The organism is Pseudomonas protegens CHA0 (assembly GCF_000397205.1).
Lineage (GTDB): Bacteria > Pseudomonadota > Gammaproteobacteria > Pseudomonadales > Pseudomonadaceae > Aquipseudomonas > Aquipseudomonas protegens.
This window is the reverse complement of record NC_021237.1, coordinates 2,106,360-2,221,702: the sequence shown is the minus strand read 5'-3', so window position 1 is coordinate 2,221,702 and position 115,343 is coordinate 2,106,360. Positions and strand designations below refer to the sequence as shown.

The following is a 115,343-nucleotide window of genomic DNA, read 5'->3' as shown; positions in this document are numbered from 1 at the left end:
CATACTCTACTGCTCCATTTCATCAGTGACCTTCAGCGGAAGATCGAAATTGTTGTCGTGCAGCTCCGCCAACTCATGCACCAAGGCCAGCACCGGAAACAGGTTAGGCAACGGCAGGCCCTGCTCGATATTGGCGTAGAAGCTCGGCAGATCGTCAAACGTGCCCGGATCCTTGTAGGCCATGACCTCGGCATCATCGAAGCTCAGACATAAATGGCCCTCGCTGGAGAATTCCAGATTCACCTTTTTCAGCCGCCGACGAAGTTCCAGCAAGAAAGCCAGGGTGGTGGGCGTTGCGAACTTCGCGCAAGCCAGCTCACTATCACCGGTGAAATTGAAGCTTCTGTTGAAGTCATCGGAAGTGGTCTCAAAGACTTTGCGCTTCTTGCTCTTGGTATTTGGCAGATCACTGCGCACCATCACTCCTCTGACCCAAGGAAAGTCCACCACCAGGCTGAAGCGATCGAAACTCTCATAGACCCGCTCGCTCTCGCCATCGGATTTGCGTTTGTAGTGGGAGTTCACATAACGCAGATGGTGAAAGACAAAGGACAACTGATGCCGCGGGCCCTGGTAGGTCCCCCTGGCTGAAGCCTCGATACGGCGGCTGTCATTGCCGCGATCATAGTCGTCGAACTCACTGCTCAGTTGCGCGAAACGCTCATCGGCGGTTCCGCCCGGGTCCCAAAGGCCGTTACTGAGTAATGAACACTTACGGGCTATTTTCTGCGGTAACTCGTCTAACACGGCTTTACGACCCATCCAGGTATACAAGGTGGCAAAACCCAGGCAGGCCGTCGCAAACCACATCAGCTCCACACCCGCCATGGCCGGGATCGCCGACACAATAGCCAGCATCAACAGCAGCCAGGACTGGGCATGATCGAACTCCAACCCTCCCCTGAAGGACTGGAGCCTGGCGATGACCCTCAATAGATCCTCGTTGCTCTTGGCTCGAGCCACCTCTGCATTGCTAGTGGCCAACAACTTCACCAACTCGGCATCGTGCTTGAGAAACTGCATTACATTTCCTTGATCAAGTTGCCAGCCTCAGGAACATCTGGAACAGCAGCAAGAGCATGGCTGTCATGCAACTGCGCCAACCGATGCACCAGCTCCAGCAGTGAATACAGCTTCGGCAACTCGATACCCGCCTTGATCCGCTCGCGAAAGACCGCCAGGTCACTCAGCGAGCCCGGATCGGCATGGGCAATGATGTCCGCATTATCAAAGCTCAGACAGAGCCGCCCTTGACTGGAAAACTCCAGATTGACCCGGTAAAGGTGGCGTGAAAGCTCCATCAGGAGGTCCAGGGTTGCTGGCCTGGCGAAGTGTTCGCAACAGGCCTGATCATTACCGCGCAGTACAAAGACCTGGTCGAAATCCTCGCGACCGGTCTTGAACGGCTGCCCCGCCAATGACACTTCCAGGGGACTGGAGCGAACCGTAATCTCTGTCACCCACGGGAAATCCAGCACCAGGCTGTAGCGGTTGTACGTGTCGTAGACAGTGCGATAGCTGCCGCCGGCACCAGGCTCTTGCCTGGAATTGACGTACTGCAGATGGTGATACTCGAACGCCAAGGACTGGCGAGGCCCCTGGTAGACACCCAGGAGCGAGTCCTGGATATGGCGTCGCTCATTACCCCGCTGGTAATCGCTGAACTCGTTGTTCAGCCTTTTCAGGCGCCAGTCGGCACTGCTGTCGGACTCGCTCAAGCCATGATGAAACATTACGCACTTGCGCACGATGCTTGCCGCCAGATCAGTCAAGGAGCCAGAGGTCCCTTTGCTGACGTAATAGCTAAAGAAACACAGAGCCAGAAACACCCAGAACATCCCGCCCATGCCGTCCATCAGCAGCGCGACAGCCAGGGAGGCAAACGCCAGGACCAGAAGCGTTATTGCCTGCACATGGTCGAATTCCAGACCGCCGGGGAATATCTCCAGCCTGTCGAGCACTTCCAGCAAGTCAGTATTGGACTGGGCACGAACCACTCGCACCCGGCAATCGTTCAGCAGGCGAAGCAGCGCCTGGTCACGCAAGAAGAACAGCATGAATCTTCCTTGATCAAATAGTCACGCCACCCATCAAGCAGCGCTCAGGATCAACACTCGTTAAGGCCATCCCTGAAACGAATGGCCAGGGCCTTGAGGTTCTGCCGCCAGCTTTCCAGCTCTTCCCGACTCAGTGCCTGCTCGGGCTCCTCTTCATCCAGATTGACCGCAACAATCAGTGGCTGGGTTACGTTGCCCTTGGGCTTGTGCGGCGCCTGTGGCGGCTGAAACAGCTCGCTGTAAGCAGACAGCAGTTGCGCCAGCCAGGTTTGCGGGCTGTGGGCCAATTCCACCAGCTCTGCCAGCTCGGGAATGGCAATGCTTTGCAGCACTTCACGATTGAGGATCTGCTCGACCCGGGCCGCATTGGCCTGCGGCAGCCGATAGAACCCGGCAATTTCATGGCACAGCCCCAGCAAGGCCCCGTACAGGTGGAACAGCACCGACTCGCGCCCCGCCTGGACCTGCGCCTGGGCATTCATGGCCCGCCCTTCCTCAGCGCGTGCCAGGGCTTCGAGCGACAGACCGGCAAAGTAGATTTTCTGATTGGTACGGGTATAGAGCTCGTGGGCCATATGGGCAGCCTCCACTGCGAAAAGAGAACCAGATGCAGACGGCACAGTTTCAGGGATCACTCCAGCTTGCCGCAAGCAAAAGAAAGGCCGCATGCCCCCTTGAAGGAGTCATGCGGCCCTGTTGGTCGCTACACCGAGAAGCTAGCCCTCGGCAGGCCAAGCACTTAGCGCTTGTCTTCGACCTTCCATTTACCGCCGTCGTAGAAGGCACGCCAGCCGGTCGGCTTGCCGTCGACTTCGGTCTGCACGTACTGCTCCTTGGTCTTGCGGCTGTAGCGCACCACCGCAGGGCGGCCGTCCGGGTCCTTCTGCGGAGCTTCGCAGAGGAAGTGGTACTTGGGATCGATCTCATCCTTGTGCGGGATCAGTTCCAGCACCAACGGCGCACGGGTCTCGCGGTTTTTCGGGAACTGACTGGCCGCCAGGAACAGGCCCGAAGCGCCATCGCGCAGGATGTAGGTGTCGTTGACCTTCTCGCACTTGAGCTCGGGCATCTTCACCGGGTCCATCTTCGGCGGCGCCGCGTCACCGCTTTTCAGCAGCTTGCGAGTGTTCTTGCAGGTCGGGTTGGTGCAACCGAAGAACTTGCCGAAACGGCCGGTCTTGAGCTGCATCTCGCTGCCGCACTTATCACACTCCAGGCTCGGGCCTTCATACCCCTTGATCCGGTAGCTGCCCTCTTCGATCTCGTAGCCGGCGCAATCCGGGTTGTTACCGCAGATGTGCAGCTTGCGCTTTTCGTCCAGCAGGTAGGCATCCATCGCCGTACTGCAGATCGGGCAACGATGCTTGCCGCGCAGCACCAGGGATTCGGACTCGCCCTCGTCATCCGCGGCGATCTCGTCGCCCGGCACCAGGTTGACGGTGGCCTTGCAACGCTCCTTGGGCGGCAGGCTGTAGCCCGAGCAGCCGAGGAACACGCCGGTGGAGGCGGTACGGATCTGCATCGGCCGGCCGCAGGTCTGGCATGGGATATCGGTCATTACCGGTTGGTTGGCGCGCATGCCGCTTTCGGCGCCCTCGGCCACTTCGAGCTTCTTCTTGAAGTCACCGTAGAATTCGTCGAGGACGTTCTTCCAGTCGCGCTCGCCCTGGGCCACGTCATCGAGATTCTCTTCCATGCCGGCGGTGAAGCCGTAGTCCATGAGATTGGAGAAGCTCTCGGAAAGGCGCTCAGTGACGATGTCGCCCATCTTTTCCGAATAAAAACGACGGTTGTGCAGGGTCACATAGCCGCGATCCTGGATGGTCGAAATGATTGCCGCATAGGTCGAAGGACGACCAATGCCGCGCTTTTCCATTTCCTTCACCAGGCTGGCTTCGGAGTAACGCGCCGGTGGCTTGGTGAAGTGCTGGCTCGGATCGAGCTTGATCAGCTTCAGCACTTCGCCCTGGGCCATTTCCGGCAGCACATCGTCATCGCCCGGCTTGGCCATCTGCGGCATGACCCGGGTGTAACCGTCAAACTTGAGGATGCGGCCCTTGGCACGCAGCTCGAAGTCGCCAGCGGCGACGCTGACGGTGGTGGACAGGTATTGCGCCGGCAGCATCTGGCAGGCGACGAACTGGCGCCAGATCAGCTCGTAGAGGCGCTCAGCGTCACGTTCCATGCCCGACAGCTTGCTTGGGTGGGTGTTCACATCGGACGGACGAATCGCTTCGTGCGCCTCCTGGGCCCCTTCCTTGCTGCTGTAGACATTGGGCGAAGCCGGCAGGTACTTGTTGCCGAACTCGTCTTCGATATAGGTACGCGCCATCGCCACGGCATCGGCCGAGAGGTTGGTGGAGTCGGTACGCATATAGGTGATGTAGCCGGCTTCATACAGACGCTGGGCCATCATCATGGTCTTCTTCACGCCGAAGCCCAGGCGATTGCTCGCAGCCTGCTGCAGGGTGGAGGTGATGAACGGCGCCGATGGCTTGCTGCTGGTGGGCTTGTCTTCACGCTTGGCGACGCTGTAGGCCGAGGCCTTGAGCTTCTCCAGGGCGGCCATGGCCTGTGCTTCGTTGAGCGGCTTGAAGGCTTCACCGTTTTCACGGGCTACTTCAAAACGCACATTCGAGCCCTTGGCAGTGCCCAGGTCAGCGTGTACTTCCCAGTATTCTTCCGGGATGAAGGCACGAATCTCACGCTCGCGCTCCACCACCAGCTTCACGGCTACCGACTGCACGCGACCGGCAGACAGGCCACGGGCGATCTTCGCCCACAGCAGCGGCGAAACCATGTAGCCCACCACGCGGTCGAGGAAGCGTCGCGCCTGCTGGGCATTGACTCGATCAATGTCCAGCTCGCCCGGCTGGGAGAAGGCTTCCTGGATCGCCTTCTTGGTGATTTCGTTGAACACCACGCGCTTGTAGCGGCTGTCATCACCGCCAATGGCTTCCCGCAGGTGCCAGGCAATGGCCTCCCCTTCGCGGTCCAAGTCCGTTGCGAGATAGATGGTGTCGGCATCCTTGGCAAGGCGGCGCAGCTCTTCGATGACCTTTTCCTTGCCAGGGAGGATTTCGTACTTGGCTTTCCAGCCGTGCTCGGGATCGACGCCCATGCGCGACACCAGCTGCTTGCGAGCCTTTTCCTTCGGCGACAGAGCCGGGGCTTCGCCCGCAGCGGCCTTGCCACGCTTGGCGGCTGGCTCCTTGGCGGCACTTGCCGAACCGCTGGTGGGCAGGTCTCGGATATGGCCGATACTCGACTTCACCACGTATTGGTTACCCAAGTACTTGTTGATGGTCTTGGCCTTAGCCGGGGATTCCACAATGACCAGCGATTTGCCCATGGATCAGAAAATTCCTGAATTCGAGAAGTGAAAGGCGGTTGGCGCCTGACGCGGCACCGCTATATATAGTGGCAACAGGGTGAGGTCAAGCGCAGGGTACTGCGCGACCTGTACTCATGCCGGTGAAAAAAGACTGGGTTCGGCCTGCACCAAAGCAAAGCGCGGGACCTGCTCGCCGTCAACTTCGACCGACTCCAGGAACATGCTCAAGGGCCGCACCCAAAAGCCGTAATCCCCATACAGGGCTTGGTAGAACACCACTTCTTCTTCCGTTTCCGAGTGCCGCGCCACGCTGAAAACGCGGTACTGCGGCCCCTTGTAATGCTGATAGAGCCCGGGTTGTAACTGCATGCTCTGGCCCTCGTGCAATTTTTTCAAAATAAAGACAAACAAATCTTCAGAAAAACAAAAACCGGGGCACTGGGCCCCGGCTTCCATCAACCCAACGCTTAAACGCGTTCGAAGACGGTCGAGATACCCTGGCCAAGGCCGATGCACATGGTGGACACCCCGAAGGTGCCGCCATTCTGCTTCATGACGTTGAGCAGGGTCCCGGAGATACGTGCGCCGGAGCAACCGAACGGGTGACCCAGGGCGATCGCGCCGCCGTGCAGGTTAACCTTCTCGTTCATCTTGTCGAGCACTTTCAGATCTTTCAGCACTGGCAGGGCCTGTGCAGCGAAAGCTTCGTTGAGCTCGAAGAAGTCGATATCGTTGATGCCCAGGCCCGCGCGCTTCAGGGCTTTCTGCGTGGCCGGTACTGGACCATAGCCCATGATGGCCGGATCCACACCTGCAACGGCCATCGAACGAATCACCGCCATCGGCTGGATACCCAGGTCCTGGGCACGCTGGGCCGACATCACGATCATGCACGAGGCACCGTCGGTGATCTGCGACGAAGTACCGGCAGTCACGGTACCACCTTTAGGGTTGAACGCCGGCTTCAGGGCCGCCAGGCTCTCCAGGGTGGTCTCGGGACGGATGGTTTCGTCGTAGTCGAACAGTTTCAGGAAACCGTTCTCGTCGTAACCCTGCATCGGGATGATTTCATCCTTGAACTTGCCTTCCACAGTCGCCTTGTGGGCGAGCTGGTGGGAGCGCACGCCAAAGGCGTCCTGCTGCTCACGGGTGATGCCGTGCATCTTGCCCAGCATCTCAGCGGTCAGGCCCATCATGCCGGAGGCTTTGGCTGCGTACAGGGACATGTGCGGGTTCGGATCGACACCGTGCATCATGCTCACGTGGCCCATGTGCTCGACGCCGCCGACCACGAACACGTCACCGTTGCCGGTCATGATCGCTTGCGCGGCAGTGTGCAAAGCACTCATGGACGAGCCACACAGGCGGCTGACGGTCTGGCCGGCCGAGGTGTGCGGGATCTGGGTCATCAGCGACGCCATGCGTGCGATGTTCCAGCCCTGCTCCAGGGTCTGGTTGACGCAGCCCCAGATCACGTCCTCGACTTCCGCCGGGTCGACCTTGGCGTTGCGTTCCAGCAGTTTGCTGATCAGGTGCGCCGACATGTCTTCGGCGCGGGTGTTGCGGTGCATGCCGCCCTTGGAGCGGCCCATCGGAGTACGACCGAAGTCGACAATCACGACGTCTCTAGGATTCAAGCTCATATGTTCACTCTCGCTCTAGTGTGGGCGCTTAACCGAAGAAGCTCTGGCCGTTCTTGGCCATTTCACGCAGCTTCGCGGTCGGGTGGTACAGCGCGCCCAGATCGGCGTACTGGTCGGCCAGGGCAACGAACTCGGCAACACCGATGGAATCGATGTAGCGCAGCGCACCGCCACGGAATGGAGGGAAACCAATGCCGTAGACCAGGCCCATGTCAGCTTCGGCAGCGGTTTCAACGATGCCGTCTTCCAGGCAACGAACGGTTTCCAGGCACAACGGGATCATCATCCAGTTGATGATGTCTTCGTCGGTGACTTCACGCTGCTCGTAGACAATCGGCTTGAGCACTTCCAGCACCGACGGATCGGCCACCTTCTTCTGCTTGCCCTTCTTGTCGGTTTCGTAGGCGTAGAAGCCCTTGCCGTTCTTCTGGCCCAGGCGCTTGGCTTCGTAGAGCACGTCCACGGCCGAGCGGCGATCGTCCTTCATGCGATCCGGGAAGCCTTCGGCCATGACGTCACGACCGTGGTGGCCGGTGTCGATGCCGACCACGTCCATCAGGTACGCCGGGCCCATTGGCCAGCCGAATTTCTCCATGATCTTGTCGATGCGCACGAAGTCCACACCGGCGCTGACCAGCTTGGCGAAACCGCCGAAGTACGGGAACAGCACGCGGTTGACCAAAAAGCCCGGGCAGTCGTTGACCACGATCGGGTTCTTGCCCATTTTCTTGGCGTAGGCAACGGTGGTCGCTACCGCCAGTTCGCTGGACTTCTCGCCACGGATCACTTCCACCAGCGGCATCATGTGCACCGGGTTGAAGAAGTGCATGCCGACGAAGTTTTCCGGACGCTTGAGGGCCTTGGCCAGCAGGCTGATGGAAATGGTCGAGGTGTTGGACGCCAGGATGGTGTCCTCCTTGACCTGGCCTTCCACTTCAGCCAGCACGATCTGCTTGACCTTGGGGTTCTCGACCACGGCTTCAACCACCAGGTCGACGTTGCCGAAGTCACCGTAGGACAGGGTCGGACGAATGCCGTTGAGCACTTCAGCCATCTTCGCGGCGGTCATGCGGCCTTTGTCAACGCGGCCCACCAGCAGTTTCGCGGCTTCCGCCAGACCCTGCTCGATGCCGTGTTCGTTGATGTCCTTCATCAGGATCGGCGTGCCTTTGGAGGCCGACTGGTAGGCGATGCCGCCACCCATGATACCGGCGCCGAGTACGGCGGCCTGCTTCACGTCCTTGGCGATTTCGTCGTAGGCCTTGGCCTTTTTCTTCAGTTCCTGATCGTTCAGGAACAGGCCGATCAGGCTTTGCGCAGCAGAGGTCTTGGCCAGTTTGACGAAGCCGGCGGCCTCTACTTCCAAGGCTTTGTCGCGGCCAAAGTTGGCGGCTTTCTGAATGGTCTTGATCGCTTCGACCGGTGCCGGGTAGTTCGGGCCAGCCTGGCCGGCCACGAAACCTTTGGCGGTTTCGAAAGCCATCATCTGCTCAATGGCGTTGAGCTTGAGCTTTTCCAGCTTAGGCTGGCGCTTGGCCTTGTAGTCGAACTCGCCGGAAATGGCGCGCTTGACCAGCGCCAGAGCGGCGTCCTTGAGTTTGTCGGGAGCAACCACGGCGTCGACGGCACCGACTTTCAGCGCGTCTTCAGCACGGTTTTCCTTGCCGGCGGCAATCCACTCGATGGCGTTGTCGGCACCGATCAGACGCGGCAGGCGCACGGTACCGCCGAAGCCCGGGTAGATGCCCAGCTTGACTTCCGGCAGGCCGATCTTGGCACTGGCAGCCATGACGCGGTAGTCCGCCGCCAGGCACATTTCCAGGCCGCCGCCCAGGGCGATGCCGTTGATCGCGGCAACGGTTGGCACGTTGAGGTCTTCGAAATCGCTGAAGATCTTGTTGGCTTCGAGGTTGCCTGCCACCAGCTCGGCATCCGGCAGCTTGAAGTTGTCGACAAACTCGGTGATGTCGGCGCCGACGATGAACACGTCCTTGCCGCTGCTGACGATCACGCCCTTGATCGAAGCATCTGCCTTGATGGTGTCAACAGCCTGACGCAATTCGTTCAGGGTTAGACGGTTGAACTTGTTGACGGACTCACCCTTGAGGTCGAAATTCAATTCGACGATGCCACTTTCAAGAGCCTTAACCGTGATGGCTTTACCTTCGTAAATCATCAACTGATCTCCACGATATGGAAGCTGAACAGTACACGTCGGACGCTGACTTCTGGCATGGCACTAACGTCACCGTCGATGCTAACGCCAATCCGCCAGGCACACCCGCCAACGCGATAGTCGGGATTCTGTATAGAGCCGCCTGCGATGCAAACGCTCATTTCATACGCCCGTTTGATTTGGGTACGCCACATTCAGGGAAAATCCAGCAATTGTCAATCGTCCAAAATGCTGTTTGAAACGCGACTTTGCGGTCACTCCATTGCTCCCTGAACGATCAACACGCCCCTGCATTCATAACCATTCATAGGATCTATATTTAGAAAATGCGCCCTAAATCTCCCACTGAATGGGAGAAAGAGCGACTACGCTGGGAAAATATCTGAAGAAGCCGCACAGTTTGTGCGACAGGGGCACCGCCCCATTCTGCAAGAGGCCACCCCGGGTGGCAGCCACGAGATTACCGGCCTGCCTGGCCATCCCCGCCCGATGCTGATATCGGGCTTTTTATTGCCGGCTGCCCGCGATTGCCGCGCGCACCCTCCCCTGGATGACTCAGGCCAACGCCTTGAGCACCGAGGCAATATCCTGCAAAACACTGACCTCGCCACGCTCGTTCCAGTACAGGGCAATCATCTGCTTGTCCGCCTCGACCTTGAACACCCCTGCCGGCAAGGCCTGGAAGTGCTTGAGCAGTGGCTCATCGACACAGGGCTCGCGCCACTGGTTGACCCAGTTGCCCGGCGCGATCTGCCAATAACTCCAACACACAGGCTGCCCGCTGCGCCGTGGCCGGTGATACTGCGGGCAAGGGTTGGGCGGCTCCTGGCCCAGCCAGTGCGGCCACTCCTGAGGGGCCAGTTGCATGGCCAGGCCCATGCGTCGCGCCTCCATGCGCAAGGCGATCAACCCGCTCTGGCGACGAGAAGGTCGCAACCACGCCAGCGGACTGAGAACTACCGCAAGGATTGACACCACTATCCAGACCGTCATATCTGTACTCTCGATTTTTGATGAGCGGGACCTGGGTCAAACCAACCCGCTTGAAACCAGCCATACTTGAAGCTATTGCAACCCTCAGGAGGAGCACCTCATGCCCTACCACCATATTCTGGTCGCCGTAGATCTAACCGAAGAGTGCGATCCTGTTATCCACCGTGCTCGCGAACTGTCGGTGAGCAATGGAGCCAAGCTGTCCCTGGTGCACATTGTCGAACCCATGGCCATGGCCTTCGGGGGCGACGTCCCCATGGATCTTTCGCAATTGCAGCAGCAACAGTTCGACCAGGCCCGGGAGCGTCTTGATCGGCTGATCAACAAGTACCCGGAGCTGACCAAGGAATACAGCCACCTGACCTACGGCCAGCCGCGCCAGGAAATCCATCACCTGGCCAAGGAACAGGAATGCGACCTGATCGTGGTCGGCAGCCACGGCCGACATGGCCTGGCCCTGCTACTGGGCTCCACCGCCAATGACGTCCTGCACGGCGCGCCTTGCGACGTGCTGGCCGTGCACCTGGTCAAACGCTGAACCCGCCCCGAGGGTTGCCGGCTCCCAAAAGCTGGCAAGCGCACTGAAAAAAAGCCCGACTCTGCAGTCGGGCTTTTTTATCAGCAACCGGTCACTCAGGCATCCAGTTCGGCCCAGCGCTCGACCATCTGCTCCAGTTCGGCATTCAACTGCTCAAGGCGGGCAATTACCGCTGCAGTTTCCGCCGCCGGGCGCTGATAGAAACCAGCGTCAGCCATTTCCGCCTCGACCCCGGCGATCTGCTGCTCCATGGCGTCGATCTGCCCCGGCAAAGCCTCAAGCTCGCGCTGCAATTTGTAGCTGAGCTTCTTTTTCGCCGCCGGCGCTTCCTGGACAGGAGCCGGAGCCGCCTGTACCGGTGCCACCACTGCAGAATTCAGCTCGGCCTTGCCGGACTTGTTCTCGGTCACCCCCAGCAACCGCGGCGAACCGCCCTGGCGCAACCAGTCCTGGTAGCCGCCGACGTACTCGCGCACCTTGCCTTCGCCTTCGAAGACCAGGGTACTGGTCACCACGTTGTCGAGGAATGCCCGGTCGTGGCTGACCATCAGCACAGTGCCCTGGAAGGTCAGCAGCACCTCTTCCAGCAGTTCGAGGGTTTCTACATCCAGGTCGTTGGTCGGTTCATCGAGCACCAGCAGGTTGGCCGGTTTACTGAACAGCTTGGCCAGCAGCAACCGCGCACGTTCGCCGCCAGACAACGCCTTGACCGGCGTGCGAGCACGCTGCGGGCTGAACAGGAAGTCGCCGAGGTAGCTCAGCACGTGGCGGCTCTGGCCATCGATCTCGATGAAGTCGCGACCTTCGGCGACGTTGTCGATCACGGTCTTTTCCAGATCCAGCTGATGGCGCAACTGGTCGAAGTAGGCCACGTCGATACGCGTACCCTCTTCCACCTTACCGCTGCTGGGCACCAGGCCACCGAGCATCAGCTTGAGCAGCGTGGTCTTGCCGGTACCGTTGGCGCCCAAGAGGCCGATGCGATCGCCGCGCTGCAGGACCATGGAGAAGTCCTTGACCAGGAACGGACCGTCCGGGTGAGCGAAGCTGACGTTCTCCAGCACCATCACCTGCTTGCCGGACTTGTCTGCGGTTTCCAGCTGGATATTGGCCTTGCCGGTACGCTCGCGACGTTCGCTGCGCTCGACACGCAGCGCCTTGAGGGCGCGCACGCGGCCTTCGTTGCGGGTGCGCCGGGCCTTGATGCCCTGGCGAATCCAGACTTCCTCCTGGGCCAGGCGCTTGTCGAACAGCGCGTTGGCGGTTTCTTCCGCCGCCAGCATGGCTTCCTTGTGCACCAGGAAGCTGGCGTAGTCGCCGTTCCAGTCGATCAGGCCGCCGCGGTCCAGTTCGAGGATGCGGGTGGCCAGGTTCTGCAGGAAGGAACGGTCGTGGGTAATAAAGAGGACCGCCCCCTGGAAATCCTTCAGCGCCTCTTCCAGCCAGGCGATGGCACCAATGTCCAGGTGGTTGGTGGGCTCGTCGAGCAGCAGCAGGTCCGGCTCGGACACCAGGGCCTGGGCCAGCAGCACGCGACGACGCCAGCCGCCGGACAACTCGGCGAGGGTCTTGTCGGCCGGCAGTTGCAGGCGGCTCAGGGTGCTGTCCACCAGTTGTTGCAGGCGCCAGCCGTCACGGGCTTCGAGGTCGTGCTGGACGTGCATCAGTTTTTCCAGATCGGCGTCGGTGACGATGTTCTGGCTCAGGTGGTGGTACTGGGCCAGCAACTCACCGACACCATCCAGGCCCTGGGCAACCACGTCGAACACGGTCCGCTCGTCGGCCACCGGCAATTCCTGGGGCAATTCGCCGATCTTCAGACCGGGTGCGCGCCATACGGAGCCGTCGTCGGGCTTCTGATCGCCCTTGACCAGCTTCATCATGCTGGATTTGCCAGTACCGTTACGGCCGATGATGCACACCCGCTCACCACGGGCGATCTGCCAGGACACCTTGTCCAACAACGGCATGGCGCCGAAAGCAAGGGACACATCGCTGAATTTGAGCAGGGTCATGTTCTTCTCCAAAAACCGGGCGCGCATTCTACCTGAGTTGAGCCCGCAGAAGGCCGGGTATTTCGCCCACGAGGGCGCTCGCGGCACATTTGTTGCCAACTGATGCCAGCAGGCCGGCAAAGCTTTCACCGGTTGCTGGCAAAAGGCTAAGCTAGTGAGCAATCAGTGTTGGCCCTGTCGGCACTTGTCATGATTTCTCTGCCCGGATGTCTCATGCGCAGTCGCCTTTTCAGTGTTTTATCTTGCCTGCTTCTTTCCACCACAGCCGTCCACTGCGCCCAGGCGGCAGACCTGACTCTACAGCGCCAGTATTACGATGAAGCCAAGCGCGCCCTGGCCAAAGGCGATTCCGGCCCCTATTTCCGTTATGCCGATGCGCTGCGCGACTATCCGCTGGAGCCCTACCTGGCCTACGACGAGCTCACGGCCCGGCTGAAATCCGCCAGCAATCCCGAGATCGAGAAGTTTCTCGCCGAACATGGCGACCTGCCCCAGGCCAACTGGATGAAACTGCGCTGGTTGCGCTGGCTGGCCGAACGCGGCGACTGGGCGACCTTCACCAAGTACTACGATCCGAAACTCAACTTCACCGAACTGGACTGCCTCAATGGCCAGTACCAGCTGGGGCACAACCTCAAGGCCGAAGGCTACGCCGCCACCGAGAAGCTCTGGCTGACCGGCAAATCCCAACCTGCTGCCTGCGACGCGTTGTTCGCCCAGTGGGCCGCCGAAGGCCAGTTGACCGAACAGAAGCGCTGGCAGCGAGCCAAACTGGCCGCCGAGGCCCGCAACTACCCCCTGGCCAACAGCCTGGTAAAGAGCATGACCACCCTGGCGCCCCAGGGCCGCCTGCTGGTGGACGTGGCGCAAAAACCCGAACTGCTGAGCCAGCCCTCGCGCTTCCAGCCTGCCGATGAAGCCATGTCCGACGTGGTTGGCCTCGGCCTGCGCCGCCTGGCGCGCCAGGATCCGGACAAGGCCATGGCCCTGCTGGATGGCTATGCCAGCAGCATGCACTTTTCCCGTGACGAAAAAGTGGCCATCGCCCGCGAGATCGGCCTGACCCTGGCACGGCGCTTCGACAGCCGCGCCCTGGACGTGATGACCAAGTACGATCCCGAGCTGCGGGACAACACCGTCTCCGAATGGCGCCTGCGCTTGCTGCTGCGCCTGGCGCGCTGGGAAGACGCCTACCAGCTGACCCGCAAGCTGCCCCAGGACCTGGCCACCACCAACCGCTGGCGCTACTGGCAGGCCCGTAGCCTGGAACTGGCCGAACCGAAGAACCCTCAGGCCCAGGTATTGTTCAAGGGCCTGGCCCGGGAGCGGGATTTCTACGGCTTCCTTGCCGCCGATCACGCCAAGGCGCCCTACCAGCTCAATAACCAGCCGCTGATGCTCAGCCAAGCCGTGATCAACAAGGTACGCAACACCCCGGGTGTACGCCGCGCGCTGGAGCTGCATGCCCGCGGGCAGATCGTCGACGGCCGCCGCGAGTGGTACCACGTCAGCCGGCATTTCAACCGCGACGAAATGGTTGCCCAGGCCAAGCTGGCCTACGACCTGAAATGGTACTTCCCGGCCATTCGCACCATCAGCCAGGCTCAGTACTGGGATGACCTGGACATCCGCTTCCCCATGGCCCACCGCGACACCCTAGTGCGCGAAGCCAAGGTTCGCGGCCTGCATTCCAGCTGGGTGTTCGCCATTACCCGCCAGGAAAGCGCCTTCATGGACGACGCCCGTTCCGGCGTCGGCGCCAGCGGCCTGATGCAACTGATGCCCGGCACCGCCAAGGAAACCGCGCGCAAGTTCAGCATTCCCCTGGCCTCGCCCCAGCAAGTGCTGGACCCGGACAAGAACATCCAGTTGGGCGCCGCCTACCTGAGCCAGGTCCACAGCCAGTTCAACGGCAACCGGGTACTGGCTTCCGCCGCCTACAACGCCGGCCCCGGGCGGGTGCGCCAGTGGCTCAAGGGGGCCGACCACCTGAGTTTCGATGTCTGGGTGGAAAGCATTCCTTTCGACGAAACCCGCCAGTACGTGCAGAACGTACTGTCCTACTCGGTGATCTACGGCCAGAAGCTCAATTCGCCGCAGCCCCTGGTGGACTGGCACGAACGCTACTTCGACGATCAGTAAGCACCGACCCACAACAAAAAATGCCCGCAGCAATGCGGGCATTTTTGTATCTCCCCCAACACCCCCCAATACCTGTAGCCGCTGCCGAGCCTGCGACCGGGCGCGAAGTGGCCGTAAAGCGCTCGCTACGTTGGCGAGGACTACGTGCTCGTGCGCAGCCTCGCAGGCTCGGCAACGACTACAGGGCTCAGGGGTCCGTGGGCTCAGCCATCGCTGAATTGCAGGGCCGCCAGGCGCGCATACAAGGGGTTGCTGGCAATCAGTTGCTGGTGGGTACCCACCGCGGCCAGCCTGCCCTGGTCCATGACCGCGATCCGGTCGGCATTCTTCACCGTGGCCAGGCGATGGGCGATCACCAGGGTGGTGCGGTTCTTCATCAGGCTGGGCAAGGCCTGCTGGATCAGGTGCTCGCTTTGCGCGTCCAGGGCGCTGGTGGCTTCGTCCAGTAGCAGGATCGGCGCGTCCACCAGCAAGGCCCTAGCTATCGCCAGGCGCTGGCGCTGGCCGCCCGAAAGGCCAAGCCCGGCATCCCCCAGGTGGGTCTGGTAACCCTCGGGCATCTGTTCGATGAACTCATGGGCATAGGCGATCTTCGCCGCTTCCTGGACCTGGGCCAGGGTCGCCTCGGGATTGCCGTAGCGAATGTTCTCCTCGATGCTGCCGTAGAACAGCGCCGGGCTTTGCGAAACCAGGGCGAAGCAGCGACGCAGGTCCAGCGGGTCGAGCTGGGTCAGGGCCACGCCATCCAGCAGGATCCTTCCCTGCTGCGGGTCGTAGAAGCGCAGCAACAGATCATAAAGGGTGGATTTACCGGCCCCGGAAGGCCCCACCAACGCCAGAGTCTCTCCGGACCGGATGCTCAGGCTCAAACCATCGATCGCGAAGCGGTCGGGCCGCGACGGATAGGAAAACCGCAGCCCGTCCAGCTCCAGATCACCCCGCACCCGCGCCGGCAGGCTTACCAGCCCGTCGGCGGGCGGCTGGATGATATTGTCCGCCCGCAACAATTCGGCAATCCGCTCCGCCGCGCCGGCCGCGCGCTGCAACTCGCCGATCACTTCGCTCAGGGTGCCGAAGGCACTGCCGACAATCAGGCTGTAGAAGACGAATGCCGCCAGCTCGCCGCCGGAGATGCGCCCGGCAATCACGTCCATGCCACCGACCCAGAGCATCACCCCCACCGCCCCCAGCACCAGGACGATCACCAGGGTGATCAGCCAGGCACGCTGGACAATCCGCTTGCGCGCCGTGTCGAACGCCTGCTCCACGGTCACGGCAAACCGCCGTTCATCCTGGGGTTGGTGGTTGTAGGCCTGGACCGTCTTGATCTGGCCGAGGGTTTCCGAGACATAGCTGCCGACATCGGCAATCCGGTCCTGGCTCAGGCGCGACAGGCTGCGCACCCGCCGACCGAAGATCAGGATTGGCGCCAGCACCAGCGGCAAGGCGATGACCACAATGCTGGTGAGCTTGGGGTTGGTGACAAACAGCAGCACGATCCCCCCCAGCACCATCAGCGCATTGCGCAAAAACAGCGACAGCGAAGACCCGATCACCGATTGCAGCAAGGTGGTGTCCGCGGTCAAGCGCGACTGGATTTCCGAGCTGCGGTTGTTTTCGTAGAACCCGGGATGCAGGTAGATCAGGTGATTGAACACCTGGCGCCGGATATCCGCCACGCAACGCTCGCCAATCCACGACACCAGGTAAAAGCGCACGAAGGTGCCCACCGCCAGCGCCAGCACCAGCAACAGGAACAGGCCGATGGACTGGTTCAACAGATGGGGCGATTGAGTCATGAAGCCCTGGTCCACCAACAGGCGAATGCCCTGCCCCATGGACAGGGTAATGCCGGCGGTAACTATCAGTGCCAACAAGGCGCCCAGCGCCTGCCAACGGTAGGGAGCGACAAAGCGGCTGGCCAGATGCAGCGCCCGGCGGTGACGAGAAGAAAGCATGCTGTTCATCCATTGACGCACCGGCGAGCCGTTCGTTGCAGCAACGGCAACGAGATGAATTCGCAGGAACTTTGGTAAATCACAATGAGTCAGGTTGATTATGACCGCTGACACTAGAGCCTAGAGATTATCGGTCTAATCCGTGGCTGGCACTCCCCGGGCATTTCTGTTGGAGTGAAGTCGCCGGGCCAGCCCTCGCGGCGGTCTGTAACAGCTTGGTCACCCGGCCATTCTAGAGTAAGCACACAACCTGATGAGGAGACAGGCCATGTCCTTGCAACACAGCAGCAATGACAAGATTCAAGTGATCCGTACCCAGCCGAACCAGTCTCTGGGGTGTGCCATCATCGACGCCCAGGGTCGCGAAGTACCTATTACTGAAGACATGATCCAGAACGCCTGCCGCGAACTGGAAAAGCGACTGGTCAAGCCTGCTCGGCAAGATTGACACACAGCCTCACGTCCTCTTGACCCGGCCTTGCGGCCGGGTTTTTTATGCGCGGTTTCAGGCTTCCCTGGCACCCAAGGCACGGACGATCCGGCTCAAGGCCGCGGACTCGCCCTGGATGCGCACTTCCAGGCCGTCGATCTCGCGGCGCTCCGGATAATGCTTGCGCAGACCATCGAAGGCACTGCGCTGCTGAGCTACATCATCCGACAGGCTACGGCGAAAATCCGCATCATCGCGACGCGGGTCATACACGGCACGGCAGATCATCGCCAGGGCCCAGGCCGGGTCCGCATTGGCATTCAGGCTGACCTGAGGCACCCAGGGCGCCGGCAGCAAGGCCGACAGGCTGACCTGCTCGGCCTGCCCGAGGAAACGGCAGTAGGCCTGGTAGATCTGCGCCGTGCCCCGTTGCTTGCCGTCCAGGCTGTAACCGGCGATATGCGGCGTCGCCAGCACGCAGAGGTCCGCCAGGGAAGCATCCACCGTCGGCTCCTCTTCCCAGACATCCAGCACCGCCTGCAAGTCCTCGCGCTGGCGCAGCACCTCAGCCAGGGCCCGGTTATCCACCACTGGGCCACGGGCCGCGTTGATCAGCCAGGTGCCGTGCCTGAGCCGGTTCAGCCGCTGGCGATCCAGCAGGTGCCAGGTGGAGTCTTGACCGCTCTTGGTCAGGGGTGTGTGCAGGCTGATGACATCGCAACGCTCGAGCAACTGCTCCAGGCTGACATAGTCGCCGCCTTCCGCCGCCTGCCGCTGCGGATCGCAGACCAGCACATTCCAGCCCAGGCCACGCAGCACCTCGATCAGGCGCCCGCCCACTTCACCGGCACCGACCACGCCATAGCAACGCTGCGCCAGGTCCACGCCTTCGATCTCGGCCAGGGTCAGCAGGCTACCCAGCACATAGTCCACCACACCCCGGGCGTTGCAGCCCGGGGCGCTGGACCAGGTGATCCCGGCCTGCTGGAAATGCTCCAGGTCCAGGTGATCGGTGCCGATGGTGCAGGTGCCGACAAACCGCACCGGGCTGCCTTCCAGCAACTGGCGGTCGACCTGGGTCACCGAGCGCACCAGCAACACATCTGCCTGCTCCACGGTCGCCCGGTCGATGGCGCGCCCGGGGAAACGCCGGATCTCGCCGAAACCGGCAAAGAACTCTTCGATCAGGGGGATATTTTCGTCGGCAACAATCAACATGGCAGGCTCCTCTGGCGGAGCCGCAGTGTAGGCGCAGATGCCAGGCCGGGCTAGCGCGGCATGCGCGCGAACCGGCATTTTCACCACTCCCGGCGCTTACAAATCCACAACACGGGATGTTTTCCTGACTGAGATGTCAACGCGTAGACTGTCGCGTCCTGCGCAACACCACCTATGGACGCTACGCCCCGTGAATTCCGTGACTGACTCCCCTGCCGCCACCGCCACCAGCCGCCCTGCCCGGGTCGGCCGTGAACTGCATGACCTGCTGGTACTGGCCCTGCCCATCATGATTGCCCAGGTGGCCACCACCGCCATGGGCTTTGTCGATGCCGTGATGGCCGGCCGGGTCGGCCCGCGGGATCTGGCAGCCGTCGCCCTGGGCAACTCGATCTGGATTCCGGTGTTCCTGCTGATGACCGGCACCCTGCTGGCCACCACGCCCAAGGTGGCGCAGCGCTTCGGCGCCGGCAACCTGCACGAGATCGGCCCGCTGGTGCGCCAGGCACTGTGGCTCGCCGTGGTGGCCGGGATCTCGGCCCTGCTGATACTGATCAGTGCCGAGCCGGTGCTGCACCTGATGAATGTCGATCCGGAACTGATCAAGCCCTGCATGGGCTACCTGCACGGCATCGCCAGTGGCTTGCCGGCGGTAGCGCTGTACTACGTGCTGCGCTGCCTCAGCGATGGCCTGGGCCGCACGGTGCCGAGCATGGTCATCGGCCTGGGAGGCCTGGCCCTGAACATCCCCATCAACTACATCTTCATCTATGGCCATTTCGGTGTACCGGCCATGGGTGGCGTCGGTTGCGGCTGGGCCACGGCCATCGTGATGTGGGCCATGATGCTGGGCATGGCCGGCTGGATTTTCTGGGCACCGGCCTACCGCAAGATCCAGTTGTTCAGCCGCTTCGACTGGCCGCAAGGGGCGATGATCGGGCGCTTGCTGAGCATCGGCCTGCCCATCGGCATTGCAGTGTTCGCCGAATCGAGCATTTTCGCGGTGATCGCCCTGCTGATCGGCAGCCTTGGGGCCACGGTGGTGGCCGGGCACCAGATCGCCCTCAACGTCAGCGCCCTGATGTTCATGATTCCCTACTCCCTGGCCATGGCGGTGACCGTGCGGGTCGGCCAGGCCCTGGGCCGCCAGCAACCCCGCAATGCGCGCTTCAGCGCCGGCGTCGGCATGGCCACGTCACTGGCCTACGCCTGCCTTTCGGCGAGCCTGATGTTCTTCCTGCGTGAGCCCATCGCCACCATCTACACCACCGACCCGATGGTGATTCAGGTCGCTTCGATGCTGATTGTGTATGCGGCGCTGTTCCAGTTTTCCGATGGCATCCAGGTCACGGCGGCCGGCGCATTGCGCGGCTACCAGGACACTCGGGTGACCATGATCCTGACCCTGTTCGCCTACTGGGGGATTGGCTTGCCGGTGGGCTACGCGCTGGGCCTGACCGACTGGTTCGGCCCGGCGCGGGGCCCGAGCGGCCTGTGGGAAGGCCTGATCGTGGGCTTGAGCTGCGCGGCGCTGATGCTGTCGATCCGCCTGACCCGCAGCGCGCGCAAGCAGATCCGCATCAGCCGCTCGGCGGGTTAATCGAGCTTCTTGCGGATCCAGTAGAGGTAGGTACCTGCCTCTTCCTGCTGCGCTACCAGTTCATGGTCGAGAAACACACAGAACTTGGGAATGTCGCGGCGGGTGGAGGGGTCGGTGGCAATCACCTTCAACAGCCCGCCCGGCGGCAGGTCGCGGATGTGCTGGTGCAGCATCATCACCGGCTCCGGGCAGTTGAGGCCGGTGGCGTCGAGGGTGCCGTCAACCGGCGTATCGATAATCTGGCTCATGAATCACTCCTGAAACTGGCCGGCATTGTCGCGCAATACCGCCATCGGTTCATCTGTTGCTGTCGTTCCACGGCCCCGGTCCTGCCGTAGGAGCTGGCTTGCCAGCGAAGGCATCCTCACACCTTGCACCAGTGTGGGGCCTTTTTCGCCGGTAAGCCGGCCTCTACCAGGAAGCGGGTGGTGTTGCAGGTACTACGCCGATTTGGGCTTTTTCAGATCCAGGCGCCGCAGGTGGCAGGTGACTTCCTCGCGGTCGTGGTACAGCTGCTTGCAGCCAATGGCCACGCGAATGCCCCGGGCCTTGAAGCCTTCTTCGATGCGCTCCAGCAAGCGCTTCACTTCGGCATAGCGCTGCTTCATCGGCAGCTTGAGGTTGACCACCGCCTCGCGGCAGTGCCCCTCGCCGATCCAGGTCTCCAGCAGCGCGGCGTTGCGCGCCGGTTTCTCGACGATGTCGCAGACCATCCAGTCCACCGGCTGCCTGGGCTTGTAGGTAAAGCCGTCCGCCATCAGGTGCTGCACCAGGCCGGTGTCCATCAGGCTTTCAGCCATGGGGCCGTTGTCCACGGCGGTCACCAGCATGCCGCGGTTGACCAGTTGCCAGGTCCAGCCGCCCGGGGCAGCCCCCAGGTCGACGCCGGTCATGTCGCCATGCAGACGCTCGTCCCACTGGTCCCGAGGAATGAAATGGTGCCAGGCCTCTTCCAGCTTCAGGGTCGAGCGGCTCGGCGCTTCCCGGGGGAATTTCAGCCGTGGAATGCCCATGGGCCACATGGCCGAGTTGCCGGCATCAGCCAGGCCGACGAAGACTTCCCGACCGCTCTTGAAGGTCAGCAACAAGCGTGGCTTGGTCGCGTCGTCCACCAGCTTGCCGGCCGCGGTCAGGGCCTTGCGCAGGGGGGCTTCGAACTTCTTGCAGAAGTTGGACAGCTCCTTGCCATCGTTGGTGTCCACCACTTCCAGCCACAGACTGCCGCACTGCGGGAAGTTGGCCAGGTAGGCAAGGATCACGCTGATGCGGTCGGTTTCCGGCAGGTCGATGAAGCCGCCCCGGGCCCACTGCCGGGGAAAGATCAGCTCCGGGAAGCGCAGGCCCTGCATCAGACGCTGGGCCCCGTCGTCCTCGGTGCAGATGAACTCGGCGCAGGCGGTGCTGGGCTTGGCCTTGGCATAACCGGCGACATTCAGCCGGGCCGCGTGGTCGGCGATCTCGGAGCAGACTTCGCCCTCGAAGCCGGGCCGGCAATGGATAAACAGGGTGTTCATTGAATCTCCTGGGCAAATGGCGATGAATCGATGCGCAAACCTGCCCTGTAGCAAAGCCTGTCACGAAAACCGGCGCATGATAACCGAGTTCGGAACCTTGGACTGAGCCCAGCAGTCCAGTGATTAGCCATAAGCCCCAAACAGAGCTAGGTTAACTCTCTGTCCGTATCACAGGCCCGTAGCCGTGCGGGCCACAAGGAGTCATTCAATGCCATCCCTCGATAGCCTGAAAACCCTTAAGACCCTAAAAGTCGACGACAAGACTTATCACTATTTCAGCCTGCCGGACGCCGCCAGGAGCCTGGGTGATATCGACACCCTGCCCATGTCGCTGAAAGTCCTGCTGGAAAACCTGTTGCGCTGGGAGGACGACAAGACCGTCACCGGCGCCGACCTCAAGGCCATCGCGGCCTGGCTCAAGGAGCGCCGCTCCGACCGCGAGATCCAGTACCGCCCCGCACGGGTGCTGATGCAGGACTTCACCGGGGTGCCGGCGGTGGTCGACCTGGCCGCGATGCGCGCCGCCATGGCCAAGGCCGGTGGCGATCCGCAGCGGATCAACCCGCTGTCACCGGTGGACCTGGTGATCGACCACTCGGTGATGGTGGACAAATTCGCCAGCAGCAGCGCCTTCGAGCAGAACGTCGATATCGAGATGCAACGCAACGGCGAGCGCTATGCCTTCCTGCGCTGGGGCCAGAGCGCCTTCGACAACTTCAGCGTGGTACCGCCGGGCACCGGCATCTGCCATCAGGTCAACCTGGAATACCTGGGGCGCACGGTCTGGACCAAGGACGAGGACGGCCGCACCTACGCCTTCCCCGATACCCTGGTGGGCACCGACTCCCACACCACCATGATCAATGGCCTTGGCGTACTGGGCTGGGGCGTGGGCGGGATCGAAGCCGAGGCGGCGATGCTCGGCCAGCCGGTGTCGATGCTGATTCCCGAAGTCATCGGCTTCAAGCTCACCGGCAAGCTCAAGGAAGGCATCACCGCCACCGACCTGGTGCTGACGGTGACCCAGATGCTGCGCAAGAAAGGCGTGGTCGGCAAATTCGTCGAGTTCTACGGTGACGGCCTGGCCGACCTGCCCCTGGCGGACCGTGCCACCATCGCCAACATGGCACCGGAATACGGCGCCACCTGCGGCTTCTTCCCGGTGGATGACATCACCCTGGACTACCTGCGACTGTCCGGGCGCCCCGACGAACTGGTGAAACTGGTGGAGGCCTACAGCAAGGCCCAGGGCCTGTGGCGCCTGCCGGGCAAGGAGCCGGTATTCACCGACAGCCTGGCGCTGGACATGGGCACCGTGGAGGCCAGCCTCGCCGGCCCCAAACGGCCGCAGGACCGGGTTGCACTGCCCAACGTTGCCCAGGCTTTCACTGACTTCCTCGACCTGCAGTTCAAACCCACCAGCAAGGAAGAAGGCCGCCTGGAAAGCGAAGGTGGCGGTGGTGTGGCGGTGGGCAACGCGGACCTGGTGGGCGAAGCCGACTACCAGTACGACGGCCAGACCTATCGCTTGAAAAACGGTGCCGTGGTGATCGCGGCCATCACCTCCTGCACCAACACCTCCAACCCCAGCGTCATGATGGCCGCCGGCCTGGTGGCGAAGAAGGCCGTGGAAAAAGGCCTGCAACGCAAACCCTGGGTCAAGAGCTCGCTGGCTCCAGGTTCCAAGGTGGTGACCGACTACTACAAGGCTGCCGGCCTGACGCCTTACCTGGACCAACTGGGCTTCGATCTGGTGGGCTACGGCTGCACCACCTGCATCGGCAACTCCGGCCCGCTGCAGGAGCCGATCGAGAAAGCCATCCAGCAGGCCGACCTCAGCGTGGCCTCGGTGCTGTCGGGCAACCGCAACTTCGAGGGCCGGGTGCATCCACTGGTGAAAACCAACTGGCTGGCCTCGCCGCCCCTGGTCGTGGCCTATGCCCTGGCGGGCACGGTGCGCATCGACATCAGCAGCGAGCCTCTGGGCCAGGGCAAGGACGGCCAGCCGGTGTACCTGCGGGACATCTGGCCCAGCAGCAAGGAGATCGCCGACGCCGTGGCCCAGGTCAACACTCGGATGTTCCACAAGGAGTACGCCGAAGTGTTCGCCGGGGATGCACAGTGGCAAGCCATCGAAGTGCCGCAGGCCGCCACCTATGTGTGGCAGGACGACTCCACCTATATCCAGCACCCGCCGTTCTTCGATGACATCGCCGGCCCGCTGCCGCAGATCACCGATGTCAGCGGCGCCCGGGTACTGGCCCTGCTGGGGGACTCGGTGACCACCGACCACATCTCCCCGGCCGGCAACATCAAGGCCGACAGCCCGGCTGGCCGCTACCTGCGGGACAAGGGCGTGGAACCGCGGGACTTCAACTCCTACGGCTCACGGCGCGGCAACCACGAAGTGATGATGCGCGGTACCTTCGCCAACATCCGCATTCGCAACGAAATGCTCGGCGGCGAGGAAGGTGGCAACACCTTGTACATTCCCACCGGCGAGAAGTTGGCGATCTATGACGCAGCCATGCGCTATCAGGCCGACGGCACGCCGCTGGTGGTGATCGCCGGCCAGGAATACGGCACCGGTTCGAGCCGCGACTGGGCGGCCAAAGGCACCAACCTGCTGGGAGTCAAGGCAGTGATCGCCGAAAGCTTCGAACGTATCCACCGCTCCAACCTGGTGGGCATGGGCGTCCTGCCCTTGCAGTTCAAGCTGGACCAGAACCGCAAGAGCCTGAAGCTGACCGGCAAGGAAACCCTGGACATTCTCGGCCTCAGCGGTACGGAACTGACGCCGCGGATGAACCTGACCCTGGTGATCACCCGTGAGGATGGCAGCCAGGAGAAGATCGAGGTGCTGTGCCGCATCGACACCTTGAATGAAGTGGAATACTTCAAGTCCGGCGGGATCCTGCACTACGTTCTGCGGCAACTGATTGCCTCCTGACGCTGCCTGAAAAAAACACCGCCTTCGGGCGGTGTTTTGCATTGGGCTGCCGTGCCAGGACGAGGCGGTTATACTGCGCCCCCGCCAAATCTGACTCACCGGTCGCAATGGCGACTACAGATCCGGCGCAGTACTACGTCTCTGCAATACCCATTCTTACGCAACAAGGATTCCCCATGACTGCTCTGCCATGGATGTACCTGGCACTTCTTTCCATTGGCTACGCACTGGCCCTGAGCTACGGGCAACTGGGCCTGCTGGCCGCCCTGTCGATCTTGCTGCTGTTGGCTGCCGGCTTTGCCGTGCGCCAGCAACGCAGCCGCGTCGGCCAGTACCTGGGCCACGGCCTGTTCGTGGTGCTCGCCCTGGCCCTGGCCATGCACTGGCTGCCTGGGTTCTACAATGGCCGGGCCATCGACCCGCAACGCTTCACCGACGATGCCGTGCCCTTCTCCCTGTACCTGAACCAGGACAAGCCGCTGATCGGCTTCTGGCTGCTGCTGGTATGCCCGTGGATTGTTGCACGCCGCCCCCTGCGCCTGTCGATCTGTGCCATGGCGCTGGCGTTGACCCTGACGGCAATTGCCGCATTGGGCGGCGCTGCGTTGTTGGGCGTCATCAGTTGGGCGCCGAAGTGGCCGGAACAGGCTTGGCTATGGGTTTTGAATAACCTGCTTCTGGTGACGCTGGTGGAGGAAGCGCTATTTCGCGGGTACATCCAGGGCGGGTTAAGCCGTCGGTTCAAGCAGTTGCCGTATGGGGAGAATCTGGCGCTGTTTTTGGCGGCGTTGCTGTTCGGGTTGGTGCACTTAGGTGCGGGATGGCAATGGACGTTGCTGGCGACTATTGCTGGCGTCGGGTATGGACTAGCGTATCGGTTCGGGGGGTTGGGGGCCGCGGTTGTTACGCATTTCGGGCTGAATTTGCTGCATTTTGGGTTGTTTACTTATCCGATGTTGGCTTGAACCTGCAGCGTCAAAAAACGTTCAAAGCGCATGCTGCAAGGCCCAGGCACGCACCAAGATTGATATAGTGTCAGAAGGATTAACAAGCGCCATTTTATTGAATGTGCAAAACGGACTCTAAGCCATCGAAGGAGAGGCGGTGTGACGGCGAAAAACGTACTGGTTATTGGGGGCGCCGGTTATATAGGTTCTCACATGGTGAGAATGCTGACTGAAGAGGGCTTGGGAGCCGTCGTGCTCGACGACCTGAGTTCCGGGTTTGCCGACACCGTGCCTCAGAGCGTGCCTCTTATTGTCGGGGACGCTGGTAATCGCGAACTCCTCGAGCAAATTTTTCAGGAACATGAGATCGACGCAGTAATGCATTTTGCTTCCTACATTCAAGTGGGGGAATCGGTCCTGCAGCCTGCGAAGTATTACGAGAACAATCTGAGCAAGACCCTCGCCTTGCTGGCGAGCATGGCGCACCATCAGATCAAGAACTTCATATTTTCATCTACTGCGGCCATTTTTGGGAGCCCTACCAACGGCGCTATTTGCGAGGCTCACCAAACCGTTCCGATAAATCCTTATGGCCGATCCAAGCTCGCAGTCGAGCAGGTTCTACCTGATTACGAACAGGCCTACGGTATACGTCACGTGTGCCTGCGGTACTTTAACGCTGCAGGCGCTCAACCAGACGGTTCGCTAGGCGAGCGCCATGAGCCGGAAACGCACTTGATACCTTTGGCAATCAATGCCGCCCTGGGCAACGGCCCTTCGCTGAAAATTTTTGGCGATGACTATTCAACTGCCGATGGCACATGCGTGCGCGACTACATTCACGTCTGCGACATAGCCGCCGCCCACCTGTCGGCATTGAATCATTTGCGAAATCAGGGCGACTCCCTGAAGCTGAACCTGGGGAACGGCGCCGGCTATAGCGTTAAAGATGTTCTGAATAGCGTGCAACGAATCACTCGCCAGGCAGTTCCTCATGAGTTTGTAGCCAGGCGCATGGGCGACCCATCAGTGCTCGTCGCGGACTCCGCACAGGCAAGGAAGGCTTTGAACTGGACCCCACGTTACCCTGCTCTAGACGATATCATTGCCCATGCCTATGCATGGCATTCGTCCATGTAACGCAAATGACGCAATCTTTTCAGAATTAAGGATGAATCAATGGCAGGGCCAACATTATCTGTAGTCATTCCTTGTTATAACGAGGAAGACGGGATTCTCGAGTTGCACCGACGAGTTACCGCCGTCTGTACAGAGCAACTTAACGATGACTACGAACTCGTCCTGATCAATGATGGATCCAGGGATTCAACGTGGAAAATCATGCAGGATCTGTCGCAAATTGATCGCCGCGTGGTTGCCATCAATCTCTCACGCAACCATGGTCATCAACTTGCATTGTCAGCCGGCTTGCAACTCTGTCGGGGCAATCGGGTTTTCATCCTCGACGCCGACCTTCAGGATCCTCCAGAACTGCTATCAAAAATGATGGAACGAATGGACCACGGATGCGACGTTGTCTACGGCCAGCGGATTAAACGCGACGGCGAGACGATGTTCAAAAAGGCTTCGGCTCACTTCTTCTATCGCATGCTTAACCGGATGGTAGACATCGACATCCCTGCAGATACCGGGGACTTCCGCCTGATGAGTCGTCGAGCCGTCGACTTGCTGAACGGAATGCCTGAGCATCATCGCTTTATTCGCGGAATGGTCAGTTGGATCGGTCTTAAGCAAGAAGCCCTTCCCTATGAGCGCGCAGCACGATTCGCCGGGGAAACAAAGTACCCGTTGTCGAAGATGATTAAGTTTGCAATAGATGCAATCACCGGATTCTCTGTACGCCCTTTGCGCATGGCATCGTATTTAGGCATTGGCTTCGGGGCGGCCACAGTACTGCTATTGGGTTATGTGTTGCTTCACTACTTCACAGGCAACAGTGTAGAAGGATGGACATCCCTGGCAGTGATCATGCTGGCGCTGGGCAGCATGCAGTTATTTGTTGCTGGTGTCATGGGAGAGTATTTGGGAAGACTCTATATAGAAACCAAAGGCCGACCTTTGTTTATTATTCAAGAGATAGTCTCATCTCTGGACAAGGAGATCAAAACGGAGCCCAACAAGGAGACATCGAATTGAGCGATAATATCAACCCGGATAAAGATCAACGCGTACGTGCCGAATTCGATCTACTTGCTGACGAGTACCATGATCAGCATAAAGAGAACGTCGCAATTACCGGCGAAAACCCGGAGTTTTTTTCTGAATACAAAATTGCAGACTTGGCAGCGCTAGTAGCAGATCAAAAACTGCCCTCGGCCTCTGTTTTTGACTTCGGCAGCGGTATCGGAAACTCATTACCCTTCTTCAGAAAATATTTCCCTGGCAGTGCGATTACTTGCGGGGATGTCTCATCTCGCAGTATTGAAATCGCAAAAATCAGATTCCCCGGTGACGAAAGATACGTACAGATTGAAAACACTATCCCTTTGCCTACACACAGCCAGGATATCGTATTCACAGCTTGCGTCTTTCACCATATACCGCACGAAGACCATGATCACTGGTTAAAGGAGTTGCTACGCATCACCAAACCAGGAGGAATTCTAACGATATATGAGCATAACCCGCTGAATCCACTGACCGTAAAAGCGGTGAACACCTGCCCCCTTGATGTAAACGCAAAACTGATTCTGGGGCGGACTATGGCGAAACGCGCAACTGCCGGTGGCTGGGCAAAACCCAGCGTTGACTACAAACTTTTCTTTCCGGCCTTCTTGAGCTATCTGCGCCCGCTGGAGCGGAAGTTGAATTGGCTCGCACTAGGTGCTCAGTACCGTATGTCTGCGCGAGCGCCAGAATGATTGCACTGGCCATTCAGACGATGAAATTCTTACTTGTCGGCGTGTTAAACACGCTGACAGGTTTGGCCGCTATCTATGCAATCATGTACTTTACATCCCTCGGCCCGCTGACGGCTAATGCTGTGGGTTATGCCGTAGGCTTGGCCATTAGCTTTATCCTGAATAGCATCTGGACATTTAAAAGCACGAACCCTGCGAGGCACTCGTTCCCTAAATATATACTGTGCGCCATTATCGCCTATTTATTGAACGCAGCTGCAGTGTTACTCGCGTTAAACGCCCTGAAAATCAATCCTTACATTGCGCAACTCTGTGGAATAGTAATTTACAGCACCGTGATGTTCATCGCCTGCAAATTATTCATCTTCAAAAATAACGCAAGTTAAAAAAACACAAGGTACATTCCAGGATGCAAGAAGCATTGCGCCAAAACAAAAAGCCATTACTAAAAAAACTGGGAATTTACATTGGCCTTCTGATAATTCTACCGATGGTGCTAGGCTACTATGTTCTAGGGCTTAACCATTGGGACATGTCGATCCCTATGATATATGGAAATGGGGATGACATATGGCAATTGACCCTGACGAAAGTATTAACCGATACGGGATGGGTGCTTAGCAATCCATTCCTAGGAGCACCAGAAGTTGCAAGCTGGCATCACAATGCCGCCGCACAAACCAGCGCACTGCACTCAGTCATCATGCTGGGTCTAAACTTTTTTATCAAAGACCCAATTTACCTTCAGCAATTCTACTACCTGCTAAACTTTTCATTGATCGCACTCACATCTTTCACTGCTTGCAGACTGCTTAATATCTCTAGGCTCTGCGGGGTTTGTGTCGCCTTCCTATTTGCCTTTACTACCTTCAGAATAAATTTTCTCATTTACTCTTTTATACCCAATTATTTCATAGTTCCTCTTGCCCTCGTTTCTGTAATATGGACTCTACAGGGAAAATTTGATCACATACTTTTGGCAGCCCCCAAAAAACTTATAACTGATCGTTTTTTTCTGCTCGGCGCACTTTTCATTTTACTCATAGCGATATCCGATGGGTACTACGCGTTTTTCATACTACTCACACTCGGATTTTCAGCTGGTGCCCGAGCTGTATTGGTGGACTGGAAAAAACCTATCCTGCTTACCCCCTCTACCATCTATATTTTGCTGCTTGTCGCAGCGTCATTACTGATACAGCTACCACTCTACACTTACAAAAAAAATCATCACAGTGAGTTTTACCCCACGGGAAATACAGCGGATCCCGTGTTGATAAAGCACCCTTTTGAGGCTGAAGTTTATAGCACAAGCCTGAAGCAACTTATCGCTCCCGCCACCAATCATAGAATACCGTCAATCGCAAAAGCAGGAGAGAAAATCCTAAGCTCTAATACCGCCGCAAGAAAATACTCATCCGTTGCCGCAGTCTCTCTCGGCCTTTTGGGATCACTATTACTTGCGGCAGCACTCACCGCTCTAGCACTTCCCATACTCAGAAAAGCTGACACCTCCGCCACAACCAATAATCAATTGAGCTTGATCGACACCCTACTCCCCTTAATCCTATTTTCATTGCTGTGCTGCATATTTGGAGGCATTGGCACTCTGATAGCTTTGATATTCCCTACCATCCGTGCCTATGATCGTTTCGCCGTACTCCTTATTTTCTTCCTACTATTATTCGGCGCCCGAATAGCTGATGGATGGCGAGATCGCAAAGAACAAAAAGGACGAATGATCGCTTCAGTACTGATTCTAACTATTACTATCGTAGGACTGTTCGATCAGATCCCTGCGACTTCGAACCGCAGAAATCAACCCTTTGCAGATCAGTATAAAGCAGAGCGCAATTTCGTTAGCCAGTTAGAACAGACCATTCCAAAAAACTCAATGGTCTATCAATACCCTTACGCTCAATATTTACGCGAAAGCCCTTACTACGGGTGGGGCGCTTTTTCCCAAGTCCGCCTTTACCTAAACTCACACACAATTCACTGGAGCAATGGTGGCGCGAAAAATAGCCCAGCAGATGACTGGAATTACAGGATATCTAAACTCACTTTCACGCAACAACTGACCGAAATCGAAGCATTGGGTTTCAAATCTATTGTAATCGACCGAACTGTCGTCAAAGGCGAGGAGTATTCGGCAATTCACCAAACCTTACAGGCGCGTAACTACAAGGTAGTCGAGGACGACGCGAGCAATCTTGCCTACGCACTCCTGGATGATCCTGGATACCGTATACACTACGAACCTGACTACAAAAATATCAGCACTATTGAAATCAATTCAAAAGAAGCGGCAAACAAAAATCTTTACCCTATATTGTTAAACCGGGACATGCTTGTCGCCTTTATCCATAGTTACCCTGGAAACATCCCAGTTACTGTCGACAACAAGACGCACCCAGAATTATTTCTGGACGGATCAGTATTAACAAAGGGCACGGGTGATTCTGCGATTACTCCACTTGAAGCCATGAAAGGCAGTCTCTCCTGCACCCGAGAAGAAGGTACATCTTCATATAAAAACCTGACATTGACTTTAACCAATGAAAGTAACTTCAACTGGAGCATAGGGGCAGGACAATTCCCGATAAAAATCGGATATCACATTGAAAGAACAGATGGAGCAGTCACTCAATGGGACAATGGATATCGTGCATCGAGTAATCGCGTTCTACCGCCGGGCGAAAGCGAGACGCTAACAGTCCCTCTCAGTGCCCTCCAGTTACCGAGCGCTAGCAAGACCGAATCATCACAGTTACGATTCGCTCTGGTACAGGATGGCAATGCCTGGTTCTCTAACATCAGTTGCACTATTCCGCTTTGATGGCGAGCGTTGCCCCCTAACGGCCAGAGATCCAGCTGAAGGCAGTGCTCGTCCCCCACAGATCTTTAGATCCGATTAAAGCCCGGCCCTGCCCCCCCACGGGATCAGAGCCGGGTAGAGTAAGCAGCAGTGCTCACGATTACTCATGTGATAAAGTTTCGCACTCTGGGGAGAACCACCTCCTAACGGTTGCTCCTATTGCTCACGGCCTCCCGAGAATAAAATTAAATCGCCCCGGACTCTCTAGACACCTTGCAAACTCATTGCGTAACGCTTTTCAAACTCTACCGGCGACAGTTGTTTGTTGAAGCCATGCCGACGTTTAACGTTGTAGAACATCTCGATGTAATCGAACACATCACTACGAGCATCTTCCCGCGTGGTGTAGGTTTTCCGCCTGATCCGTTCCCGTTTCAGAAGCTGGAAATAGCTCCCGGCCACAGCATTGTCATGACAGTTGCCTCGGCGACTCATGCTGGCAATCAAATTAAAGCTGCGCCAATCGGAGCTGCTGTACTGGCTACCTGGCCGAAATGAACCATCACCTCTTGCTTCGGTTTACGCCTCCAAACCGCCATCAACAACGCATCAATAGCTAGATCACTGGTCATCTGCGACTTCATTGACCAGCCAACGACCTGACGAGAAAACAGATCCAGCACCACCACCAAATACAACCAGCCTTCATACGTGCGAATGTAGGTGATGTCGATGCCCCAAACTTTGTTGGGTTCTACGGCATCGAACTGGCGCTTCAGCAAATTGGGCGAGGCGACCGCTGGCTTACCGCCGTACTTTACCGGGCGACGTCGATAACCTGTCTGAGAGCGCAGTCCCGCAAGACGCATTAGCCTCGCCACACGGTGCCGACCACAGTCTTCACCGACCTCGCGCAGATCGTCATGGATTTTGCGACAGCCATAAACGCCGCCGCTCTCCAGCCAGAAATGCTTGATCAAACCCACCAGTCGCTGGTCGTCTTTGGCACGTACAGATTGCGGCTCAGCCAGCCAGGCGTAATAACCGCTGGGATGGACTTTCAGCGCCAGGCAAAGCCGTCGAATCGAATAGTCGCCCGCGCGCAGCTTGATAAAGGCGTACTTCAGCCGCACTCCTTGGCAAAGTATGCGGCGGACTTTTTTAATATGCCTGCTCTTCAGTGACGCGCTTGAATTCCGCTCGCAGGCGACGCAATTCAGCGTGCTGATCATCATCCTGCTGCCGTTCTACTTGAGGTTTGCTGTAGCGCTTTATTCAGGCATAGAGGCTATGCGTCGACACGCCGAGACGGGCAGCTACCTCAGCAACGGGTAGCTTGTTTTCGGTCACTTGATTGACTGCTTGGATTTTGGATTCTTCGGGATAACGTGGGTTGCTCATGGCACCTCCTGATTGGCCTCATTCTAAGGCAAAGAGGTGCCTACGAAACCCGGAGCGATTCACATCATTTTTTGTGGCGAAAACTACTCCGTGCAGAATTTGGTTAATCCATCCTAATTCCGAATCCGGAACGAAAAACAGATCAAAAAAGTCATTTTCACGGTTAGAATCCCCCCCATAAACTGAGTAACCACAAGGATTTTTCCAAGACATGAAGTACCGTTCAGATATTGATGGACTCCGGGCGATAGCCGTCCTGAGTGTGGTGATTTTCCATTTGAATGTCGGATTACTTCCTGGCGGATTTGTCGGGGTCGACATATTTTTCGTGATTTCTGGCTACCTTATTTCGAAGATCATCTACGCAGAGACTAGCAACGACTCATTCTCCATCGCGAATTTCTACGTAAGACGAGCACGCCGGATCCTGCCTGCCTTTCTGTCGGTGATAGTCACAACATCGATTGCCGCCTATTGCCTACAGTATCCAAGTGAACTTGCAAACTACGCAAAATCCGCTATCGCCTCAGCGCTTTTCTCCGCAAACATCTACTTCTATGCCACCCTCAATTATTTTTCGCCCTCCGCGGATGAGATTCCGCTTCTGCACCTTTGGTCACTTGGTATCGAGGAGCAATTCTATATCTTCTTCCCGTTAATCATCCTGGGACTTTCGAAAGTTTCAAAACGGTTGATACCCGCAACCATCGTTATCATGCTGGCTGTATCGTTGTTTTTCTCGCAGCAATTACTCTCTACAAACCCAACCGCGTCGTTTTATCTTCTGCCGTTTCGTGCATTCGAGCTTCTTATCGGGAGTTTGATTGCACTTCCCGCGCTACACCTAAAAAAACCTCCGATAATCTCGCTATGCCTGTTTGCGCTGGGCATGGCCGGATTGGCTTACCCAATATTCTTCTACAATAGTCAAACCCCGTTCCCTGGAATCGCCGCAGCCCTACCGTGCTTAGGCGCAGCGCTCATTATCATGGCTGGCGAGCAAGGCGACAGGATGTCGATGCTCTTGGGCTCCCGACCGATGGTATTCGTGGGAAAAATATCGTACTCCCTGTATCTCGTTCACTGGCCTTTGATTGTATTCGCCAAACGCGCATTCCCTAATGCAGACAAAGAGATCGCCGCACTGGTGATTTTTGCAATGGCCATTCTTTTAGCTTGGTTAAATTACAAACTGATTGAGCAAACTTTCCGTTACGCAAAAAAGCAATGGACGCCTGCACACATCTTGTCAGTCGCATCTATGTCTCTTTGCCTAGTGGTAGCCATAGGATGGTTCGTCTCACACAAACACGGCTTCCCCTCATCTTCCCAAAGTCGAATCGATCAAGTGCTTACGACGATGTCCTACAATCCAACCAAGGATTATCAAGCAGGGGAATGTTTTCTAGACCCGGATCAAGATCCCGCTAAAACGGACCTCCTACGTTGTGTGCCCTCTGGAAAAAATAAAACGGCGCTTCTTTGGGGAGACAGTCATGCCGCACACCTCTATATGGGGCTACGTAAAACACTTGGCGAACATAACATCTCACTTGGGCAGTTAACGGCCTCAGCATGTGCTCCGATTCTAGGCATGGATATGCCGGCACGCCCTTACTGCAAGAATGCAAACGAAATATTCTTAAAAAAAATCGAGGCCGCTCGACCCGATATTCTAATCATTACTGCCGGCTGGCCGATATCGCCCGAATACATGGCGTCCTTAGATCGAACGCTGGATAAAGTAGACACCTTGAACTTGACTAAAGTGGTTGTAATAGGTGAAGCGCCACTTTTCAAACGCAGCGTTCCCTTGATCATGATTGAAAGGATAAAAGGCAAGATGTTCAACTTCAACTCGTCAAATGATGTTGATTGGGAGGTCATGCAACGGTCCGAGGCTGCCGTCAGTGAGGTGGTCTCTCATCACAACCGTATTGCTTATGTATCACTGACAAAAGCGGTATGCCCTAACGGGTCCTGCCCAATGGCATCTCCCGATGAAAAACCCCTGATCTATGACATCGTGCACCTGACACCAGAAGGATCAGGTCTATACGCCAAGGAAATAACACCGTTGATCGTAAATTAACGCCTCAATACGTTATCAATACGACTTTAGTCATCGCAAAAGTATCCAGTGGCGAACAGGATGTTCGTGTGAGATATCTGACCACGTTACCGCAGGCCCAGCCCGGACTATCGAGAGCCTCATCAGTTTCGGGCAGACCTGTGGGGGTACCTCCCAACGAACACCTGGCGCGCCCATGATCAAAGAAAATCCATCGCGCGACTACGACCTGATATTTGACGCTGACAATCTGAACTTGTCTGGCTCAGGCTGTGTCTTTACCTGAACAAACATGGCCTTTAGCAGAGCAATGTCAGAAGGTTAACGTTTACGATGCAGCGTCCACTGGACTCACCCCAACCCGATCAGCGGCCAGTGCCGCGTCAGTGGGCAAAATGTGCCAATGCCCTTGTCGGGGAGGAAAAAAAAATACGACGTGGTAACATCGCCGATGTAACGCAGCACCTCTGCAGAAGGGCTACAGGAAGAGGCGGTTGCCACAACCGACCTCACTGTTACCCTTCCCCCATACAGACCCTCTAGGCAGCGCGAGATGAGCTAATGTCTTGGTTTTGATTAAAGTAGGTCGCTGGTGAACGATACAAAGTGGGCAAATAGCCATCAACCCAAGTTTACCGAATGGCACTTTGACAGGATACAAACCCACAGTCCTCCGACCAGAGTGGACAACAGAAAACGGAGCGCGCAATTACCGTGCCGGGATTAATAAAGGCGACTTTCGACCTGAGCTCCCCTTCTGAGATGAGTGTGTTGTACGTGGGGCAAAAAGGCTTGCTTGACCGCACGCTGCGCAGGGTACCGATAACTTACCTTGATGGCGGCGCAGGACGAACGGATGCAGGGTGAAGGTGAATTTGCGAAGCTTTCCAAATAATTAGGATGATCAAATGTCTGCAACAAGCGTCAAGGCATCAGTACAGGGTTCCGTACCACACTTCGCCGGAAAAAAAGTTTGGATTACAGGGCACAAAGGAATGCTTGGCTCTGCTGTAGTCCGGAATTTTAAAGACGAGGATGCCCAACTACTGCTGACGTCTAGGGCCGATTTGGATCTTACCAACCAGGCTGCTGTATACGATTGGATGGCAGAGCACCGCCCGGACTATATCTTTCATGTCGGCGCCAAGGTCGGCGGCATTCATGCCAACGCAACGCTGCCTGCATCGTTCATTTACGACAACTTGATGATTCAAACGAACGTCATCTCTGGCGCTCACAAGTTCGGGACCAAAAAATTACTCTTTGTCGCCACCAACTGCACCTATCCCAAAAATGCAGCACAACCTATTACCGAAGAGACGCTACTCACGGGCCCTTTGGAAGATAGTATCCGCGCGTACGCTGTCAGCAAAATTGCTGGCATTGAAATGTGCCGGGCCTACCGCAAACAATATGGCTGTGACTTCGTCTCCGTTATCCCGCCAAATCTTTATGGCCCCGGCGACAACTACCACTCTCAACACAGCCATGTCGTTGCGGGAATTCTCCGTCGTACGCATGCGGCCAAAGTCCTGCAGCAGAAAGAGTTCGTCGTTTGGGGCGATGGCACTCCACGACGCGAGCTCCTGCATGTTGACGACCTTGCCGACGCAATGAAGTGCGTAATGCTCGCGCCAACCACTGACGACCTCTACAACATCGGCTGTAATCACGATATCGCCATCGCCGACCTTGCTGCGATGATTGCGGAGGTCGTCGGCTATGAGGGAAAAATCGTTTACGACACGAACAAACCAAATGGCACTATCCGCAAGCTACTGGATAGCAGCAAGATTAGAGCGCTTGGATGGAAACCTAAAATTGATGAAAAAACAGGGCTCAAAAGCGCCTACGAGGACTTCTTGAACTTGCTTGAGTCGCCGACCCCGGACGCACGTATCGACATCTGATGCAAGCACCGCAGGCGAACCGTCATCTTTTAATTTCCTACATTTGGATCCAATGTAATGAACAATGATTTCCCTCTGCCCGAGGGTTTATTTGGTCGCTTCGGAGTTGTAAAACTTTGGCCAGGTATTAAAACCGCAGAAGATGAGTGCATCGCACGTCTGAAGCTGGCAGCCAAAGCCATTGGGGTTGAATGCGTTGAAATCCTCGCCGATGGCGGCTTCGTCTCCGCTCCGGACATAAAAGCGTCCAAGGCGAATGTCGATTTTGTGATTCACCTCCACTACGACACCCCAAAGCGCTACGACGCATTTTCCTTTGTCGCACTCTGGAACCCGCTGAAGTTCTACCATGAGTGGGGCTATCAACGTTGCTCGCGCAACCTGACCACGCACGATGACTTCCTCAGTTGCAGCTCCATTGCCGCCGATGACCATGTGGCCCGAATGGTACGTGGCGCTACGACGCACTTACCCGCACACTTCAAGCTGTACCACTCCACCCCCCAGATCGTACATGAACCTTCGTTGGGTGACGGCAAACTGTTCTACGCCGGTATTAACTGGGAAGCGATCGTCAGCAGTCGTCAATCGCGCCAGCAGGAAGTGCTCAAGCGACTCGACCCTACCGGTCTGCTGAAAATCTACGGCCCAACTATTTTTCAGGGCGTACGTGTCTGGGAAGGTTATCAGAGCTACGTTCGAGAGATTCCGTTCGACGGAAACTCCATGATCAACGAGATCGCCAAAGCGGGGGCGGCACTGGTACTGTCCTCCCAGGCCCACCGCGACTCGGAAATGATGTCGAACCGTCTGTTCGAAACCATTGCTGCTGGCACCCTTGTCATCTGCGACGAGAATCCTTTCGCGCAAAAATTCTTTGGCGATTCACTTCTTTATATCGACAGCCGGTCTCCGATGGAGCAGATCTACGGCGATATCACAGCCCACCTCAGCTGGATAAAAAGCAATCCCGAAGAGGCCATGGCCAAGATCAAAAAGGCACAGGCTATCTTCAACGGCCATTACTCGCTGATCGGCAGCTTGAAGGAACTGTACAGTGGCTTGAAGGAGCGCAAGCAACAATTAGTCACACGACATCTTGGGACCGAAGGCGAAAAAACACATATCAGCCTAAACCTCTTGATGCCCGAGTACTCTACTGCGGCTCTGAAAGCACACGTCGAAAGTGTCCGCCATCAGGATTACAGAAACTTCACCGCCACGCTGGTCATCGATAAGGTAATCGCTGGCAGCCTGAAACCGGAAATTTCAAGAATCCTCAGCGCCTCGCCTATCCCGATTCAGATAAAGGAAGTTGAAGCCTACAGGTACGGCATTCATCCTGGAATCAAGAGCAAACGTCCGCTAGGAGAAATTCTTCAGGAACTGGTAAACGACGCAGCGGAATCCGACGCGATCATATTTGTCGCACCGAATGAAAAGCTGTTCTTCAACCACCTGACCGTTCTAGCTGGCGCCTTGCAACGCGACGATCAAGTGAACTGCGCGGCAACCGCGGTGATCATGGACGATGGTCACTCGCCCGTGCATACCGTTCACGAGTTGATCGACTTTGGTCATGTGGACGCTGCCGGCCCACCCGGATATGGCCGCTTCATTTTCAGGACTGCGTCGCTCCCTGCCGACCTGGGTATCGCACTCCATTATCTTGACGGGCGGCCACTGGCGGCAATGATCAGCGGTAAAATCAAGCACCTGCTGCCTGCTACCGTCACATTGGATATCCGTCAGTCGTTCCCCGAAAGAACTTGGGATGAGGCCGCCGAAACCGAACTAATCAAGGATTTCAATCCTGGAGTACTTAAGGTTTCGGCAGGGTTCTACATGCCTGAAGTACCCGCCCCTGTCGTCGTAGAGTCGCCGCGGCAGCACATCGCCCGGCTGTTCCTTAACAAGGCATGGGTCAAGGCTCAGATCCAGGCGATCAAGACCCAAGGCTTCAGGGCTCGCTTTGAAATACTGAAGCGGAAGCTGAGATGAACCCGCACTCACCCGCCCCCGTCTCGCTGTTGTCACTGATCAAAAGCGTTTGGTCAAACTGGCACCTGATCCAGCAAATGACCAAACGGGATGTCATCGGACGATACAAAGGTTCGATGATGGGTATTCTGTGGTCATTCGCGAACCCGATACTGTTGCTGGTGATTTACACGCTGGTCTTTTCAGTCGTGTTCAAGGCTCGCTGGGGAACTGGCGAGCCTGGCAGCAAAGGTGAGTTTGCGATTCTGCTATTCACCGGAATGATCGTTCACAGCTTGTTTGCCGAGACATTGACTCGGGCCCCCACGCTAATTTTGAGCAACGTAAGTTACGTAAAGAAGGTGGTCTTCCCTCTGGAGATTCTCCCTATCATTGCCATGGGCACCTCCTTCTTCCACGCGTTGGTCAGTATTGGCGTATTGTTGGTCGCACAACTTCTGGTTCACGGCACCATCCCCTGGACAGTCGTTTTTCTGCCACTGGTGATAGCACCGCTGATCGTGCTGTCTTTAGGCCTGGCCTGGATACTTGCATCGCTTGGGGTGTATTTACGCGATGTCGCCCACCCCATTGGTCTGCTTATGACCTTGCTGCTGTTCGCCTCTCCGGTTTTTTACCCCATTTCCGCTCTACCCGTCGAAATCCAACCTTGGCTGATGCTCAATCCCCTCACCTTCATTATCGAGCAAGCCCGAGCGATACTAATCAGTGGTTCAATGCCTAACTTCGCTGGCCTGGCAGTTTATGCTGTTGTGGCCTTGAGCTTTGCTTGGGCGGGATATGGCTGGTTCCAGAAGACCAGAAAAGGATTCGCGAATGTCCTCTAATGAATTCGCAATTCGTGTGGAAGCCGTTTCCAAGCGATTCGAAATATTCGAACACCCTCGTGATCAACTCAAGCAATTCGTTTACCCGAGGTTGCGTCGCCTGCTCCGCAGGCCAAGTCGTAACTACTTCAAGGAATTCTGGGCTCTTCGCGAAATTTTCCTTGAAGTTCGCAAAGGCGAGTCCTGTGCAATCGTCGGACTGAACGGCAGCGGTAAAAGCACTCTCTTGCAAATCATCACCGGCACCCTCACCCCCACTACAGGTAAGGTGAGCATCAACGGTCGTGTAGCTGCTTTACTTGAACTGGGGTCAGGCTTCAATCCTGAGTTCAGCGGCCGCGAAAATGTTTATATGAACGGAGCACTACTGGGCTTCAGCCGTCGTGAAATCGAAGCAAAAATACCCGACATAGAGGCGTTTGCTGATATTGGCGAGCACTTCGAACAAGCCGTTTCATCGTATTCCAGTGGCATGCAAATGCGTGTCGCCTTCGCCGTTTCGACGGCGTTCGAGCCCGACATTTTGATTATTGATGAGGCGTTGGCGGTAGGCGATGCCTACTTTCAGCAAAAGTGTTTCCAACGCCTGGAAAGCTTTCGCGCACGCGGGGGGACGTTACTGTTCGTGTCCCATGATGCCAACACGGTCAAACACATTTGCAACAAGGCTTTGCTACTGAGCCATGGCCGAACACTCAGTTTTGGTGCACCTCGAGACGTGATCGATTTGTATCAAGGGTTGGTCGCCAAAAAAACCGACATGAGTAGCGGCGAGGTATCTATCGATCAGAGCATTGCTCCTGCAACTGAGAGCCTCGAAGCGATTGAGCGCCCCAAGGCGTGGACAAAAGCTACAACCATCACGACCAACGGCGACGCCGAACTTATCGACTTCGCCCTCCTGAACGCCGAAAACCAGCCTGTCACCCACATTGAAAGCGAAACTCAGTTAACCGTTCGATACGTGGTTAAACTGAACAAGGACTTCGAGCGCCCTGCCTATGGCCTTATAGTCAGGGACCGTTTGGGACGCTCGATATTTGAGACCAGCACTTTTGCCTTGCAAATGCCCGAAGCGCCATGCGAAGAAGGCGCCCAGGTCCTCGTAAGATTCAACCTCAATCTGAATCTAAAGGCGGGTCAATATTCATTTTCGGTGGGTGTTGCAAATAAAGGTTTCTCTAGAAGCGAATTTGAAGAGTACAGCTTGCTAATGCATGACGTTGAACAGCTGCAGGTTACAGAATCGCCGCTGGCAGCGTTCTATGGCGGGATTTTCAATATGCACCCGGTTGTCTCAGTGGATTTATTGGAAGAAAAACAAAATGTCTGATCTCAATACACTGTCCCAACAGCTCGCAGAAGCCCTGCAAGAATTGAAGGCTTTGAGCGAGCGTCAGATTCACTTTGAAACGATTCTTCTGAACAAAGGCCTTTCGACTGAGGACGTAGGAAGTTTTAACCCCCTACTACGTCGCAATTTCGTCAGCAATGCTGACGCAGCCCAACAAAAGCACTTGATGCATACGTGGAAACATAACTCCCCAAGAGTGCTTGAGCCTTCAGACTTGGTGGAAAGCGGGTTTCGTGCGTTTTCGCAAAATGATGAAGACGGAATCTTGTTGCGCTTATTCACACATATTGGCTGCACCAATCGCTATGTCATCGAAATTGGCAGCAACTGCAGCGATTCTGATGTGGGGATTCCGGAAAACCTGTCGACAAATTTGCTGGTCAATCATGGCTGGCATGGAACAATTTTTGAACTCGATGCAACTGAGTGCAGCAGAATGCGTTACTTTTTCGCGCGCACAGCTTCGACGCGGCATTACCATTGGACTCGAGAGGGCGAAACCGAATACTACTCGCCGAAGATCGTTCAGCAAGCCATTAGCCCGGAAAATATCAACGGCCTGCTTATGGCAAACAACCCGGAACCGGAACCCGACCTCTTCATCATCGACATCGATGGCGGTGACTTCGCAGTCATGGAAAACCTGCGTGACATCAGACCTCGCGTAATTGTCGTAGAGTTTGAAAAGCGCTTTCGCGAACGGCACAGCGTCGTCCAGCGTGACCGAGAGCAATTCAACCGTAGATGGCAGCAATCAGGGGCAGCAAGCCTGACCGCCTGGACGACCCTTCTGAAGCCAAAGGGCTACGAACTCTGCGCAGTGGGAACCTGCTGCTTCAATGCTTTCTTCGTACGCGAAGACATCGCCAAAGGCAATTTGACTGCTCTGAATCCAAAAGAAGCATTTGACTCCCATCCAGTATTTTCAGCGATTGATGATGCTTTCTGGCTTATGCCTGACGAAAGCTGGCAACCATTTTAAATTTGCACCTGCGGCAAAGGAATGGGCCTCAGTGGCGGGGCAGCATCGGAGGTGTAGCTTCTCGATCAGGGCCTGCAGAGACTAAATACAGAAATCTTGGCATACTTGCGTATATACGCCTATATTTGTTGTCGCTATATATAAACGATAGCAAGGACAGTTCACGGCAACGCTTCTGATGACTCGAATCAATGCACTTTAATATTTCAACCGCGTGAACAATCTAGCAAAACTTTTGCTTTTTTTTCGTAACCATCACAAACCTGTCTGTGATACTCGCCAGATCAGTTTACCTATACTCTTCTTTCGAAGAGAAACCTCGTGCCTAATCGATAACGAGGAATATTGCAGAGTGATACTACGCTGGTGCTTGCCAAGCGTCGCTGCGATAGCGTCACTCAACGTCACATCCCTCTCACTGCCAGCTTCAAGACATGCTCCCTAGGCAAAAGAGGCAAAGTGCCACTCTTCGATTAGGACTATCAAGCCAGGCAAACTCGATCGAGAGGATTAAGTGATTCGTTCTGGATCAAAAAATTTGTACTTCGGCAATAACGAGCTCTCAAAAAACCAATGCATTTCCAGTGGCGGTATGAGGGAGATGTCTGATTTTCTGGCGATAAATGTCCAACTTCGCCGTGATTTTCAGCCACAAGCAATTAAAGCCGCCTGCCCATACACCGTAGAAGTCACAAGCTACCAGGATACATTGAGAATTCAGCCCCATTGAGGCAGTATAGACGATCGTGATTTGGGCCCGGATCGAGCAAATTGATCATGCGGAACTATCTACCCGCTTACGTACCTAAAGAAGATTTTTTGAATCAAATACGTTAAGAGAAGCATATGAAAAAAGTTGCGCTTATTACTGGAGTAACAGGTCAAGACGGATCCTACCTGGCCGAGTTGCTTCTCGAAAAAGGTTACGAAGTGCACGGTATAAAGCGCCGGGCATCCTCCTTCAATACCGACCGTATCGATCACCTTTACCAAGACCCCCATGAGTCAGATCGTCGCTTGGTCCTGCACTATGGCGACATGACCGATTCGACCGGCCTGATCCGCATCATCAAACAAATACAACCCGACGAAATCTATAACCTGGCTGCGCAGTCCCACGTTGCGGTCTCGTTCGAAGAGCCAGAGTACACTGCCAACTCGGACGCGTTGGGTGCCTTGCGTATCCTTGAGGCGATCAGGATCCTGGGGCTCGAGAAGAAGACCCGCTTCTATCAGGCTTCAACCTCCGAACTGTACGGCTTGGTGCAGGAAACTCCACAGAAGGAGACCACACCTTTCTACCCACGCTCCCCTTACGCAGTAGCAAAGCTGTACGCATACTGGATTACCGTCAACTACCGGGAAGCGTACGGTATCTATGCCTGTAACGGCATTCTCTTCAACCACGAAAGCCCGGTGCGCGGCGAGACCTTCGTCACTCGCAAGATTACCCGTGCACTCGCACGCATCAAGCTGGGCCTGCAAGACTGTCTGTATCTGGGCAACCTTGATGCACTGCGCGACTGGGGCCATGCGAAAGACTACGTCGAGATGCAATGGCTGATGCTGCAGCAAGAAACTCCGGAAGACTTCGTTATTGCAACCGGCAAGCAATACAGCGTTCGCGACTTCGTCAACGCGGCAGCGAAACACGCCGAAATCGACATTACCTGGAAAGGTCAGGGCGTCGATGAGAAAGGCTACGACGCAACCGGTAAATGCATAGTTTCCGTGGATCCGCGGTACTTCCGTCCAACCGAGGTGGAAACATTGCTGGGCGACCCAACCAAAGCGAAGCAGAAACTGGGATGGACGCCTAAAATCACCTTTGAGGATCTGGTCAATGAAATGATGACCGAGGACCTCAAGTCAGCGACCCGTGATGAGTTGGTAAAAAAGCACGGCTACTCCGTTTACGATTACCACGAGTAATAGTTAGGTGGATAAACGCGCCAAAATATACATCGCAGGCCATGCCGGTATGGCTGGCTCTGCGATCCAGCGGCGGCTATCCGCCGCTGGATTCAGCAATTTCGTCACCCGTTCGCATGCTGAACTTGATTTGACTCAACAGGCTGCTGTCGATGCTTTTTTCGCAACAGAAAAACCTGAGATTGTGTACTTAGCAGCCGGCAAGGTAGGCGGAATCAAAGCCAACAACAACTTTAGAGCTGAATTTATATATCAAAACCTGATGATAGAGGCGAACGTAATTCACAGCGCTTGGAAACATGGCGTCGAACGACTTCTTTTTTTGGGCTCCAGTTGCATATACCCGCGGGACTGCCCCCAGCCGATCCACGAAGACCACCTGTTAACCGGACCGCTGGAACAAACCAATGAACCTTACGCCCTCGCCAAGATCATGGGTGTAAAGATGTGCGAGAACTACCACCGCGAATACGGTGCAAAGTTCATAGCCGTTATGCCGTCAAATCTTTATGGCCCCAATGACAGCTACAACCTGGAAAACTGTCATGTGCTGCCGGCACTGATTAGCAAAGCCCATGAAGCAAAAATTAGCGGCGCATCAGAGTTAATAGTTTGGGGTTCGGGAAAGCCAAAGCGCGAGTTCCTTTTCGTCGAAGACATGGCCGATGCTTGTCTACACTTGATGGAATCCAACGTTGACAGCGGACTATTCAATGTTGGAATGGGCAGTGATCTATCCATCCGCGAACTAGCAGAGTTAATTATGGAGGTGGTCGGGTATAACGGGCAGATCGTATACGACCAGAGCCAGCCTGACGGTACACCCCGTAAACTACTCGACATCAATCGCCTAAAGAACTTGGGATGGGCTGCCAAAACGCAACTGCGTGAAGGTATAGCATTGACCTACCAAGATTTTCTCAGCCGTCTGGATCGCCACTGAATGCATCAACCCTTGGTTACGATTACAGTCCCCTCCTTCAATCAAGGGCGTTATCTCGACGACGCCTTAAGGTCCATATTTGAACAAAATATCCCTGTGGAGGTGTTTGTTCTGGATGGTGGTTCCACCGATAACTCGGTGGAAATCATCCGTAAATGGGAACACAAGCTAGCTGGTTGGCGCAGCTATCCAGATAAAGGCCAAGCAGCTGCTATCAACGAAGGTATCCTTCAAGGTAAAGCACCGTATGTCTGCTGGCTGAATAGCGATGACTGGTTCGAGCCGGACGGACTAAAACGACTGATCAGTGCCATTGAAACAGCACCTGAGGCCTCAGCCGTTTATGGGAAATGCTGGAACGTTATTCAAAATACCGGAAAACGCAAACCGGTTTGGGTTGAGCCGTTCAGCGAGCGCAGGCTAGCGCTTCGCTGCATTATTTCCCAACCAGCGACGCTGATTCGACGATCCGCATGGCTGAATATTGGCGGCGTGAACCCCACCTTGCATATGGCTATGGACTACGATCTTTGGTGGCGACTCTTCAAAATAGTTGGCCCTCTCAAATATATCGACGCGTTTGTAGCGGTCAATCGAGAACATGAAGCGACCAAAACAAAAACTTTGCGCCGCCGCCATTATCAGGAAGCTATGGCGGTGGTGCGTAAGTATCACGGTAGCGTTCCCTTAAAGTGGTGGCTTTTTCAGCCCTACGCCGTCTGGCTCAAATCCATCTTTCCATAGCCGGAAGTTACCATGCGCATTCTGCATTTTTTTAAAACCGCCCTTCCTGACACCATGGGCGGCATAGAGCAAGTGATTGATCAAATTTGTCAGCAGTCTCATCGTATGGGGGCGACCTGCGAAGTCCTTACGCTGTCCCCCAACCCAATTCCAGCCACAATAGAAATGAACGGTTATCGGGTTCATCGCGTTAAAGAAAACCTTAATATTGCCTCAACAGGCTTTTCGTTAGAGGTTTATTCGAAGTTTAAAGAACTTGCGCGGAATGCGGATATCATTCATTACCATTTTCCATGGCCATTCATGGACTTGATCCACTTTGCCAGTTGTACCGGAAAACCCAGCGTTGTTTCATACCACTCTGACATCATCAACCAGAAATTTCTCTTAAAGCTCTACCGCCCACTCCAAAATATATTTCTGCGTAGCGTCAACCGGATCATTGTCTCATCCCCCAACTACCTGGAATCAAGTGCTGAGCTTTCTGCATTTCATGACAAAACCACAATTATTCCTATAGGTCTCAACAAGGAAAGCTACCCAATCCCCTCCACTGCTCTAACGACACGCTGGGCGGAAGAAATGAGCGAGCGGTTCTTCCTGTTTGTTGGCGTATTGCGCTACTACAAAGGGCTTCACACATTGATGGAAGCTCTCCAAGGCACTGGATACCCTATGGTCATCGTAGGAGATGGACCAAAGAAACAAGAACTCATGGCGCAAGCAAAAACTATGGGGCTTCAAAACGTCCACTTTTTGGGCCGTCTTCCAGAAGCAGACAAAGTCGCGCTAATTCAACTTTCAACAGCCATCGTATTCCCCTCGCACCTTCGTTCCGAAGCGTTCGGAGTGTCACTACTGGAGGGGGCAATGTATGGAAAGCCGATGATCTCGTGCGAGATTGGTACAGGCACTACGTACATCAACATTGCCGGCGAAACCGGGCTGGTAGTCCCACCAGAGCACCCGACAGCGCTTCGCCAAGCGATGCAACACCTTTGGGACAACCCGCAAGAAGCATTGGTAATGGGCGAAAAGGCGCAGAGTCGTTACAACCTTCTATTCACGGGGGAGCAAATGACACGAGCCCACATCGAGGTCTATCAGGACCTGCTGAACACGCAATGAAACACCAGCCCGATTTGACTCGGGCTAATGATTAGCGGATTACCTACTGCCTTCAGCTCGACCGTAGCTATCCTCGAACCTGACAATATCATCTTCCCCTAGGTAATCGCCGCACTGCACCTCAATTAATACCAAGTCAATCATCCCCGGGTTTTGCAGACGATGCGTGTGCCCAGCACGTATATACGTGGACTCATTGGTATTGAGCAAGAACCGTTGTTGGTCGTTAACGACCAATGCCATACCACTGACCACAATCCAGTGCTCACTGCGATGGTGATGCATTTGGAGCGACAACGAGCCTTGAGGTTTTACGACAATGCGCTTGATCTTGAAGCGAGTGCCCTCTTCCAAGGTAGTGTAAGCCCCCCAGGGACGCTGCACCGTAGTGTGGTCCAAGTGCGAGCAATGACCGTTTTTCTTCAACTGCGCAGTGATTACCTTGATGTCTTGGGCATGGTCTTTGTGCGCGACCAACAAAGCATCCGGCGTATCGACAATGATCAGGTTTTCAACCCCGACTAACGCGGCCAGTCGACGCTGGCTGCGCACGTAGTTGTTGGTGGAGGCATGAAGGATGGCTTCGCCTTCGATACGGTTGCCTTGCTCGTCCGCTGGCGAGAGTTCACTCATGGCCTTCCAAGAGCCAATGTCACTCCAGCCAATATCACAAGGTATGGTCGCCACTTTGTTTGAGCGTTCCATCAGTGCGAAATCGAGGGAAATGTCCGGTACTTTGGCAAAGCTTTCCGGCTCCAGATGCAGGCTGCGATGGCTGCTGCCTTGCATCACACCGGAACCAGCAAGGCACAGATCTACGGCGCTGGCGACATCCGGCGCACAGAGCGCCATTTCTTCAATAAGTGTGCCCGCACGAAAACAGAACATCCCGGAGTTCCAGTAATACTCACCGGACGCCAGGTAGTCTTTCGCAGTATCCAAATCTGGTTTTTCGACGAAACGCTTGACCTTGAAGCCGTTGACTAATGACGCGTCGGTATCTTTTTGAATGTACCCGTAGCCAGTTTCCGGATATTCGGGCTTCACCCCAAAAGTCACCAGCCAGCCGTCCCGGGCCTGCTGCGATGCAGACTCGACTGCTGCAGCGAACGCCGCCTGATTGTCGATCAGGTGGTCCGCCGGCAACACCAGCATAATCGCGTCAGGGCCGTGAGTTCGGGCCACTTCCTGCGCCGCTAATGCGACCGCAGCAGCGGTGTTGCGGCCAAAAGGCTCGAGTACGAAACCCAAGTTGGTGTAGTTCGGCGCAGTGGCAACATATTCATCAAGGGTTTTGAAGTAGAGATCACGGTTTGTGATCGTCAATACTTCTGTTACGTCATTTAACGCCAAGGCGCGACTGTATGTTTTTCGAATCAAATTGCCACCATCGGGCAATTCGATAAACGGCTTGGGATGAGCAGTACGTGAAACAGGCCATAGACGGCTGCCTGAACCGCCACAAATAATGACTGGAACGAGTGTCACGCTGTACTCCTTTACTAAATATCACATCATTTATCAGGCCAAAAACTCACCAACATAAATACTGCGGGCTCGAAGGAGGCGACTTAGAGCCTAGCTGACCCTAGACAAACCTAACCGAGAAAATGCTGGACATGAAGAAAAGCAAATCACTTTTCTTACAAAAATAGGGGCATATTCTTCACTGGATGGTAATTTTTGTCTAGGAAAAGCCGGATCTATACCCGCGCAGCTACCCGTATTCAGATGGATAAAAACTGACCTACCATTCACAACGGCTCACTTCATTGAAGATTAAGACACACCGCCTTACAAATCGTGTCATTGATCTTTATTACTTTTCTCTCGGATTTCGCACGCATCGGGATATTACGACGTACAAAAAGCTTGCAAACCGTCACCGGACATTTAGAGAAATTTCCTTCAACTATTCCGGAAACCTGCCGATAACCGATGAAAGCCTTGCGGATTGAAAACTCATGCGTAATAACCAACCCGTTACCCAGCGCGAACGTACCTTCCCCGCTCAGCAACGATTGATCTCCACCACCGACGCCAAAGGAGTGATCACCTACTGCAACGACGCCTTTGTCGAGATCAGTGGGTTCTCCCGTGAAGAACTGGTTCGCGCACCGCACAACCTGGTACGTCACCCTGATGTGCCGGCGGCGGTGTTCGCGCACATGTGGGGCACCTTGAAACAAGGCTTGCCATGGATGGGCATCGTCAAGAACCGCTGCAAGACCGGCGACCACTACTGGGTCAACGCCTATGTGACACCGGTTTTCGAAGGCAGCCAGGTGGTAGGTTACGAGTCGGTCCGGGTCAAGCCCACGGCCGAACAAGTGCGCCGCGCCGAAGCCCTCTACCAGCGCATCAACTCTGGCAAGTCGGCCATTCCCAAGCGTGACAAGTGGCTGCCTGTGCTGCAGGACTGGCTGCCGTTCATCCTGGTCAGCCAACTGAGCTTCATGATCGGTGCCTGGCTCAATTCCCACTGGGGCTTCGCCCTGGCCGCCGCGCTCTCGGTGCCCCTGGGCCTGCTGGGCCTGAGCTGGCAGCAGCGCGGCCTCAAGCGCCTGCTGCGCCTGGCCGAGCAGACCACCTCCGACCCGCTGATCGCTCAGATGTATACCGACAGCCGCGGCGCCCAGGCCCGCCTGGAGATGTCGATCCTGAGCCAGGAAGCGCGCCTGAAGACCTGCCTAACCCGCCTGCAGGACACGGCCGAGCACCTCAACGAGCAGGCCCGCCAGTCCGACACCCTGGCCCACAACAGCTCCAGCGGCCTGGAGCGCCAACGGGTCGAAACCGAGCAGGTGGCCACCGCGGTCAACCAGATGGCCGCCACCACCCAGGAAGTGGCCAGCCACGTGCAACGCACCGCCGACGCAACCCAGGAAGCCAATCGCCTGACCGGCCGTGGCCGCGATATCGCCGGGGAAACCCGCGAAGCCATCCAGCGCCTGTCGGTGGTGGTGGGCGAAACCGGGCTGACAGTAACCCAACTGGCCAAGGACAGTGACGAGATCGGCGGCGTTGTTGACGTGATCAAGGGCATTGCCGACCAGACCAACCTGTTGGCCCTGAACGCAGCCATCGAAGCCGCCCGCGCCGGTGAAATGGGCCGCGGCTTTGCCGTGGTGGCCGACGAGGTGCGTCAGTTGGCACAGCGCACCAGTGAGTCCACCGGGCAGATCCATACCCTGATCGCCAAGCTGCAGCAGACCGCCGCCACCGCCGTTCAGACCATGGACGCCGGTCATCGTCAGGCCGAAGAAGGCGTGGCCCGGGTTCTGGAAGCCGACCAGGCACTGGTGGGCTTCAGCGAAGCGGTGGCCAACATCACCGACATGACCACCCAGATCGCTGCCGCCACCGAAGAGCAAAGCTCGGTGGCCGAAGAGATCAGTCGCAACATCAGCACCATCGCGCAACTGGCGGACCAGACTTCGGAGCAGGCCCAGCATTCGGCCGAGCTCAGCGAAGCGCTGACCCGCACCGCACACACCCAGTACTCGCTGGTGGAGCGCTTCAACCGCTAAGCCCCCCTAGGGCCGGCAACAAAAAACCGGAAGCCAAGGCTTCCGGTTTTTTTATGCCCGCAAATCCACCCGACAACCGTAGGAGCGAGCTTGCTAGCGATAAATCTTCACCGCGCTCCAAATTCGAAGGCCGGGCGAACGCTTCGCGAGCAAGCTCGCTCCGGCAGGATCAGCTCAGCGCTTTCAGGAAGGCAGCAACCTTGAGCGCCGCAGATTCCAGATGCTGCTCATGGCTGAAACCCGAGGCCTTCAGGGGCTTGAGATCGTGATCAGCGGCCGCCAGCCAGTACAACTGGATACTGGGTGCCAATGTGTAGGCCTCGACCGCCTGGCGATTGCCCAGGGCGTCACGCTCGCCCTGCACGATCAGGCTCGGCACTGACAGATCGGCCAGATGCGCCACCCGCGGTTTTTCCGGTTTGCCGGCGGCATAGAACGGATAGCCCAGGCACACCAATGCATCGGCCTGCAGTTCATCGGCCAGCAAACTGGCCATGCGCCCGCCCATGGACTTGCCGCCCACCGCCAACACCCCAGTGACATAAGGTCGCACCAGGGCATGCACCTCGCGCCAGCATTCCAGCAGCCTGGGCGCCGGGTTGGGCGGACGTTTGCCGCCATCCAGGCGCCGCTGGGCCATGTAGGGAAACTCGAAGCGCAAGACGTTCACCCCATGCCCCGCAAGGCGTACAGCAATATCATTCATGAACCCACTGTCCATGGGCGCGCCGGCGCCATGGGCGAGGATCAGGGTCGGCGCCGACTGCACCTCGACGCCCTGCGCGACATCCCACAACCAGCCCCGCTCCCGCACACACTGCGCCCATTGACCCCCGTCAATACTGGCCTTGTGCTCATTGCTCATGCTTGCCTCGCTTTTAGTCTGCCTATAACTCCAGACGAAGTGAGCGCGCCTTGCCGTGCGCAGTCGCTTTCACTTCAACTGAACCGTGGATGGGGAACCATGAACACTTCTATCAGTACCGCCTACAACTACAAGGTGGTCCGCCAATTCGCCATTATGACGGTGATGTGGGGCATCGTCGGCATGGGGCTCGGGGTTTTTCTCGCTGCCCAGTTGGTCTGGCCCGAACTCAACTTCGACTTACCGTGGACCAGCTTCGGCCGTCTGCGGCCATTGCACACCAACGCGGTGATCTTCGCCTTCGGCGGCTGTGCGCTGTTTGCCAGCTCGTTCTACTCGGTGCAACGCACCTGCCAGACCACGCTGTTCGCGCCGAAAATCGCCGCGTTCTGCTTCTGGGGCTGGCAACTGGTGATCCTCCTGGCGGCCATCAGCCTGCCACTGGGCTACACCAGCTCCAAGGAATACGCCGAACTGGAATGGCCGATCGATATCCTGATCACCATTGTCTGGGTGGCCTACGCCATCGTGTTCTTCGGCACCCTGATGCAGCGCAAGACCAAGCACATCTATGTGGGTAACTGGTTCTTCGGCGCGTTCATCATCACCGTGGCCATCCTGCACATCGTCAACAACCTGGAACTGCCGGTCAGCTTCACCAAGTCCTACTCGGTGTATGCCGGTGCGACCGATGCGATGGTGCAATGGTGGTACGGCCACAACGCCGTGGGCTTCTTCCTGACCGCGGGCTTCCTGGGGATGATGTACTACTTCGTACCCAAGCAGGCCGAGCGTCCGGTGTACTCCTATCGCCTGTCGATTGTGCACTTCTGGGCACTGATCACCCTGTACATCTGGGCCGGTCCGCACCACCTGCACTACACCGCGCTGCCGGACTGGGCTCAATCCTTAGGGATGGTGATGTCGCTGGTTCTGCTGGCGCCAAGCTGGGGCGGCATGATCAACGGCATGATGACCCTCTCGGGCGCCTGGCATAAGCTGCGCAGCGACCCGATCCTGCGGTTCCTGGTGGTATCCCTGGCGTTCTACGGCATGTCGACCTTCGAAGGTCCGATGATGGCGATCAAGACCGTCAACGCCCTCTCCCACTACACCGACTGGACCATCGGCCACGTACACGCCGGCGCCCTGGGCTGGGTAGCGATGATCTCCATCGGCGCGCTGTACCACCTGATCCCGAAAGTCTTCGGCCGCGAGCAGATGTACAGCACCGGCCTGATCAACACCCACTTCTGGCTGGCTACCATCGGCACCGTGCTCTACATCGCTTCGATGTGGGTCAACGGTATCGCCCAGGGCCTGATGTGGCGTGCGGTCAACGAGGACGGCACCCTCACCTACTCCTTCGTCGAAACCCTGGTGGCCAGCCACCCAGGCTTCATCGTGCGACTGGTGGGTGGTGCGATCTTCCTCAGCGGCATGTTCCTGATGGCTTACAACACCTGGCGCACCGTGCGTGCCGCAGTGCCAGCCGAAGTCAACGCCGCTGCGCAGATGGCCTGAGGAGTCCGCCATGAAACACGAAACGATTGAGAAAAACGTCGGCCTGCTGATGCTGCTGATGGTCTTCGCGGTGAGCATCGGCGGTCTGACCCAGATCGTCCCGCTGTTCTTCCAGGACGTCACCAACAAGCCGGTGGAAGGCATGAAGCCCTACACCGCCCTGCAGCTGGAAGGCCGCGACATCTACATCCGCGAAGGCTGCGTACAGTGCCACTCGCAGATGATCCGTCCGTTCCGCGCCGAGACCGAGCGTTATGGTCACTACTCGGTGGCCGGTGAAAGCGTCTGGGACCACCCGTTCCTGTGGGGTTCCAAGCGTACCGGTCCGGACCTGGCCCGGGTGGGCGGTCGCTACTCCGATGACTGGCACCGTGCGCACTTGTACAACCCGCGCAACGTGGTGCCCGAGTCGAAGATGCCGGCCTACCCATGGCTGGTGACCGCACCGGTGGACAGCAGCCACACCGAAACCAAGCTCAAGGTCATGCGCACCCTGGGCGTGCCGTACACCGACGAAGACATCGCCGGCGCCACCGCCACGCTCAAGGGCAAGACCGAAATGGACGCCCTGGTCTCCTACCTGCAAGTGCTTGGCACTGCGATCAAGAGCAAGAGGTGAGCCATGGGTTTTGAACTCGATAGCGGCATGATCCGCGGCCTCGGGACCCTGGTGGTGATGATCGCCTTCATCGGCCTGTCGATCTGGGTGTTCAACTCAAAGCGCAATCCCGAGTTTGCCCAGGCCCGCCTGCTGCCCTTCGCCGATGACCCGATGCCGGGCACGGCACCGGCCGGTAACACAACTGATGACGCTCAACCTCAAGAGCCTGCAACAAGGAGCATTCGGCCATGACCACCTTCTGGAGTACGTGGATCTGCGTACTGACCATTGGCAGCCTGATCGGCCTGACCTGGCTGCTGGTCGGCACCCGCAAGGGCGAGACCAAGGGCAGTGTCGACCAGACCATGGGCCACGCCTTCGATGGCATCGAGGAGTACGACAACCCCCTGCCGCAATGGTGGTTCCTGCTGTTCGCCGGGACCCTGGTGTTTTCCGTTGGCTACCTGATCCTCTACCCGGGTCTGGGCAACTGGAAAGGCATCCTGCCGGGCTATGAAGACGGCTGGACCCAGACCAAGGAATGGGAAAAGGAGATGGCCAAGGCGGACGTGAAGTTTGGTCCGATCTTCGCCAAATTCGCGGCCATGCCGGTGGAAGAAGTGGCCAAGGACCCGCAAGCGCTGAAAATGGGTGGACGCCTGTTCGCCTCCAACTGCTCGGTCTGCCACGGTTCCGACGCCAAGGGTGCCTTCGGCTTCCCGAACCTGGCGGACGACAACTGGCGGTGGGGCGGCAGCGCCGACACCATCAAGGCCACCATCATGGGCGGCCGCATGGCGGCCATGCCAGCCTGGGGCGAAGTGCTCAAGGAAGCAGGCGTGAAGAACGTGGCAGCTTACGTTCGCCACGACCTGGCCGGCCTGCCCCTGCCAGCCGACAGCGATGCCGACCTGGTAGCCGGACAGCAAGCGTTCAGCACCACCTGCGTAGCCTGCCACGGCGCTGACGGCAAAGGCACCCAGATCATGGGCGCGCCCGACCTGACCCAGCCCGCCGGCTTCATCTACGGCACCAGCCTGGCCCAACTGCAACAGACCATCCGCCATGGTCGCCAGGGCCACATGCCAGCGCAGAGCGAACTGCTCGGCAATGACAAGGTACAACTACTGGCCGCCTACGTTTACAGCCTCTCCCACGGCAACAAGCCACAGGCTGAAAACACCCAGTAAGACGAGTCACGGCAAGCTGCGGGTTCCCGACTTGCAGCTTGCCGCTCGTGGTTCAACTTCCCGCTCCTTTGCGACCAAGTGTCGCACCCTCTCCCGAAGCGCGTTTGCACTCATCTGATTCAGGTCTAAGCTTGCCCCGATGGGGACTGGCACGGGCTGGTCACAGGCCAACGGTATCCGTGACGTTCGAAGCTTCTGCTCGATGACAGGCCGCAAAGGCTGGTTTATACCGGCTGTCGACTCTCTTACCGCCTGTCAGCTGATCCATCAGCTTCCACACACCCGGTTACAACCGACCTGACACCCCCCGTTTCCTGTCCATGGCGACAGCTTGTCCGAGGGCAATTTTTTGTCCCTACTCGGCATAGGGAAAGGCCGCAGAATCAGGCATGGAACGCATTGACCCAGGTCATAGCGCGTTGCAATGACCCCCTGCTTTCTCCATACTTGCGACCGATTTTTATCCCTAATAAAACACCCAAACCGTGGAACCTTAGAATGAGCACAGCAATCAGTCCGACTGCTTATAACTATAAGGTAGTCCGCCAGTTCGCCATCATGACGGTGGTCTGGGGGATCCTTGGCATGGGGCTCGGTGTCTTCATCGCCTCACAACTGGTATGGCCGGAGTTGAACTTCGGTCTGCCGTGGACGACGTTTGGACGCCTGCGCCCGCTGCACACCAACCTGGTGATCTTCGCCTTCGGTGGATGTGCATTGTTTGCCACCTCTTACTATGTCGTGCAGCGAACCTGCCAGACGCGACTGATTTCCGACAGCCTCGCGGCCTTCACCTTCTGGGGTTGGCAAGCGGTGATCGTCGGCGCGATCGTGACCCTGCCACTGGGTTACACCACCACCAAGGAATACGCCGAACTGGAATGGCCCCTGGCTATCCTGCTGGCGATCGTCTGGGTCACCTACGGCCTGGTATTCTTCGGCACCATCACCAAGCGCAAGACCAAGCACATCTATGTGGGCAACTGGTTCTACGGTGCCTTCATCGTGGTGACCGCGATGCTGCACATCGTCAACCACGCTTCCCTGCCGGTCAGCTTCTTCAAGTCCTACTCGGCCTACGCCGGTGCGACTGATGCGATGATCCAGTGGTGGTACGGCCACAACGCCGTGGGCTTCTTCCTGACCACCGGCTTCCTGGGGATGATGTACTACTTCGTACCCAAGCAGGCCGAGCGTCCGATCTATTCCTATCGCCTGTCCATCGTGCACTTCTGGGCGCTGATCACCCTGTACATCTGGGCCGGTCCGCACCACCTGCACTACACCGCGCTGCCGGACTGGGCCCAGTCCCTGGGCATGGCCATGTCGATCATCCTGCTGGCGCCAAGCTGGGGCGGCATGATCAACGGCATGATGACCCTCTCGGGCGCCTGGCATAAGCTGCGCACCGACCCGATCCTGCGCTTCCTGGTGGTATCGCTGGCGTTCTACGGCATGTCGACCTTCGAAGGTCCGATGATGGCGATCAAGACCGTCAACTCGCTCTCGCACTACACCGACTGGACCATCGGCCACGTACACGCCGGCGCTCTGGGCTGGGTAGCGATGATCTCCATCGGCGCCCTGTACCACCTGATCCCGAAAGTCTTCGGTCGTCAGCAGATGCACAGCATCGGCCTGATCAACACCCACTTCTGGCTGGCTACCATCGGTACCGTGCTCTACATCGCCTCGATGTGGGTCAACGGCATCACCCAGGGCCTGATGTGGCGTGCAATCAACGATGACGGCACCCTCACCTACTCCTTCGTCGAAGCGCTGCAAGCCAGCCACCCGGGCTTTATCGTCCGTGCTCTGGGCGGTGCGTTCTTCGCCACCGGCATGCTGATCATGGCGTACAACGTGTTCCGTACCGTTCGCGCCTCGAACCCGGCTGAAGCTGAAGCCGCTGCTCAGATCGCTGTAGTTGGAGCTCACTGATGAAGCACGAAGTAGTCGAGAAGAATATTGGCCTGCTGGCCTTCTTCATGGTCATCGCCGTCAGCATCGGCGGCCTGACCCAGATCGTCCCGCTGTTCTTCCAGGACGTCACCAACAAGCCGGTGGAAGGCATGAAGCCGCGTACCGCACTGGAACTGGAAGGCCGCGACGTCTACATCGCCAACGGCTGTGTCGGCTGCCACTCGCAGATGATCCGTCCGTTCCGCGCTGAAACCGAACGCTATGGTCACTACTCGGTGGCTGGTGAGAGCGTCTGGGACCACCCGTTCCTGTGGGGTTCCAAGCGTACCGGCCCGGACCTGGCCCGAGTGGGCGGTCGTTACTCCGATGACTGGCAGCGCGCGCACTTGTACAACCCGCGCAACGTGGTGCCCGAGTCGAAGATGCCGGCTTATCCGTTCCTCGTAGAAAACAAGCTCGACGGCAAAGACACCGCGAAGAAAATGGAAGTCTTGCGCACGCTCGGCGTCCCTTACACCGACGAAGACATCGCCGGTGCCAAGGATGCCGTGAAGGGCAAAACCGAAATGGACGCGCTGGTGGCCTATCTGCAAGGCCTGGGCACCATCATCAAAAGCAAACGGTGATCTAGATGGATATCGGGATGATTCGTGGCCTGGGCACCCTTGTTGTGATGGTGGCCTTCATCGGTTTGGCGCTCTGGGTGTTCAGCCCCAAGCGCAAGTCCGAGTTTGAAGACGCAACCTTGCTGCCGTTCGCGGATGATCCCGACGCCATCAAGCACGTCGAGCAAGCTTCTAGGAGTAACAAAGAATGACTACGTTCTGGAGTCTGTACGTCACAGTCCTCAGTCTGGGTACCATCTTCGCCCTGACCTGGCTGCTGCTGTCGACCCGCAAGGGCCAGCGCGCCGAGCAGACCGACGAGACGGTCGGCCACTCCTTCGACGGGATCGAGGAGTACGACAACCCCCTGCCGAAATGGTGGTTCATGCTGTTCGTCGGCACCATCGTCTTCGCCCTGGGCTACCTGGTGCTGTACCCGGGCCTGGGCAACTGGAAAGGCGTTCTGCCGGGCTACAACTACCTCGATAACGAGAAGCAGACCCCGTTCGCCAACGGCCAGTCCGGCTGGACCGGCGTCCACGAGTGGGAAAAGGAAATGGCCAAGTCGGACGCCAAGTTCGGTCCGATCTTCGCCAAGTACGCGGCCATGCCTATCGAAGAAGTGGCCAAGGACCCGCAAGCCCTGAAAATGGGTGGCCGTCTGTTCGCATCCAACTGCTCGGTCTGCCACGGTTCCGACGCCAAGGGCGCCTATGGTTTTCCCAACCTGACCGACGCCGACTGGCGCTGGGGCGGCGAGCCGGAAACCATCAAGACCACCATCATGGGCGGCCGTCACGCAGTGATGCCGGCCTGGCTGGACGTGATCAAGGAACAAGGCGTCAGTGACGTTGCCGCCTATGTCCTGACCAACCTCGACGGCCGCAAGTTGCCGGAAGGCCTGAAGGCCGACCCGGTCAACGGCCAGAAGCTGTTCGCCGCCAACTGTGCGGTATGCCACGGTCCGGAAGGCAAAGGCACCCCAGCCATGGGTGCGCCTAACCTGACTCACCCGGCAGCCTTCATCTACGGTTCGAGCTTCGCCCAATTGCAGCAGACCATTCGTTACGGCCGTCAAGGCGTGATGCCAGCGCAGGAACAACTGCAAGGCAACGACAAGGTTCACCTGCTGGCGGCTTATGTCTACAGCCTGTCCCACGGTGACAAGCAGGCCGACGCCGAGTAAGACCGACGCCTGAAAGCAACACTCAACGGCCCCGCCAATCAACATTGGCGGGGCCGTTTTGTTTGCGCCTGGCATCGGCTGACGCTCGACGGCGGATCACCCTTTCCGGCAACCCGGTAGCCAGGATTCGACAATATGGCGGACTTCGAGACCTGCGGCGTACGCCTGCTCACTCCCTGGAAGAATTGAACGGCGCGACGTGCAAAAGGGTCCATAATCCACAAGTCAATTGATTCAAGTCATTACACCATCAGTTGATTTCTCCCAACGCGACCAAAGGTCGCACCCTTGCGCTAGAGCTACAGGCGTATCATTGCGCCACTGCAACACCCCTTTTGACCGCGGTCGGCACGCATCGACCGAGGCATTTTTCCACTGCCGTGGGATGCAATGATGAGCAACCAGATTCCCGTACACGACGTTACCCCGCCTGCCAAAAACGCGACCAACAGCGTCGACCTCTACGCCTCCAGGGAAAAAATCTACACCCGTGCCTTCACCGGCCTGTTCCGCAATCTGCGCATGCTTGGCGGCGCCGGATTGTTCCTTCTGTACTTCGGTACCGTGTGGCTCAACTGGGGCGGCCACCAGGCTGTCTGGTGGAACCTGCCGGAACGCAAATTCTTCATCTTTGGCGCCACGTTCTGGCCCCAGGACTTCATCCTGCTCTCGGGCCTGTTGATCATCGCCGCCTTCGGCCTGTTCTTCATCACCGTCTATGCCGGCCGCATCTGGTGCGGCTACACCTGCCCGCAGAGTGTCTGGACCTGGATCTTCATGTGGTGCGAAAAGGTCACCGAAGGCGATCGCAACCAGCGCATCAAGCTGGACAAGGCGCCCATGAGCGCCAACAAGTTCCTGCGCAAATTCAGCAAGCACAGCCTCTGGCTGCTGATCGGCTTCGTCACCGGCATGACCTTCGTCGGCTACTTCTCGCCGATCCGCGAACTGGTCATCGACTTCTTCACCGGCCAGGCCGATGGCTGGTCCTACTTCTGGGTCGGCTTCTTCACCCTGGCCACCTACGGCAACGCCGGCTGGCTGCGGGAACAGGTGTGCATCTACATGTGCCCCTATGCACGCTTCCAGAGCGTGATGTTCGACAAGGACACCCTGATCGTTTCCTACGACCCACGCCGTGGCGAAGCCCGTGGCCCGCGCAAGAAAGGCGCCGACTACAAGGCCCAGGGCCTGGGCGACTGCATCGACTGCACCATGTGTGTCCAGGTCTGCCCCACCGGCATCGACATCCGTGACGGCCTGCAGATCGAATGCATCGGCTGCGCAGCCTGCATCGACGCCTGCGACAGCATCATGGACAAGATGGAGTACCCCCGCGGGCTCATCAGCTACACCACCGAACACAACCTCTCGGGGCAGAAAACCCATAAACTGCGCCCGCGCCTGATCGGCTATGCCCTGGTGCTGCTGGCCATGATCAGCCTGCTGGTTACGGCATTTTTCATGCGTTCGCTGGTGGGCTTCGATGTCAGCAAGGACCGGGTGCTGTACCGCGAAAACGCCGAAGGCCGGATCGAAAACGTCTACAGCCTGAAGATCATGAACAAGGACCAGCGCGATCACACCTATGTGCTGGACGCCTCCGGCCTGCCGGACCTGAAGCTGCAGGGCAAGCGCGAAATCCACGTGGTGGCCGGCGATATCGTCAGCATGCCGGTGGAGCTGTCGATTGCTCCCGAACAGCTGCCATCGACCACCAACGAGGTGAAGTTCATCCTCAAGGATGCCGACGATGACAGCGTCCATGTTGAAGCCAAGAGCCGGTTCATCGGCCCACAAATTCGTTAAGAGAAGTGATCATGCCCGCAGCCACCGCCGCAAGCCCCTGGTACAAGCACCTCTGGCCCTGGATCATCATCGGCATCCTCGCCTGTTCCGTGACCCTGACCCTGTCCATGGTGACCATTGCCGTGAACAACCCGGACAACCTGGTCAACGACAACTACTACGAGGCCGGCAAGGGCATCAACCGCTCCCTGGACCGCGAGCTGCTGGCCCAGACCCTGAAGATGCGCGCCAACGTGCACCTCGATGAGCTGACCGGCGAAGTCGAACTGCGCCTGAGCGGTGACAGCCAGCCCAAGACCCTGGAGCTGAACCTGATCTCGCCCACCCAGCCGGAAAAGGACCGCAAGATCACCCTGGCCCGCAGCGAAACCGAACACGGGCGCTACATCGGCCAGTTGACCGACCAGGTCGAAGGGCGGCGCTTCGTCGAACTGCTGGGGGTCGAGGGCGACAAGACCTGGCGCATGTTCGAAGAAGAACAGGTCAGCCATGACAAGGACCTGCTGCTGGGCGACGAGCCCCTGCAAGGTGCCGAAGACCTGAACTGAGCAGTACCTGCCGTACATCGCCGGCCCGTCGCCTCCCCTGCCCTTGCAGCGGAACCGGTGCGCCGGCGATGAGTTTTTCCCACATTACAAAGACCGCCGATGACCACGCCACTGCCTTGCTACCACTGTGCCCTGCCGGTTCCTGCCGGTAGCCGGTTCACCGCCGTCGTGCTTGGCCAACCCCGGGAGTTCTGCTGCCCGGGCTGCCAGGCAGTGGCCGAAGCCATAGTCGCTGGCGGTCTGGAGCACTACTACAGCCATCGCAGCGAGGCCTCGGCCAACCCTGAAGCCCTGCCCGTGCAACTGGTGGACGAACTGGCGCTGTACGACCGCGCCGACGTGCAGCAGCCCTTTGTCCGGCACGAAGGCGAGCTGGCGGAAACCACGCTGCTCATGGAGGGCATCAGTTGTGCCGCCTGCGGCTGGCTGATCGAAAAACACCTGCGCAGCCTGCCAGCGGTGGCCGAAGCCCGCCTCAACCTGTCCAACCACCGCCTGCACGTGCGCTGGGCCGACAGCCAACTGCCCCTGAGCCAGGTGCTCAGCGAGCTGCGCCACATCGGCTACGCCGCCCACCCGTATCAGCCGGATCGCGCCTCCGAGCAACTGGCCAGCGAAAACCGCCTGGCCTTGCGCCAGCTGGGCGTCGCCGGCCTGCTGTGGTTCCAGGCCATGATGGCGACCATGGCCACCTGGCCGGAATTCAACATCGACCTGAGCCCCGAGCTGCATACGATCCTGCGCTGGGTCGCGCTGTTTCTCACCACGCCCATCGTTTTCTACAGCTGCGCACCGTTCTTCAAGGGCGCCATGCGCGATTTGCGCACCCGCCACCTGACCATGGACGTCTCGGTGTCCCTGGCCATCGGAGGGGCCTACCTGGCCGGCATCTGGACCTCCATCAGCGGCATTGGCGAGTTGTATTTCGATGCCGTCGGCATGTTCGCCCTGTTCCTGCTCGCCGGCCGCTACCTGGAACGCCGGGCCCGGGAGCGCACCGCGGCGGCTACCGCGCAACTGGTCAATCTGCTGCCAGCTTCCTGCCTGCGCCTGGATGAAGACGGCCAGAGTGAACGCATCCTGCTCAGCGAATTGCGCCTGGGCGACCGGGTGCTGGTGCATCCCGGGGCAGTACTGCCGGCAGACGGCAAGATCCTCGACGGCCAATCGAGCATCGACGAATCCCTGCTCACCGGTGAATACCTGCCGCAGCCCCGTGGCCTGGGCGATAGGGTGACCGCAGGTACCTTGAACGTCGAAGGTGCGTTGACAGTGCAGGTTCAGGCCCTGGGCCAGGACACCCGGCTATCGGCCATCGTGCGCCTGCTGGACCGGGCCCAGGCAGAGAAACCGCGGCTGGCGGAGGTTGCCGATCGTGCAGCCCAGTGGTTCCTGCTGTTCTCGCTGATCGCCGCGGCCGCCATCGGGCTGCTGTGGTGGCAATTAGACGCCTCACGGGCGTTCTGGATCGTCCTGGCCATGTTGGTGGCGACCTGCCCTTGTGCGCTGTCCCTGGCCACGCCCACAGCCCTCACCGCCGCCACCGGCACCTTGCACAAGCTCGGCCTGTTGCTGACCCGCGGCCATGTACTGGAAGGCCTGAACCAGATCGACACAGTGATTTTCGACAAGACCGGCACCCTCACCGAAGGGCGGCTGGCGCTGCGTTCCATCCGGCCATTGGGGGCCCTGTCCAGCGATGACTGCCTGAGCCTGGCCGCAGCCCTGGAAAACCGTTCCGAGCACCCGATCGCCCGGGCTTTCGGCCGTGCCCCAGTGGCCGCCGAGGAAGTTACCAGCAGCCCCGGCCTGGGCCTGGAAGGCCTGGTGGGCGATCAGCGTCTGCGCATCGGGCAACCAGCCTACGTTTGCCAGCTCAGTGGCTGTACCGTTCCGCCCATGCCCGATGAAGCTGGCCAATGGCTATTGCTCGGTGACAGCCAGGGGGCTCTCGCCTGGCTGGTGCTGGACGACCGCCTGCGCAGTGATGCTCCGGCCCTGCTGGCGGCCTGCAAGGCTCGTGGCTGGCACACCCTGCTGCTGTCCGGGGACAGCTCGCCGATGGTCGCCAGTGTCGCTGCCGAACTGCAGATCGATGAAGCCCGGGGCGGCCTGCGCCCCGATGACAAGCTGCAGGTGCTGCAACAGCTGCACCAGCAGGGCCGCAAGGTGCTGATGCTCGGCGATGGGGTCAACGATGTGCCAGTGCTGGCCGCCGCCGACATCAGCGTCGCCATGGGCTCGGCCACTGACCTGGCCAAGACCAGCGCCGATGCGGTACTTCTGTCCAATCGCCTGGATGCCCTGGTGCAGGCCTTCAGCCTGGCCCGCCGCACGCGCCGGGTGATCATCGAGAACCTGCTCTGGGCCGGGCTGTACAATGGCCTGATGCTGCCGTTCGCCGCCCTCGGCTGGATCACTCCGGTGTGGGCGGCGGTCGGCATGTCCATCAGTTCCCTGACCGTGGTGCTCAACGCCCTGCGCCTGACCCGCATGCCGCGGCCGGCCGACAGCGCCGACGCCCCCGAAACCCGCCCGTTGCCGGCCTGAGCCGCCGGGCCTGGAGTCCAGATGCCAGCTCTTTACGTGATGATCCCGGCCGCCCTGCTGATCGTGGCCATCGCCATCTACATCTTCTTCTGGGCGGTGGACAGCGGCCAGTACGACGATCTCGACGGCCCGGCCCACAGCATCCTGTTCGACGACCAGGACCCAAGCCACACCGCCGCGGTGGATGAGGCCAAGGGCCTACCGAGCAGCGAAGCCGACCCCGGCAGAAAATCGGAACCGCCCCATGCTTGAACTGGCCCCTCTGCTGGTCTCTGCGCTGATCCTCGGCCTGCTGGGTGGCGGCCACTGCCTGGGCATGTGCGGCGGCCTGATGGGCGCCCTGACGCTGGCCATCCCCCCGGAACAGCGCAGCCGACGCCTGCGCCTGCTGCTGGCCTACAACCTGGGCCGAATCCTCAGCTACGCCCTGGCCGGCCTGCTGCTGGGCCTGGCGGGCTGGGCTGTGGCCAACAGTCCGCTGGCGCTGTTCATGCGAGTGCTGGCCGGGTTGCTGTTGATTGCCATGGGCCTGTACCTGGCCGGCTGGTGGAGTGGCCTGACCCGCATCGAAGGCCTTGGCAAGGGCTTGTGGCGGCATATCCAGCCGCTGGCCAGCCGCCTGTTGCCGGTTTCCAGCCTGCCCCGTGCATTGCTCCTGGGGGCGCTGTGGGGCTGGCTGCCGTGCGGCCTGGTGTACAGCACCCTGCTGTGGTCGGCGAGCCAGGGCAGCGCCCTGGACAGCGCGCTGTTGATGCTGGCCTTCGGCCTGGGCACCTGGCCCGTGCTGCTGGCCACCGGGCTGGCAGCCGAACGGATCACCGCCTTGCTGCGTCGGCGCAGCGTACGCATGGCTGGCGGCGTGCTGGTCATTCTCTTCGGCATCTGGACCCTGCCCGGCCCTCACCAGCACTGGCTGATGGGCCACTGACCCCGGGGAGGCGCCCGGCAACCGGGCCTGCACGCCTCGTCGGCACTGCTCCGGCGGCTCCCGAACACCCTTGATACAAGTCAAGATGGCCCTGGCCTGAACCTCCTAGACTCGCGAACACTGCCAGCCTATCCGGGGGAATTCCCGCATGCTCGACGCCATTCGTTGGGACACAGATCTGATCCGCCGCTACGACCTGGCGGGACCGCGCTACACCTCATACCCGACCGCAGTGCAGTTCAACAGCCAGGTCGGCGCCTTCGACCTGCTGCACGCCCTGCGCGACAGCCGCAAGGCGCAGCGCCCGCTGTCGCTGTACGTGCACATCCCGTTCTGCGCCAACATCTGCTACTACTGCGCCTGCAACAAGGTCATCACCAAGGATCGCAGCCGCGCCCTGCCCTACCTGCAGCGCCTGGAACAGGAGATGCAACTGATCGCCTGCCACCTGGCCCCCAACCAGCGGGTGGAACAACTGCATTTCGGCGGCGGCACCCCGACCTTTCTCAACCACGATGAACTGCGCCAACTGATGGCCCTGCTGCGCAAGCACTTCAATCTGCTGGACGACGACTCCGGCGACTACGGCATCGAGATCGATCCCCGGGAAGCCGACTGGTCGACCATGGGCCTGTTGCGGGAGCTGGGTTTCAATCGGGTCAGCATCGGCCTGCAGGACCTGGACCCGGCAGTGCAACGCGCGGTCAATCGCCTGCAAAGCCTGGACGAAACCCGGGCGGTGATCGAAGCGGCCCGCACCCTGCAGTTCCGTTCCATCAACATCGACCTGATCTACGGCCTGCCCAAGCAGACCCCGGAAAACTTCGCCCGCACCGTGGAAGAAGTCATCAGCCTGCAACCGGACCGGCTCTCGGTGTTCAACTACGCCCACCTGCCGGAGCGTTTCATGCCCCAGCGGCGGATCAACGGCAGCGAACTGCCTGCCCCGGCGGAAAAGCTGCAGATGCTGCAACGCACCATCGAACAGCTGACGGCTGCCGGCTATCGCTACATCGGCATGGACCATTTCGCCCTGCCCGATGATGAACTGGCCATTGCCCAGGAAGAGTCCACCCTGCAACGCAACTTCCAGGGCTACACCACTCATGGTCATTGCGACCTTATTGGGCTCGGTGTTTCAGCCATCAGCCAGATCGGCGATCTCTACTGCCAGAACAGCAGCGACCTGACGCACTATCAAAATGCCTTGGCTGGCGCACAACTGGCCACCAGTCGCGGCTTGGTATGCAACGCCGATGACCGTCTGCGCCGGGAAGTTATTCAGCAACTGATCTGCAACTTTAGTCTTAAGTTCGAAGAGATCGAACAGGCTTTCAATATCGACTTTCGCGGCTACTTCAATGAACTCTGGCCGGAACTGGAAGAGATGGCCGACGACGGCCTGATTGAACTTGGCAGCGAAGCAATCATCGTGCTGCCAGCCGGTCGCCTACTGGTGCGCTCGGTGTGCATGGTGTTCGATGCATACCTGGGCCAGCAGAACCGCCAGCGGTTTTCCCGTGTGATCTAGGATTTCATGAGCAAGGATGCAGCCTTCATCACCTGCTCTGAGCTCAAGCCCGCTTCTTTCATTGCCTTGGCCAGGGAGGCATTGGCGGTCAGCAAACCGCCGTTGAGTATTGCCAGGGCAGATTGCAGGCTGCCGATCCGGACCTTGGTTTCTTCAGGGCTCAGGTGCTTGTCGGCCATGACCGCCTGGAGCTGGGCGAGGGTCTCGGCAATCTGTTGTTGCAATTTTCTGATCATCTTGAGGATTTGCTGAATGTTTTCCGGCAGGCCGCTTTCCTCGATATCACTGTCACGCCCTTTGGCGGCGGCGGATTTGTTCAGGCCGGCGCCAGACAGCGACACTTTGACGCCCTCCCCGATCACTGGCTCTGCAACTAATGGAGAAACTCTTAGTTGCTCGTCAACCTGACTTGTCGAGGGCTCTTGAAGTGACTGCAAGTTATTGCTGCCATTAGTAATAGCGCCAACGGACGACATAATTTCAGCCTTCCAAGTTACTTTCGTTAACAGGTTATCGACCCATAAAAGGATAGCTTTACGACTAACAGTCAATACGGCACGGACTGGCCGGAACCTCCTCCCGTGAGTTACCCTTACGGCTTATGTGTGTTTTCCCACAAGGATTCTAGAATGTCCGAGCCAGTTAAACTGCGCGCTCACAACCAGGCCCATTGCAAGGATTGCAGCCTGGCACCCCTCTGCCTGCCACTTTCGCTGAATTTGGAAGACATGGACGCGCTGGACGAAATCGTCAAACGTGGCCGCCCATTGAAAAAAGGCGAATTCCTGTTCCGTCAGGGTGACGGCTTCGACTCGGTGTACGCCGTGCGTTCGGGCGCCCTGAAAACCTTCAGCCTGAGCGACAGCGGCGAAGAACAGATCACCGGCTTCCATCTCCCCAGCGAGCTGGTAGGCCTGTCAGGCATGGACACCGAAAGCCATCCCGTCTCGGCCCAGGCGCTGGAAACCACCTCGGTGTGTGAAATCCCCTTCGAACGCCTCGATGAGCTGGCACTGCAACTGCCACAGCTGCGTCGCCAGCTGATGCGGGTCATGAGCCGGGAAATCCGCGATGACCAGCAAATGATGCTGCTGCTGTCGAAAAAGACCGCTGACGAGCGTATCGCCACGTTCCTGGTCAACCTGTCCGCGCGCTTCCGCGCCCGGGGCTTCTCGGCCAACCAGTTCCGCCTGAGCATGTCGCGCAACGAAATCGGCAACTACCTGGGCCTGGCGGTGGAAACCGTGTCCCGGGTGTTCACCCGTTTCCAGCAGAACGAGCTGATTGCCGCCGAAGGCAAGGAAGTGCACATCCTCGATCCGATCCAGCTCTGCGCCCTCGCCGGCGGCTCGGTGGAGGGCTGATCCACAGCCTGTGCGGCTGAGCCAGGCGGCTCGGTCGCGGGTATACTGGCGCGGCCTATTTGCCCGCCAGGACACCTGAAGATGGCCTTCGATTCCTTCGACATCAAATCCCTGATACGCCCCGTCATCGACTTCCCGAAACCGGGCGTGATCTTCCGCGACATCACCCCCCTGTTCCAGTCTCCCCGGGCCCTGCGCCTGGTGGCGGACAGCTTCGCCCAGCGTTATGTCGAAGAAGACTTCAGCCACATCGGCGCCATGGACGCACGGGGTTTTCTGATCGGCTCGATCATCGCCTACCAGTTGAACAAGCCGCTGATCCTGTTCCGCAAACAGGGCAAGCTGCCGGCCGACATCCTGGCCGAGGGCTACCGGACCGAGTACGGCGAAGCCTTCATTGAAGTCCACGCCGACAGCCTGTGTGAAGGCGACTCGGTGCTGTTGATCGATGACCTGATCGCCACCGGTGGCACCCTGATCGCCGCCGCCAATCTGGTACGGCGCATGGGGGCGAAGGTCTATGAAGCCGCGGCGATCATCGACCTGCCGGAACTGGGCGGCTCGCAGAAGCTGCAGGACATGGGGATCCCGACCTTCTGCCTGACCCAGTTTTCCCTGACCGAGCGCTAGCCTGCACCTACAGCCCCATCTGCTTGCTGATGATTTCGTTCATCACCTCGCGAGTGCCGCCGCCGATCGACAGAATGCGGTTGTCGCGATACAGGCGCTCCACCAGGCTTTCGCGCATGTAGCCCATGCCACCGAGGATCTGCACCGCATCGTGGGTAATACGGTCGGCGGTATCGGTGGCGAAGTTCTTGGCCATGGAAATTTCCTTGATCACACTCTTGCCGGCGGCCATCTTCGCCGCCTGGCGATAGGTGAACTCCCGGGAAACTTCCAGGGCCGTGGCCATCTCCGCCAGACGGTGCTTGAGCACCTGGAACTTGGCGATGGGCTTGCCGAACGCCTCCCGCTCGCGCGCCCACTTCAGGCTTTCCTCCAGGGCCATCTGTGAGGTCATGTTGGCCATCAGGGCCAGGGCCAGGCGTTCGCTCTGGAAGTTGCCCATGATGCAGGCAAAGCCCATGTTCTCGGCGCCGATCAGGTTGCCCACCGGCACCCGGCAATCGTCGAAGAACAGCTCGGCGGTATCCGAGGCCCACCAGCCCATCTTTTTCAACTGCCGACCCACAGTGAAGCCCGGCGTGCCCTTTTCGACCAGCAACAGGCTGATACCGCCGTAGCCAGGTTCGCCGGTGCGCACCGCAACGGTGTAGAAGTCGGCGCGCACGCCACTGGTGATGAAGGTCTTGCTGCCACTGAGCCGGTAATGATCGCCATCGCGCACGGCGCGGGTCTGCAGGTTGGCCACGTCCGAGCCGCCGCCGGGCTCGGTGACCGCCAGGGCGCTGATCTTCTCCCCGGACAACACCAGCGGTGCGACCCGCTCGCGCAATTCGGGGCGGGCCCATTTGACGATGGGCGGCAGGCCGATATCCAGGGAACCGAGGCCCGCCACCAGGCCGCCGGAGCCACTGCGCATCAACTCCTCGCTGGCGGCGATCTTGGCGAACAGATCACCCTCATGGCTGCCGCCCAGGGCCTCGGGGTAACCGATGCCCAGAAGCCCGGCGGCCCCGGCCTTGAGGTACAGCTCACGGGGGAAACTGCCCGCCTCCTCCCACTCGTCGATCTGGGGAAGGATTTCACGCTCGACGAAACGTCGCACGCTGTCGCGGACCAACTGGTGGCTGGGGTCGAAGTATTCCTGGCAGGCAGACATCGGCAAGCTCCTCTGAAGGGTCGAAGGAACTTACCAAGCGCTTGCTTGGTTTTCAAGAGAATGCGTGGCGCATCCTTCGCCAGTCAGCCGGCTTCCGCAGCCTTACAACGCTATGGGTTTGCGACCGGCAAAGGAGTGAGCCAGGGTGCCGCCATCCACCAGTTCCAGCTCGCCGCCCAGAGGCACGCCGTGGGCGATGCGCGAGGTGATCAGGCCCTTGTTGGTCAGCAGTTGGGCGATGTAGTGCGCAGTGGCTTCGCCTTCCACCGTCGGGTTGGTGGCCAGGATCACTTCGCTGAAGCTGCCCTGCTCCTCGATACGCGCCAGCAACTGCGGAATGCCGATGGCCTCCGGGCCCAGGCCATCCAGAGGCGACAGGTGGCCTTTGAGCACGAAGTAGCGCCCGCGATAGCCGGTCTGCTCCACCGCGTACACATCCATCGGCCCTTCCACCACGCACAGCAGGGTGTCGTCGCGACGCGGGTCGGCACACTGCGGGCACAGCTCGTCTTCGGTCAGTGTCCGGCACTGGCGGCAATGCCCCACGCCTTCCATGGCCTGGCTCAGGGCCTGCGCCAGGCGCAAGCCGCCACTGCGATCACGCTCGAGCAGTTGCAGGGCCATGCGCTGGGCGGTTTTCTGACCCACGCCCGGCAAGGTGCGCAGGGCATCGATCAGTTGGCGAATCAGGGGGCTGAAGCTCATGGGCAAAGGTCCGACAAAAACAACGAGACGCGGTTTATACCCGCGCCTCGGGGTAGCGTCAAATGCTCGCGTCCGGGGCGACCTTGACCACCAGCTTGCCGAAGTTGCGCCCCTCCAGCAGGCCAATGAAGGCTTCTGGTGCCTGCTCCAGTCCCTCGACCACGTCCTCCTTGAACTTGACCTTGCCTTCGCGCACCCAGGGCGCCATGGCCTTGATGAACTCCGGATGGCGGTCGCCATAGTCGTCGAAGACAATAAAGCCTTGGATGCGTACCCGCTTGGTGAGCAAGGTGCGCTGCAGCAGTGGCAGGCGATCCGGCCCCGGCGGCAGCGCCTGGGCGTTGTACTGGGCGATCAGCCCGCACAGGGGAATACGCGCCCTGGGGTTGAGCAGGGGCAGTACCCCGTCGAAGACCTTGCCACCGACGTTCTCAAAATAGATGTCCACGCCCTTGAAGCAGGCCTGGGCCAGTTCGTCGGCAAAGTCGGGGCTCTTGTGATCGATGCAGGCATCAAAACCCAGCTCCTCGACCACATAGCGGCATTTGTCGGCGCCACCGGCCACGCCCACCACCCGCAGCCCCTTGAGCTTCGCCACCTGCCCCACCACCGACCCCACGGCGCCGGAGGCCGCACCCACCACCAGGGTTTCCCCGGCCTTGGGCTGGCCGATGTCCATCAGCCCCATGTAGGCGGTCATTCCGGGCATGCCGAGCACACCCAGGGCCATGGAAGGGCTGGGCAGGCCATAGGGCACCGGGATCAGGTTGCGGCCATCGCAAATGCAGTGGCTCTGCCAACCAGTGGCGCCCACCACCAGGTCGCCCTCCTGGAACTTGGGGTTGAGCGAACGCTCGACCCGGCTCACTGCACCGCCGGTCATGACCTCGTCTATTTCCACCGGCGCCGCATAGGACGGGGCATCACTCATGCGCCCGCGCATGTAGGGGTCCAGGGACAGGTAGAGGGTCTTCAACAGCACCTGTCCATCAGCCAGTTCCGGCAAGGCCACCCGCTCCAGGCGGAAATTCTCCGGGACCGGCGCGCCTTCGGGCCGAGAGACCAGTACCACGCGCTGATTGAGGGTCAATGTTTGCGGCATCATGGACACTCCTTTAGGGAAGGTTGAATGAAAGGGTATAGGTTGCAGACCCTGTGAATAGCATCACGTTCGATGTTTCTGCAGATGGATCTGCTGTGGCCTCCGTCGGCCAGCCGGCTGCTACCCACAGCGCAGTGCTGATCGCCAGGGCAAAAAAAAGCCAGGCTCAAGGCCTGGCTTTATGTAGTCCATCCGATGCGCTTGCGCGAATCAGAACGGCAATTTCATGCCTGGGGGCAGTTGCATGCCGGCAGTCATGCCGGACATCTTTTCCTGGCTGTTGGACTCGATCTTGCGCACGGCGTCGTTCACCGCAGCGGCAAACAGGTCTTCGAGCACTTCACGGTCATCTTCGCTGACGCCTTCCAGCAGGCTCGGGTCGATGCTCACGCGCTTGATGTCATGACGGCCGGTCATGACTACGGTGACCATGTCGCCGCCAGCCTTGCCGGTGACTTCGGCATTGGCCAGTTCTTCCTGCATCTTGGCCATTTTTTCCTGCATCTGCTGTGCCTGCTTCATCAGGCCGGCCATGCCACCTTTCATCATGGGAATTACCTCAAAGTACGGGGATGGAAACGGCGCCCGGCCCCTGGCCCGGCGCCCTTTGAATGATCAGCCCTGAGCCGCCAGGGCCTCGACAGGTTCAATAGTATCGTGGCGCACCACTGCACCGAACTCCTGGACCATCCGCTGGATGAACGGATCACCATGGATCGACTCCTCGGCCTCGCGCTGACGATCGGCACGGCGCCGTGATGCAGCCTGGGCCGGGGTTTCCTGCTCGGGCTTGATCAGCTCGATCGCCAGGGTCAGGGTACGCCCGTGGTACTGGTTCAGGGCGTCGTTGAGGCGACGCTGCTGGGTGGCGTTGAACAGTGCGCTGTGGGCCGGGTCCAGGTGCAGCAGCCAATGGTCGCCGTCCACGGCCATCAGGGTACAGTTGGCGGCGATGCTGCCGGTCATGCCCGAGATCGGCAGTTTCGGGAACAGCTGCAGCCATTCCAGGGCCAGGCCAGTGGCCGGCTTGGCAGCAGGTTCGGGCTCGGGTTCCGGTGCCGGATCGGCTGCGTGCTCACTGGCCAGTTCGTCCAGGTAGCTGTAGGCCGAATCCATGTCCGGCTCGATATAGTCCTCGTCCAGCGGCGGCTCGTCGTCCAGGTCGATACCCGGAGTGGCGGCGTCGACCTCCGCCACCGTGGGTTCCGGCACCGGGGCGCTGACCCACTCCGGCGCGTCCGGCACCACGCTGTCCGGCGTCGGGGTCGGCATCGGCGTCAGCTCAGGCTGCTCGGCGGCCACCTCCAGCACCGGCTCGACCGCTGGCTGCTGTTCGATCTGTGGCTCCACCGGATCGTTCCAAGGCAGGTCGACCACCGTTTCGGCAACCACCGGCTCGGGTTCGACAGCGACCGCTTCGGCCACAGGGGGCGCGACAGGTTCGGGCGCGGCAACAGGTGCTGGCGCCACTGGAGCACTCACAACCGGAGCCGGGGCAACGGTCGCTACAGGCACGGCAGGTGCCGGCGCCGCCACGGCTTGGGCGGAATCAACTGTGGCCTGGCTGATCCCCACTGGCTTTAGCGGCTGTCTCGGTGCATCCGCGGTATCGGCTGGGCGGAAGGCCAGCATTCGCAGCAGGACCATTTCAAAGCCGCCGCGCGGGTCCGGCGCCAACGGCAGGTCGCGCCGACCGATCAGGCCCATCTGGTAATAGAACTGCACGTCTTCGGCAGGCAGGGCCTGGGCCAGGGCCAGCACCCGGTCACGATCGCCGTGCCCGTTGTCGACCCCTTCCGGCAATGCCTGGGCAATCGCCACCCGGTGCAGCACGTTGAGAATTTCCGAAAGCACGCCGTTCCAGTCCGGCCCCTGCTCCGCCAAATGCCGCACCGCCTCGAGCAACGCCTTGGCGTCGCCGTTGATCAGCGCATGCAGCACGTCATAGACCTGGCCGTGATCGAGGGTGCCGAGCATGGCCCGCACATCGGCCGCCATGACCTTGCCTTCACCGAAGGCAATCGCCTGGTCGGTGAGGCTCATGGCATCGCGCATCGAGCCATCGGCGGCGCGGCCCAGCAGCCACAGGGCGTCATCCTCGAACGGCACGTTCTCCACGCCCAGGACGTGGCTCAAGTGCTCCACCACCCGTTCCGGGGTCATGTTCTTCAGGGAGAACTGCAAGCAGCGCGAGAGGATGGTCGCCGGCAGCTTCTGCGGATCAGTGGTCGCCAGGATGAACTTGACGTAGGGCGGCGGCTCTTCGAGGGTCTTGAGCAGGGCGTTGAACGAGTGGCTGGAGAGCATGTGCACTTCGTCGATCAGGTAGACCTTGAAGCGCCCGCGGCTCGGTGCGTATTGCACGTTATCCAGCAATTCACGGGTATCCTCGACCTTGGTCCGGCTCGCGGCGTCGATCTCGATCAGGTCGACAAAGCGCCCCTCATCGATCTCGCAGCACACCGAACAGGTGCCACAGGGCGTGGAAGTGATACCTGTTTCACAGTTCAGGCATTTGGCAATGATTCGCGCGATGGTGGTCTTGCCCACCCCGCGAGTGCCGGTAAACAGGTAGGCGTGGTGCAGCCGCTGGCTGTCCAAGGCATTGATCAGAGCCTTGAGCACATGGGTCTGGCCGACCATTTCGCGGAACGAGCGCGGACGCCATTTACGTGCAAGAACCTGATAACTCATCGAAAACCGTCGCAACTGGAAAGCGGAAGCCGGTAATGCTAGCGGAGCAAGGGCGAAATTGCATCCGGCGCGCTCGTCTAATCTGTCTAAGCTTGCATTTTGCAAAGGATTGCTCGCCCGCCGACACCCTGGAGACTGTATGCGTTTGACCTGGTGCGCCCTGTTTCTCTTCAGCGCCAGCCTGGAAGCCGCAGAGCCGCCCCTGCGCTTTGCCATCGCCGACAGTTGGACCATGCCGGCCATCGAGGTCGAAGGCGACCAGCCCACCGATGGCATCCTTTTCGACACCATGAACAGCCTGGCCCGGCACCTGGGTACCCCGGCGCAGTTTCATGTCCTGGCCCGGGCCCGGGTGCAGAACGCCATGGCCCAGGGCGAAGTCGACGTGCGCTGCTACGCTGCCCAGGCCTGGCTGCCGAACCTCTCTGGGGATTACCTGTGGAGCGTGCCGCTGTTCATCCAGCGCAACCTGCTGGTGAGCACCCATCCGGAGCCCTCGGTGGTCAACCTGCAGCAACTGTCGCGCCAGCATATCGGCACCGTCCTCAGCTATACCTACACCCCCTTGCAGCCGCTGTTCGACACCAACCAGCTGATACGCGACGACGCCCGCAACGAGGAGCAGGTGCTGCAGAAACTGGTGGTCGGGCGTTACCGCTACGCCATCGCCAGCCAGTGGACCCTGGACTGGTTCAACAAGACCCAGGCCACCGGCAACCCGCTGTACAGCGTCGCGGTGCTGCAGGAGCAGGCCGTCGGCTGCTATGTACGCAACGATCCGAGAGTGCCGGCCCAGCGCATCCTGCGCACCCTGTTGCGAATGAAGATGTCCGGCGAGATCGACGCCATCATCCAACGTTACGTCGGCCCTCAGGACGACGCTCAGCCTCCCGACATCGCCTCGCCCTGAAGCTCGTCGCTTCGCCATGCCCGCGGTGGCTCAAAGCTACGCACCCAGTCCAGCACCGCCTCGGCGGGCATTGGTGGCGCAATGAAATCCCCCTGGGCGACGTCGCAGCCAAGGGCCATCAAGCGCTCGCCATGCGCCAGGCTTTCCAGCCCCTCGGCCACCACGCGCCGGCCAAAGGCCTGGGCCAGCCCCACCAACGCCTGGATCAGCGCCTGATCGTCCGCGTCGTGCAGCATGTCGCGCACGAACAGCCGGTCGATCTTGATGGTATGGGTGCGCAGGCGCTTGAGGTAGCTGAGGGACGAATGGCCAGTGCCGAAGTCCCCCAGGGAGAACTGCACGCCAAATCCCTGGCAGGCATCGAGGCAATCGCTGACCCGCTGGATATTGTCGATGGCCACCGACTCGACGATTTCCAGGTCCAGCAACGCCGGCAACACATCCGGATAGCGATCGAGCATGTCCTTGAGCCGCTCGACGAAGTCCGGGCGCTGGAAATGCCGGGCCGCCACGTTCAGGCTCACCGGCCAGCCCAGCCCCGCCTGCTGCCAGCCTTGCAGGCGGGTCATCACCTGGTCCATGACCCATTCGCCGATCTCGACGATCAGGTCGGTCTCCTCCACCTGCTGCAGAAACTCCTGGGCCCCCAGCATGCCGCGCTGCGGGTGCTGCCAGCGCAGCATCGCCTCGAAGCCCACCACCTCACCGGTGCGCATGTTCACCTTGGGCTGGAAGTACAGGCGCAACTCGCCTGCGAGCAAGGCCTGGCGCACCTGCTCGACGGTCTGATAGGTGACCATCACTTCACGGTCGCGCAGTACATCGAACAGGTGGAAGCGGTTGCGTCCGCTCTGCTTGGCCACGTACATGGCCTGGTCGGCGTGGCGCAACAAGGTGTCGGCGTCGTGGTTGTCGGTGGGGTACAGGGTCACGCCGATGCTGGCGAAGACGTTGATGTCCTTGCCCTGGATCGAGTACGGCTGGGAAATGGTCGCCAATACCCTTTGCAACGCCGCGCGCAGCTCCAGCATGTCGCGCACGTAACGCAAAATCAGCACGAACTCGTCGCCGGCCAGGCGAGCCACCACGTCCTCGCCGCGGATGATCGAACGCAGCCGCGCAGCCACCTCCACCAGCAGCAGGTCGCCACAGGCGTGGCCATAGCCGTCATTGACCGCCTTGAAGCCATCCAGGTCGAGCATGCAGACCGCCAGGGGAATATCCTGCGCCCGGGAGAAATCCAGAGCCTGGTGCAGCAGGTCCGAGAGAAAGGCCCGGTTGGGCAGCCCGGTAAGCACGTCGTGGCCGACCCGCCATTGCAACGAATGCAACAGCTGACGCTTTTCGCTGACATCGAAGCGGATCGACACATAACGCACCACCTGCCCGGAGCGCTGATCCACCAGCGGCACCATGGTGCTGTCGACCCAGTACAGGCTGCCGTCCTTGGCGCGGTTGCAGATCTCGCCCTTCCACACCCGGCCCTGGGTAATGGTCTGCCACAACTCGGCAAAAAACTCCGGCGGATGCAGCCCGGAACTGAGCATGCGGTGGTTGGCGCCGATCAGTTCTTCACGGCTGTAGCCCGAGACCTGGCAGAACAGATCGTTGACATAAGTGATGCTGCCGCCCAGGTCCGTCTCGGAGAAGATGGCGGCGGCATCGACGGCCCTGCGGTATTTCTCATCCATGAGTCGAACTCACTGTCGCTAGCGGTTGAACCGCTCGACCAGGGCACGCAACCCGGAAGAGATGTTTTCCAGCTCGGCGCCGCGAACCACTCCGGCGCTGGCATTCTCGGCAGTGCGCTGCACAGTGACGGCGACACTGTTGATCTGTTCGGACACCGATTCGGCTACATGGGACTGCTCCTGGGATGCCGCGGCCATTTGCTGGCTCATATCGGTAATGCGCTCCACTGCCGCGCCGATGCCTTGCAGCGCCTGCTGGGCCTGGACCACCTGCTGCACGCCCTGCTCCGCCTCCTCAATGCCCAGGCTGGCGATCTGCACGGCTTCGTCGGCCCCGGCGCGCAGGCTCTGGATGATGCCCTGGATCTGCTGGGTCGACTCGCGGGTCTTGCCGGCCAGGGCCCGCACCTCATCGGCGACCACGGCAAAACCACGGCCCTGCTCACCAGCTCGGGCTGCCTCGATGGCCGCATTCAGGGCCAGCAGGTTGGTCTGGTCGGCAATCGCCTGGATCATGCTCGCCGCCACCATGATCTCCTGGGTCTGCCCGGCCAGGTCGCCCACGGCCTGGTTGATCTGGGTCACGGTGCGCGCCAGCAACTGGATGGCATCCCGCGAGGTGCCGGCCACCTCACTGCCCTGCCGGGCCAGCAGGTTGGCGGTGTGGGCTTCGCTGGCGGTGTGCTGGACGTGTTCAGCGACCTCGGTGATTGAAGCAGCCATCTGGGTCATGGCGGCCGCGGTCATGTCGGTTTCCGCCCGCTGCTCCAGCAGCGCCGACTCGGTGCGGCTGGACAATTGGCTGGAATCGGCCGCTGCGGTAGCCATCTGCCGGGCCAGATCGCTGAGGCGGGTCAGGGCGGTCTTTAGGCGCGCCTCCTCACTGATCAGGATCATCTGCAACTGCGCCGCCGGCCCCAGTGCTTCGCTGTAGGCCAGGGCGCAGATCGGATCGGCAAAGGTGTTCGGTGTGCTACTGACAATCTGCTTGAGCTGCTGCCCCAGGCGGCGCTGGGCCAGCAGCCCGACAGCCACGAAACCCGCGACCGTACAGCCCTGGGCGGCCAGCGTCGGCAGCCAGTGGAAGGCGGCCAGGCAGCCTACCGCCACCGCCACCGGCAGCAGCAAGGGCCGGGCTGCGGCCTCGATGCGGCGCCAGGCGCAAACCGGCGCCTTGTCGGCCCGCAGGCGCGCATACAAGGTTTCGGCGCGGCTGACCTGCTCTCGGCTTGGCTTGACCCGCACCGACTCGTAGCCCACCAGTTTTCCGTCCTCCAGGATCGGCGTGACATAGGCGCTGACCCAATAGAAATTGCCGTTCTTGCAACGGTTCTTCACCACACCCATCCAGCTCTGGCCGGCCTTCAGGTAACCCCACATCGACTCGAACACCGCCGCCGGCATGTCCGGGTGGCGAACCAGGTTATGGGTGCTGCCGATCAGTTCGGCCTGGCTGAAACCGCTCATCGCTGCGAACTCGGCGTTGCAGTACGTGATGTGACTGTTGATGTCGGTGGCGGATATGAGCCGCTGCTGGTCGGGAAAGGTCTGCTCAACAGAGGTGACCGGCAAATTGAGACGCACTTTAGAACTCCATAGACAGCCTGCGATCAACAGTTACCGGCACCCGGCAAGAGGCTGATTCGCGATGTACTTTCCTGGCGGTACGGCTCAATCGGAAGGTTCGCCCTGATTGCAGCCGTACAGCGGTTTGCGCGGCAGTTGACCATCGATTCGACGGAGATCAACTAGGATCAGATGAGGCGTCAGGTGGGGACGGCGGACGGAGCGTTGGCGGGATTTACGAGACGTTCGAGCCTCTGCCAAGTCCTTGGTTTAGGTGAACAAGGGAAATGCAATGATTTCTTGTTTCATAAACCAGCCTTCTGAAACTAGATCACCAAATACCTGTCCGAAGCGCCGATTCTACGAAATACATCACATTTTGCAAAGCAAGGTGATGAACCATGGTGTTGTCTAATGCCAATATTTATCGTTAAGTTCTTGATTCTAAATGGGAATTGAGCGATGCAAATTTCAAGTTTGGGTGCAGCCATCAAGCGCTATCGAAAGGTAGCGGGGCTTACTCAGGCTGAACTAGGTGAAAAAACCGGTTTTGACCCAAAAACCATCAGCCGCTTCGAAACCGGCACCTACACCCCCAGCGTTGAAGCTCTATTTCTGCTAGCCGAAGTACTGGGAGTGAAGCTGAAAGCCTTCTTCGCCGATCTGGGCGACGAAGAGGAACAGCGGGCTTATTTGTTCGGTGTCATTCACAAAGCCACCCCGAAGGATCTGGGAAAGCTGATAGCAGCGGTAGACCAGGCCTTGTCCAAGCCTTGAGCCCCGCAACAAATCAACTCCAAGAGGCAGGTTTATCGACACCGATAAGCCGGCCTCTTTTTCAATCGACGACTCCTGACAGGAACTGACAGGCCAGCCCCCTAAGCTTGCGCCCAACGCACAACCCAAAGGCCTCTGGAGTCGCCATGATCACCAACACCTATTTCCTGCTCTACGTGGACAGCCCTGCCCTCAGCGCAGAGTTCTACAGCCGCTTGCTGGATAAACCGCCGGTGGAATCCGGCCCGACTTTCGCCTTGTTCATCCTCGACTCGGGGATCAAGCTTGGCCTCTGGTCCCGACACACTGTCCAGCCGAGCGCTCAGGCCGTCGGCGGTGGCGGCGAACTGGGCTGGGCCGTGGACAGCCGCGAAGCGGTGGATGAACTGCATCGGCACTGGCAAGCCCTGGGGATGGCCATCGCCCAGCCGCCGACCCAGATGGATTTCGGCTACACCCTGGTGGCCCTCGACCCGGACGGCCACCGCCTGCGGGTGCTGTACCTGACCATCGACTGAGTCGCCAGCCCGTAAACGGCGCCGGCATCGGCGCCCGACCCTGCAGCAAAATAAAACCGACCGCCACATTGAGCCGCCCGGCACTCATCGTTATCCTCCCCGCCAACTTGTCACAAAATGTAAGGGAATACGATGAAGTACCTGCGCCTCCTCTTGGCCATGGCCGCCCTCTGCGCCATGCCCTTTCTTGCCAGCGCCGCCACCGCGCCCGAGAGCAAGGACGCCGAACCCCAGACCGCCGAACAGTTTCTCGCCTCTCTCTCCCCACGCCACGGCAACGTCAAGCTGCCCGGGGATATCGCCAACCTCGATCTGAGCAAGGAGTTCTACTACCTCAACCCCAAGGACACCGAGAAGCTGCTCACCGAGGGCTGGGGCAATCCACCTGGCTTCACCACCCTGGGCATGATCGTGCCCAGCGCCGTCAGCCCGCTGTCCGCCGAAGGCTGGGGCGTGATCATCAGCTACAAGAACGATGGGCACATCTCCGACGACGACGCCGCGAAGATCAACTACCAGGACCTGCTCAAGCAGATGCAGGAAGCGGACGAGGAAGACAACAAGCAGCGCCAGGAACAGGGCTACGGCGCCATTCACCTGTTGGGCTGGGCCGAGCAGCCAAGCTATGACGCGCAATCGCACAAGATGTACTGGGCCCGTGAACTCAAGGCCGAAGGCGCCCAGAGCCACACCCTGAACTACAGCATCCGCGTGCTGGGCCGCGAAGGCGTGCTGGAACTCAATGCCGTGGCTTCAATGGACGACCTGGACACCATCAAGCGCGAGATTCCCAAGGTGCTGGCCTTTACCAACTTCACCGACGGCAACCGCTACGCCGACTACAACCCGAGCACCGACAAACTGGCTTCCTACGGCCTCGCCGCCCTGGTGGCCGGCGGCCTCGCCAGCAAGGCCGGGCTCTTCGCCAAGCTCGGCGTACTGCTCCTGGCCGGCAAGAAATTCATCGTCCTGGGGGTATTGGGCCTTGCCGCCCTCATCGGCCGCCTGTTCAAGAAAAAGAGCTGAATCCCGCCCGGCAGCGCCCCGCCATTGCGCGGCGCTGGCACTTGCAAGGCCGGCACTAGCGGCCTTGCCCGGCAGGCACCTCATTGGCAGGTGTCGCCGACAAGCGCCGGCGCCACCGCCAACGCCCGTCCAATTGCATCGCCATCACGCTACCCAGCACCACCGCCGCCCCCAGCACCACGCTGGACTGCAGAGTTTCGCCCAGCACCGTCGCGGCCAGCAGCATCGCCACCGGCGGAATCAGGTACATGGCGATCGACGCGCGGCTGACCTCGACCCGTGCCAGCACATAGGCCCAGGCCAGGTAAGCCAATGCACTGGGAAACAGCCCCAGCAATAGCACCGCCAGGTTCACCCGTAGTGATGCCTGGGCCACCGCCTGCGTCAGCCCGGGGGCATACACCAAGAGCAGTAGCGTACCGCCCCAGACCATGTAGCAGACAGTGGTCAACACCCCATAACGCCCGGAAAAGCGCCGCTGCAAGACGAAGTACAGCCCCCAGGAAAACGCCGCCAGAAGCACCAGCAGCCCTCGCGGCTCGATCGCCCCCAGGCCCTTGTCACCGGCCACCACCAGCACCGCCCCCAACAGCCCGATCACCACACAAAGCCAACGCCAGCCACTGACCGGCTCCCTGAGCCAGAAAAACGCGATCAGCGTGCTGAAGATCGGCGCGGACTGCGCCAGCACGCTGGATGCTCCGGCGCTCAGCCCTTGCTGGCCGTAGTTGAGGCTGACGTGATGAAAAGCGATGGCGAAGAAACCCAGTACCAGCAACCAGGGCAGGTCGCGCCAGCGCGGCAGGGAGATCTTCAGCACCAGCGCCATTGCGGCCATGAACAGCGAGGCAATCAGGAACCGCAGCAAGGCCAGGTGCCCGGGGCTGTAGCCCTCCAGGCCGATATGGATGCCCACCGGCGAATAGGCCCAACACAGAATCACCGCAGCGGTGGCCAGCACCAGCTTGAACAGGGGCGAGAGCATCACGACACAGATATCCAGAGGCAAGAAGAGGACCTGCAGTGTCCCGCCCTGCACAACTCACCACAATTAACCGATACTGAGGTTATTCCTCACTGGAAATGAGCAATGGAACTGACCCAACTGAAAATGGTGAAGGCCGTGGCCCGCACCGGCAGCATTGCCCGAGCGGCCGAGCAACTGCATTGCGTGCCGTCCAATATCACCAACCGCCTCAAGCAGCTGGAAGGCGAGCTGGGCACCGAGCTGTTTACCCGGGTCGGGCGCGGCCTGCGGATCAGCCCCGCCGGGGAAATCTTCCTCGGCTACAGTGAACGCATCCTGGCCCTGGTGGATGAAGCCAAACGTGCAGTGGACAACCAGGCCGAACCCAGCGGCCTGTTGCGCCTGGGCTCGATCGAGTCATGCGCCGGTGGGCGCCTGCCTCCCCTGCTGGCGCAATACCACAAGCGCTATCCGAAGGTGAGCGTGGAGCTGGTGACCGGAACCTGGTCGCAACTCTTTGAAGAGCTGCTGCACCAACGCATCGACGGCGCCCTGGTGGCCATCGACAGCCTGCCGGCCAAACTGCAACAGACCGTGCTCTACCACGAACCCCTGGTGCTGATCTCCAGCGGAAACAGCGCCCCTATCCGCAGCGCCAGCGACTTGCAGCACCACAACCTGTTCATGTGGCCGCCGGGCTGCCCCTATCGCCGCGCCCTGGAAAACTGGTTGGGCAGGCACGGTCTGAACCTGCCCATCACCGGCTATGCCAGCTGGGGCACCATCATCGGCTGCGTCAGCGTGGGGGCCGGGGTCTCGCTGATACCGGAAGGGGTGCTGGAGCGCTATTCGCAATCGGCCAACCTGAGCGTGCAGCGCTTCGACGACCTGCTACCGGTGGATAACCGTTTTGTCTGGCACAAGGATGTACAACACCATGGCGCCAGGGACGCCTTTGCGCAGTTGCTGAGGGAGCAGCTGGGGGCCTGACAGCCCGCAGCAACCTTGCAGGCAACACCGAGCATTTGGGCACAACGAGGCAGTCACGATGACTGAGCCCCCATCAGGGCGTCGATAAAGGGGGCCTTCTGCGCAAGGTACTCGCCAATGCCCTCGCGATTGCTGGCCTCAAGCCGAAACTTCAGATCCTGATACTGTTGGCGGATGCCGCTGTCCTGACGCAACAGATCGCGAAAGCGCAGCATGCGCCCCACCTGCTCATGACCGGCGACACAGACATGCACCTTGTGGGTGCGTATACCCTCTACATCGCGACGGTAAAAATGATGCCCGGGGGACAGATTGCTACCCCGGACATACCCCAGGGTCGCCATGAAGGCATTGCGCGCGGCTTCATCCACCTGCTCCGCGACCACCACCAGCAGATCGATTTCCGGCTTGGCCGCCAATCCTGGAACAGCAGTGCTCCCCACGTGATGAATATCCATCAGCTCGCAACCGAAGCCTTTGGCTATGCGCGCCTTCTCCCCTGCAAATGCCGCAGGCCAACGATCGTCATAGAGGGAGATCTTACTGGTTAGCGCCATGACCACTCCTTGATTCAAAGGCGTTGGATATTCCAGGAGCCCGCCGCCCGGGCCAACAGGACACAGGGATTGGCGAACCACAAACAAGGCGCACGACAACGGCACGTCAACAGAAATGCTGCACGAGCTCGAAGGTTGGCAGGAATTTTGATTCATCTCGTTGAGGACCAACGAGGAGCGTTATGGAGGCAACCCCACCAGCCACACCCCGGCACACAATGTTCCCGCTGTGGCTGCTGCCTTCCGGCTCTGACCAGGTTCACGGGTAATCGTTGCGGGGGGACCGATGGGGTCACCATAACGACGCTCGCCTGACGGCGAGCCGCGCCATTGTACCTATCTGAGTCGAACTTACAACCGCTGGCTGCAGATTAAAATTCGATGGGCTTCAAGCACTTGGCCGTGGCCCACCTGCCGTGGGGGCGAACTTGCTGGCGAAACAGGCATCGCGGTGCATCAGGGAAATCGCGCTGGGGCCTTCGCGAGCAAGCTCGCCCCTACAGGACGGAGAGGATCAGTCCAGGAACAGGACTTCGTCGGCGCGGCCGCCTTCCTGCTGGATCACCAGGTGGATGAAATGCAATTTGGCAATCACCGCGGGCGGCAGGATGAAGGGGTAGAAATCCGGTTGGCCCATGCTGCGGGACAGTTCGTTGAGCATGCCCGCCAGTTCGATCCAGGCGTTGACGAAAGCCAGGAACGCCGGCCCGCCTGGATGCTGCGGATCATAGAGGCTGCTCAAGGGAAACGGCTGGTAGTCGAGGTCGACGTCCCGGGCGCTCATGCCGAAACCCAAGGCGGTGTCCACTGCGTCCACCATGTGCAGGTAGTGAGCCCAGGTCTCCGCCCAGTCTTCCCAGGGGTGCATGGTGGCGTAGGCGCTGACATGGCTTTGCTGCCAGCCAGCCGGCGCGCCCTTCTGGTAGTGCCGCTCCAGAGCTTGCGCGTAGCTGTAGCGTTCATCGCCGAAGAGGCTGCGAAAGGCTTCCAGCCAGGGGCTGTTGGCTATCAACCGGTCCCAGTAGTAATGCCCCACTTCGTGACGGAAATGCCCGAGCAGGGTGCGGTAAGGCTCATGCATCTGGGCCCGGATCTTTTCCCGGTGGGCGTCGTCGGCTTCCTTGATATCCAGCGTAATGAGGCCGTTGGCATGCCCGGTAACCGGCGCCCTGCCCTCCAGATCGACACCGATGAAATCAAAGGCCAGCCCGGCCTGCTCATCTTCGCCCTTGGGGATCACCTGCAACCCCAGGTCAAGCAATTGCGCTACCAGCCGGCGCTTGGCAATTTCCACCTTGCGCCAGCGCTCCGGGTTCTCGGCTATGGACAGGTCGGGAATGGTGCGATTGAGCTTGCAGGCCACGCACAGGCTGTCGGTCAGATGCGCCGGCAGCAGCCAGTTGCAGGCTGCCGGGGTATCGAGGTTGGCGCAACGCCTGAAGGCGCCGGCTTCGGGCTTGGCATCCAGCACCCAGGTATCGCCCGCCGGCCCGGGCTGCAGGGAAGACAGCAGCCCCAGGTGTGGTGCGTAGCCAAGCAGTGCCGAACAGGCCAGGCACTGGCTGTTGCGAAAGAACAGCGATTGCCCGCAGCGGCAGGACCAGAGTTTGCTATTACGTGAACGGTCGCCGACGAAGGGTGCGGCGATCCGGGAACTGAGCTGCTCGAAGAAGCGGTACATGGCGAATCCTCCCTGGGGCTTGCCAAGACTAGATCATGGGCAAGCCTGTGGGGTTCCAAGATTCGTACCACTGCGCCGCTGGCGACGAGGCGCACCCGAAGGCACGGCAGCGGCTACAGGTCAGGTCGGGACGCCGTGCTCGGTCAGGAAAGCCACGAAGGCTTCTTCGTCCAGCACCTTGAGCCCCAGTTCGTTGGCCTTGGCCAGTTTGGAACCGGCGCCGGGGCCGGCCACCACGCAGTGAGTCTTCGCCGAGACCGAACCCGCCACCTTGGCACCAAGGCTTTCCAGCTTGTCCTTGGCCACGTCGCGGCTCATCAGTTCCAGGGAGCCCGTAAGCACCCAGGTCTGCCCCGCCAGCGACAGGCCCGCAACCACCTTCTTCTCGCTTTGCCAATGCATGCCAAAGGCCTGCAGCTGCTGCTCGATGGCCTGGGCCAGTTGTGCATTGGCCGGGTTGTCGAAGAATTCACGCACCGCCTTGGCCTGCTTCTCCGGCAGCGCCTGGCGCATGTCCAGCCAGTCGGCCTCGATCACGCCTTGCAGTGAGCCGAACTTGTCCGCCAGTTTCTGCGCGGCGCCCGGGCCTACTGAAGGGATGTTGAGCTTGTCGAGCATGCCGCCCAGGGTGGTGCTGGCGGCGAATTCGGCGCCCAGTTCGCCCTGATCCTGCAGTACCAGGCCGCATTGATCTGCCGCCAGCAGGGAACCGATGACTTCCTGGTTATGACTGTCCTCAAAGAAGCTGTGGATTTCGTGAGCCACTTCCAGACCGACATCCGGCAGATAGGTCAGCACTTGCGGCAGTGCCTGCTGAACCCGTTCCAGGCTGCCCAGGGAGCGCGCCAGGACCTTGGCGGTTTCCTCGCCGACATCCGGGATACCCAGGGCATAGATGAAGCGCGCCAGGGCCGGACGCTTGCTGTCTTCGATGGCCTTGAGCAGTTTGTTGCTGGACACCTCGGCAAAGCCTTCCAGGTCGATGATCTGCTCGTATTTGAGCCTGTAGAGATCAGCCGGCGAGGCAATAAGGTTCTCGTCCACCAACTGTTCGATGGTCTTGTCCCCCAGGCCTTCGATATCCATGGCACGACGGGACACAAAATGGATGATCGCCTGCTTGAGCTGGGCCCCGCAGGCCAGCCGGCCAACGCAGCGATACACCGCACCTTCGCTGACGGTTTCCCGGCCCTTGCTGCGCTTGACCAGTTGCGTGCGCTCTACGTGGGAACCACAGACCGGGCAGCTCTCGGGGATCTGCACCGGGCGGGCGTTCTCCGGACGACGCTCGGTCACCACTTGCACCACTTGCGGAATCACGTCGCCGGCACGGCGGATGATCACCGTGTCACCGATCATCAAGCCCAGGCGCGCCACTTCATCCATGTTGTGCAAAGTAGCGTTGGATACAGTGACCCCAGCCACCTTGACCGGCTGCAAGCGCGCCACCGGCGTCACGGCACCGGTACGACCGACCTGGAACTCCACGTCCAGCAACTCGGTGAGTTCTTCCATGGCCGGAAACTTGTGGGCGATGGCCCAGCGCGGTTCCCGGGCACGGAAACCCAGTTCCCGCTGGGAGGCGATGCTGTTGACCTTGAACACCACGCCGTCGATCTCATAAGGCAACGCATTGCGCCGCTCGCCGATCTCGCGGTAGTAGTCCAGGCATTCGTCGATGCCCTTGGCCAGCCGCAGTTCACGACTGATGGGCATGCCCCACTGCTTCAACCGTTCAAGGTTGCCGATATGGGTGTCGGCGATGTCCGCGCTGACCTGGCCCAGGCCATAGCAGCAGAACTCCAGGGGCCGACTGGCGGTGATCTTCGAATCCAGCTGGCGCAGGCTGCCCGCCGCTGCGTTGCGCGGGTTGGCGAAAGTCTTGCCGCCCGCTTCCAGTTGCGCAGCGTTCAGGCGCTCGAAGCCGGCCTTGGACATGAACACTTCACCGCGCACTTCCAGGGTTGCCGGCCAGCCACTGCCTTGCAGCTTGAGGGGAATGTTGCGCACGGTACGCACATTGACGCTGATGTCTTCACCGGTGGTGCCATCGCCACGGGTGGCGCCGCGTACCAGTACGCCATCCTGGTACAGCAGGCTGACTGCCAGGCCATCGAGCTTGGGCTCGCAGCTGTACTCCACCGCCGCGCCGCCACCGAACAGATCACCGGCCGGCAGGTCCAGGCCTTCGTTGACCCGGCGATCGAACTCGCGCATGTCGACTTCCTCGAAAGCGTTGCCGAGGCTGAGCATGGGGATTTCATGACGCACCTGGGTGAAGGCCGAAAGCGCTGCGCTGCCGACACGCTGGGTTGGCGAATCGCTGGTCACCAGTTCAGGGTGCTCGGCTTCCAGGGCCTTGAGCTCACGGAACAGCCGGTCGTATTCCGCATCCGGGATGCTGGGTTCATCCAGTACGTGGTAGCGGTAGTTGTGCTGGTCCAGCTCAGCGCGCAGCTCAAGAATGCGGGTTTCGGCGGCGGTCATGGGGTTCTCTCACAAAGCAAAAGAGCAGCCTAGGCTGCTCGATCTGAAGATTGGGGCAAGGGCTTCGCTGGCAAGCCAGTTCCTGTACAAGCCAGCCCCTACATGGAGGGGCTGGCTTCAGGAGCTTAGCGCTTTTGGGTCAGGGCGCGGCGTTCGAATTCGACGATGCGCTGGCGGTAGTGTTCGATGGTCTGGGCAGTCAGGACGCTGCGTTGATCGTCCTTGAGCTCGCCATTGAGCTCCTGAGACAACTTGCGCGCCGCCGCCACCATCACGTCGAAGGCTTGCTTGGGGTGACGCGGGCCCGGCAGGCCGAGGAAGAAGCTGACAGCCGGGGTGCTGAAGTGGTCGATATCGTCCAGGTCGAACACGCCCGGCTTGACCGCGTTGGCCATGGAGAACAGCACCTCGCCGTTGCCAGCCATGCTTTCGTGGCGGTGGAAAATATCCATCTCGCCAAAACGCAGGCCGCTTTCCAGGATGTTCTGCAACAGGGCCGGCCCCTTGAAGCCGGCAGCGTCGCGGCAGATCACGCTGATCACCAGCACTTCTTCGGCTTGCGGCTGGTCCTTGTCGCTGTGGCTCGCGGACTTGCTTTCCTCAACCGGGAAATCATCGTCGCGGCTGCTGAAGCTCGGGCCACTGTCCAGATCCAGGTCCAGGTTGAGGTCGCCCTGATGCGGCTCGCCACCGCGCTTGCCGCGCTTGGACGAAGAGCTTTCCCGCGGTTCGCGGGCAGGCATGCTGACCGACGGCAGGTCATGCTCGTCCAACTGCGGCTCTTTATGGGTATCCAGAACGCGGGGCGGGCCCAACAGCTCGGCACTGCCTTCATCGTCCGGCAGATTGGAAAGACTTCGATCAAGACGGAACTTCAACTTCCCCTTGCCGCCGCGCATACGCCGCCAGCCATCAAAAAGAATACCGGCGATAACAATAATGCCGATGACGATCAGCCACTCGCGCAGACCGATTTCCATGTAATCCCGTGCCTCTATAAAAAATGCTGAAAAATAAGGGGTTTACAATCTGCAAACCGCTTTAAAACGTGGCGCCAACTCTATGTTCTGAATGGCGTTTTGCCCACGCATAGGAAAAATTGACATTAAACTAGCACGACCAAAGGCAACTTTACACCGTCTGTCGCAACGGCTAGGGCCAATATATCGATTGGCCAGCTGGGTAATGGGAAAAATCCCCCCTACAGTCGCCTCAGTCGCCCGGACTCAAGCGTCCACCATCGCCATCGCCTCCTCGACATCCACGGCTACCAGGCGCGAACAACCGGGTTCGTGCATCGTTACCCCCATCAACTGATCAGCCATTTCCATGGCGATCTTGTTGTGGGTGATATAGATGAACTGCACGGTCTGCGACATCTCTTTAACCAATCTCGCGTAGCGTCCAACGTTAGCGTCATCCAGCGGTGCGTCAACTTCGTCGAGCATGCAGAACGGCGCCGGGTTCAACTTGAAGATGGCAAATACCAGGGCCAATGCGGTCAATGCCTTTTCGCCACCGGAGAGCAAATGAATGGTGCTGTTCTTCTTGCCCGGAGGACGCGCCATGATCGTTACCCCTGTATCGAGTAGATCTTCGCCCGTCAGTTCCAAATAAGCGCTGCCGCCACCGAAAACTTTTGGAAAGAGTGCCTGCAAACCACCGTTGATCTGATCAAATGTATCTTTGAATCGATTACGGGTTTCCTTGTCGATCTTGCGGATCACGTTCTCCAGGGTTTCCAATGCCTCCACCAGGTCGGCGTCCTGGGCATCCAGATAGCGCTTGCGCTCGGACTGCTGCTGATACTCGTCGATGGCCGCCAGGTTGATTGCGCCCAGGCGCTGGATCCGTGCGGCAATCCGTTCCAGCTCTTCTTCGGCGGCCTGCTCGCTGGCTTCTGCGGTCAGGGTCGCCAGCACGCCGTCCAGGTCGTAGCCGTCGGCCAGCAGTTGCTCCTGCAAGGTCTTGCGGCGCACGGTCAGGGCTTGCCATTCCATGCGCTGCTGCTCCAACTGGCCACGAATCAACTGCGACTGCTGCTCGGCCTGGTTGCGGCGCTTCTCGGCATCGCGCAGTTCGCGGTCGGCATCTTCCAGGGCGATCTGCGCGGTCTTGAGCTCCACATCCACGGTCATGCGCTTTTCCAGCAGCTCTTCGAGCTTCAGGCGCAACTCTTCCAATGGCGCCTCGCCTTCTTCCAGGTTGAGGCTGAGTTGTTCGCGCTTCTCGGTCAGACGCTCGGATTGCAGCTCCAGACGCTCCAGAGCCTGCCGGGTGGAATCGTGCTGGGCCTTGAGCGAGCCCATGCGCACTGCCAACTGGTGGGCGTGATCCTTGTGCTGGCGCGCTTCCTGGCGCACCCGGTCAAGACGCTCGCGCAGGCTGTCGCGCTGGGCCAGCAGCAGCTCACGCTGCTCGGTGTCCAGGGCCATGCTGTCGAGAGCGTCCTGCAATTGCAGGCGCGCCTCCCCAATCTGTTCGTGTTCCAGCTCGCGCTGTTCGCCAAGCTCCACCAGCTCTTCATCGAGACGGGTACGCCGCAAGGTCAGTTGTTCGGCCTTGGCCTTGCCGGCAGACAGCTTGGCCTTCAGCTCACCTTGCTGGCGGGCTTCGTCCTGCAGCAGACGGCGCAGATGCTCGCGACCGTTCTCCTGCTGGCGCTGCTGGGCCCGCAGGTTGAGCAACTGGCTTTCCAGGGCCTCGACACTGGCTTCGCGCTCATCGCGCTCCTGGGTCAATTGCTGGATTTCCTGACCCCGGGCCAGCACGCCGCTTTCCGCTTCGCTGGCTCGGCGCACCCGCAAAAAATGCCGGCCGACCCAGTAGCCATCGCGGCTGATCAGGCTCTGTCCGGCAGCCAGTTGCCCACGCAAGGCCAGGGCCTGTTCGAGGTTTTCCACCGGTTTGACCTGACCCAGCCAAGGCGACAGATCCACCGTGGATTCCACCTTGTCCAGCAGGCTGCCGGGGATGCGCATTGCATCGCCTTGCTGGCTCAGCAGGCGCAGATCGCCTTGCTGGAAACCCGCGAGGTCAAGACCGGTAAAATCGTCCACCAGCACCGCCTGCAGATCCGCGCCAAGCACGGTTTCCACCGCCAGCTCCCAGCCCGCTTCCACATGCATGCCATCGGCCAGGCGCGGACGCTCGGCCAACTGCTGCTCACGCAACCACTCGGCGGTGCCAGTAGCGGGGTCCAGCGCGGCCTGCTGCAAGGCTTCCAGGGAGGCCAGCCGGCCATTGAGGCGCTGCAATTCACCCTGGGCCTGCTGCTGTGCCTGGGTCGCCTGCTGCAATTGCTGGCGCAGTTGTTCCAGGCGCTCGACCTGAGACTCCTCGCTGGCTTGCAGGTCTTCCAGGGTCGCCTCACTGGCGGCCAGTTGTTCGTTGAGTTCGAGGATCGCAGCGTCTTCCGGGTCGGCCGAAAGCAACTCGCGCTCCTCCCCCAGACGCCGCTGGCGCTCGGACAGCCGCTCCATGCTGCCTTCGAGCTGCTGGATGCGTGACTGCTGCACTTCCGCCTGGCGCCGCGGTTCCGCGGAACTCAGGTTGAAGGCGTCCCACTGCTCCTGCCAGCCGTGCATGGTGGTTTCGGCTTCTTCCAGGGTCGCGGCGGCTTCTTCGGCTGCGGCGGCGGTGACTTCCTGCTCGGGTTCGAGCATGGCCAGCTCTTCCCCCAGGGTCGCCAGCAAGGTGCGGTCGTGCCCCAGGTGCGACTCGGTTTCCAGGCGCGCGCGCTCGGCTTCCTTGAGGTCGTCCTGCAACTGCCGCAGGCGCTGCTGGCCATGCTGGATGCTCTGCTCGACCCGGGCGATGTCACCGCCCACCGAATAGAAGCGCCCCTGCACCAGATTGAAGCGTTCGGAGAGCTCGTGGTGCCCGTCGCGAAAGCGTTCGATGGCGGCATCGGCGTTGCGCTGCTCGGCCACCAGGGCCTCGAAGCTGACTTCCTGGCTACCGATCACCGACTCGCGCTGGCCCACCTGCTCATTCAGGGCCTGCCAGCGCAGGGCCGACAGTTGCGCCTTGAGCTGGCGCTCCTCGGCCTTGTACTCCTGATACTTCTCGGCGGCCTGGGCCTGGCGATGCAAGCGTTCGAGCTGACGCTCCAGCTCTTCGCGCAGGTCGGTCAGGCGGGCGAGGTTCTCGTGAGTGCGGCGGATGCGGTTTTCCGTCTCGCGCCGGCGCTCCTTGTACTTGGAGATGCCCGCGGCTTCCTCGATGAAGTTGCGCAAATCCTCGGGCTTGGCTTCGATCAGCTTGGAGATCATGCCCTGCTCGATGATCGAGTAGCTGCGTGACCCCAGGCCGGTGCCGAGGAAGATGTCGGTGATATCCCGACGGCGACATTTGGCGCCGTTGAGGAAATAACTGTTCTGGCTGTCGCGGGTCACCTTGCGGCGAATGGAAATTTCCGCATAGGCGGCGTACTCACCCACCAGGGTGCCATCGGAGTTGTCGAACACCAGTTCGATGCTGGCTTGGCTCACCGGCTTGCGGCTGGTGGAGCCATTGAAGATGACGTCGGTCATCGACTCGCCGCGCAGGTTCTTCGCCGAACTTTCGCCCATGACCCAGCGCACGGCGTCGATGATGTTCGACTTGCCGCAGCCATTGGGCCCGACCACCGCCGCCATGTTACTGGGGAAGTTCACCGTAGTCGGATCGACGAAGGACTTGAACCCCGCCAGCTTGATGCACTTGAGTCGCACGTTTACGCATCCGCCAACGCAGATACCACCAGATCGCTGCTGCGCTCGGCGTAGGCCGTCAGCACCTGGCGGATCTGCACCAGGTCACGGGCCAATACCGCGGCCAGCAGTTGCTCGAACAACGCCAGGTACTCGCTCATGGATGCCTTGCGCTGGTCCAGCGCCAGGTAATAGGCGCGGCTCATGGCCGGCTGCAGGTTCTCGACAGTCTCCTGCAGGTAGGGGTTGTTGGCGAACGGATAAGCCGCGCGCATCACGCTGAAGCTGTCTTCGACGAAGGCGCGGATGTCCTGGCGTTCGTAGGCACTCTCCAGGCGCTGCTGGATCTGCAGGAATGGCGTCATGTCGCTCTGCTGTGTCCAGCCGCTGGCCACCGAGTTGCCCAGCAGGATGTACAGCTCGCTCATCAGCGTGCACAGGCTGCGGACCTTGTGCTCGGTGAGCTCGGTCACATGGGCACCACGGCGCGGCAAGATGGCGATCAGATGGCGGCGCTCGAGGATCAGCAAGGCCTCGCGGACCGAACCACGGCTGACATTGAGGGCCAAGGTGACCTTCTGTTCCTGAATGCGCTCCCCAGGCTTGAGATCCCCGCGAATGATACGTTCGGCGAGGTGGTGAGCAATTTGCTCGGCGAGGCTGTCCGGCGCCTTGAACGTCATGGTTTTCCTTCAAAATCTTTAATCGGCACAAGCCGCGCAGTGTAGCGCAATTGCCACTTCATCGCGGAGTGCCCAAGGGGCGGAATTTGGCACGAAATAAGCAAATTGACCGTGATCCGAGCAATTTTCCATAGCCGTTCATACTTGAATTGTTGGAGTCGAAAATTTCCTGACCTTGAAGTCAGAAAATCATTGACCGAAAAGTCAGACATGACTAAATTCGGCTGACGTCGGTTAACAACAATAATGAGTCTGCGAGGCCTTCCGTGATCCAGTTTTTACTCAACCAGGAACTCCGTAGCGAGCATGCCCTGGACCCCAACCTGACCGTGCTCAACTATCTGCGCGAGCACCTGGGCAAGCCCGGCACCAAGGAAGGCTGCGCCAGCGGCGACTGCGGCGCCTGCACCGTGGTGGTGGGCGAGTTGCAGACGGATGCGCAAGGCGGCGAAAGCATTCGCTATCGCAGCCTCAACTCGTGCCTGACCTTCGTTTCCTCCCTGCACGGCAAGCACCTGATCAGCGTCGAAGGCCTCAAGCACCAGGGGCAACTGCACAGCGTGCAGCAGGCCATGGTCGACTGCCACGGCTCGCAGTGCGGCTTCTGCACCCCGGGCTTCGTCATGTCGCTGTTCGCCCTGCAGAAAAACAGCAGCCAGCCCGACGCCCACAAGGCCCATGAAGCCCTGGCCGGCAACCTGTGCCGCTGCACTGGCTACCGGCCGATCCTCGCCGCCGCCGAGCAGGCCTGCTGTGGTGGGCAGAGCGATCAGTTCGATGCGCGCCAGGCCGAGACCATCAGCCGCCTCAAGGCCATTGCGCCCAAGGACACCGGTGAGCTCAACAGTGGCGACAAGCGCTGCCTGGTGCCGCTGACGGTGGCTGATCTGGCCGACCTTTATGACGCCTACCCGCAAGCCCGGCTGCTGGCCGGCGGCACCGACCTGGCCCTGGAGGTGACCCAGTTCCACCGCACCCTGCCGGTGATGATCTACGTCGGCAACATTGCCCAGATGAAGCGCATCGAGCACTTCGACGATCGCCTGGAAATCGGCGCCGCCACCGCCCTCACCGACTGCTACGACGCCCTGCGCGCCGAGTACCCGGACTTCGGCGAACTGCTGCAGCGCTTCGCCTCGCTGCAGATCCGCAACCAGGGCACCCTGGGCGGCAACATCGGCAACGCCTCGCCTATCGGCGACTCGCCGCCGCTGCTGATTGCCCTGGGCGCGCAGATCGTCCTGTGCAAGGGCGAAGTGCGCCGCACCCTGGCCCTGGAAGACTATTTCATCGATTACCGGGTCACCGCCCGCCAGGAAAGCGAGTTCATCGAGAAGATCATCGTGCCCCGGGCCAGCGCCGAACGGCTGTTCCGCGCCTACAAGGTCTCCAAGCGCCTGGACGACGACATTTCCGCGGTCTGCGCGGCTTTCAACCTGCGCATCGACAACGGCGTGGTCAGCGATGCGCGCATCGCCTTCGGCGGCATGGCGGCGATCCCCAAGCGCGCCAAGAACTGCGAAGCCGCACTGATCGGCGCGCCCTGGAATCAATCGAGCATCGAGCGGGCCTGCGCCGCCCTGGCAGAAGACTTCACCCCGCTCTCGGATTTTCGCGCCAGCAAGGAATACCGCCTGCTGAGCGCGCAGAACCTGCTGCGCAAATACTTCATCGAACTGCATGCACCGCACATCGAGACCCGGGTGACCGCTTATGTCTAATCATCACAAGGTCGAGAAGACCCAGGCCGAACTCACGGCCCTGTTTCACCAGGACCTGACCAGCGGCGTCGGCCGCAGCGTCAAGCACGACAGCGCCGACAAACATGTGTCCGGCGAAGCGGTGTACATCGACGACCGCCTGGAATTCCCCAACCAGTTGCACGTCTACGCGCGACTGTCGGATCGGGCCCACGCCAAGGTCATCAGCATCGACACCGCCCCCTGCTACGCCTTCGAAGGCGTGCGCATCGCCATTACCCACGAGGACATTCCCGGCCTCAAGGATATCGGCCCGCTGCTGCCCGGCGACCCGCTGCTGGCCATCGACACCGTGGAGTTCGTCGGCCAGCCGGTGCTGGCGGTGGCCGCCAGGGACCTGGAAACCGCGCGCAAGGCGGCCATGGCCGCGATCATCGAATACGAAGACCTGGAGCCGGTGCTGGACGTGGTCGAGGCCCTGCGCAAGCGCCACTTCGTGCTGGACAGCCACACCCACCAGCGCGGCGACTCGGCCAGCGCCCTGGCCAGTGCCGAGCACCGCATCCAGGGCACGCTGCACATCGGCGGCCAGGAACACTTCTACCTGGAAACCCAGATCTCCTCGGTGATGCCCACCGAAGACGGCGGCATGATCGTCTACTGCTCGACCCAGAACCCCACCGAAGTGCAGAAGCTGGTGGCGGAAGTGCTGGACGTCTCGATGAACAAGATAGTGGTGGACATGCGGCGCATGGGCGGCGGCTTCGGCGGCAAGGAAACCCAGGCCGCCAGCCCCGCCTGCCTGTGCGCGGTGGTGGCACGCCTGACCGGCCAGCCGACCAAGATGCGCCTGCCACGGGTCGAAGACATGCTGATGACCGGCAAGCGCCACCCTTTCTACGTCGAATACGACGTGGGCTTCGACAGCAGCGGGCGCCTGCAAGGCATCCAGCTGGAACTGGCGGGCAACTGCGGCTGTTCACCGGACCTCTCGGCATCCATCGTCGACCGTGCCATGTTCCACTCCGACAACTCGTACTACCTGGGCGATGCCACCATCAACGGCCACCGCTGCAAGACCAACACTGCGTCGAACACTGCCTATCGCGGCTTCGGTGGCCCGCAGGGCATGGTCGCCATCGAGGAGGTGATGGACGCCATCGCCCGCCATCTGCACCTGGACCCTCTGGCGGTACGCAAGGCCAACTACTACGGCAAGACCGAGCGCAACGTCACCCACTACTACCAGACCGTCGAGCACAACATGCTCGAGGAAATGACCGCCGAACTGGAAGCCAGCAGCCAGTACGCCGAGCGCCGCGAAGCCATCCGCCTGTACAACGCCAACAGCCCGATCCTGAAAAAGGGCCTGGCACTGACCCCGGTGAAATTCGGTATTTCCTTCACCGCCAGCTTCCTCAACCAGGCCGGCGCGCTGATCCATGTCTACACCGACGGCAGCATCCACCTGAACCACGGCGGCACCGAAATGGGCCAGGGCCTGAACATCAAGGTGGCGCAAGTGGTGGCCGAGGTGTTCCAGGTGAACATCGACCGGGTGCAGATCACCGCCACCAATACCGACAAGGTGCCCAATACCTCGCCCACCGCCGCTTCCAGTGGTGCCGACCTGAACGGCAAGGCCGCGCAGAACGCGGCGCAGACCATCAAGAACCGCCTGGTGGAATTTGCCGCGCGCAAGTATCAGGTCAGCGAAGAAGACGTGGAGTTCCACAACGGCCACGTGCGGGTCCGCGAGCATATCCTGACCTTCGAGGAACTGATCCAGCAGGCCTATTTTGCCCAGGTGTCGCTCTCCAGCACCGGCTTCTACAAGACCCCGAAAATCTACTACGACCGTGCCCAGGCCCGGGGCCGGCCGTTCTACTACTTCGCCTTCGGCGCGGCCTGCGCCGAGGTGATAGTCGACACCCTGACCGGCGAGTACAAGATGCTGCGCACCGACATCCTGCATGACGTCGGCGCCTCGCTGAACCCGGCCATCGACATCGGCCAGGTCGAGGGCGGCTACATCCAGGGCATGGGCTGGCTGACCACCGAGGAACTGGTGTGGAACACCAAGGGCAAGCTTGAGACCTGCGGCCCGGCCAGCTACAAGATCCCGGCAGTGGCCGACATGCCCCTGGACCTGCGAGTCAAGCTGGTGGAAAACCGCAAGAACCCGGAAGACACGGTGTTCCATTCCAAGGCCGTGGGCGAACCGCCGTTCATGCTGGGTATCGCCGCCTGGTGCGCGATCAAGGATGCGGTGGCGAGCCTCGGCGACTACCGCCACCAGCCGCAGATCGATGCGCCGGCGACACCGGAGCGAGTGTTGTGGGGCTGCGAGCAGATGCGTCGCTTGCAGGTGACCAGGACCACGGATCAGCAAGCCGAGCTGGCGCCGCTGTAACGGCCCGCGTCGGCAAGCCGGCTCCTGCAGGAGCCGGCTTGCCGACGAAGAGGCCCACACAGACAACCAAGATGTCGAGGTGAACATGTACAACTGGATCAGCGCCCTCGCCGACCTGCAGACCCAGGGTGAACCCTGCGTGCTGGTGACCATCATCGAGGAGCTCGGCTCGACGCCGCGCAATGCCGGCTCGAAAATGGTGGTCAGCGCCACCCAGGCCTTCGACACCATTGGCGGCGGGCACCTGGAATACAAGGCCATGCAGATCGCCCGGGATATGCTCGCTGCCGGCAAGCAGGCGACCCATCTGCAGCGCTTCAGCCTCGGCGCCAGCCTCGGTCAGTGCTGCGGCGGTGCCACGGTGCTGCTGTTCGAACCCATGGGCCAGGTGCAGGCGCAGATCGCCGTATTCGGTGCCGGGCATGTCGGCCGCGCGCTGGTGCCACTGCTGGCCAGCCTGCCCTGCCGGGTACGCTGGATCGATTCCCGGGAGCAGGAGTTTCCCGAGCAGATCCCCCCTGGAGTACGCAAGATCGTCAGCGAAGAACCGGTGGACGAAATCGACAACCTGCCCGCCGGCAGCTATTGCATCGTCATGACCCATAATCACCAGCTGGACCTGGAGTTGACCGCGGCCCTGCTCAAGCGCAACGATTTCACCTATTTCGGCCTGATCGGCTCGAAGACCAAACGGGTCAAGTTCGAACACCGCCTGCGTGACCGCGGTTTCGACGCCGAAACCTTGCAGCGCATGCGCTGCCCGATGGGGCTCGGCGAAGTCAAAGGCAAGTTGCCTGTGGAAATCGCCATCTCCATTGCCGGCGAGATCATCGCCACCTATAACGCCCATTTCGGCCAGCCCAGCGCCAGTGCCGAACCCATTGCCAAACTGCTGCCGGTATCACGCCGCAGCCAGGCTGCAAACTGACACGCCACACACTGAGAATCCCCCATGCCTTTGACTCGCAAAGCCTACCGTGCCGCCATCCTGCACAGCATCGCCGACCCGGCCGAAGTCGGCATCGAAGCCTCCTATGAGTACTTCGAAGACGGCCTGCTGGTAGTAGAAAACGGCCGGATCAGTGCCCTCGGCCACGCCAGCGAACTGCTGCCCGGGCTGCCCGCCGGGGTGCAGGTCGAGCACTATCCCGATGCCCTGATCACACCGGGCTTCATCGACACCCATATCCACCTGCCGCAGACCGGCATGGTGGGCGCCTATGGCGAGCAGTTGCTGGACTGGCTCAACACCTACACCTTCCCCTGCGAAAGCCAGTTCGCCGACCCGGATCACGCCAATGAAGTGGCGGACATCTTCATCAAGGAACTGCTGCGCAACGGCACCACCACCGCCCTGGTGTTCGGCAGCGTGCACCCGCAGTCGGTCAATGCCTTCTTCGCCGCCGCCGAGAAGCTCGACCTGCGGATGATCGCCGGCAAGGTGATGATGGACCGCAACGCCCCGGACTACCTGACCGACACCGCCGAATCCGGCTACCAGGAAAGCAAGGCGCTGATCGAGCGCTGGCACGGCAAAGGCCGCCTGCACTACGCAGTCACCCCGCGCTTCGCCCCCACCAGCACCCCGGAGCAACTGACCCTGGCCGGCCAGTTGCTGACCGAATACCCCGACCTCTACATGCAGACCCACATCAGTGAGAACCTGCAGGAAATCCAATGGGTCAAGGAGCTGTTCCCGGAGCGCAAGGGTTACCTGGACGTGTACGACCACTACCAGTTGCTCGGCGAGCGTTCGGTGTTCGCCCACGGCGTGCACCTGTGCGACGACGAATGCGCACGCCTGGCTGAAACCGGTTCGGCCGTGGCCTTCTGCCCCACCTCGAACTTCTTCCTCGGCAGCGGCCTGTTCAACCTGCCGATGGCGGAAAAGCACAAGCTCAATGTCGGCCTGGGCACCGACGTCGGTGGCGGCACCAGCTTCTCGCTGCTGCAGACCCTCAACGAGGCCTACAAGGTCATGCAACTGCAAGGCGCGCGCCTGAGCCCGTTCAAGTCGCTGTATCTGGCCACCCTCGGCGGCGCCCGGGCCCTGCGCCTGGAACACAAGATCGGCACCCTGCATCCGGGCACCGACGCCGACTTCCTGGTCCTCGACTACCACGCCACTCCGCTGCTCAGCTACCGCCTCAAGCAAGCCAACAGCATTGCCGAAACCCTGTTCGTGCTGATGACCCTGGGCGACGATCGCACCGTGCTGCAGACCTTTGCCGCCGGCCAGCAGGTCCACCAGCGCTAACCCCGGAAAATGAAAATCCCTCGTTCGCCAGACGCGTACGGGGGATTTTTTTGCCTGCATCCAGGCCCGGACTGCGGGCGAGCCTAGAAGGTCACTTCCATGTTCAGGGTCGGTGTCGAGGTGCGGCTGCCACGGCCGCCGTCCACCCCGAACTTGTTGTGCCAGTACTCGTAGCCGACACCCAGATACAGGTTGGGCTTGACGTTCTTGCCCGGCAGCACTGCCACCATCAACGAGGTACGCATCAGGGTTTCGGGGGCAGTGTCGCGGTAGTTGTAGTCGTGGCCCTTCTCCCCGGTGTAGTTGACGAAACCCTGGAACTTGGCAGCGTGGGTGCCGACTTCGAAAGGTCGCATCCAGGCCAGGTTGAGCAGGTAGGTGTCGTCGAAGGTGTGATCCGGGTCCTTTGCCCCGGGGATCCCGGAATGGTTGTTTTCCTTGTAGTACAGCAGGCTCAGGTCCAGCACCCCGACGGTGTTGAACTTCAGGGTCGGGCCGAAGACCAGGGCACGCTTTTTCGCCGACCCCAGGTTGTTGTTGCGGCTGGCGTCAAAACCCATGGTCAGCGCGTAGTCCTTGATCAGGCCGGTGCCCAGCGGCGTATCCAATACCCGGGAGGAATAGAGCTGGTGGCGATAGACCCCGTAGACCTCGCTGCTGCCCTTGTTGGTGCCCTTGCGCGGGTCGTCGTTGTCGGAGAGCAGCACATCCAGGTGCAGGTAGTTGCTGCCGTACTGGTAACCGCTGGCGTGGGTGAAGCTGTAGATGCGCTTGCTGATGTAGTGCGGGTTGTTCGGGTTGGTGAACTCCTTGCCGTATCGAAAGCCGACGCTGTTGTTCATCCACTCGAGGGCGGCCGCTTCCCCTGCTCCGATCATGCTCATCAGCAGGGTTGCGCCTTGTAGTGCCTTTTTCATTTTTATTATGTCCTGTGGCGGTGTAGCTTTAGGCAGCTTCGCTGGCTGCCGACCGCACGCAGTATCGACACAAGCGCTACAGCGCCCAAAGCACAGAATATCGACCAGGGCGCTGCCGAAATGGCAACACAGGCCCAGGAGGCCGGACTCAGAGCACCGGCTGGCCGAAGGCGCGCTCGGCCCGTTCGCGAAGAGCGATCTCCTCACTGAGCAAATGCGCCAGCGCCTCCACCGCGCTGGGCAGGTCGCGCCCGCTGCGGGCGTAGAGCCCCAGGTCGCTGTAGATGCCGCCCTGGTCGCTCAGGGGAATATGCAACAGCTCACCCTTTTGCAGATCCGCCTCGACCCCGACCCGGGTCTGGAACGCCACCCCCATGTTGTGCCGGGCCATCTGCCGCGCCAGCTCCATGGAGTTGCTCTGCAGCGGCGGTTTGTCCAGCAGGCCCAGACGCTTGTGCAGCGGCGCCAGCAGGTGATGGATCGACAGCTCGCTCTTGGCCAGGATCAGCCCGTGCTCGGCACAGGTGGCGAAATTGACGCTGCCGCGCTCGGCCAGCGGGTGGTCCGGGCTGACCAGCGCCCCGAGGCGGAAATGCCCGACACTCAACTGGCGGATTTCCGCGGCCCGTGGCACAGCAAAGGCCAGGCCCAGGTCGGCGCGGCTGTTGATCAGGGCCTGGGGAATGGATTGCGAACCCTGCACGGTCACACCGATGGTCACTTGCGGGTAGTGATCACGCATGCGCTTGAGCACCGAGGGCAGCAGATCCACCGTGGCACCTTCGGCGGTGGCGATCTCGACGTGGCCGCTTTTCAGGCCGCGCAAGGCGTCGAACTCCAGGCGCACCCGCTCCAGGTCCTGCAACACCAGGTTGGCGTGACGGCTGAGAATCTCCCCGGCCATGGTCAGGCGCAGGCCGCCGGGCAAGCGCTCGAACAGCGGCGCGCCGATCTCGTCCTCGATCTTGAGAATCTGCCGGTTCACTGCCGAGGACGCGACATTCAAGCGCCGGGCAGCCTCGCGGATCGAGCGGCAGCGCCGGACCATGTCGAAATAGTGGATCGCGGAGGAATGAATACGTAGCGTTCTGCCGCTCATGCCGCGGGCTCCTTTCGCAGGGCGAGAGGCGAGCCTTGGCCGACTGCTGCCGGGCCATGCGCCTCGAAGCAGGCACTGTATACAATCTGAAACAAAAACCGCAACAAAATGCCCAAGCCAAGGCCCGGCAAGGGACCGCAGAAACAAGAATCCCTCGCTCCGTGCAGCACACGAAGCGAGGGATTGCTTGAAACGCAAGGCTTGCAGCTTAGAGCTTGGCGCTTGGCCGCCCCGGTTTCTTGGTTTGCAGCAAGTGCGAGAACACCGCATGCAGGTCGTCCGAGGCACTTTCCTCGTCGAGGTTGAGCTTGCTGTCGATGTGGTCCATGTGGTGCATCATCAGGTTCACCGCCAGCTCGCCGTCCCGGGCTTCGATGGCATCGATCAGTTGGGTGTGCTCATCGTAGGAGCAGTGCGAACGGTTACCGCTTTCGTACTGGGCAATGATCAGCGAGGTCTGGGACACCAGGCTGCGCTGGAAGCTGATCAGCGGGGCATTCTTCGCCGCTTCCGCCAGCTTCAGGTGAAACTCCCCGGAAAGGCGGATACCGGCACCACGATCGCCGCGGGAAAAGCTGTCGCGTTCCTCGTTGACCATCTGCCGCAACTCCAGCAACTGCTCGGCAGTGGCATGCTGCACGGCCAGTTCGGTAATGGCCCGCTCCACCAGGCGCCGGGCGAGAAATACCTGGCGGGCTTCCTCGACGCTCGGGCTGGCGACGACCGCGCCACGGTTGGGCCGCAGCAGGACCACGCCTTCATGGGCCAGGCGCGACAGCGCGCGACGGATGATGGTCCGACTGACTCCGAAAATCTCCCCCAGCGCCTCTTCGCTCAATTTGGTGCCCGGCGCCAGGCGCTGCTCGAGGATGGCCTCAAAGATGTGCGCGTAGACAATATCGTCCTGGGTTCCGCTGCGACCGGCTTTGCCTGCTCGCGGTTGTTTCTTGAGAGGTTGCAACTGTTCGTTCATGGGCACTCGGGTCGGGAGGACTGCGGCGATTTCAGCGTGACTTTAATACGCCACGGTGGGTCGCTGGCAAGTATCGCGTTAAAACAGGGGCACATTGTACACAACCCATGGCCATCACTAGCAAAAAGTGTTGTCGGGCCCGCGACTTGTTCAACGACTGTACGGCTATTTGTAGTCACGGCTGTATTGCAATGCAAAGTTACTTTTAAGTTTAGGCTTGGACCTTGAACCTCATTACTGGCCCATTGCTCGAGCCCGCCTCGATCAATGCGCGCCGGATGTGGTTTTTTGCGTCTTTCAAGAACAAGGAACAGCAGTAATGTCCGATGCCACTCCCGCGCAGCTACGCCCTCTGGCCGACACTTCGCCGTCTGCCATAGTGGCCGGCTTCATCGCCATGATGACCGGCTATACCAGTTCCCTGGTGCTGATGTTCCAGGCCGGGCAGGCCGCCGGGCTGACCAGCGGTCAGATTTCCTCGTGGATCTGGGCCATTTCCATCGGCATGGCGGTGTGCAGCATCGGCCTCTCCCTGCGCTATCGCACCCCCATCACCATCGCCTGGTCGACCCCCGGCGCCGCCCTGCTGATCACCAGCCTGTCCGGAGTGACCTACGGCGAAGCCATCGGCGCCTATATCACCTGCGCCGTGCTGGTGACCCTGTGCGGCCTGACAGGCAGCTTCGAGCGGCTGATGAAAAAGATCCCGGCGTCCCTGGCGGCGGCCCTGCTGGCGGGGATCCTGTTCAAGATCGGCAGTGAAATCTTCGTCGCCGCCCAGCACCGCACCGGCCTGGTGCTGGGCATGTTCCTCACCTACCTGGTGGTCAAGCGCCTATCGCCGCGCTATGCGGTACTGGCTGCGCTGCTGATCGGTACGGCCTTGTCCGGGGCCATGGGCCTGCTGGACTTCAGCGGCTTTCACCTGGAAGTGGCGACCCCGGTATGGACCACGCCGCACTTCTCCCTGGCCGCCACCATCAGCATCGGCATTCCGCTGTTCGTGGTGGCCATGACCTCGCAGAACATGCCGGGGATCGCCGTGCTGCGGGCCGACGGCTACAACGTCCCGGCTTCGCCGCTGATCACCGCCACCGGGTTGGCCTCGCTGCTGCTGGCGCCCTTCGGCTCCCATGGCATCAACCTGGCGGCCATCAGTGCCGCCATCTGCACCGGCCCCCATGCCCATGAGGATCACAGCAAGCGCTACACCGCGGCGGTGTGGTGCGGGATTTTCTACGGCATCGCCGGGGTCTTCGGCGCCACCCTGGCGGCGCTGTTCGCCGCCCTGCCCAAGGAGCTGGTGCTGTCCATCGCGGCCCTGGCGCTGTTCGGCTCGATTATCAACGGCCTGAGCATCGCCATGAGCGAAGTGAAGGAACGGGAAGCGGCGCTGATCACCTTCATGGTCACGGCGTCGGGGCTGACGCTGTTCTCCATCGGCTCGGCGTTCTGGGGAATTGTTGCCGGGGTGGTGACCCTGATGATCCTGAACTGGCGCAGCGCCTGAAGGGCTTCGCTGGCAAGCCGGCTTCTACACCGACCGGCGCTCGCTCACGCGCCGGCTTGCCGGCGAACGGCGCCCACGACAACGCCCGGGGCTGGCCCGTGGCAGAGGCAAGGATACAAAGGGGAAAATCGACAGGTTGCCCTCGGGCAACAACGCATGAGCGACCCGGACGGGTCGCTCATGCATGACATCACGCGACTGGGTTGATCGCGTTGTCCGGGTACCACACGTCCAGCAGCGGACTGACTTCAACGGTGGTCAGCTCGGTGCGCGCCTTGAGCCAGGCTTCAACGGTGGCACGTTGCTCTTCGCTGACGGAACCGCGCTTGCTCAGGCAAACCAGACCGAAGTCGTCGCCGCCTACATAGCCCAGGCCGTTGGCTTCCATCGCTTCTTTGAGGAATGCGTCGAGGAAAGCGTCGATAGCTTCGTCAGCCAGACCTTCTTTGAAATCCAGGTTCAGCTCAAAACCCAGCTCCTGAAATTCATCTACGCAGAGTTTTTTGCGCAGACGGCGGGAACGGTTAGTGGCCATGGAACAATCCTCATAAGTAATAACGGGCGGCACTTTACCAGTTTAGGCAGGCGATTGCCTGACTCTATGAGGATGCAACCCTGCCATTGGTAAAAAAAATACCGCCCCAGCGGCCCGTGGCACGGCACAAGCCGCTATACCTTGGGGCATAATGCCGACACTTTCATGACCACTGAGGGATTTTATCTGCATGCCCTCGCCTTTTTTCCCCTCGACTGCAGGGTTCCATTTCATATGATCAAATCGTTGCGTCCTCTGTTGCTGGCCAGTGTTTTTCTCCCCCTGGCCTTTCCCGTTTCCGCGGCCCCGGTCAACACCACCCTGACCCCCAAGGTCCAGCAAGCCCTCAAAGCCAGCAAACTTCCGGATAACGCCCTGTCCCTGGTGATGATTCCCCTGAACGGCCCCGGCACCCCGACCATCTTCAACGCCGATGTATCGGTGAACCCGGCCTCCACCATGAAACTGGTGACCACCTACGCGGCCCTGGAAATGCTCGGCCCGACCCACCAGTGGAAAACCGAGTTCTACACCGACGGCACCCTCAGCGGCGGCATCCTCAATGGCAACCTGTACCTCAAGGGCGGCGGCGACCCCAAGCTGAACATGGAGAAGCTCTGGCTGCTGATGCGTGACCTGCGGGCCAATGGCGTACAGCAAGTCACTGGCGATCTGGTGCTGGACCGCAACTTCTTCGTGCAGCCGCAACTGCCGGAATTCAATGACGATGGCAACGACGAGAACAAGCCGTTCCTGGTCAAGCCGGACGCCCTGATGGTCAACCTCAAGGCCCTGCGCTTCGTTGCCCGCAATGACTCAGGACGGGTCCTGGTTTCGGTGGAGCCGCCGATCGCCAAGATCCGCATCGACAACCAGGTCAAGGCGGTCAACACCAAGCAGTGCACTGGAGACGTGCGCTACAACCCCGTCACCCAGGCCGATGGCAGCGTGATCGTGACCGTCGGCGGGCAGTTGGGTGATGGCTGCAGTTCCCAGACTTACCTGTCGCTGCTGGACCACGCCACCTACACCGCCGGCGCGGTGCGGGCGATCTGGAGCGAGCTGGGCGGCAGCATCCAGGGCCAGGATCGCCTGGCCGTGGTACCCAAGGATGCCAAGGTCCTGGCCCGCGCCTTCTCCCCAGACCTCGCGGAAATCATCCGCGACATCAACAAATACAGTAACAACACCATGGCCCAGCAGTTGTTCCTGAGCCTGGGGGCCAAGTACCGCAACGAAGCCGATGGCGACGACGCCAAGGCAGCCCAGCGTGTGGTGCGCCAATGGCTGGCGAAGAAAGGCATCACCTCGCCACACCTGGTGATGGAGAACGGTTCCGGCCTGTCGCGTGCCGAGCGGGTCAGTGCCCGGGAAATGGCCGGCCTGCTGCAAGCGGCGTGGAAGAGCCCCTACGCCGCCGAGTTCATCAGCTCGATGCCGATCGCCGGCATGGATGGCACCATGCGCAAGCGCCTCAAGCGCACCGCCATGTCTGGTGAGGCGCACATCAAGACCGGCACCCTGAACACCGTACGCGCCATCGCCGGCTACAGCCGCGACGACAACGGCAATACCTGGGCGGTGGTGGCAATCCTCAACGATCCACGGCCATTCGGCGCCTCTTCGGTGCTCGACCAGGTCCTGCTGGACCTGTACCGCCAGCCGAAACTGGCGACCAGCGCTTCGGTGCTGTAAGGAGCGACGCTGGCGGCGGCAAGCCTTGCGCGCCGCCAGTGTTCACGGCTGTTCCATCAGGACCCGGTCCCGCCCCGCCTGCTTGGCGGCATAGACCGCAGAGTCGGCCCGCAGCAGCAGCTCATCTGCACCCTCCCCCGCACGCCAACTGGCGATACCGAAACTGGCGGTGACACTCTCCACCGGCCCGATCGGCGAACTGCGCACACCGTGCCACAGCTCCTGCGCCAGAATCAGCGCTTGCTGGCCGCTGGTGTCCGGGCACAGGACCATGAACTCCTCTCCCCCCAGACGGCAGAAGACGTCGATGCGCCGCAGGCGCCGGCCGATGCGCTCGCACAACCCGCGCAGCACCTGATCCCCCACACCGTGACCGTACTGATCGTTGATCCGCTTGAAATGGTCGATGTCCAGCATGATCACCGCCATGACGCCACCACCTCGCTCCAGGCGGTGCATCTCGGCCTGTAGCCGCTCCTGGAAATAGCGTCGGTTGTGGATACCGGTCAGGGAGTCGGTGACCGACAATGCCCGCAGTTCCTCCTCGACCCGCTTGAGATCGGAGATATCCGATATATAGCCGTGCCAGAGCACACCGCCGCCCCGCAGGCTTTCCGGGCTCGCTGCACCGCGCATCCAGCGCACCCCCCGCTGCGGCAGGCAGACCCGGTACTCCTCGCGCCAGGGACTGAGCTGCTGCGCCGAAACCCGGATCGACTCACGCACCCGCTCCACATCCTCAGGATGGATGCGCTCGAATGCCGCCTCGGCATCCTGCTGCAGCAGTTGCGGCTCGATCTCGTAGATCTCGCGCAGGCCATCGCTGGCATAGGGAAAACTGGTATGCCCGTCGGCGTCCAGCTTGAACTGATAGATCCCGCCGGGAACGTGGGCGCTGAGCCGCTGCAGCAAGCGGTCACGGGCGGCCAGGGCTTCATGCACGCGCTTGCGTTCGGTGATATCGATGCAGATGGCCAGATGGCCGATCCACAACCCCTGGTCGTCGAGCACCGGGGTGGCCAGCATGTTGACTTGCAGATGGCTGCCGTCACGCCGTACCAGGGTCCATTCCCGGGCCTCATGCCCGCCGGCCATGCCCTCTTCCACCAACATCGCCTGGGACACCGGGATGGCTTTGCCGTAACGCTGGGTGAGGCTCTGGGCCCAGCTTTCCAATTCTTCGGGCAAATGCAGGCTTTCCAGGGTCAGGTGCCCCACCGCCTCACTGCTGCTGTAGCCGAGCATCTGCTCGGCCCCGGCATTGAAAGTGCTGATCACTCCGCGCAGGTCGGTGGCAATGATCGCTACCTGAGTGGCGGCATTGAGCACGCAGCGCAACTGGCTGTGGGTGCCGCGCAACGCCTGCTCGCTGCTACGCAGCTCCTCGGTGCGCTGCTCCACCAGGGCCAGAGCCCGCTGACGCTGGCTGACCAGGACGTAGAGCAAGGCGCTGAGCAGCAGGCTGAGCATGCCGCCAAGAATCACCAGGCTACCCAGGGCTGAATGGTTGGCGTGCAGGAAGGCCGCGCTGGGGCGGATGTCCACCTGATAGTCCCGGTCCGCCAGGCGCAGCAGGCGGCTGGCGGTCAGGCTGCTGCTGATGGGCGGGTTGTTCGACTCGTAGAGCACCTCGTGCTGGCCCTCGGTGGACAGGTCGAGAATCCGCACCGACAGGTTATCGCTGGCAGGAACCGGCAGGCCGTCCGCCACCAGTTGCCGCAGGCTGATGATCGCCAGAACATAGCCGTAGGGCCGGTCCTGGGGGCCGGAAGCATCCTGCGCGCGCCTGACCGGCGCCGCCAACAGCACCCCTCGCGCATAGGCCTGGTCCACGGCCACCAGTTGCAAAGGCGGAGAGACCGCCAGGCCATTGAGTTCCCGAGCACGTTCCAGGGTGGCTCGGCGCAGGGGTTGAGCCAGGAGGTCGTAACCCAGGGGCGACCCCAGGGGGCTCTGGGTCTGGCTGTACAGCACCGGCGCGTAGTCATCGTGCTCGCCGGCCGGCTCCATCTGGCCCGTGGCATTCAACTGCAAAATGGAAAACCCCGGCAGCCCCTGATCGCGAATCGACTGCTCGAACCCCGGGCGCTGGGCGCGGCTCACCAGAGGCGCCCAGGCATAGGCCTGGGTGCGGCGTAACAAGGGTTTGGCGTAGCCATCGAAATCCTGGCGGGTCACCAGGTCGGAATTGACAAAGAAGCGCCGCAAGCCGTCCAGGCGTTGTTCCTGGTCTTGAAAGCGTTCTTCGATGCGGCTGTAGCGTTCGCCGGCCAGCAACTGGAAGCGCTGGCGCACCTGCTGCTTGTTCAGGCTGTAGGTGGACCACGCCAAGAGCCCGGTGAGGATGCCGCCCGCAACCAGGACCAGCACCGCCACCAGCCAGGCAGATACCTCTTCACTTATGAAACCCAGGATTTTCGGGCGTACAACATGCAGAGGCATAAGCAGAACTCATCACGCCAGCGAGTTTGGGCATCATCCGGACCAAGTGTGAGTTATAGCTATTAGCCACTAATTTGACCAGCGCTAAACAGCCCCCGAAACCTGAAAAAACAGGCCTCGGGGACATATCCGGCCATCAGCGTGCGGTGACTTTCCAGGCACGGTGGATTTTGCCGTTGCGGGCGAAATCCGGATCGATGGTTTTCGCCGTGATTTCCTCGATCTGGTAGCGCGCGGCGAGGTTTTCATCCAGCTGGAACTTGCGGAAGTTGTTGGAGAAATACAGCACGCCCCCCGGCGCCAGGCGTGCCATGGCCAGGTCCAGCAACTGCACCTGGTCACGCTGCACGTCGAACACCCCTTCCATGCGCTTGGAGTTGGAGAAGGTCGGCGGGTCGATGAAGATCAAGTCGAACTCGTCACGGCAGCTGTCCAGCCAGGCCATCACATCGCCCTGCTCCAGGCGGTTCTTGTCGGAGAAACCGTTGAGCGAGAAATTGCGGCGTGCCCAGTCCAGATAGGTTTTCGACAGGTCGACGCTGGTGGTGCTGCGCGCGCCGCCCTTGGCCGCGTGCACACTGGCGGTGGCGGTGTAGCAGAACAGGTTGAGGAAACGCTTGCCCGCCGCCTCTTGCTGAATACGCATGCGCATCGGCCGGTGATCGAGAAACAGCCCGGTATCCAGGTAGTCGGTAAGGTTCACCAGTAGCTTGATCCCGCCTTCACGAACTTCGGTGAACTGGCCCTGGGCACTCTGGCGCTCGTACTGCTTGGTGCCGCTCTGGCGCTCGCGACGCTTGATCACCACCCGGCTCTTGTCGACATTCAACGCCTGGGGAATCGCCGCCAGGGCATCGAACAGACGTGCCTGGGCCTTTTCTGGGTCCACCGATTTGGGCGCCGCGTATTCCTGCACGTGCACCCAATCCTGGTAGAGGTCGATGGCCAGGGAGTATTCCGGCATGTCGGCATCGTAGACACGGTAGCACTCGATGCCCTCGCGCTTGGCCCACTTGCCCAGTTGCTTGAGGTTCTTTTGCAGGCGGTTGGCGAACATCTGCCCGCCCTCGCTCAGGCGCGCCTGTTCGACCACGGGAGCAGGAGCCGGGGCCGGCTTGATCGGGTTGCCATTCTTGTTGTACTGGCGCACGGGTACTTCGTCCGCGGCGGCCTGGGCCTGCTCGCGTTCCACCTGGCGCTGCTCGGCGGTGCGGCGCTCGCCGGTGACGAACTGATCCGGCAGGACCTTGATCAGCAGCAGCTTGCAGGGCAAGGCGCCGTTCCAGAACGAGTACTGTTTGTGGCTGCGGATGCCCATGCGCTTGCCCAGGTCCGGGGCGCCGGTGAACACCGCCGCTTCCCAGTTCAGGCAGGCCTGGCGCAGGCGCTCGCCGAGGTTCTGGTAGAGGTACAGCAGGCTGGCTTCGTCACCCAGGCGCTCGCCGTAGGGTGGGTTGCAGATCACCAGGCCTTTCTGGTTCTGGTCCGGGCGCGGCTCGAAGGTGCCCACTTCGCCCTGGTAGATCTTGATCCACTCGCTCAGGCCGGCGCGCTCTACGTTGTTGCGGCCGGGCTGGATCAGACGCGGATCGGCTTCGTAGCCGCGGATCCACAGTGGTGGCTTGGCAAGGCCGGCCTGGGCCCGGGCCAGCGCTTCGTCGTGCAGCTTGCGCCACAGCGCCGGCACGTGGCCGAGCCAGGCAGTGAAGCCCCATTGTTCACGCTTGAGATTGGGGGCGATGTCGGCGGCGATCATCGCCGCCTCCACCAGGAAGGTACCCACGCCACACATCGGGTCGGCCAGGGCGCCGCCTTCGGCAGCGATGCGCGGCCAGCCGGAACGGATCAGGATCGCCGCCGCCAGGTTTTCCTTGAGCGGCGCGGCGCCTTGCTGCAGGCGGTAGCCGCGCTGGTGCAGGCTGTGGCCGGAGAGGTCCAGGGAGAGGATGGCTTCGCCGCGGTCCAGGCGCAGGTGGATGCGCAGGTCGGGGTTGAGCTTGTCCACCGAAGGGCGCTCGCCGGTCGGAGTGCGCAGCTTGTCGACAATGGCGTCCTTGACCTTCAGGGCGCCGAAGTGGGTGTTGTCGATGCCCGAGCCATGGCCGCTGAACTCCACGGCCAGGGTGCCGTCGGCCAGCATGTGGTCCTGCCAGTCGACATCCAGCACGCCGTGGTAGAGATCCTCGGCGTCCTTCATCGGGAAGCGCTTGAGCACCAGCAGCACCCGGTTGGCCAGGCGCGACCACAAGCACAGGCGATAGGCTGTCTCCATGTCGGCCATGCCGCGCACGGCAGAAGTGTGCTCACGCGCTTGCTCAAGGCCAAGCCCGACGGCTTCCTCGATCAGCAGGCCTTCAAGGCCTTTGGGACAGGTGAGGAAGATTTCGTAACGATCCGACATGGGAATACCAGGGCCTTTAGCAATAAGTGAACGGGCAACGCATCGCCCGTTCGGTTTTCAATCAAGCGCTTTTCTTCAAGAGCGCTCGTGTGGCGCGAAACTGCGCCGTCCCACCCCGGCAGGCTGGCTTTCTTGCAGGGCAAAAGAGCTTAGAGGCCGGGACAGATAAAAAGTCAGGGCAACAAAATGACATAAGTCGACCCTTCGTCGAATAGTAGTTGAGTGCAACCGTTCGACATTCTCACTAAAGCATTAACCTCATCATCTAGTGAGAGGCTGATCACAGGGGGCTTTGCGTGACAGGCACGATACAAAACCGCCCCAGGCTTATGGCCTGGACAGCATTATCGTTACGTCCTTATGACAAAACGATCATTCACTTGCTGTGACCTATTGGTTAGAACTCAACACAGGTTGGCGCCGCAACAGCGTCAACATCAAGGCTCGCGACGCCGGCAGCGAGCACCAACGGCAGAAGCAATCTGCCCGACCTCAACGAAGGTCGACGGGACATAAAGCAGTCAACAAGTGAGGGAAACACCCTATGAGAAGACTAAAGCGTGATCCGTTGGAAAAAGCGTTTTTACGCGGATATCAGTATGGCGTTAATGGCAAGTCCCGTGAGCTTTGCCCATTTACTCTACCGTCGGTACGCCAAGCCTGGATTAACGGCTGGCGAGAAGGACGCGGCGACAACTGGGACGGTATGACAGGCACTGCGGGCATTCACAGACTCAACGAACTTCGCGCTGTCGGCTGATCAGGGCACATTCCGACACCTAAAACTTGAATAGATGACGACTTAACCACGCACGCCCCATCCGGGCGGCGGGCTTCGGCCCAGGGGCTCCTTCGAGGAGCCCTTTTTTATGCCCGCGTGCTGTCCTTCCCTCTCAGCCCATGGCCGCGATGGCATCCACCGACTCGCGAATCAGCGCCGGCCCCTTGTAGATGAACCCCGAATACAGCTGCACCAGGCTGGCGCCCGCAGCGATCTTCTCAGCCGCGTGCTTGCCTTCGGTGATGCCGCCCACGGCGATGATCGGCAAACGGCCGGCCAGTTCAGCAGCCAGTACCTTGACCGTGTGGGTGCTCTTTTCCCGTACCGGTGCGCCGGACAGGCCGCCGGCCTCGGCGCCGTGCTCCAGGCCTTCGACACCTTCACGGCTCAAAGTGGTGTTGGTGGCGATCACTGCATCCATGCCGGTTTCAAGCAGAGCGCGGGCCACTTCCACGGTTTCCTCGTCGCTCATGTCCGGAGCGATCTTGATGGCCAGCGGTACACGCTTGCCGTGGATCGCAGCCAGTTCCTGTTGGCGCTGGCTCAAGGCCGCCAGCAGTTGCTTGAGCGACTCGCCAAATTGCAGGCTGCGCAGGCCCGGGGTATTGGGCGAGCTGACGTTGACCGTGACATAGCTGGCGTGGGCATAGACCTTGTCCAGGCAGATCAGGTAATCATCCACCGCCCTCTCCACCGGGGTGTCGAAGTTCTTGCCGATATTGATCCCCAGCACGCCTTTGTATTGCGAGGCCGCGACCCGTGCCAGCAGGTTGTCGACCCCCAGGTTGTTGAAGCCCATGCGGTTGATGATGGCCTCGGCCTGGGGCAGGCGGAAGATCCGCGGCTTGGGGTTGCCCGGTTGCGGGCGTGGGGTGACGGTGCCGATCTCGACAAAACCAAACCCCAATTGGGCGAAGCCGTCGATGGCTGCGCCGTTCTTGTCCAGGCCCGCAGCCAGCCCTACCGGGTTCGCAAACTCCAGGCCCATGACCTTGACCGGCATCTGCGCCGGGGCCTTGCACAACAGCCCGTTAAGGCCCAAACGCCCGCCCGCGCCGATCAGGTCCAGGGACAGATCGTGGGAGGTTTCCGGGGAGAGTTTGAACAACAGCTGGCGGGCCAGGGTATACATGGGCGGGATGAACTCGGTTGGCGGCGAAATAGGGCGCCGATTATAGCCGGCCCCGGGGCTTGCAGGCGAGGCGCGAAGTGAAATCCCCGCCGGGCTGGCATATGCCTTGCACTCTCATGTGCATGCAGACCTCGGCCAAGGGCGGCTGAGGTCCCAGGACAATGGCGTCGTCACCCGCCCCGGCCTCACCCGGTCGGCGGGTACGACGCTTTTTTATGCAAGGTGCCACGTCATGACCGATCTCCCCAACACCCCGCTGGCCTGGGTCAACGGCAGTGATGCCCCGGAAAAGTCCGCCATCGACCTGGGCTTCATGGCCCTGACCGATTGCGCCTCAGTGGTGGTCGCCGCCACCCAGGGCTTTGCCCAGCCCTACGGGCTGACTCTGAACCTAAAGCGCCAGAGCTCCTGGGCCGGGCTGCGGGACAAGCTGGTGAGCGGCGAACTGGACGCCGCCCACAGCCTGTATGGACTGATCTACGCGGTACACCTGGGTATCGGCGGCACCAACCCCTGCGACATGGCAGTGCTCATGGGTCTGAACCAGAATGGCCAGAGCATCAACCTATCCCGGGAGCTGCAGAACCTCAAGGTGACCAGCCCTGAGACATTGGACCGCCATGTGCACCAAAGCCGGGCACGACTGACCTTCGCCCAGACCTTCCCCACCGGTACCCACGCCATGTGGCTGTACTACTGGCTGGCCAGCCAGGGTATCCACCCGCTGCAGGATGTCGACAGCGTAGTGGTGCCGCCACCGCAGATGGTGGCTCATCTGCAGGCCGGGCGCATCGATGGGTTCTGCGTCGGCGAACCCTGGAGCGCCAGTGCAGTGCAGCAGGATCAGGGTTTCACCCTGGCCACCAGCCAGGCGATCTGGCCGGATCACCCGGAAAAAGTCCTCGGCTGCACCCGCGCCTTCGTCGAGCAATACCCGAACACCGCCCGGGTCCTGGTGATGGCGATTCTCGAAGCCAGCCGCTTTATCGAGCAAAGCCCGGAAAACCGCCGCAGCACCGCCCAGTTGCTGAGCGCTGCCGATTACCTGAATGCACCGCTGGACTGCATCGAGCCGCGGCTGCTGGGGGATTACGCCGACGGCCTGGGCAATCGCTGGCAGGACCCCCACGCCCTGCGTTTTCACCATCATGGCGCCGTCAACCTGCCCTACCTGTCCGACGGCATGTGGTTCATGACCCAGTTCCGCCGCTGGGGCCTGCTGCGGGAAGACCCGGATTACCTGGGCGTCGCTCGCCACGTGCAGCAGCTGGAGCTGTACCGCGAAGCCGCCACCGCGCTGGGCATCGCCGCCTGGGGCCAGGACATGCGCAGCAGCCAGTTGATCGATGGCAAGGTGTGGGACGGCTCTGAGCCTGCCGCCTATGCCCGCAGCTTCCGCCTGCATGCGATGAACGGCACCCCTCCCCTTGTTGCCCAGCGCTGATCGGAGCCCGCGACCATGCTGCGTATCCTGCTGATCAACGACACAGCGAAAAAAGTCGGAAGGCTCAAGGCCGCCCTCAGCGAAGCCGGTTTCGAGGTGATTGACGAATCCGGCCTGACCATCGACCTGCCGGGCCGCGTCGAAACGGTGCGTCCGGACGTGATCCTGATCGATACCGAGTCACCCAGCCGCGATGTCATGGAGCAAGTGGTGCTGGTCAGCCGCGATCAACCCCGGCCCATCGTGATGTTCACCGATGAACATGATCCGGGGGTAATGCGCCAGGCGATCAAGTCCGGGGTCAGCGCCTACATCGTCGAGGGCATCCAGGTCCAGCGCCTGCAGCCTATCCTCGACGTGGCCATGGCGCGCTTTGAAAGCGACCAGGCCCTGCGCGCGCAACTCCAGGCCCGGGACCAGCAACTGGCCGAGCGCAAGCGCATCGAACTGGCCAAGGGCCTGTTGATGAAGATGAAGGACTGCGACGAAGAACAGGCCTACACCCTGATGCGTCGCCAGGCCATGAGCAAACAGCAGAAGCTGATCCAGGTCGCGGAACAGATCATCGCCATGCAGGAACTGCTGGGCTGACCTGCGCCCCGTAGGAGCCGGCTTGCCGGCGAATAGGCCTCTGAACCTTGTGCCAGTCTTGAGGGTGCCTTCGCTGGCAAGCCAGCGCCTACAGCGAACCTGCCCATGCGAGCCAGCATCGGCCGCAGGTTGGCGCGGCTCTTGCTATCAGATCCACACCGGTAACCAACGGCGGTTGCCCCACCTACGACAAAGACGTCGCGCGCCCTGCTCGCCCTCAACGAGCCGGGTGCCGACGTTTTTTCGTTTTGGCCCCACTGACCGGGGTCGGTGGCGCGGCCGTGGCGGCGCTCCACCTGCAAGCTCATGACGACTCCAACGACTCTTATCAGCTGAGGTGCGCGATGAATTCAAGCTTCTGGAAATCCGGCCACACCCCGACCCTGTTCGCGGCCTTTCTGTATTTCGACCTGAGCTTCATGGTCTGGTACCTGCTGGGCCCCCTGGCGGTGCAGATCGCCGCCGACTTGCACCTGAGCACTCAGCAACGCGGACTGATGGTGGCCACGCCGATCCTCGCCGGCGCAGTGCTGCGCTTCATCATGGGCCTGCTGGCCGATCGCCTGTCACCCAAGACCGCCGGCCTGATCGGCCAGGTGATCGTCATCGGCGCGCTGTTCATGGCCTGGAAGCTGGGCATCCACAGCTATGAGCAGGCGCTGCTGCTGGGGGTATGCCTCGGCATGGCCGGGGCTTCCTTCGCCGTGGCCCTGCCCCTGGCCTCGCAGTGGTACCCGCCGCAGCACCAGGGAAAGGCCATGGGCATCGCCGGCGCCGGCAACTCCGGCACGGTGTTCGCCGCCCTGCTGGCACCGGTACTGGCAGCGGCCTATGGCTGGAGCAATGTGTTCGGCCTCGCCCTGATTCCCCTGCTGGTGACCCTGGCGCTGTTCGCCTGGCTCGCCAAGAACGCCCCCCAACGGCCCCAGGCCAAGTCCATGGCCGACTACTTCAAGGCCCTGGGTGATCGTGACAGCTGGTGGTTCATGTTCTTCTACAGCGTGACCTTCGGCGGCTTCATCGGCCTGGCCAGCGCCCTGCCTGGCTACTTCAACGACCAGTACGGTCTGAGCCCGATCTCCGCAGGCTACTACACCGCCGCCTGCGTCTTCGGCGGCAGCCTGATGCGCCCTCTGGGCGGCGCCCTGGCCGACCGTTTCGGCGGTATTCGCACCTTGCTCGGCATGTATAGCGTGGCGGTGGTGTGCATCGCCGCCGTGGGCTTCAACCTGCCCAGTTCCTATGCGGCGCTGGTGCTGTTCGTCTGCACCATGCTCGGTCTCGGCGCAGGCAATGGCGCGGTATTCCAACTGGTGCCGCAGCGCTTTCGCCGGGAAATAGGGGTCATGACCGGGCTGATCGGCATGGCCGGCGGCATCGGCGGTTTTGCCCTGGCGGCGGGCATGGGTGCGATCAAGCAGAGCACCGGCAGCTATCAACTGGCGCTGTGGCTGTTCGCCAGTCTCGGGGTCCTGGCCTGGTTCGGCCTGCACGGGGTCAAGCGCCGCTGGAGAACCACCTGGGGCTCCGCCGCCGTGACTGCGGCGCGGGTCTGAGGGCGTCATGGGCCTGCAATTGAGCCACGCCGAGGCCAGCGCCACCGGACCGCGGGCGGAAAATCAGGACGCCCTGCGCCGGGTCACCCCGGCGCCGGACCTGGCCGCAAGCAAAGGCCTGTTGTTCGCCATCGCCGACGGTGTGAGCCAGTGCGCCGACGGTGGCCTCGCCGCCCGTTCAAGCGTGCAGGCCCTGGCCCTGGACTACTACGCCACCCCGCAAACCTGGGCTGTGGCCCAAGCCCTGGAACGCCTGCTGGTCGCCCAGAATCGTTGGCTCCAGGCCAACGGCGGCGGCCAGCCACTGCTCACCACCCTCAGCGCTTTGGTGTTGCGGGGCCGGCGCTTCACCCTGGCCCATGTCGGCGACTGCCGGGTCTACCGCTGGCACCGGCAGCAGT

The 115,343-nt window shown here is 60.2% G+C and carries 92 protein-coding genes, 1 other RNA gene and 1 pseudogene (2 of these 94 cut by a window edge); 54 read left to right on the top strand and 40 right to left on the bottom strand.

Going from position 1 to position 115,343, the window contains the following annotated elements; all coding sequences use genetic code 11:
• The 9 genes from PFLCHA0_RS10025 to PFLCHA0_RS09980 form a co-directional block, all read right to left on the bottom strand.
• Positions 1-3, bottom strand: the beginning of a protein-coding gene (locus tag PFLCHA0_RS10025) for a LemA family protein (RefSeq protein WP_015634814.1). 555 nt of this gene lie to the left of the window's left edge; 3 of the gene's 558 nt are visible here — the first part of the coding sequence; it begins with the start codon at positions 1-3; its stop codon lies off the left edge, out of view.
• 3 nt (positions 4-6) lie between these two features.
• Complete coding sequence (locus tag PFLCHA0_RS10020; RefSeq protein ID WP_015634813.1) at positions 7-1,023, bottom strand: hypothetical protein; 1,017 nt, start codon at positions 1,021-1,023, stop codon at positions 7-9.
• Complete coding sequence (locus PFLCHA0_RS10015; protein WP_015634812.1) at positions 1,023-2,057, bottom strand: hypothetical protein; 1,035 nt, start codon at positions 2,055-2,057, stop codon at positions 1,023-1,025. The genes PFLCHA0_RS10020 and PFLCHA0_RS10015 overlap by 1 nt, the downstream gene beginning before the upstream one ends.
• Positions 2,058-2,107: 50 nt before the next feature.
• Complete coding sequence (locus tag PFLCHA0_RS10010; protein ID WP_041752063.1) at positions 2,108-2,632, bottom strand: DUF6586 family protein; 525 nt, start codon at positions 2,630-2,632, stop codon at positions 2,108-2,110.
• 164 nt (positions 2,633-2,796) lie between these two features.
• On the bottom strand, positions 2,797-5,409 hold the full coding sequence (topA, locus tag PFLCHA0_RS10005; protein ID WP_011060262.1) for a type I DNA topoisomerase: 2,613 nt from the start codon (positions 5,407-5,409) through the stop codon (positions 2,797-2,799).
• 114 nt (positions 5,410-5,523) lie between these two features.
• Positions 5,524-5,760, bottom strand: coding sequence for a DUF1653 domain-containing protein (locus tag PFLCHA0_RS10000; RefSeq protein ID WP_019093731.1), 237 nt, complete (start codon positions 5,758-5,760; stop codon positions 5,524-5,526).
• Between the two features lie 98 nt (positions 5,761-5,858).
• A complete protein-coding gene (gene fadA / locus PFLCHA0_RS09995) occupies positions 5,859-7,034 on the bottom strand; it encodes an acetyl-CoA C-acyltransferase FadA (RefSeq protein WP_011060261.1) in 1,176 nt (391 codons plus the stop codon).
• A gap of 28 nt (positions 7,035-7,062) precedes the next feature.
• Positions 7,063-9,210, bottom strand: coding sequence for a fatty acid oxidation complex subunit alpha FadB (gene fadB, locus PFLCHA0_RS09990; protein ID WP_011060260.1), 2,148 nt, complete (start codon positions 9,208-9,210; stop codon positions 7,063-7,065).
• Between the two features lie 555 nt (positions 9,211-9,765).
• The gene (locus tag PFLCHA0_RS09980; RefSeq protein ID WP_015634809.1) at positions 9,766-10,203 is read right to left on the bottom strand and encodes a hypothetical protein; all 438 of its coding nucleotides are present in this window, start codon (positions 10,201-10,203) and stop codon (positions 9,766-9,768) included.
• Between the two features lie 100 nt (positions 10,204-10,303).
• Here PFLCHA0_RS09980 and PFLCHA0_RS09975 point away from each other — a divergent pair, with 100 nt between their 5' ends.
• On the top strand, positions 10,304-10,741 hold the full coding sequence (locus PFLCHA0_RS09975) for a universal stress protein (RefSeq protein ID WP_011060258.1): 438 nt from the start codon (positions 10,304-10,306) through the stop codon (positions 10,739-10,741).
• A 95-nt stretch (positions 10,742-10,836) separates the two neighbouring features.
• Here PFLCHA0_RS09975 and PFLCHA0_RS09970 read toward each other — a convergent pair whose 3' ends face one another.
• The gene (locus PFLCHA0_RS09970; RefSeq protein WP_015634808.1) at positions 10,837-12,756 is read right to left on the bottom strand and encodes an ATP-binding cassette domain-containing protein; all 1,920 of its coding nucleotides are present in this window, start codon (positions 12,754-12,756) and stop codon (positions 10,837-10,839) included.
• Positions 12,757-12,969: 213 nt separating this feature from the next.
• On the opposite strand from PFLCHA0_RS09970, the gene PFLCHA0_RS09965 reads away from it, so the two are divergent.
• Entirely contained in the window at positions 12,970-14,898 is a 1,929-nt protein-coding gene (locus tag PFLCHA0_RS09965) for a transglycosylase SLT domain-containing protein (RefSeq protein ID WP_011060256.1), read from the top strand.
• 203 nt (positions 14,899-15,101) lie between these two features.
• Here the strand turns inward: PFLCHA0_RS09965 and PFLCHA0_RS09960 are convergent, their stop codons facing one another.
• Complete coding sequence (locus PFLCHA0_RS09960) at positions 15,102-16,865, bottom strand: ABC transporter transmembrane domain-containing protein (RefSeq protein WP_015634806.1); 1,764 nt, start codon at positions 16,863-16,865, stop codon at positions 15,102-15,104.
• 259 nt (positions 16,866-17,124) lie between these two features.
• Between PFLCHA0_RS09960 and PFLCHA0_RS09955 the strand changes: the two genes are divergently transcribed.
• Positions 17,125-17,304 carry a PA1571 family protein gene (locus tag PFLCHA0_RS09955; RefSeq protein ID WP_011060254.1) on the top strand — a complete coding sequence of 60 codons (180 nt, stop codon included), beginning with the start codon at positions 17,125-17,127 and terminating at the stop codon, positions 17,302-17,304.
• 57 nt (positions 17,305-17,361) lie between these two features.
• Here the strand turns inward: PFLCHA0_RS09955 and pdxB are convergent, their stop codons facing one another.
• Positions 17,362-18,504 carry a 4-phosphoerythronate dehydrogenase PdxB gene (gene pdxB / locus PFLCHA0_RS09950; protein WP_011060253.1) on the bottom strand — a complete coding sequence of 381 codons (1,143 nt, stop codon included), beginning with the start codon at positions 18,502-18,504 and terminating at the stop codon, positions 17,362-17,364.
• A 190-nt stretch (positions 18,505-18,694) separates the two neighbouring features.
• On the opposite strand from pdxB, the gene PFLCHA0_RS09945 reads away from it, so the two are divergent.
• Positions 18,695-20,104, top strand: a complete 1,410-nt coding sequence (locus PFLCHA0_RS09945; protein ID WP_019093726.1) for an MATE family efflux transporter — start codon at positions 18,695-18,697, stop codon at positions 20,102-20,104.
• On the opposite strand, the gene tusA is transcribed toward PFLCHA0_RS09945, so the two are convergent.
• Positions 20,101-20,352 (bottom strand): sulfurtransferase TusA, encoded by a 252-nt coding sequence (tusA, locus tag PFLCHA0_RS09940; RefSeq protein ID WP_011060251.1) that lies wholly within the window; start codon positions 20,350-20,352, stop codon positions 20,101-20,103. The genes PFLCHA0_RS09945 and tusA overlap by 4 nt on opposite strands.
• A 192-nt stretch (positions 20,353-20,544) precedes the next feature.
• Entirely contained in the window at positions 20,545-21,618 is a 1,074-nt protein-coding gene (gene rlmM, locus PFLCHA0_RS09935; protein ID WP_015634804.1) for a 23S rRNA (cytidine(2498)-2'-O)-methyltransferase RlmM, read from the bottom strand.
• Between the two features lie 208 nt (positions 21,619-21,826).
• On the opposite strand from rlmM, the gene acnA reads away from it, so the two are divergent.
• From acnA to PFLCHA0_RS31115, 7 genes are all read left to right on the top strand, one after another.
• Positions 21,827-24,568, top strand: a complete 2,742-nt coding sequence (acnA, locus tag PFLCHA0_RS09930; RefSeq protein WP_011060249.1) for an aconitate hydratase AcnA — start codon at positions 21,827-21,829, stop codon at positions 24,566-24,568.
• 176 nt (positions 24,569-24,744) lie between these two features.
• Positions 24,745-25,533, top strand: coding sequence for a CPBP family intramembrane glutamic endopeptidase (locus tag PFLCHA0_RS09925; protein WP_015634802.1), 789 nt, complete (start codon positions 24,745-24,747; stop codon positions 25,531-25,533).
• 141 nt (positions 25,534-25,674) lie between these two features.
• On the top strand, positions 25,675-26,655 hold the full coding sequence (gene galE, locus PFLCHA0_RS09920) for a UDP-glucose 4-epimerase GalE (RefSeq protein ID WP_041752059.1): 981 nt from the start codon (positions 25,675-25,677) through the stop codon (positions 26,653-26,655).
• Between the two features lie 39 nt (positions 26,656-26,694).
• The gene (locus tag PFLCHA0_RS09915) at positions 26,695-27,672 is read left to right on the top strand and encodes a glycosyltransferase family 2 protein (RefSeq protein ID WP_015634800.1); all 978 of its coding nucleotides are present in this window, start codon (positions 26,695-26,697) and stop codon (positions 27,670-27,672) included.
• Entirely contained in the window at positions 27,669-28,397 is a 729-nt protein-coding gene (locus PFLCHA0_RS09910) for a class I SAM-dependent methyltransferase (protein ID WP_015634799.1), read from the top strand. The genes PFLCHA0_RS09915 and PFLCHA0_RS09910 overlap by 4 nt, the downstream gene beginning before the upstream one ends.
• Positions 28,394-28,783 carry a GtrA family protein gene (locus PFLCHA0_RS09905; RefSeq protein ID WP_041752057.1) on the top strand — a complete coding sequence of 130 codons (390 nt, stop codon included), beginning with the start codon at positions 28,394-28,396 and terminating at the stop codon, positions 28,781-28,783. Before PFLCHA0_RS09910 ends, PFLCHA0_RS09905 begins: the two co-directional genes overlap by 4 nt.
• Positions 28,784-28,806: 23 nt before the next feature.
• Positions 28,807-31,236 carry a hypothetical protein gene (locus tag PFLCHA0_RS31115; protein WP_015634798.1) on the top strand — a complete coding sequence of 810 codons (2,430 nt, stop codon included), beginning with the start codon at positions 28,807-28,809 and terminating at the stop codon, positions 31,234-31,236.
• Between the two features lie 243 nt (positions 31,237-31,479).
• Here PFLCHA0_RS31115 and PFLCHA0_RS09900 read toward each other — a convergent pair.
• A pseudogene (locus tag PFLCHA0_RS09900) lies at positions 31,480-32,616 on the bottom strand (IS3 family transposase).
• Between the two features lie 211 nt (positions 32,617-32,827).
• Between PFLCHA0_RS09900 and PFLCHA0_RS09890 the strand changes: the two are divergent.
• The 10 genes from PFLCHA0_RS09890 to PFLCHA0_RS09845 all read left to right on the top strand — a co-directional run bounded on the left by PFLCHA0_RS09890 (position 32,828) and on the right by PFLCHA0_RS09845 (position 46,508).
• Positions 32,828-34,708 (top strand): acyltransferase family protein, encoded by a 1,881-nt coding sequence (locus PFLCHA0_RS09890; protein WP_015634797.1) that lies wholly within the window; start codon positions 32,828-32,830, stop codon positions 34,706-34,708.
• A gap of 887 nt (positions 34,709-35,595) precedes the next feature.
• Positions 35,596-36,597, top strand: coding sequence for a GDP-L-fucose synthase family protein (locus PFLCHA0_RS09885; protein WP_041116927.1), 1,002 nt, complete (start codon positions 35,596-35,598; stop codon positions 36,595-36,597).
• A 57-nt stretch (positions 36,598-36,654) separates the two neighbouring features.
• Positions 36,655-38,598: a glycosyltransferase family protein gene (locus PFLCHA0_RS09880; RefSeq protein ID WP_015634795.1), complete on the top strand. Its 1,944-nt coding sequence runs from the start codon at positions 36,655-36,657 to the stop codon at positions 38,596-38,598.
• Positions 38,595-39,425 (top strand): ABC transporter permease, encoded by an 831-nt coding sequence (locus PFLCHA0_RS09875; protein ID WP_041752056.1) that lies wholly within the window; start codon positions 38,595-38,597, stop codon positions 39,423-39,425. The genes PFLCHA0_RS09880 and PFLCHA0_RS09875 overlap by 4 nt, the downstream gene beginning before the upstream one ends.
• Positions 39,415-40,758 carry an ABC transporter ATP-binding protein gene (locus PFLCHA0_RS09870; protein WP_015634794.1) on the top strand — a complete coding sequence of 448 codons (1,344 nt, stop codon included), beginning with the start codon at positions 39,415-39,417 and terminating at the stop codon, positions 40,756-40,758. Before PFLCHA0_RS09875 ends, PFLCHA0_RS09870 begins: the two co-directional genes overlap by 11 nt.
• Entirely contained in the window at positions 40,751-41,761 is a 1,011-nt protein-coding gene (locus PFLCHA0_RS09865; protein WP_015634793.1) for an FkbM family methyltransferase, read from the top strand. The genes PFLCHA0_RS09870 and PFLCHA0_RS09865 overlap by 8 nt, the downstream gene beginning before the upstream one ends.
• An 846-nt stretch (positions 41,762-42,607) precedes the next feature.
• Complete coding sequence (gmd, locus tag PFLCHA0_RS09860; protein ID WP_015634792.1) at positions 42,608-43,693, top strand: GDP-mannose 4,6-dehydratase; 1,086 nt, start codon at positions 42,608-42,610, stop codon at positions 43,691-43,693.
• A 7-nt stretch (positions 43,694-43,700) separates the two neighbouring features.
• Complete coding sequence (locus tag PFLCHA0_RS09855; RefSeq protein WP_041752055.1) at positions 43,701-44,636, top strand: GDP-L-fucose synthase family protein; 936 nt, start codon at positions 43,701-43,703, stop codon at positions 44,634-44,636.
• Complete coding sequence (locus PFLCHA0_RS09850; protein ID WP_041752054.1) at positions 44,637-45,380, top strand: glycosyltransferase family 2 protein; 744 nt, start codon at positions 44,637-44,639, stop codon at positions 45,378-45,380.
• 12 nt (positions 45,381-45,392) lie between these two features.
• Positions 45,393-46,508, top strand: a complete 1,116-nt coding sequence (locus tag PFLCHA0_RS09845; protein WP_015634789.1) for a glycosyltransferase family 4 protein — start codon at positions 45,393-45,395, stop codon at positions 46,506-46,508.
• A 39-nt stretch (positions 46,509-46,547) separates the two neighbouring features.
• Here PFLCHA0_RS09845 and PFLCHA0_RS09840 read toward each other — a convergent pair whose 3' ends face one another.
• On the bottom strand, positions 46,548-47,996 hold the full coding sequence (locus PFLCHA0_RS09840; protein WP_015634788.1) for a mannose-1-phosphate guanylyltransferase/mannose-6-phosphate isomerase: 1,449 nt from the start codon (positions 47,994-47,996) through the stop codon (positions 46,548-46,550).
• A gap of 476 nt (positions 47,997-48,472) precedes the next feature.
• Between PFLCHA0_RS09840 and PFLCHA0_RS09835 the strand changes: the two genes are divergently transcribed.
• The gene (locus PFLCHA0_RS09835; RefSeq protein ID WP_015634787.1) at positions 48,473-50,038 is read left to right on the top strand and encodes a methyl-accepting chemotaxis protein; all 1,566 of its coding nucleotides are present in this window, start codon (positions 48,473-48,475) and stop codon (positions 50,036-50,038) included.
• A 169-nt stretch (positions 50,039-50,207) separates the two neighbouring features.
• Here PFLCHA0_RS09835 and PFLCHA0_RS09830 read toward each other — a convergent pair whose 3' ends face one another.
• Positions 50,208-50,903, bottom strand: coding sequence for an alpha/beta family hydrolase (locus PFLCHA0_RS09830; RefSeq protein WP_015634786.1), 696 nt, complete (start codon positions 50,901-50,903; stop codon positions 50,208-50,210).
• Between the two features lie 99 nt (positions 50,904-51,002).
• On the opposite strand from PFLCHA0_RS09830, the gene ccoN (PFLCHA0_RS09825) reads away from it, so the two are divergent.
• From ccoN (PFLCHA0_RS09825) to hemN, 14 genes are all read left to right on the top strand, one after another.
• Entirely contained in the window at positions 51,003-52,427 is a 1,425-nt protein-coding gene (gene ccoN / locus PFLCHA0_RS09825; protein ID WP_015634785.1) for a cytochrome-c oxidase, cbb3-type subunit I, read from the top strand.
• Positions 52,428-52,437: 10 nt separating this feature from the next.
• Complete coding sequence (ccoO, locus tag PFLCHA0_RS09820; RefSeq protein WP_015634784.1) at positions 52,438-53,046, top strand: cytochrome-c oxidase, cbb3-type subunit II; 609 nt, start codon at positions 52,438-52,440, stop codon at positions 53,044-53,046.
• A 3-nt stretch (positions 53,047-53,049) separates the two neighbouring features.
• A complete protein-coding gene (locus tag PFLCHA0_RS09815; protein WP_011060243.1) occupies positions 53,050-53,280 on the top strand; it encodes a cbb3-type cytochrome oxidase subunit 3 in 231 nt (76 codons plus the stop codon).
• Entirely contained in the window at positions 53,277-54,218 is a 942-nt protein-coding gene (gene ccoP / locus PFLCHA0_RS09810) for a cytochrome-c oxidase, cbb3-type subunit III (RefSeq protein WP_011060242.1), read from the top strand. The genes PFLCHA0_RS09815 and ccoP (PFLCHA0_RS09810) overlap by 4 nt, the downstream gene beginning before the upstream one ends.
• Positions 54,219-54,716: 498 nt before the next feature.
• Positions 54,717-56,159: a cytochrome-c oxidase, cbb3-type subunit I gene (gene ccoN / locus PFLCHA0_RS09805; RefSeq protein WP_011060241.1), complete on the top strand. Its 1,443-nt coding sequence runs from the start codon at positions 54,717-54,719 to the stop codon at positions 56,157-56,159.
• Positions 56,159-56,767 carry a cytochrome-c oxidase, cbb3-type subunit II gene (gene ccoO / locus PFLCHA0_RS09800; protein ID WP_011060240.1) on the top strand — a complete coding sequence of 203 codons (609 nt, stop codon included), beginning with the start codon at positions 56,159-56,161 and terminating at the stop codon, positions 56,765-56,767. The genes ccoN (PFLCHA0_RS09805) and ccoO (PFLCHA0_RS09800) overlap by 1 nt, the downstream gene beginning before the upstream one ends.
• A 5-nt stretch (positions 56,768-56,772) precedes the next feature.
• Complete coding sequence (locus PFLCHA0_RS09795; RefSeq protein ID WP_011060239.1) at positions 56,773-56,958, top strand: CcoQ/FixQ family Cbb3-type cytochrome c oxidase assembly chaperone; 186 nt, start codon at positions 56,773-56,775, stop codon at positions 56,956-56,958.
• A complete protein-coding gene (ccoP, locus tag PFLCHA0_RS09790) occupies positions 56,955-57,932 on the top strand; it encodes a cytochrome-c oxidase, cbb3-type subunit III (RefSeq protein WP_011060238.1) in 978 nt (325 codons plus the stop codon). Before PFLCHA0_RS09795 ends, ccoP (PFLCHA0_RS09790) begins: the two co-directional genes overlap by 4 nt.
• A 393-nt stretch (positions 57,933-58,325) precedes the next feature.
• Positions 58,326-59,741, top strand: a complete 1,416-nt coding sequence (gene ccoG, locus PFLCHA0_RS09785; RefSeq protein ID WP_041752052.1) for a cytochrome c oxidase accessory protein CcoG — start codon at positions 58,326-58,328, stop codon at positions 59,739-59,741.
• A gap of 11 nt (positions 59,742-59,752) precedes the next feature.
• Positions 59,753-60,289, top strand: a complete 537-nt coding sequence (locus tag PFLCHA0_RS09780; protein WP_011060236.1) for a FixH family protein — start codon at positions 59,753-59,755, stop codon at positions 60,287-60,289.
• Between the two features lie 99 nt (positions 60,290-60,388).
• A complete protein-coding gene (locus tag PFLCHA0_RS09775; protein WP_011060235.1) occupies positions 60,389-62,839 on the top strand; it encodes a heavy metal translocating P-type ATPase in 2,451 nt (816 codons plus the stop codon).
• A gap of 21 nt (positions 62,840-62,860) precedes the next feature.
• Positions 62,861-63,091 carry a cbb3-type cytochrome oxidase assembly protein CcoS gene (gene ccoS / locus PFLCHA0_RS09770; protein ID WP_041752051.1) on the top strand — a complete coding sequence of 77 codons (231 nt, stop codon included), beginning with the start codon at positions 62,861-62,863 and terminating at the stop codon, positions 63,089-63,091.
• A complete protein-coding gene (locus PFLCHA0_RS09765) occupies positions 63,084-63,767 on the top strand; it encodes a sulfite exporter TauE/SafE family protein (protein ID WP_011060233.1) in 684 nt (227 codons plus the stop codon). The genes ccoS and PFLCHA0_RS09765 overlap by 8 nt, the downstream gene beginning before the upstream one ends.
• Positions 63,768-63,915: 148 nt before the next feature.
• Complete coding sequence (gene hemN, locus PFLCHA0_RS09760; protein ID WP_011060232.1) at positions 63,916-65,298, top strand: oxygen-independent coproporphyrinogen III oxidase; 1,383 nt, start codon at positions 63,916-63,918, stop codon at positions 65,296-65,298.
• On the opposite strand, the gene PFLCHA0_RS09755 is transcribed toward hemN, so the two are convergent.
• Positions 65,295-65,774 (bottom strand): hypothetical protein, encoded by a 480-nt coding sequence (locus PFLCHA0_RS09755; protein ID WP_015634781.1) that lies wholly within the window; start codon positions 65,772-65,774, stop codon positions 65,295-65,297. The two genes, hemN and PFLCHA0_RS09755, sit on opposite strands and share 4 nt — an antisense overlap.
• Positions 65,775-65,927: 153 nt before the next feature.
• On the opposite strand from PFLCHA0_RS09755, the gene fnrA reads away from it, so the two are divergent.
• Positions 65,928-66,662: a Crp/Fnr family transcriptional regulator FnrA gene (fnrA, locus tag PFLCHA0_RS09750; RefSeq protein WP_011060230.1), complete on the top strand. Its 735-nt coding sequence runs from the start codon at positions 65,928-65,930 to the stop codon at positions 66,660-66,662.
• Positions 66,663-66,743: 81 nt separating this feature from the next.
• Positions 66,744-67,292 carry an adenine phosphoribosyltransferase gene (locus tag PFLCHA0_RS09745; protein WP_011060229.1) on the top strand — a complete coding sequence of 183 codons (549 nt, stop codon included), beginning with the start codon at positions 66,744-66,746 and terminating at the stop codon, positions 67,290-67,292.
• 7 nt (positions 67,293-67,299) lie between these two features.
• On the opposite strand, the gene PFLCHA0_RS09740 is transcribed toward PFLCHA0_RS09745, so the two are convergent.
• From PFLCHA0_RS09740 to dnaX, 5 genes are all read right to left on the bottom strand, one after another.
• On the bottom strand, positions 67,300-68,448 hold the full coding sequence (locus tag PFLCHA0_RS09740; RefSeq protein WP_011060228.1) for an acyl-CoA dehydrogenase family protein: 1,149 nt from the start codon (positions 68,446-68,448) through the stop codon (positions 67,300-67,302).
• A 102-nt stretch (positions 68,449-68,550) separates the two neighbouring features.
• Positions 68,551-69,153, bottom strand: coding sequence for a recombination mediator RecR (recR, locus tag PFLCHA0_RS09735; RefSeq protein ID WP_011060227.1), 603 nt, complete (start codon positions 69,151-69,153; stop codon positions 68,551-68,553).
• Positions 69,154-69,211: 58 nt separating this feature from the next.
• Positions 69,212-70,255, bottom strand: a complete 1,044-nt coding sequence (locus PFLCHA0_RS09730) for an NADP-dependent oxidoreductase (RefSeq protein ID WP_041752732.1) — start codon at positions 70,253-70,255, stop codon at positions 69,212-69,214.
• 210 nt (positions 70,256-70,465) lie between these two features.
• The gene (locus PFLCHA0_RS09725; protein ID WP_015634779.1) at positions 70,466-70,804 is read right to left on the bottom strand and encodes a YbaB/EbfC family nucleoid-associated protein; all 339 of its coding nucleotides are present in this window, start codon (positions 70,802-70,804) and stop codon (positions 70,466-70,468) included.
• A 66-nt stretch (positions 70,805-70,870) separates the two neighbouring features.
• Positions 70,871-72,949 (bottom strand): DNA polymerase III subunit gamma/tau, encoded by a 2,079-nt coding sequence (gene dnaX / locus PFLCHA0_RS09720; RefSeq protein ID WP_041752049.1) that lies wholly within the window; start codon positions 72,947-72,949, stop codon positions 70,871-70,873.
• A gap of 139 nt (positions 72,950-73,088) precedes the next feature.
• Here dnaX and PFLCHA0_RS09715 point away from each other — a divergent pair, with 139 nt between their 5' ends.
• Complete coding sequence (locus PFLCHA0_RS09715; protein ID WP_019093852.1) at positions 73,089-73,859, top strand: substrate-binding periplasmic protein; 771 nt, start codon at positions 73,089-73,091, stop codon at positions 73,857-73,859.
• On the opposite strand, the gene PFLCHA0_RS09710 is transcribed toward PFLCHA0_RS09715, so the two are convergent.
• Together PFLCHA0_RS09710 and PFLCHA0_RS09705 are read right to left on the bottom strand one after the other, a co-directional pair.
• Complete coding sequence (locus PFLCHA0_RS09710; RefSeq protein WP_015634777.1) at positions 73,832-75,550, bottom strand: putative bifunctional diguanylate cyclase/phosphodiesterase; 1,719 nt, start codon at positions 75,548-75,550, stop codon at positions 73,832-73,834. The two genes, PFLCHA0_RS09715 and PFLCHA0_RS09710, sit on opposite strands and share 28 nt — an antisense overlap.
• A gap of 18 nt (positions 75,551-75,568) precedes the next feature.
• On the bottom strand, positions 75,569-77,134 hold the full coding sequence (locus PFLCHA0_RS09705) for a methyl-accepting chemotaxis protein (protein WP_041116893.1): 1,566 nt from the start codon (positions 77,132-77,134) through the stop codon (positions 75,569-75,571).
• Positions 77,135-77,578: 444 nt separating this feature from the next.
• On the opposite strand from PFLCHA0_RS09705, the gene PFLCHA0_RS09700 reads away from it, so the two are divergent.
• From PFLCHA0_RS09700 to PFLCHA0_RS09690, 3 genes are all read left to right on the top strand, one after another.
• Entirely contained in the window at positions 77,579-77,893 is a 315-nt protein-coding gene (locus PFLCHA0_RS09700) for a helix-turn-helix domain-containing protein (RefSeq protein WP_011060220.1), read from the top strand.
• A gap of 146 nt (positions 77,894-78,039) precedes the next feature.
• The gene (locus tag PFLCHA0_RS09695) at positions 78,040-78,411 is read left to right on the top strand and encodes a VOC family protein (protein ID WP_015634775.1); all 372 of its coding nucleotides are present in this window, start codon (positions 78,040-78,042) and stop codon (positions 78,409-78,411) included.
• Between the two features lie 132 nt (positions 78,412-78,543).
• A complete protein-coding gene (locus tag PFLCHA0_RS09690; RefSeq protein ID WP_015634774.1) occupies positions 78,544-79,437 on the top strand; it encodes a DUF2167 domain-containing protein in 894 nt (297 codons plus the stop codon).
• A gap of 55 nt (positions 79,438-79,492) precedes the next feature.
• Here PFLCHA0_RS09690 and PFLCHA0_RS09685 read toward each other — a convergent pair whose 3' ends face one another.
• Positions 79,493-80,422 (bottom strand): DMT family transporter, encoded by a 930-nt coding sequence (locus PFLCHA0_RS09685; RefSeq protein ID WP_041752046.1) that lies wholly within the window; start codon positions 80,420-80,422, stop codon positions 79,493-79,495.
• Between the two features lie 105 nt (positions 80,423-80,527).
• Here PFLCHA0_RS09685 and PFLCHA0_RS09680 point away from each other — a divergent pair, with 105 nt between their 5' ends.
• The gene (locus tag PFLCHA0_RS09680) at positions 80,528-81,394 is read left to right on the top strand and encodes a LysR family transcriptional regulator (protein ID WP_011060216.1); all 867 of its coding nucleotides are present in this window, start codon (positions 80,528-80,530) and stop codon (positions 81,392-81,394) included.
• A 53-nt stretch (positions 81,395-81,447) separates the two neighbouring features.
• Here the strand turns inward: PFLCHA0_RS09680 and PFLCHA0_RS09675 are convergent, their stop codons facing one another.
• The 7 genes from PFLCHA0_RS09675 to PFLCHA0_RS09650 form a co-directional block, all read right to left on the bottom strand.
• A complete protein-coding gene (locus PFLCHA0_RS09675; protein ID WP_015634772.1) occupies positions 81,448-81,951 on the bottom strand; it encodes a GrpB family protein in 504 nt (167 codons plus the stop codon).
• A gap of 192 nt (positions 81,952-82,143) precedes the next feature.
• An RNA gene (gene ffs, locus PFLCHA0_RS31110) (signal recognition particle sRNA small type) lies at positions 82,144-82,240 on the bottom strand.
• 225 nt (positions 82,241-82,465) lie between these two features.
• Complete coding sequence (locus PFLCHA0_RS09670; RefSeq protein WP_015634771.1) at positions 82,466-83,632, bottom strand: zinc-binding metallopeptidase family protein; 1,167 nt, start codon at positions 83,630-83,632, stop codon at positions 82,466-82,468.
• Between the two features lie 120 nt (positions 83,633-83,752).
• On the bottom strand, positions 83,753-86,119 hold the full coding sequence (ligA, locus tag PFLCHA0_RS09665) for an NAD-dependent DNA ligase LigA (RefSeq protein WP_015634770.1): 2,367 nt from the start codon (positions 86,117-86,119) through the stop codon (positions 83,753-83,755).
• 125 nt (positions 86,120-86,244) lie between these two features.
• Entirely contained in the window at positions 86,245-87,099 is an 855-nt protein-coding gene (gene zipA / locus PFLCHA0_RS09660) for a cell division protein ZipA (protein ID WP_011060212.1), read from the bottom strand.
• Positions 87,100-87,345: 246 nt separating this feature from the next.
• Positions 87,346-90,834, bottom strand: coding sequence for a chromosome segregation protein SMC (gene smc, locus PFLCHA0_RS09655; protein ID WP_015634769.1), 3,489 nt, complete (start codon positions 90,832-90,834; stop codon positions 87,346-87,348).
• A 2-nt stretch (positions 90,835-90,836) separates the two neighbouring features.
• Positions 90,837-91,496, bottom strand: coding sequence for a GntR family transcriptional regulator (locus PFLCHA0_RS09650; RefSeq protein ID WP_011060210.1), 660 nt, complete (start codon positions 91,494-91,496; stop codon positions 90,837-90,839).
• A gap of 266 nt (positions 91,497-91,762) precedes the next feature.
• On the opposite strand from PFLCHA0_RS09650, the gene xdhA reads away from it, so the two are divergent.
• The 4 genes from xdhA (at position 91,763) to guaD (ending at position 97,866) form a co-directional block, all read left to right on the top strand.
• On the top strand, positions 91,763-93,217 hold the full coding sequence (xdhA, locus tag PFLCHA0_RS09645; protein WP_015634768.1) for a xanthine dehydrogenase small subunit: 1,455 nt from the start codon (positions 91,763-91,765) through the stop codon (positions 93,215-93,217).
• The gene (xdhB, locus tag PFLCHA0_RS09640) at positions 93,210-95,609 is read left to right on the top strand and encodes a xanthine dehydrogenase molybdopterin binding subunit (protein ID WP_015634767.1); all 2,400 of its coding nucleotides are present in this window, start codon (positions 93,210-93,212) and stop codon (positions 95,607-95,609) included. The genes xdhA and xdhB overlap by 8 nt, the downstream gene beginning before the upstream one ends.
• A gap of 85 nt (positions 95,610-95,694) precedes the next feature.
• Positions 95,695-96,537, top strand: coding sequence for a xanthine dehydrogenase accessory protein XdhC (gene xdhC / locus PFLCHA0_RS09635; RefSeq protein WP_011060207.1), 843 nt, complete (start codon positions 95,695-95,697; stop codon positions 96,535-96,537).
• A gap of 24 nt (positions 96,538-96,561) precedes the next feature.
• The gene (guaD, locus tag PFLCHA0_RS09630) at positions 96,562-97,866 is read left to right on the top strand and encodes a guanine deaminase (RefSeq protein ID WP_011060206.1); all 1,305 of its coding nucleotides are present in this window, start codon (positions 96,562-96,564) and stop codon (positions 97,864-97,866) included.
• Between the two features lie 83 nt (positions 97,867-97,949).
• Here guaD and PFLCHA0_RS09625 read toward each other — a convergent pair whose 3' ends face one another.
• The 3 genes from PFLCHA0_RS09625 to PFLCHA0_RS09615 all read right to left on the bottom strand — a co-directional run bounded on the left by PFLCHA0_RS09625 (position 97,950) and on the right by PFLCHA0_RS09615 (position 100,855).
• The gene (locus PFLCHA0_RS09625) at positions 97,950-98,783 is read right to left on the bottom strand and encodes a hypothetical protein (RefSeq protein ID WP_015634766.1); all 834 of its coding nucleotides are present in this window, start codon (positions 98,781-98,783) and stop codon (positions 97,950-97,952) included.
• Positions 98,784-98,931: 148 nt separating this feature from the next.
• Positions 98,932-99,882, bottom strand: coding sequence for a LysR family transcriptional regulator (locus PFLCHA0_RS09620; RefSeq protein WP_015634765.1), 951 nt, complete (start codon positions 99,880-99,882; stop codon positions 98,932-98,934).
• A gap of 208 nt (positions 99,883-100,090) precedes the next feature.
• Positions 100,091-100,855, bottom strand: a complete 765-nt coding sequence (locus PFLCHA0_RS09615) for a GntR family transcriptional regulator (RefSeq protein ID WP_011060203.1) — start codon at positions 100,853-100,855, stop codon at positions 100,091-100,093.
• Positions 100,856-101,174: 319 nt separating this feature from the next.
• Between PFLCHA0_RS09615 and PFLCHA0_RS09610 the strand changes: the two genes are divergently transcribed.
• Positions 101,175-102,365: a benzoate/H(+) symporter BenE family transporter gene (locus tag PFLCHA0_RS09610; protein ID WP_015634764.1), complete on the top strand. Its 1,191-nt coding sequence runs from the start codon at positions 101,175-101,177 to the stop codon at positions 102,363-102,365.
• Between the two features lie 190 nt (positions 102,366-102,555).
• Here the strand turns inward: PFLCHA0_RS09610 and PFLCHA0_RS09605 are convergent, their stop codons facing one another.
• Positions 102,556-102,900: a YggL family protein gene (locus PFLCHA0_RS09605; protein WP_011060201.1), complete on the bottom strand. Its 345-nt coding sequence runs from the start codon at positions 102,898-102,900 to the stop codon at positions 102,556-102,558.
• 234 nt (positions 102,901-103,134) lie between these two features.
• Between PFLCHA0_RS09605 and dacB the strand changes: the two genes are divergently transcribed.
• The gene (gene dacB / locus PFLCHA0_RS09600) at positions 103,135-104,595 is read left to right on the top strand and encodes a D-alanyl-D-alanine carboxypeptidase/D-alanyl-D-alanine endopeptidase (protein ID WP_015634763.1); all 1,461 of its coding nucleotides are present in this window, start codon (positions 103,135-103,137) and stop codon (positions 104,593-104,595) included.
• Positions 104,596-104,637: 42 nt separating this feature from the next.
• Here dacB and PFLCHA0_RS09595 read toward each other — a convergent pair whose 3' ends face one another.
• Both PFLCHA0_RS09595 and rlmKL read right to left on the bottom strand, forming a co-directional pair.
• Positions 104,638-107,037, bottom strand: coding sequence for a sensor domain-containing diguanylate cyclase (locus PFLCHA0_RS09595; protein WP_015634762.1), 2,400 nt, complete (start codon positions 107,035-107,037; stop codon positions 104,638-104,640).
• 136 nt (positions 107,038-107,173) lie between these two features.
• Positions 107,174-109,438 (bottom strand): bifunctional 23S rRNA (guanine(2069)-N(7))-methyltransferase RlmK/23S rRNA (guanine(2445)-N(2))-methyltransferase RlmL, encoded by a 2,265-nt coding sequence (gene rlmKL / locus PFLCHA0_RS09590; protein WP_015634761.1) that lies wholly within the window; start codon positions 109,436-109,438, stop codon positions 107,174-107,176.
• A gap of 544 nt (positions 109,439-109,982) precedes the next feature.
• On the opposite strand from rlmKL, the gene rmf reads away from it, so the two are divergent.
• Positions 109,983-110,198 (top strand): ribosome modulation factor, encoded by a 216-nt coding sequence (gene rmf, locus PFLCHA0_RS31100; RefSeq protein ID WP_015634760.1) that lies wholly within the window; start codon positions 109,983-109,985, stop codon positions 110,196-110,198.
• 133 nt (positions 110,199-110,331) lie between these two features.
• Here rmf and PFLCHA0_RS09585 read toward each other — a convergent pair whose 3' ends face one another.
• The gene (locus tag PFLCHA0_RS09585) at positions 110,332-111,351 is read right to left on the bottom strand and encodes a quinone-dependent dihydroorotate dehydrogenase (RefSeq protein ID WP_015634759.1); all 1,020 of its coding nucleotides are present in this window, start codon (positions 111,349-111,351) and stop codon (positions 110,332-110,334) included.
• Between the two features lie 232 nt (positions 111,352-111,583).
• On the opposite strand from PFLCHA0_RS09585, the gene PFLCHA0_RS09580 reads away from it, so the two are divergent.
• The 4 genes from PFLCHA0_RS09580 to PFLCHA0_RS09565 all read left to right on the top strand — a co-directional run.
• Complete coding sequence (locus tag PFLCHA0_RS09580; RefSeq protein WP_015634758.1) at positions 111,584-112,795, top strand: CmpA/NrtA family ABC transporter substrate-binding protein; 1,212 nt, start codon at positions 111,584-111,586, stop codon at positions 112,793-112,795.
• Positions 112,796-112,810: 15 nt separating this feature from the next.
• Positions 112,811-113,386: an ANTAR domain-containing response regulator gene (locus tag PFLCHA0_RS09575; RefSeq protein WP_015634757.1), complete on the top strand. Its 576-nt coding sequence runs from the start codon at positions 112,811-112,813 to the stop codon at positions 113,384-113,386.
• 344 nt (positions 113,387-113,730) lie between these two features.
• Positions 113,731-114,942 (top strand): nitrate/nitrite transporter, encoded by a 1,212-nt coding sequence (locus PFLCHA0_RS09570; RefSeq protein WP_015634756.1) that lies wholly within the window; start codon positions 113,731-113,733, stop codon positions 114,940-114,942.
• A gap of 7 nt (positions 114,943-114,949) precedes the next feature.
• Positions 114,950-115,343 carry the beginning of a bifunctional protein-serine/threonine kinase/phosphatase gene (locus tag PFLCHA0_RS09565; protein ID WP_015634755.1) on the top strand. 1,277 nt of this gene lie beyond the right edge of the window, so the window shows 394 of its 1,671 coding nt (coding positions 1-394); it begins with the start codon at positions 114,950-114,952; the stop codon falls past the right edge of the window.

What these genes read in the sequence shown, in the direction of transcription:
- PFLCHA0_RS10020 (WP_015634813.1), bottom strand. Translation starts at nt 1,023, where the DNA reads ATGCAGTTTCTCAAGCACGATGCCGAGTTGGTGAAGTTGTTGGCCACT.
- PFLCHA0_RS10015 (WP_015634812.1), bottom strand. Translation starts at nt 2,057, where the DNA reads ATGCTGTTCTTCTTGCGTGACCAGGCGCTGCTTCGCCTGCTGAACGAT.
- PFLCHA0_RS10010 (WP_041752063.1), bottom strand. Translation starts at nt 2,632, where the DNA reads ATGGCCCACGAGCTCTATACCCGTACCAATCAGAAAATCTACTTTGCC.
- topA (WP_011060262.1), bottom strand. Translation starts at nt 5,409, where the DNA reads ATGGGCAAATCGCTGGTCATTGTGGAATCCCCGGCTAAGGCCAAGACC.
- PFLCHA0_RS10000 (WP_019093731.1), bottom strand. Translation starts at nt 5,760, where the DNA reads ATGCAGTTACAACCCGGGCTCTATCAGCATTACAAGGGGCCGCAGTAC.
- fadA (WP_011060261.1), bottom strand. Translation starts at nt 7,034, where the DNA reads ATGAGCTTGAATCCTAGAGACGTCGTGATTGTCGACTTCGGTCGTACT.
- fadB (WP_011060260.1), bottom strand. Translation starts at nt 9,210, where the DNA reads ATGATTTACGAAGGTAAAGCCATCACGGTTAAGGCTCTTGAAAGTGGC.
- PFLCHA0_RS09980 (WP_015634809.1), bottom strand. Translation starts at nt 10,203, where the DNA reads ATGACGGTCTGGATAGTGGTGTCAATCCTTGCGGTAGTTCTCAGTCCG.
- PFLCHA0_RS09975 (WP_011060258.1), top strand. Translation starts at nt 10,304, where the DNA reads ATGCCCTACCACCATATTCTGGTCGCCGTAGATCTAACCGAAGAGTGC.
- PFLCHA0_RS09970 (WP_015634808.1), bottom strand. Translation starts at nt 12,756, where the DNA reads ATGACCCTGCTCAAATTCAGCGATGTGTCCCTTGCTTTCGGCGCCATG.
- PFLCHA0_RS09965 (WP_011060256.1), top strand. Translation starts at nt 12,970, where the DNA reads ATGCGCAGTCGCCTTTTCAGTGTTTTATCTTGCCTGCTTCTTTCCACC.
- PFLCHA0_RS09960 (WP_015634806.1), bottom strand. Translation starts at nt 16,865, where the DNA reads ATGAACAGCATGCTTTCTTCTCGTCACCGCCGGGCGCTGCATCTGGCC.
- PFLCHA0_RS09955 (WP_011060254.1), top strand. Translation starts at nt 17,125, where the DNA reads ATGTCCTTGCAACACAGCAGCAATGACAAGATTCAAGTGATCCGTACC.
- pdxB (WP_011060253.1), bottom strand. Translation starts at nt 18,504, where the DNA reads ATGTTGATTGTTGCCGACGAAAATATCCCCCTGATCGAAGAGTTCTTT.
- tusA (WP_011060251.1), bottom strand. Translation starts at nt 20,352, where the DNA reads ATGAGCCAGATTATCGATACGCCGGTTGACGGCACCCTCGACGCCACC.
- rlmM (WP_015634804.1), bottom strand. Translation starts at nt 21,618, where the DNA reads ATGAACACCCTGTTTATCCATTGCCGGCCCGGCTTCGAGGGCGAAGTC.
- acnA (WP_011060249.1), top strand. Translation starts at nt 21,827, where the DNA reads ATGCCATCCCTCGATAGCCTGAAAACCCTTAAGACCCTAAAAGTCGAC.
- PFLCHA0_RS09925 (WP_015634802.1), top strand. Translation starts at nt 24,745, where the DNA reads ATGACTGCTCTGCCATGGATGTACCTGGCACTTCTTTCCATTGGCTAC.
- PFLCHA0_RS09915 (WP_015634800.1), top strand. Translation starts at nt 26,695, where the DNA reads ATGGCAGGGCCAACATTATCTGTAGTCATTCCTTGTTATAACGAGGAA.
- PFLCHA0_RS09905 (WP_041752057.1), top strand. Translation starts at nt 28,394, where the DNA reads ATGATTGCACTGGCCATTCAGACGATGAAATTCTTACTTGTCGGCGTG.
- PFLCHA0_RS31115 (WP_015634798.1), top strand. Translation starts at nt 28,807, where the DNA reads ATGCAAGAAGCATTGCGCCAAAACAAAAAGCCATTACTAAAAAAACTG.
- PFLCHA0_RS09890 (WP_015634797.1), top strand. Translation starts at nt 32,828, where the DNA reads ATGAAGTACCGTTCAGATATTGATGGACTCCGGGCGATAGCCGTCCTG.
- PFLCHA0_RS09885 (WP_041116927.1), top strand. Translation starts at nt 35,596, where the DNA reads ATGTCTGCAACAAGCGTCAAGGCATCAGTACAGGGTTCCGTACCACAC.
- PFLCHA0_RS09880 (WP_015634795.1), top strand. Translation starts at nt 36,655, where the DNA reads ATGAACAATGATTTCCCTCTGCCCGAGGGTTTATTTGGTCGCTTCGGA.
- PFLCHA0_RS09875 (WP_041752056.1), top strand. Translation starts at nt 38,595, where the DNA reads ATGAACCCGCACTCACCCGCCCCCGTCTCGCTGTTGTCACTGATCAAA.
- PFLCHA0_RS09870 (WP_015634794.1), top strand. Translation starts at nt 39,415, where the DNA reads ATGTCCTCTAATGAATTCGCAATTCGTGTGGAAGCCGTTTCCAAGCGA.
- PFLCHA0_RS09865 (WP_015634793.1), top strand. Translation starts at nt 40,751, where the DNA reads ATGTCTGATCTCAATACACTGTCCCAACAGCTCGCAGAAGCCCTGCAA.
- gmd (WP_015634792.1), top strand. Translation starts at nt 42,608, where the DNA reads ATGAAAAAAGTTGCGCTTATTACTGGAGTAACAGGTCAAGACGGATCC.
- PFLCHA0_RS09850 (WP_041752054.1), top strand. Translation starts at nt 44,637, where the DNA reads ATGCATCAACCCTTGGTTACGATTACAGTCCCCTCCTTCAATCAAGGG.
- PFLCHA0_RS09845 (WP_015634789.1), top strand. Translation starts at nt 45,393, where the DNA reads ATGCGCATTCTGCATTTTTTTAAAACCGCCCTTCCTGACACCATGGGC.
- PFLCHA0_RS09835 (WP_015634787.1), top strand. Translation starts at nt 48,473, where the DNA reads ATGCGTAATAACCAACCCGTTACCCAGCGCGAACGTACCTTCCCCGCT.
- PFLCHA0_RS09830 (WP_015634786.1), bottom strand. Translation starts at nt 50,903, where the DNA reads ATGAGCAATGAGCACAAGGCCAGTATTGACGGGGGTCAATGGGCGCAG.
- ccoN (WP_015634785.1), top strand. Translation starts at nt 51,003, where the DNA reads ATGAACACTTCTATCAGTACCGCCTACAACTACAAGGTGGTCCGCCAA.
- ccoO (WP_015634784.1), top strand. Translation starts at nt 52,438, where the DNA reads ATGAAACACGAAACGATTGAGAAAAACGTCGGCCTGCTGATGCTGCTG.
- PFLCHA0_RS09815 (WP_011060243.1), top strand. Translation starts at nt 53,050, where the DNA reads ATGGGTTTTGAACTCGATAGCGGCATGATCCGCGGCCTCGGGACCCTG.
- ccoP (WP_011060242.1), top strand. Translation starts at nt 53,277, where the DNA reads ATGACCACCTTCTGGAGTACGTGGATCTGCGTACTGACCATTGGCAGC.
- ccoN (WP_011060241.1), top strand. Translation starts at nt 54,717, where the DNA reads ATGAGCACAGCAATCAGTCCGACTGCTTATAACTATAAGGTAGTCCGC.
- ccoO (WP_011060240.1), top strand. Translation starts at nt 56,159, where the DNA reads ATGAAGCACGAAGTAGTCGAGAAGAATATTGGCCTGCTGGCCTTCTTC.
- PFLCHA0_RS09795 (WP_011060239.1), top strand. Translation starts at nt 56,773, where the DNA reads ATGGATATCGGGATGATTCGTGGCCTGGGCACCCTTGTTGTGATGGTG.
- ccoP (WP_011060238.1), top strand. Translation starts at nt 56,955, where the DNA reads ATGACTACGTTCTGGAGTCTGTACGTCACAGTCCTCAGTCTGGGTACC.
- ccoG (WP_041752052.1), top strand. Translation starts at nt 58,326, where the DNA reads ATGAGCAACCAGATTCCCGTACACGACGTTACCCCGCCTGCCAAAAAC.
- PFLCHA0_RS09780 (WP_011060236.1), top strand. Translation starts at nt 59,753, where the DNA reads ATGCCCGCAGCCACCGCCGCAAGCCCCTGGTACAAGCACCTCTGGCCC.
- PFLCHA0_RS09775 (WP_011060235.1), top strand. Translation starts at nt 60,389, where the DNA reads ATGACCACGCCACTGCCTTGCTACCACTGTGCCCTGCCGGTTCCTGCC.
- ccoS (WP_041752051.1), top strand. Translation starts at nt 62,861, where the DNA reads ATGCCAGCTCTTTACGTGATGATCCCGGCCGCCCTGCTGATCGTGGCC.
- PFLCHA0_RS09765 (WP_011060233.1), top strand. Translation starts at nt 63,084, where the DNA reads ATGCTTGAACTGGCCCCTCTGCTGGTCTCTGCGCTGATCCTCGGCCTG.
- hemN (WP_011060232.1), top strand. Translation starts at nt 63,916, where the DNA reads ATGCTCGACGCCATTCGTTGGGACACAGATCTGATCCGCCGCTACGAC.
- PFLCHA0_RS09755 (WP_015634781.1), bottom strand. Translation starts at nt 65,774, where the DNA reads ATGTCGTCCGTTGGCGCTATTACTAATGGCAGCAATAACTTGCAGTCA.
- fnrA (WP_011060230.1), top strand. Translation starts at nt 65,928, where the DNA reads ATGTCCGAGCCAGTTAAACTGCGCGCTCACAACCAGGCCCATTGCAAG.
- PFLCHA0_RS09745 (WP_011060229.1), top strand. Translation starts at nt 66,744, where the DNA reads ATGGCCTTCGATTCCTTCGACATCAAATCCCTGATACGCCCCGTCATC.
- PFLCHA0_RS09740 (WP_011060228.1), bottom strand. Translation starts at nt 68,448, where the DNA reads ATGTCTGCCTGCCAGGAATACTTCGACCCCAGCCACCAGTTGGTCCGC.
- recR (WP_011060227.1), bottom strand. Translation starts at nt 69,153, where the DNA reads ATGAGCTTCAGCCCCCTGATTCGCCAACTGATCGATGCCCTGCGCACC.
- PFLCHA0_RS09730 (WP_041752732.1), bottom strand. Translation starts at nt 70,255, where the DNA reads ATGCCGCAAACATTGACCCTCAATCAGCGCGTGGTACTGGTCTCTCGG.
- PFLCHA0_RS09725 (WP_015634779.1), bottom strand. Translation starts at nt 70,804, where the DNA reads ATGATGAAAGGTGGCATGGCCGGCCTGATGAAGCAGGCACAGCAGATG.
- dnaX (WP_041752049.1), bottom strand. Translation starts at nt 72,949, where the DNA reads ATGAGTTATCAGGTTCTTGCACGTAAATGGCGTCCGCGCTCGTTCCGC.
- PFLCHA0_RS09715 (WP_019093852.1), top strand. Translation starts at nt 73,089, where the DNA reads ATGCGTTTGACCTGGTGCGCCCTGTTTCTCTTCAGCGCCAGCCTGGAA.
- PFLCHA0_RS09710 (WP_015634777.1), bottom strand. Translation starts at nt 75,550, where the DNA reads ATGGATGAGAAATACCGCAGGGCCGTCGATGCCGCCGCCATCTTCTCC.
- PFLCHA0_RS09700 (WP_011060220.1), top strand. Translation starts at nt 77,579, where the DNA reads ATGCAAATTTCAAGTTTGGGTGCAGCCATCAAGCGCTATCGAAAGGTA.
- PFLCHA0_RS09695 (WP_015634775.1), top strand. Translation starts at nt 78,040, where the DNA reads ATGATCACCAACACCTATTTCCTGCTCTACGTGGACAGCCCTGCCCTC.
- PFLCHA0_RS09690 (WP_015634774.1), top strand. Translation starts at nt 78,544, where the DNA reads ATGAAGTACCTGCGCCTCCTCTTGGCCATGGCCGCCCTCTGCGCCATG.
- PFLCHA0_RS09685 (WP_041752046.1), bottom strand. Translation starts at nt 80,422, where the DNA reads ATGCTCTCGCCCCTGTTCAAGCTGGTGCTGGCCACCGCTGCGGTGATT.
- PFLCHA0_RS09680 (WP_011060216.1), top strand. Translation starts at nt 80,528, where the DNA reads ATGGAACTGACCCAACTGAAAATGGTGAAGGCCGTGGCCCGCACCGGC.
- PFLCHA0_RS09675 (WP_015634772.1), bottom strand. Translation starts at nt 81,951, where the DNA reads ATGGCGCTAACCAGTAAGATCTCCCTCTATGACGATCGTTGGCCTGCG.
- PFLCHA0_RS09670 (WP_015634771.1), bottom strand. Translation starts at nt 83,632, where the DNA reads ATGTACCGCTTCTTCGAGCAGCTCAGTTCCCGGATCGCCGCACCCTTC.
- ligA (WP_015634770.1), bottom strand. Translation starts at nt 86,119, where the DNA reads ATGACCGCCGCCGAAACCCGCATTCTTGAGCTGCGCGCTGAGCTGGAC.
- zipA (WP_011060212.1), bottom strand. Translation starts at nt 87,099, where the DNA reads ATGGAAATCGGTCTGCGCGAGTGGCTGATCGTCATCGGCATTATTGTT.
- PFLCHA0_RS09650 (WP_011060210.1), bottom strand. Translation starts at nt 91,496, where the DNA reads ATGACGTTCAAGGCGCCGGACAGCCTCGCCGAGCAAATTGCTCACCAC.
- xdhB (WP_015634767.1), top strand. Translation starts at nt 93,210, where the DNA reads ATGTCTAATCATCACAAGGTCGAGAAGACCCAGGCCGAACTCACGGCC.
- xdhC (WP_011060207.1), top strand. Translation starts at nt 95,695, where the DNA reads ATGTACAACTGGATCAGCGCCCTCGCCGACCTGCAGACCCAGGGTGAA.
- guaD (WP_011060206.1), top strand. Translation starts at nt 96,562, where the DNA reads ATGCCTTTGACTCGCAAAGCCTACCGTGCCGCCATCCTGCACAGCATC.
- PFLCHA0_RS09625 (WP_015634766.1), bottom strand. Translation starts at nt 98,783, where the DNA reads ATGAAAAAGGCACTACAAGGCGCAACCCTGCTGATGAGCATGATCGGA.
- PFLCHA0_RS09620 (WP_015634765.1), bottom strand. Translation starts at nt 99,882, where the DNA reads ATGAGCGGCAGAACGCTACGTATTCATTCCTCCGCGATCCACTATTTC.
- PFLCHA0_RS09615 (WP_011060203.1), bottom strand. Translation starts at nt 100,855, where the DNA reads ATGAACGAACAGTTGCAACCTCTCAAGAAACAACCGCGAGCAGGCAAA.
- PFLCHA0_RS09610 (WP_015634764.1), top strand. Translation starts at nt 101,175, where the DNA reads ATGTCCGATGCCACTCCCGCGCAGCTACGCCCTCTGGCCGACACTTCG.
- PFLCHA0_RS09605 (WP_011060201.1), bottom strand. Translation starts at nt 102,900, where the DNA reads ATGGCCACTAACCGTTCCCGCCGTCTGCGCAAAAAACTCTGCGTAGAT.
- dacB (WP_015634763.1), top strand. Translation starts at nt 103,135, where the DNA reads ATGATCAAATCGTTGCGTCCTCTGTTGCTGGCCAGTGTTTTTCTCCCC.
- PFLCHA0_RS09595 (WP_015634762.1), bottom strand. Translation starts at nt 107,037, where the DNA reads ATGCCTCTGCATGTTGTACGCCCGAAAATCCTGGGTTTCATAAGTGAA.
- rlmKL (WP_015634761.1), bottom strand. Translation starts at nt 109,438, where the DNA reads ATGTCGGATCGTTACGAAATCTTCCTCACCTGTCCCAAAGGCCTTGAA.
- rmf (WP_015634760.1), top strand. Translation starts at nt 109,983, where the DNA reads ATGAGAAGACTAAAGCGTGATCCGTTGGAAAAAGCGTTTTTACGCGGA.
- PFLCHA0_RS09585 (WP_015634759.1), bottom strand. Translation starts at nt 111,351, where the DNA reads ATGTATACCCTGGCCCGCCAGCTGTTGTTCAAACTCTCCCCGGAAACC.
- PFLCHA0_RS09580 (WP_015634758.1), top strand. Translation starts at nt 111,584, where the DNA reads ATGACCGATCTCCCCAACACCCCGCTGGCCTGGGTCAACGGCAGTGAT.
- PFLCHA0_RS09575 (WP_015634757.1), top strand. Translation starts at nt 112,811, where the DNA reads ATGCTGCGTATCCTGCTGATCAACGACACAGCGAAAAAAGTCGGAAGG.
- PFLCHA0_RS09570 (WP_015634756.1), top strand. Translation starts at nt 113,731, where the DNA reads ATGAATTCAAGCTTCTGGAAATCCGGCCACACCCCGACCCTGTTCGCG.